We start from the raw sequence: 108,005 nt of genomic DNA, 5'->3' as shown, positions 1-108,005 counted from the left end.
GTCTTCCCATATACGGTAATGGTTCTCAGACCAGGAGTTTTTGCTACATAGATGACCTTGTGGAGGGGCTTTTTAGGCTTTCGGTAGAGGATGGATTAAAAGGAGAGGTGATAAACTTGGGAAATCCAGAGGAGATAAGGGTGTTAGACCTTGCTAAAAAGATCATTGAGCTTACAGGGTCCTCATCCAAGATAGAATTTCTTCCACCAAGGCCCGATGACCCGCCAAGGAGGTGTCCGGATATAAGTAAAGCAAAAAGGTTGCTAAATTGGTGGCCACAGACCTCTCTGGAAGAAGGCCTGAAAAAAACAATAGAGTGGTTTAGAAGGTTTATAATTAACTAAGGGAGGAAAGAAAGGTGAAAAGGGAAAGGTTGATTATACTCTTGGGAATACTCATAGCCCTTATATTCTTTTACTTTGGCCTAAACGAATGGTTGAAGAGCAAAGAAGAGCAGGTTAGCCCACCACCTGTGGTGGTAAAGCCCACATCACCTCAAACGCAGCCACCACAAACACCACCTACGGAAAAGCAAGAAGTGAAGAAGGAAGAAGCTAAGCAAGAGGCCAAGCCCACACCCAAGCAAGAAGAAAAGGAGGACCTTTTGACAAAAAAGATAAAGGAAGAAAAGGAAAAGGCAAGTAAGGAATCTGTGGCAAAAGCGGAAGGAGGTAAAGATAAGATAAAGGTAGAAAAACAGGTTCCACAAAAGGAACATATGGAGGAAGCTTCAAAAACCCACAAAGAAGAAAAGAAACAACAGCAAGTAAAACCAGTAAAGACTTATACAGTTCAAGTGGGTGCATTTACCAACGAAAATAATGCCAAAAAGGCGGCTGAGAAGGCAAGGAAAATGGGCTATAGTGTAAAGATAGTGGAGGAGGACAACTTTTATAAGGTTAGGCTAATCGTTCGCACGGATAATATAGAATCGGAGCTAAGTAAGCTTAGAAAGGCCTTTGGAAGTGCCATTATCAAACAATGAAGAGGCTTATTTTCCTTCTCTTACTTTCCCTTGTCTTTTCCTGTGCCACACCACAGGAAGATGAAAAAAAGGTAAAGTGGCAATATTACTATGACCTTGGCATGTCCTCTTATATAGCAAAGAATTACTCAGAGGCTATTGCCAACTTTTTTATAGCATCACAGCTTGCTCCCAATGAGCCAAAGGTATGGAACGCCTTAGGCTTGGCCTACATGGAGGTTCAAGAGTATAAAAAGTCAGAAAGCGCCTTTTTGAAAGCCCTTGAGGTGGACAAAAGGTTTACGGAAGCCAAGCTAAACCTCGGCATCCTTTACTACAGGCAGGCAGATTACGAAAAGGCCATAAGCACTCTTAAGGAGGTTTTGCAGGATGAGGCCTTTCCACAAAAACATATGGCCTTTTATTATCTTGGAAAGGTTTATCAAGCTATTGGCAATAGGCGTGAGTATATAAACAATCTAAGGAAAGCGGTAGCCTACAATCCCATGTTTATAGATGCACAGCTGGAGCTTGCCCAAGCCTATGAGCTTGAAGGAAACTACAGCTTGGCAAGGGAGATATACCAAAGCCTTATAAACAACGGTATTAATGACCCAAATCTGGATTTTAGCCTTGCAAGGATAGAATATAAACTTGGCAACCATACCTTAGCCAAAGACCATATAAAAAAGGTTCTGGAAGATAGGCGCACCACACCCCAACTTAAAACTCAAGCTTATGAGCTTTTGAGCCAAGTGCTTATAGCGGAACAAAACAAGACTGTAGCTTCAACAGTCCAAGCACAGGACATACAAAGAGAAGAAAGCCCTCAAGAAGCAGAAAAGGAAAAAATAAATGAGACAAACCAACAAAGTCAAGAAGTAAAAACGGAACAAACCCCTCCTCAGAAAAAAGGCAAAACATACAGAATCCAACTGGGCGCCTTTTCCTCCAAAGAATCTGCGGAAAAATGGAAAGAAAAGCTTGAAAGGGAACTAAGGCTAAAAGGTGTGGAGATAATAGAAGGATCGGGCATATTCAAGGTGCTATATGGCAATTTTGGCACCAGAGAAGAGGCAAAAAAGGAACTTGAAAAGCTTTGGAATATGAACATATACGGTTTTATAGTTTATGAATAATCAAAGGCTTTCTTTTGTAGATGGAAGTTTTCCGCCAACCACATTTACAGCCTGTTTTAGACTAAGAGCAAGGGCCTTAAAAGCGGCTTCCGCTACATGGTGAAGTATTTTTCCAGAAATTACCCTTATGTGTAAGGTGCTTTTGCTCTCAAGAGCAAAGCCTTTAAAAAACTCCCAAATAAGCTCAAAGTCAAAATCTGTTATCTTACCCCTTAGTCCTAAGTCCTCGTAGAAAAAGAGAGGCCTTCCAGAAAGGTCTATGCTTGCCAAAACAAGGGCTTCGTCCATGGGTACTATAGCATAGCCGTAGCGGTTTATTCCCTTTTTATCACCAAGGGCTTCAAGGAAGGCTTTGCCAAGCACAATGCCCACATCCTCCACCGTGTGGTGATGTGATACATGCACATCTCCCTCTGCGTAAAGCTCTATGTCAAACCTACCGTGCCTTGCCAAGGTCTCTACCATGTGGGTGAGAAAGCCCACAGGAGTTTCTACCTTATAGCTACCTTCCCCGTCAAGGTTCAAGCTCAGCTCTATCTTGGTCTCCCGCGTTTGTCTCTTGATATATGACTTCCTCATTTAGCATGTATTCTACCACAAAGTTTCTCAAAGAAGTAATAGGATCGGAAAAATAGACCTTTATACCTATGTCCAAAAGGTAAAGCCTTTTCAACAAAGACAAAAGATCCTGCTTGGAGCTTTTCTCAAGGTATCTTTTGAAGTTAAGCACTTGAAAAGGATGTTTTACATCCACCAAGCTTAGGGCTTCTTCTACCTTCTTTCCTTCTTCTACAAGGCTCTTGGCTGTATATAGCCTTAGAGCATAGTTTGCCAAAAGAGTAAGAATTTGAAGAGGATGCATGCCAGATCTAAGCACAGCGTTTAAAGAATCCAAAGCCTTGTCATAGTCTTTTAGAAATATTCCATCTGCAAAGTCAAAAACACTCATCTCTAAATCTGCCACCAACACGGCCTTTATGTCTTCAAGGGTTAGCTTGGGCTTTCCATAGAGTATAAGCTTGTCCGTTTCATTTTTTAAAATCATAAGCTGGTAAGAGGTGGCCTCAAGAAGGTAATCAAGGGCAGAGTCCTCTATGCTAATACCTTCCTTTTGAAACTTATTTTTCACCAGCTCTCTTATTCTCCTTTTATCAAGCTTATTAGCGCTTATCACATCCCCAAGCTTTGCTATTGTAGAAAAGGGCTCCTTTTGGAGATCCTTATCGGTAAGCTTGGTCTCTACGTAAAAAAAGATAAACTTGTCCCTTACCTTTCCAAGGAAGTAAGCAAATCTCTTATGATCCTTTATATCCCCAAGTAGGTCCATGGCTTTGTAGATAAATAGGATCTCTTCTTTACCAAACATCCCTCCAGTGGTAATGGTCCTTTCAAAGTCCTGCAAAGATACCTCATCCCCCCAAATTATGCTAACAGGGTATAGGTCCCTAAGCTTGTCTAAAAGAGTTTTTACAAGATACTCCTCCTCACCGTGGACAAGATTTATCCTTTTTAGGGTCTTTTGTGAAAGGTTCTTTTGGTATTCGGTTATACTAATCACGAGTGCATAGCCTTAAGAAACTCTTTGTTTGTCTTGAACTTTTTGAGCTTATCTAACAGGAATTCCATAGCCTCTATTGGGTCCATGGTAGCCAAGAACTTCCTTAGAACCCATATCCTTTGAAGCTCCCAGTCTTCCAAAAGTAGTTCCTCTTTTCTTGTGCCAGACTTTTCTATGTTTATGGCAGGGAATATTCTCCTCTCCATGAGCCTTCTGTCCAGGTGTATTTCCATATTGCCCGTGCCTTTGAACTCCTCGTATATAACATCGTCCATCTTGGAGCCAGTCTCTATAAGGGCTGTGGCTATTATGGTGAGAGAGCCTCCTTCCTCTATGTTCCTTGCCGCACCAAAGAACTTTTTGGGCCTTTGAAGGGCTGTGGCCTCTATACCACCGGTAAGCACCCTACCGGTAGGTGGAGTCACCGCGTTAGCAGCCCTTCCAAAACGTGTCATAGAGTCCAAAAGGATAACCACATCATGCTTTAGCTCCACAAGTCTTTTTGCCTTTTCCACCACAAGCTCAGCCACTTGCATGTGCCTTTCTGGTGGCTCGTCAAAGGTAGAAGCTACCACTTCCGCACCATCGCCCACAATCCGGCGCATCTCGGTCACTTCCTCTGGCCTTTCGTCTATGAGAAGTATTATGAGATAGACCTCTGGATGGTTTTGAATTAGGGCTTGGGCTATCTTTTGAAGTAGGACCGTTTTGCCAGCCTTTGGCGGAGCCACTATCATACCCCTTTGGCCCTTGCCTATGGGTGCTATAAGGCTTATAACCCTTGTGGAAAGCTCGGTGGGTGAAGTTTCAAGGTTAAACCTCTCCGTTGGGTGATAAGGTGTTAGCTTTTCAAACTGGGGCCTTGACCTTAACACCTCCGGGTCTGGTGGAAGTCCGTTTACAGATTCTATCTTTATAAGGGCTTGGTATTTTTCCTTCTCCTGTGGAGGCCTTGCAAAGCCTATTATGGTGTCTCCAGTCCTTAGACCAAACTTCTTTATCTGAGAGGGTGCCACATACACGTCCGTGTAGCTGGGCATATAGTTGTTTTCTTGGCTTCTTATAAAACCATAACCTTCGGGTAGAATTTCAAGCACACCTTTGATAAAGTTTAGGCCCTCTTCCTTCGCTTGAACGCTCAAAATCTTCTCTATAAGCTCCTCCTTTCTAAGGCCAGTTACCCTTGAAAGCTCAAGCTCTCTCCCTATTTTTTGTAGTTCTTGAAGAGAAAGTTTTTTAAGTTCTTCAAGGGTATAAATCTTTTTCTCTTGGGTTTGTTCCATAATCTACAACCTCCTTTTTATTTTCCTATGCAAAACCTTGAAAATATGCTTCCAAGGATATCTTCTGTGCTTATCACACCTACTATCTCTTCCAAATAGCTTATAGCTTCCCTAAGGTCAAGCATAAGTATCTCTGGGAATATATCTCCTGTCTCCAGTTTATTTATTAATGATTTTAACACTTCTTTGGATTTTTTCAAGAGGTTTTCGTGCCTTACAGATAAATAGACCTGCATACTATCCAAAGCATACACACCAAGCCTTTCCAAAAGGGCCTCTTTGAGTTCTTCAATGCCTTCTCCCTTGACTGCGCTAACCTTAATGGCATCCGGGAAAGCCCTCAAAACCTCCTCTTTTAATGGCAGATCTGCCTTGTTTATAACTACCATATGCGCCAAAGGTTTTACCAAATTATATATGCTAAGATCCTCTTCCTCCAAAGGACTACTACCATCCACCACAAAAAGCACCAAGTCCGCACTTTTGAGCTTTTGGAGGCTCCTTTCTACGCCTATCTTCTCCACTGGGTCCTCTGTATGCCTTATTCCTGCTGTGTCTATTAGGTTTATGGGTATGCCTTTTAAAGTTAAGCTCTCTTGGAGAAAGTCCCTCGTAGTTCCCGGTATGGGTGTGGTTATGGCCCTCTCTGTCCCCAAAAGGGCGTTAAATAGAGAAGATTTGCCCACGTTGGGCTTGCCTACTATGGCAAGGTTTATGCCCCTTCTTAAATACTCTCCCGTTCTTACCGTTGAAAGGAGCCTTTCTATGCTTTGAACTATGTCTTTTAAAAGGTAAATTATCTGCTCTTTACTTAAAGTTGGAATGTCCTCTTCTGAAAACTCTATGTCCGCCTCCACATAGGCCAATATCTCAAGTAGCCTTTCTCTCAAAGAGTTTATAAGTGAGGATAGCTCGCCTTGGAGCTGTCTTTGGGCTGCCCTTAAGGCCCTTTCCGACTTGGAGCCAATGAGGTCTGCTACCGCCTCCGCCTGAAGTAGGTCCATCTTTCCGTTCAAAAAGGCCCTTTTGGTAAATTCTCCCGGTTCTGCAAGCCTTATACCCTTTGAGATAAAGAGTTCAAGGGCCTTTCTTAGGATGAGAGGATTGCCATGCAAAAATATCTCCACCATATCCTCGCCCGTGTAGCTTTTGGGAGAAGGATAGTATATGAGAATGCCCTCATCCAATATCTCACCCTTTTCATCTTTTAGTTTTATAAAGTGGGCATACCTGGGCCTTGGCTCCCCTTTCATAACAATTAGGTCCCTTATCCTGTTCATCACATCAAGGCCAGAGAGCCTAATGGCCCCTATGGCGCTCTCTCCAAAGGGTGTGGCTATGGCAACTATGGGTTCTCTTTGCTTTATCATGTTAGTCCAAGACAAGTTTAAAGCCTTCAGCCAGGTTTAGAGCCTCCTGGTATTCTTTATAATTTATCCTTCTTGAAAGTTCTGGGTAGTCGTAGGCCTTATAGTAAGGCATATACTGGTCCATGATGTTTATATAAGTTTGTGGAGATATTTCTTTGAGGCTTTCCAAAACTTTCTGCGTGCCAGCAAGGCCGTTTGGAAGGACAAGATGTCTTATAAGTAGGCCTCTTATGGCTATGCCTTCCTCATCCACCTGAAGGTCCCCCACTTGCCTGTGCATCTCCCTTATGGCCTCTAAGGCCACCTCATAGTAGCCTTTTACCTTTGAATACTTCCTTCCCGTGGAGCTATCTCCGTATTTAAAGTCGGCAAGGTATATATCCACTATGCCATCAAGAAGCTTCAGGCTCTCCAAGCTATCGTAAGAAGAGGTGTTATAGACTATGGGTATTCTAAGGCCCTTCTTTACAGCCAAATAGAGGGCTTCTAATATCTGTGGTACCACATGGGAGGGGCTAACCAGGTTTATGTTATGACAACCAAGCCTCTGCAAGGTCAAAAATATCTCCGATAGCTCTTCCGGCCTTACCTCTTCTCCCTCTCCCAGCTGGCTTATGGTGTAGTTCTGACAGTAAACACATCTCATATTACAGTAAGAGAAGAATACGGTGCCAGAACCTCTTTTGCCCCTTATGGGCCTTTCCTCTCCTCTATGAGGAAAATAGTCTGCCACAATTGCATACCTTCCCGTTTTGCAATAGCCCAGCTCACCTTCCAGCCTGTTTACTCCGCACCTGTGAGGGCACACTTTACAGCTTTTTAGCATATCAAGGGCCTTTTCTATCCTCTCTTGCCAGTCCTTTTCTGTAAGGTTTAGGTAAGATGTGTATAGCATGCCTTAGCTATAATCCACCTTTATGCTTCCAAGGATGTTTTTAAAGTCCTTCCATTGTATGGCAGGCCAGGTTTCTGTGGTGGCATGTCCAAAGGACCTTATAATCATGGCAACCTTTGCTGCCTCTTCATCGCTTGGTGCCTCAAATATATCCAGATAGTCATAAGGGCCAAAGACCACAAGGTTCATAAGCCACTTAACATTGGGGCAGTTTTCCTCAATAAGCTTTTCTGCATGCTGTTCTATCTCCTTTAGCTTTTCAAGGTTTTTGACCGCATAGGGTGAAATCTTTGTAAGCATAACATATATTCCCATGGTATACACCTCCTTAGTTTTAAATTTAGGCTTTTTCCTCTTTCCATCTCCTATAGAGGCTATGCTCCAGCCTTAGGCTGTCCAGAACTTTCCCTACTACAAAATCCACAAGGTCTTGAATTGTCTTTGGTCTGTGGTAAAAGCCTGGGCTTGCTGGGATAACTATGGCGCCAGCCTGGGCTACCTCAAGCATGTTTTTTATATGCACAAGGGAATAGGGCGCTTCGCGCACAAGCAATACAAGAGGCACTCTTTCCTTTAAAGCCACCTCACCTATGCGATGGATGAGGTTTTGGTTTGTGCCATTGGCTATGTGGGCCAGTGTGCTCATAGAACAGGGTGCTATGATTACACCGGTGTATTTTACAAGCCTTGAACCGCTTGCCACAGGACTGGCTATATCCTTTTCCGACAAAAGGTTTACACTTGGAAACTCTTTGAGTATATCTTCTTTTGTAATATCCAACTCCTCCTTTAAAACTATCCAGCCGGAGGAAGATACCACAAGGTCTATATGAAAGCCCATAGAGCTTAGCACTTGCAGAAGCCTGTAGCCGTATATGGCACCACTGGCGCCTGTTATGCATAGGACCACTTTTTTGAGCATGTAAAAATTGTAGGACTTTTGCGTGTAAAATATTCACAATGCAAAGCCTTTTGATAGCCAACAGGGGCGAGATAGCTGTTAGGGTGATAAGGACCTGCAGAGAAATGGGGATAAGAACTGTGGCCATATATTCGGAAGCAGACAGCAACAGCATACATGTAAAGCTTGCAGACAAAAGCCTATGCATTGGACCTTCTGAACCCTCCAGAAGCTACCTTGATATACCAAGGGTAATGTCCGCCCTTGAGGTATCCGGCGCGGACGGAGTGCATCCGGGCTATGGCTTTCTTTCAGAAAATCCAAGGTTTGCCGAGATAGTTAGAGCAAGCGGTAAGGTCTTTGTTGGACCATCTCCAGAAACCCTTGAGCTTATAGGTGATAAGGTAAAGGCCAGGGAGATAGCCAAAAAGGTAGGCCTTCCTCTATTGCCCGGAAGCGATGGGCCCGTGGACTTTCAAAAGGCCCTTGAGGTGGCAAGCAAGATAGGCTATCCTGTGGTTATAAAGGCGGCGGCTGGTGGAGGTGGTAGAGGCATAAGGGTGGTATATAACGAGAAAGAGCTTAGGGAGAAGTTCCCATTGGCAACGCAAGAGGCGGAAGTGGCCTTCGGCGATGGAAGGCTTTATGTGGAAAAATACCTTATAAACCCAAAGCACATAGAGATACAAGTGCTTGCAGACAAGTATGGAAACGTTATAACCCTTGGAGAAAGAGAGTGTTCCATACAGAGAAGACATCAAAAGCTTATAGAGGAAGCACCAAGCCTTGCCTTAACAGAAGAAAAAAGGAAAGAGATGGAGGCTCTTGTAAAGGAGTTTTGCAGGGAGATAGGTTATGAAGGCGCTGGGACTGTAGAGTTTCTTATGGACCAAGAGGGGAACTTCTACTTTATGGAGATGAACGGGCGCATACAGGTGGAGCATCCCGTTACAGAAATGGTCTATGGCATTGACCTTGTAGAGTGGCAGATAAGGATAGCAAGGGGGGAGAGGCTAAACATAGGAAAGCTACAAAGGAGGGGTTATGCCATAGAATGTAGGATAAACGCAGAAGACCCAAACACCTTTTTACCCTCTCCCGGAAAGGTGGAAGAGCTATACATACCCGGTGGCTACGGTGTGAGGGTAGATACACACCTTTACTGTGGCTATGCGGTGCCACCCTTTTATGACTCTCTCCTTGCCAAGCTTGTATGCTGGGGTCAAACAAGGGAGGAGGCTATAAGAAGAGCATTAAGAGCCTTGGAAGAGTTCCACATATCTGGAAATGGCTTAAAGACCAACATAGAGTTCCACAAAAGAGTTTTATCCACAAGGGAGTTCCAACAGGGCAGGCACCACATAAGGTTTATAGAGGAGCTTATGATCTGATGAGGGAAAAAATCAAAAAGTTTTTGAGCAGTCTCTTCTATCAGAATAGGGTTCCCTCTTCCATCATCTTTTATGGTAGGGAAGGCATTGGCAAAAAGGAGCTTGGCTTTGAATTGGCCATGGCCCTTTTGTGCCTTGAAAATAAGTATCCACCTTGCGGTAGCTGTGATTCTTGCAGGCATATGGAGGACTTTAAACAAAAAAAGACGGAAGAGTTAAAGTTCTATGGGGAGGATAAGAGGGGTAAAAAGGTCTATCTATACCTTAGGGGAGACCATCCAGACTTTATATACCTTGCACCGGAGAAGGCGGAGATAAAGATAGACCAGATTAGGGGTGTAAAAGACTTTGCCTATCTTACCCCAGCCCTATCCAAGAGGAAGGTCATATTTATTGAGCCTGCGGAGGCCATGAACCCGTACGCTCAGAATGCCTTGCTTAAGGTGCTTGAAGAGCCACCAGAGGATACGCATTTTATACTCATAACAAGCCAACTTCAAAAGATGCTACCCACGGTTAAATCAAGGAGCTTTCTTATAGAGGTGCCACCACTAACCCAAGAAGAGCTAAAGGCTTTAACGGGCATAGAAGACCCCCTAATCCTTGAGCTTGCAGAGGGTAGCATAAACATGGCTAAAAAGCTAAGGGAAGATAAGGAACTTCTAAACACGGCAAAGCATATATTGGAAGGTGATGTTTTAACCCTATACAAGAAGGCCCTTGAAGTGGAAAAATGGGAACAAGAAAGGCAATACCTTCTACTTAGATTGATCCAAACCTTGCTTCATAAGAGGTATATGGAAAGTAGAAGCTATGAGGATAAAAAAGCCCTTGACATTGCTTCCTTAGGATTAGAATATTTAAGCAAAGGTATAAGGCTTAGCCTTTTATTATTTCAGATAAGAGGAGGTAATAAAAATGTCTTACATAAAGGCACGCTTTCAGGATACAAACAAGATACTTCAGGTTGAAGGTGTTTGGGAAAAGGATGTATTAAAGGGAGACTACCTTGTAGTTCAATCGGAAAAGGGTGAAGAGATTGTAAAAGTTCTTGGCATTTCAAAATCCACTGCACCGTTAAAAGCCTATTTCCTTAGGAAAGCAAAGGAAGAAGACCTAAGAAAGATGAAAGAAAACGAGGAAAAAGCCTTGGAAGCCTCGGAGATATGCAAAAGGAAGATAGCCGAACATGGCCTTGATATGAAGCTAATAAAGGCTTACATCCCCCTTGACAGAAGCAAGATATTCTTCTACTACACTTCCGAACACAGAGTAGACTTTAGGAATTTGGTGAAGGACTTGGCAAAGGTCTTTAAAAAGAGGATAGAGATGAGGCAGATAGGGGTGAGGGATGCGGTGCAGATGATGGGGTGGATAGGAGCTTGCGGTGAAATTCCTTGCTGTATAAGGTTCCAAGAAGAGTTTCAATCTGTTTCTTTAAGGGATATAGAGGAACAAAACCTTCCTCTCTCTCCCCAGAAGTTTACAGGCCCGTGCGGTAGGCTTATGTGCTGTCTTGTTTTTGAAAGGGAAAACTACTTGGTAAAGAACCTGCTTCCAGAAGTGGGTGGAGAACTTTGCTTTGAGGGAAAGGTATATAAGGTGGAGTATATAGACCCTATAAAAAATAAGGTTTTGCTACTTTCGGAAGATTCAAGAAGGGAAATAAACTTGGAAGAGATACTACCAAAGGGTTATGAAAGGGCCTTGGACCATTGCAAGACATGCGGAGGCTGTTGTAGAAGGGGTGTGGTGGAAAATGAGGCTTTTGCAGGACTTGAGCAGTGATCTAAACAGGCTTTTCCTCTTTGAGCTTGAGGATGGCAAAAGGGTGGAGGCCGTCTTTTATAGGGGTGATACACTGTGTATATCAACGCAAGTGGGCTGTGCCATAAGCTGTCCCTTTTGCCTCTCCGGCCAAGAGGGCCTTTTAAGAAACCTTAGCTTTAAAGAGCTAATAGGCCAGTATGAGCTTTTAAAGAATATGGTAAGCATAAAAAGGATAGCGATAGCTGGCATAGGAGAGCCTTTGATGAACTGGGAAGCCGTAAAGGAAGCCTTTTGGTATTTTAAAAGGTTTGGCCTAAAGGTGAGCTTCTACACTACTGGACACCCAACAAAAAACTTGAGAGAACTTTTAAAACTTCCCCACTCTGGCGTAAGCATATCTTTGCATTCTACCGATGAAAGCAAAAGGAAAAGGCTGTTGCCCCATGCTGGACCACTAAAGGAGCTTATAGAAACCTTAAAGGAAGAACTTTTTAGTATGTCCCTAAGGAAAAAAAGGAAGGTAAGCCTTGCCTACCTACTTCTAAAAGGTATAAACGACTCTCCACAAGATTTGCTGGACCTTGCAAGGCTTGCAAAGGAACTAAGTGTAGGTATAACGCTTCTTCGCTACAACAAAACAAGGGAAGGCTATGAAGATGTAGAAGACTTGGCCTATGAAGAGGCCTTTTTATTCCTCAGGTCCTACGGTATAAGGGTTACGCTTTCTACACGATTTAGAAAGGATAGGCTTGGGGGCTGTGGAACACTCGTAGTCAATAGAGTGCTATAGGGTGTTTAATAGGTCCTTTATGATCTCTTCGTGGTCTTCTTCACCAATCTCTTCCTCTTGTGTGGCGCAGTAAAGGGGCATGACTTGAACCTTGGCAACTCCCTGCCTTACAAAGCCCAACTTTTCCGCCGCAGCCTTTGAGAGGTCTATGATCCTACTCTTTTTGGCCGGGCCTCTATCTGTTACTATTACCACTACCTCCTCACCGTTATCTAAATTTTTCACAAGGAGGTATGTTCCAAGAGGAAAGTCCCTTGAAGCTGCCGTGTATTTGTATTTGTTAAATATCTCTCCAGAGCTTGTTTTTCTTCCGTGGAACCTCTTTCCATACCAACTGGCGTAGCCCTCATAAACCTTGCACTCTTCGGCCAGCACCAAAGAAAAAACCATTAAAAGAAACACCAGAACTTTCATGGCTATACTCCTTGAATGGTCTCTTGCCAATTATACCATAAATGGGGGACATTTCAAACACTATAAGATGAAATATTTTTCATTTGAAGTTTCACAATCCAGCTTATTACAGGCCACTTGCAAGTGTTTTAAAAGCGTTTTAAAATTTTTGTTATGTATAGGGTAATTTCACCCCCCCCCCCCCGTTTGGAGCTTGATTTGCAAGGGTTTTACGTAATTTACCAAAAAGGAATATGCCATGCATGAACTTTTAAAAACTGTTTATAAAGTTCTTGAAAGAGAGGAATTTATAAAACCTCTTTTAGAGACTTGTGCCAAACAAACAGAGGCAGAAAGGGTGGGCTTTTGGAGCATAAAAGAGGAGATAATTTTCTGCGAGTGGCTTTATGTGAAAGAAAAGGGAGATTTTGAGAAAGGGTATCACTTTAAAAAGGATAAGTGTAAGGAATTTTTAAACGCTTTGGAAGAGGAAAACATATTTGAAAGCAAAATGGTTCAAGAGGATGAAAGGTTAGGGGAGTGTATGAAAGACTACTTTATGTCCCACAATATGACCCTACTCCTTGCCATCCCAATATGGTTTGAGGGAAGGCTTTTTGGATTTTTATCCCTTGAAAAGTCCCAAAAAAGGCAATGGTTAGTTTTTGAAAGATACAAGGCCCTTTATACAGCCAGCTTGATAAGCCTTTTGCTTGAAAAACAAAAGGGAGACTTTTTACTTAGGATGTATAAAACTCTATCCTCCGTCAATCATATCATCTTACAGGCAAAGGATAAGGAAGAGCTTCTAAGATGGTTCTGCAAAGCAGCAACTGAAGAGGGCATGTTTAGGATGGCATGGGTGGGGCTTTTGGATGAAAAGGGCAATGTAAAACCACTTTGTTCCTCTGGTTATGTGGAAAACTATCTTAGCTCTTTGAATATCAACATATACGATGAGAGTGTAAATAAGGGACCCACAGCCAGAGCCATAATAGAGGACAGAGTGCAGGTAAACAACGACACAGAAACAAACCCAGCCATGGCTCCATGGCGGGAGGAGATGCTAAAGAGAAACTACCTCTCAAGCTGCGCCCATCCCATAAGGTTTAAGGGTAGGATAATTGGCACCATAAACCTATACTCTGACAAGAAGAACTTCTTTACTGGTGATGTTTTAAAGCTTGTGGAAGAGCTTGCAGAAGACATATCCTTTGCCCTTGAACACGTAGACATAATAAGAACAAAGGACACCCTCTTTAGAACTGTGGAGGAGATAAAGGATTGGATAATGATAACAGACAAGAACGGCTACATTGAGTATGTAAATCCTGCAGTGGAGGAGATATCGGGCTACAAAAGGGAAAAGCTCATAGGTAAAAGGCCCTCCATATTTAAGTCTGGCTTGCACTCTGAGGATTTCTATAAGGAGCTGTGGGATACTATTACCTCTGGAAAAGTCTTTTATGCTACCTTTATAAACAGAAGAAAAGATGGTAGCCTTTTCTACCTTGACTCTAAGATAGTTCCTATAAGGGATGATAAGGGTGAGATAAGCAATTTCGTGGCCGTTGGAAGGGATATTACACAGGTTAAAGAAATGGAGGAAAAGCTAAGGTTCCTTTCCAACTACGACCTCCTTACCGGTGTGCCAAACAGGGAGCACTTCCTTGAGCTCCTAGAAGAGGTTATGAAGGAAAGTGAAAATATAGCCGTAGCCTTTGTAGATATATACAACTTCTCCAGCATAAACCTATTGTATGGATACTCTGTGGGTGATAAGATACTTTCCTCCTTTGCGGAAAGGCTTTCAAAGGTTGGGGACGGATGCGGAAGGTATGGCTCTGATGAGTTTTTGGTTTTCAAAAGACTGGAGAGTCCAAAGGACCTTGAAGAGCTCACAAGGGATATCTTAAAGGCTGCACAAGACCTAAAGCTCACAGTAAACATAGGCATATCCATATACCCCTTGGATGGAAGGAGCCCATCTGAGCTTGTGGAAAAGGCTATTCTTGCCCTCAAACAGGCAAAGGGTGGCACTTCTTCCTTTGCATATTATAAAAAGGGTGAAGAAGAGAGAATAATAAAAGATCTAAAGATTGGAGAAGAACTAAACTATGCCATAGAGAGGGGTGAGTTTGTACTGCACTTCCAGCCCTACTATAGCTCAAAGGACCTAAGACCGGTTGGAGCTGAAGCCCTTATAAGATGGTATTCTGCCGTTTTTGGCCTTTTGTATCCCAAGGACTTTTTACACATTGTGGAAAAGAAAAGGCTCACAAAAAGGCTTGACTATTGGGTCTTTGAAGAGGCCATGAGACTCATAAAAGACTATTCTATAAGTGTTCCCATCTATTTAAACCTTTCCCCCCTCAGTATAGATGAAGACCTCCCAGATTACCTTAAAAGTCTTATAGAGAAGTATGAAATTAGCCCAAGCCTTATAAACTTGGAGATAACAGAGGAGGCTGTAATAAAAGACCTAGAAAGGGCTAATAGAATCTTGGAAGAGGTGCATAACTTGGGCATAAGCATAGTCCTTGATGACTTTGGCATTCTGTATTCCTCACTTTCCCTCCTTTCCAAGTTCCCTATAAGCTATCTAAAAATAGACAAGTCCTTTGTGGACAGGTTAGAAGATGTAAAAACCCTCAACATAGTGCAACATCTTGTAAGCATGTGTAAGACTCTAAACATAAAAACCATAGCGGAGGGTGTGGAATATGAGTGGCAAGCAGATTTGCTTATGAGAATGAGTTGTGATTATCTGCAAGGCTATTATCTTAGCAAGCCTATAACCCTTGACAAGTTTCTGGATCTTTTAAAAGGCCAAGCCACATAAACACTTTTAACCTTTCCGCATATAATTATTTACTAAATGGCTAAGCGTATAAGGTACGAAGACAGGAACCCAGAGCCACTTTTGCCTCCCCAGGAGAGGGTGAAAGGCTTTAGAGAATACGCTCTTGGCTATTCGGTCCCCCTTGCCCTTGATGAGGCCCAGAGGTGCCTTTTCTGTAAAGATGCGGACCAAAGGTGTATAAAGGGCTGTCCCATAAACGTGGACATACCGGGCTTTATAAGGAAAATAACGGAAGGAGACCTTGTAGGTGCCTACAAGAAGATAATTGAGGCGGACCCTTTCCCCTCCATATGCGGTAGGATATGCCCTCAGGAGAGGCAATGCGAAGGTTCTTGCATACTGTATTATGATACGGTAAGAGATAGAAAAAACAAGGGACTTCCAGTAAGCATAGGCGCCCTTGAGAAGTTCGTGGGAGACTTTATAAGGATATCTGGCATAAAGGTGGACGTGGAGAAGGAAAAAGCCACGGGCTATAGGGTAGCTGTAATAGGTGCCGGGCCTGCGGGGCTTGCCTGTGCCTATGACCTGGCAAGGTGGGGGCATGAGGTGCATATCTTTGAAGCACTGCCAAGGGCTGGGGGTGTGATGGCCTACGGCATACCCCATGCAAGGCTACCAAGGGAGATAATAGACTGGCATATAAAAGAGCTTGAGGATCTGGGTGTTAAGTTTTTCTTTGGCTATGCGGTGGGAAGAACCATAAAGCTTTCCGAGCTTTTGAAAAAATATCATGCTGTTTTCTTGGCTGTGGGTGCAGGAAGGGGGTCTTTGGGTATAAAGGGAGACCATCTGAAAGGTGTCTATTCTGCCATAGAGGTTCTAACAAGGGTAGGGCTTGCAAGGGCAGACCTTTTTCCACAGAGCGCAACGCCTGTAAACCTTGGAAGGAGAACTGCCATAATAGGTGGTGGCTTTACGGCTGTGGACTGTGCCATAACGGCCCTGAGGCTTGGAGTGGAAACCCACGTGGTATACCGAAGGACAAGGGGGACCTCTTCCGCACGCCAAGAGGAGTGGGATCACATTGCAGAAGAGGGTGCCATAATTCATTGGCTAACACAGCCCATAGAGATAGTAGGAGACGAAGAGGGTAAGGTGGTAGGCCTAAGGTGTATAAAGATGGAGCTGGGAGAGCCAGACGAGAGCGGAAGGCCAAGGCCTGTGCCAGTAGAAGGGTCAGAGCATATAATAGAGTGCGATTCGGTCATATTTGCTATAGGGCAAAAGGCAAACCCTGTAGCTTATGAAGACCTGCCAGAACTTGAGCTTACTAAGTGGAAAACCATAAAGGTGGATGAAAACTTTAGGACATCTGTAAGAGGCCTTTTTGCCGGTGGAGATGTGGTAAACGGTGGAGACACGGTGGTAAGGGCCCTCGCGGAAGGAAGAAAAGCGGCCAAGTCAATACATAAATTTCTTATAGAGGAGGTAAGTTCATGAAAAGGATTGTTCTTATCTTAGGAGCTGTCCTTTTGGTCTTTTTTGTCTTCAGGGCCTGCGGCGAAAAGCCGGAGGAGTCTGCCAGAGATACGGTAAAAGACTTTATTGAAGAGGTAAGGGACGGGGAAGGAAAAGAGGCCGTAAAGCTTCTGTACCCACCTTTTAGGGATGCTTTGGTGCAGGAACTAAAAATGCCTGTTCAACTAACGGAGATGAAGCCATCGGAAGTTCTGGCCTGCGTGCTTTCTTCCATGGGTGAGAACATAAAGAAGGTAAAGGTGCTTGATGCAAGCAAGATAGACGATAAGCATGTGGAGGTGGTGGTAAAGATAATAGATAAGCAAGGGGTGGAAAAGATCCTTAGCTTTATAGTGATAAAGGACGAGAAAAAGTGGAAGATAGCCAGCATATCTGGTATTAAATGAGGATACTCCTTTGGCAGACAGCCTACCTGGGGGACGTGGTCCTTGCCACCCCCCTTATAAAAAGTCTCAAAAAGAATTTTCCAAAGGCACATATAGCCTTTGTGGGCAGAAGCTTTATAAAAGAACTTCTAAAGGGCTTTGACATAGAGTTAATTCCCTTTGATAAGGGCCTAAAAGAAAGCTTTGAGATGCTGGAAAAAATAAAAGACTACCATGTGGCCATAAGCCCGCACATATCCGCAAGGACAGCCCTCATCCTTTTTTTCTCCGGCATACCTATAAGGATTGGCTTTGACAGGTCGGAGTTATCTTGGTTATACACACATAGGATAAAACACCGATGGGACATGCACGAAGTAGACAGAAACTTAGAACTTTTAAAGCCCCTTGGCATAAAAAACTTTGAAAGGCTTCCTGCTTTGATGGTAGAAGAGGAGGAAAAAAGAAAAGCCATTGAAAAGTTCAATCTTCCAAGGGAGTTTGTGGTTATATCTCCTTTTTCTAACTTTCCACTAAAGGAGTGGAGCTTGGAAAACTGGCTTGAGCTTGTCAAAAGGATAAGGCTTCCCGTGGTGGTGGTTGGTAAAGAAAGAGGAGAGGCCTTCAAAGATAGCTCAGTTATAAACCTTGTAGGAAAAACAAGCTTGAGGGAGCTTATGGCCGTCATAAGCCTCTCAAAGGCTGTAATATCCTGCGATTCCTCCCCTGTGCATATAGCCAACGCCCTTGGCGTGCCAGCCATAAGCATATACACTGCCACCTCACCAGACTATGGCTTTTATCCTCTAAAGGGCTACTACCTTAAGCCAGACCTCTGGTGTTCTCCCTGCTCGCCAAACCCAAAAAGGTGCAAAACTGGCACTCAGGCATGCTTAAACAAAGTTAGGGTAGAAGATGTGCTTGAAAAGCTTGAACTTGTCCTCTCTTGATGGTTTATAACCGACTGGGCTATGCCCAAAAACAGAAGGGAAGCAAAAAGGTTAGAAGAACCATAGCTTATGAAGGGTAATGCTATACCCTTTGGTGGTATTAGGTTGGAAACCATTGCCATATTCCACAAAAAGGAGAGTGCAAAGTTTATGGCTATGCCAAAGAGAAGGAGCTTTTCCATAGGTTCATACATCCTTAGAGAATACCAGAATAATCTACCTATGAGAAGGCAGTAAAGGACAATAACCATAAATATCCCCAAAAATCCCATCTCCTCACCTATAACAGCCATAATATAGTCCGTGTCAGATGCAGGCAAGGCTCCCAGCTTTTGAACACCTTGACCTATTCCCACGCCCATAAGACCACCCCTTGCAAGAGCATAAAGGGACTGTATTATCTGGTATCCACTGTCCTCTGGGTCAAGGAAAGGGTCCTTCCACGCAGAAAGCCTTTCGGCCACATAGCCCTTTGATGTAAGAATGTAGTATATGACAGTAAACATTAAGGGAAGCACTGCAAGATAAACCTTTTTTGGAACACCACCTACATATACCATTAAAGCAGTCATCAACAGAATAAAAACTGCACCCCCTTTGTCTGGTTGCAAAAGCAGAAGGAAGGCAATAAGAAAAGGGAAAAACAAAGCCCATAAAAGATTTTTCCATTGTCTTAAGTTGCCCTTTCGTACTATGTAGTAAGACAGAAATATAACAAGGCTTATCTTTGCGAACTCCAAAGGTTGTATGCTTGTGCCAAAAAGCCAACGGTCTACAGCTCTGCCAGATATGAACTTCTTCATAAGCACGGCTATTAAGCTCAAAACAGTAAGTCCTATAAGGAGGTAAGGAACTATACCTTTCATAAAAAGCCTATAATCTACCCTTGCCAATATATTAGCTATATAAAGACCCAAGAAAAACACAACGAGTTGAAAGATCGGTTTTTTATAAAGGGAAAAGGTAGAGTAAGAATCCATAAAGTAAGGCACCACATTAATGCTTATTATGGCAGTCTCTCCTATTATAAAGAGGGCAAACAGGCTAAGGATAATCCATCCATCCCAGTGTTTAAGCACAATAGATAAAAGTATACACAAGGGAGTGAAAGGTGTATAATATATTATTGTGATCCGGGGTAGCTCAACGGGCAGAGCAGGCGGCTGTTAACCGTCAGGTTGGGGGTTCGAGTCCCTCCCCCGGAGCCATAAAAGACATCATGATAGAAATAAAGGGTATTACTCTCCCCGTCCTGTTGGTAGAGATAAAGGAAAAAGGTAATATTGACAACATTGTGGAGGAAATAAAGAAAAGGATATCCTCTAAACTCTTTGAAGGTAGCTATGTACTCATAGACGGCAAAGGTCTACTGGAAAAGGAAGAAATAGAAAAGATAGAAAGCGCCCTTGCAAGCAAGGATATAAAAAGCGTCAAAAAAATAAGCAATCTTGAAACCACCAGAGGAGAAAGGCTTTTAATAGTTCAAAAGCATCTCCGTTCCGGCCAAAGGATAGAACACAATGGAGATATCCTTGTTCTTGGGGATGTGAATAAGGATGCGCAGGTTATAGCAACTGGTAATATTATAATTATGGGAAAGCTTAGGGGCATTGCCATAGCCGGAGCTTTGGGCGATGAAAAGGCGGTGGTGGTGGCCCTTGAAATGGAACCACAGCAGATAAGAATAGGTAAAAAAGTAGCCATAATGAACGAAGAAGAAAGGAAATCTCCCGGCTATCCGGAGGTTGCAAAGATTGAGGATGGGAGTATAATACTTGAGAGGGTATAAATGAGTAGAGTGTTTGTAGTTACTTCTGGAAAGGGAGGTGTAGGAAAGACAACCATAACTGCCAATCTAAGCGTTGCCCTTGCAAGCCTTGGCAGAAAAGTGCTTGTGGCGGATGCGGACATAGGCCTTAGAAACCTTGATATGATACTGGGTCTGGAAAACCGTATAGTTTATGACGTGCTTGATGTTTTGGAAGGTAGGGTGGATTTTCATAAGGCTTTGGTCAGAGACAAAAGGGGTCTTAGCCTTTGGCTACTTCCCGCAAACCAAACAAAGAACAAGGACGCCATAGACAAAGATAAGTGGGTAGAGCTTATAAACACCATAAGGGAATCCAATGAATACGATTACATATTCATAGATTCACCAGCTGGCATTGAAAGGGGCTTTCAGATAGCTTCTCTTCCAGCGGATGTGGCCTTAGTGGTGGTAAACCCAGAAGTTTCTTCTATTAGAGATGCGGACAGGGTAATAGGACTATTGGAAAACATGGGCAAAAAGGAATCCTACCTTGTTATAAACAGGATAAAGTGGGAAAGTGTAAAAAAAGGAGAGATGCTTTCGGTAGAGGACATAGTGGATATACTCAAAGTGGAGCCAATAGGCATAGTGCCAGAAGAACCAAAGCTTATAGACTTTACCAACAGGGGAGAACCAATAGTGCTATTCGGAGAATACAATGCCTCAAAGGCCATAATGGACATGGCAAGAAGGATTGAAGGTGAGGACGTTCCTATGGTAAGATATGGTGAGAAAAAGAGCTTCCTTGAAAAGCTTTTGGGGAGATGAGTATGATATGGGACCTACTTTTCAATAGAGGGAAGAGTAAGGAGGAGGCTAAAAAGAGATTAACCTTGGTTCTATCCTATGAAAGAAAAGGTCTTCCGCCAAATTTTGTTGACCGGCTTAGGGATGACTTAATATCTGTTTTCTCAAAATACCCTCAGTTTGAAGTAAAAAGGATTGAGGTGGATATAAGAAGAGAAAGGGAGGGCTTTGACGAGCTTTGGATAAGCATCCCCTTTAAGCAATGAAAAGGCCCGTTATACTCCTTGACCTTGACGGTGTGCTTGTAAAAGACAAGGCGTTAAACCCTTTCCCAGATACTCATAGCTTTCTTAATGGTATTAGAAGCCTTAACATACCTTTCAGGGTGGTCTCTAACAACTCCACAAGGCCTCCAAAAAAGATATTGGAGGAGCTAAAAAATAAAGGCATAGAGTTAAGAGAAGATGAATTCATATCACCCCTATCCATACTGGGAGATTATCTAAAAGAAAAAGGCATAAAAAGGGTTTTCTTCATAGGCATGCCCGTTGTAAGGGAATATCTTTTGGACCTCGGTTTTGAGGTGCTTGAGGATTATAGAGTGGATGCGGTGGTAATAGCTCAGGACAGAAGCATAGACTTCAAAAAGCTAAAGCTTGCTACTTCCGCAGTCTTTTTGAACGGTGCAAGGATAGTTCCTGTAAATTTAAGCAGGATAGTTAAGGATGATGATGGATTGTATTTTCCGGGTGCTGGGTCCATAGCTATTTCCATAGCCCATGCATGCAACTACAAGGAAGATATACCCAATCTGGGCAAGCCCTCCAAAGAGTTTATAGAACATGCTCTAAAAGGGCTTAAAGGAGAAGAAGTATATCTTGTAAGCGACGATATATACACAGACCTAATGGGGGCAAAGGATTTGGGAATAAAGACAGTTTTTATGACAACAGGAAAATACAAAGAAGAGGAGTTAAAAAAGGCAAGCTTTAGCCCAGACCTTGTTTTTAACAGCTTGGAAGACCTACTGCAACACCTTTACAAAGCTATTCTTCCTTAGCCTTTCAATAAGCTCCTGTTTCCTTTGTTCTATTTTCCTTAAAAGTATCTCCTGTTTTATCTCTTCTATATCCTTATCCTGCGAAGTGTTTTCCTCCGATATGACCCTTGCTATGTATATATGGTCCTTGTCCTCCGCCATTACTACATCACCAACCTTTGCACGCCACACTTCCTTATCAAGGACCTCTACCAGCTCTCCCCTACTTACCCTCAACCTTTCTAAGTTAACACCCAGCTCCTTAGCTATAACCTCAAGTGGTTTAGAAGGTTTAAACACATCCACCAGCTTACTCCCTTCCCTTTTATCCACCACAAGAAGCTCTATATTCCTAACCACCTTTATATCACCCCTTTTCAATTTTTCCAGTTCAATTTCCATATCCGAGACCTTTATCTCCCTTCCAAGAAAGGCCATAAGGCCCTGGGTTGCCAAAAGTTCTCTCTCTAAAAATCTTCTAAGGTCTTGCAAGGTAAGATTTTCTTTTGCAAGTTCTCTTGCTAAGCCTTCAAGGTCTGTCTTGTTAGCTCTTGCTATGTTTTGAATAGTTCCATCTATTAGTTCTTGAGGCACCTGAAGGCCCTTACCTATAAGGAATTGATACAAAAGCATATGTTCTACAAGCTTGTCAATAACCTGTCTTTTTGTTAGGCCTTCATAAAAAAGCATGCCCATCTTTACATCACTTTCCAGTATTGGCTCTGAATTAACAGAAGCCACAACCCTATCTACAAGGACCGCAGAAAAGCTTATAGCTGTCCAAAGTAAAACTCCACAGAGTACCTTTTTAAAGCTTCCTGAAACCATCTTTGAAAGACCTCCTGCCTTTTTTCTCTGAGAAGCTTTTCCCTAACTATAGGCTTTGCCTCCTCAAGGGGCATTATACCACTTCCCCTTTTTTCTGCCACCCTAAAAATAACATAAACTCCCCCCACTTCTATAGGTTTTGTGGTCTTACCCACATCATAAGGGTATAGCTGTCTTCTTACTATCTCTGGCAAGGTCTGTATGGAATACCACATGGGCTGGCCCTTTTTTATCTCCCTATCTTCCTTTACCGTAATTCCGTTGGCAAGGTTGTAGTATAGCTCATTAGCCCTATCAAGGTTGTCTACAGAATACCTTTCAAGTAAAACCTGGGCTGGAAGCTTAAATTCTCTTAGATTAAGGTAATAATAGGCAGTAATCTGTCCATCTTTTATATCCATATTCCCAGCTATCCTATCTATGATCTTTTGCGTGAGAATCTCTGTGTATAAAAACTCCTTAGCTATATTACTTAACCTTTTGCTTCCCACGTGCTTTTCCACATAGTCCTCAAATTCTGCATTTGAGACCGAAAGCCCCATACGTTTTGCTTCCATCATTATTATCTTACTTCTCACATACTCTACCAAAAACTCTTGCAGGTCCCTGGAAGTTGCCCTTGCAATGGGAAGATGAAGGATCTCCCTCCAATAAGCACCAAAGGCCTCCCTTACCTCCTCTGAAGTTATAACCTCCTTGTCTATGCGTGCAACTACCTTGGCAAAGGAAAAGCTTATAAGGAAAAGTAAAATCAAAAATCTTACCATCTGGTATATTATAGCAATATGGAAGCCATCTTAAGCCTTACTATTATATTGGTCTTTAGCTTTCTTGGTATATACATGAAAGAATTCTTTATAGGTCTTAAACCCTTTGTGGTTCCCATGCTTGCTTTTGTAATGCTTAGTATGGGTCTGACCATGAAGGCTTATGATTTTATGGAAACCTTAAAAAAGCCCTTTAGAATATTCTATGCGGCGCTTCTTCAATTTACCATAATGCCCTTCCTTGGATATTTTCTTGCAAAAATCCTAAGTGTAAACACAGAATTGACCGTAGGGACAGTGCTTGTAGGCTCTGCCCCTGGTGGGACCGCTTCTAATGTTATAACATACCTTTCCAAGGGAGACTTGGCCTATTCGGTAAGTATGACCACCTTTTCTACCCTCATCTCCCCCATTTTGACCCCGCTTCTCACCTACCTTTTGGTAGGAAAAAAAGTGGATGTGCCAGTGATGGATATGCTCAGGGACCTAATTTTTATAGTCGTATTGCCCGTAGCTATTGGCATATTCATAAAAAGGTTCCTTCCATCCACAAAAGCCTTTGAAAAGGTCCTGCCCTATATGGCAATAGTTGCCATAGGTATAATAATTGCCGTGGTGCTTGCGCTAAACTCTGAAAGGTTAAGGGACCTTAGCATGCAGGTGTTCCTTCTTGTATCCCTTCATAACCTTTTTGGTTTTCTCCTTGGTTATATCTTTGGTTTGCTTGCAGGCCTTGATAAGGTAAGGGCAAAGACCCTATCCATAGAAGTTGGCATTCAAAACTCTGGACTTGCTGTGGTGCTTGCCCTAAAGTACTTTTCTCCCTTGTCCGCCTTGCCTGGAGCCTTGTTTAGCTTAGTGCAAAATATAAATGGCCTACTTCTCTCCGCTTTATACAGAAGGCTATGAAAAGGCTTACAGTCATTTTTATACCTTTTCTATTTTCCTGTTCTGTTATGGTGAGGGAAGCTTCCAAAGAAGAACATCTTAGGGTAAGCTGTCCAACCATTATACGAACAGAAGGTTTTTATTGTGATGGTGAAAGGGCATATAGCAACGCAGTTCAAAGTGGAAGCAGGGTAAAGATAGAAAACCTTTTAACTGGAAGAAGTATAACCATAGCCGTTTTTAGAAAGGAGGACGTAAAAGGCATATGCGTGCCGGATAGGTTTAGAGGTCTTCTCGGGCCAGCTCCATTCCCAGCAAGGCTTGAGGTTCAAAGGTGTGGAGTAGATGATATTAGAACCTGCCCAGCCTATATAAGGGGTCCTGCCAGTTATTATGCCGAACAATACCACAAAAGAGAAACTCCCTATGGTATTCCCTATGACATGCATGGTTTATATGCGGCAAGCCCAAACTTGCCCCTCGGTAGCCTTTTAAGGGTAAAAAACTTAAAAAACGGTAGAGAAGCCACGGTAAAAGTGATAGATAGGGGACCTTTTAAAGGCAATAGGGTGCTTGACCTTTCCTATGCTGCCGCCAGGGAGCTTGATATGATAAAGGATGGAGTTGTAGAGGTAGAGGCAAGGGTGCTAAGGTGTGGAGACTAAGGGGTGTGTGGTGGATAAACTATAAGCATAACCCTTCCCATCTTTGACCAAAGCCTATCAAGGTCTTTTGCCTCCATGCTTTTTGACTCCTCATAGCCCGTATGCACAAAAAATTTACCTCCTTCATAGCCAACTACCACCATATAGTGGGGTATGCTTACAAAAAAACTTCCCAAATCAACGAGGATAATGGGAGGGATACCCTTGTCTATTAGGACCTTTAAATCCTCAAGGGTGCCTTGTCTTGTCTCAGCTTTTAGCCCAAGAGATTTGACATAGTTTTCCAAGTCTGTTATAAGAGCTCCTTTGAGCTTTGGATTATACACCTTTTCCGCTATAGCCTCTTGGGAAAGGGATATGCCATAAAAGCCAAGAACAGAGCTTAAAGAGACAGGACCACAGAACTGGTCCTTTTGCTTTACAAAAGGCACTTCAAGGCTTTTTGAGTATATAAAAAGGGGGAAAAGGAGGAGCAGGAAAAAGGTCACCTTATTATGATTTCTTTGTTGAGAAGCTTTAGGAGTATAACAAGGAGTATGGCAACCACAAGGATGCCTATGGCCAAGCCTATACCATCCCCACCTGCCAAAACCCTATCGGATGCCTTTGCAAGCATGTGTATTTGTTCATCGCTTAGTTGAGAGAGTTTTTGTTCCACTTCTTCCTTTGTAAGTCCATATGCCTTTAGCTTCTCTTGAAGCTCTTTGCTTTCAAGGACCCTTTGGACCTTGGCAAGGTCCTCTTCCCTCTTTATAATCTCTTCTGAAGCAGGCTTGGAGCTTACAAGTCCAGCCACGGCAGGAGCAGAGTTAAAGGTGAAGAACCATCCTGCCACACCCAACACCAAAAGTGGCCTCCTAAAAAACCTTAGCATGTCCACACCTCCTTTTTGCGTTAATTATATCAAAAGTCTTCAACGTTTGGGTTAAAAGGCAAAGTCCCGTATTGAGCGCCTTCTACTATAACCTTTCTACCTTCCACCTTTACCCTACCCTCTGCCATCCACTTGACCGCCTGCGGTAGTATTCTATGCTCATGAAAAAGGATTCTTTGAGAAAGGCTCTCTTCCGTATCCTCCGGAAGCACTGGCACGCAAGCCTGAACTATAACAGGACCATTATCAAGCTCTTGCGTAACAAAATGGACAGTACAGCCTGTTATCTTTGAACCATAGTCAAGGGCTTGTTTTTGGGCATTTAGGCCCTGGAAGGCTGGGATTAGGGAAGGATGTATGTTTATAACTTTCATAGGAAAGGCGCTTAGAAAAGTGGCAGAAAGCACCCTCATAAAGCCCGCAAGCACCACTAATTCCACACCCGCCTCTTTTAGGGCTTCTACCATAGCCAGTTCAAAGGCCTCTTTACTTTGAAAATCTTTCCGCTTTATCACCTTGTATGGTATATGATGCCTTATGCACCTGTCTATTGCCTGAACGCCTTCCTTATCCGATATGACTAAGGATATTTTACTTTTTAGCTTTCCCCTTTCTATGGCATCTATAATGGCTTGGAGGTTTGACCCTCGCCCAGATACAAGCACGCCTAAATTCATGCTATTATATTCTATCCTAATACAAGGCTAAAAGGAGGCTTAGAATGAACGTAGAGTTTATAGGTAAGGGTATTGAATGGACAGATTCTATGAAAGCCTTTGTGGAAGGCAAACTTGAAAGGTTTAAGAGGTTTCTCAAAGAAGCTGATGAAGACCAAGTAGAAGTGGTAGTTACCCTTTCCACTTCAAGGGCAAAACAAAAGGATTTTGCAGGCGATAGCAGGCCCACCTTATACAGGGTAGACATGGACATTTATCTAAAAACGTGGGGTGGTGGTGCCTTGCACGCTTGGGATGAAGATGCTGACCCATTCTCCGCCCTTGACAGGGTAATGGATGAAATAGAAAGACAGTTAATAAAGTTAAAACAAAGGAGGCTTGAACTAAGGAGAAAAGGACACAAGATAAAAGAAGAAATGATAATGGAAGAGATCCTTCCTCATGAAGAAAGAGAAAAGCCTCTAATAATTGAAGAAGAGCTGGTAATAGAAAAGCCTATGAGTGTGGAGGATGCTATCTTTGAACTTCAAGATTCTGGCGTTTACTTTTTACCTTTTGTAGATATAAGCACGGGAACGTTAAAAATAGCCTACAGGAAAAGGGGCGGCAACTTTGGAGTTATAAATACAAAATGTAAAGGCATGTAAAAAAAGGGGCTGCCCTTATGGGCAGACCTCCTTCTCTTCTACCTTTGCCACTTTGCCGTTTTGATAATAGGTGGTCTTTACTATCTTGCAGTTTCCTTTTGAGGCAACTGGCTCAGCTACTACCTTTTGAGTGCCATCCTCCGACCTGTACTCTACTGGCCTGTTTTGCATGGCCGCTTCCCTTGATGCCCTTGCAGCTATCTCTGTTATTGTTCCGCCTATAACCGCACCAAGAACGCCACCGATAACAGCACCACGCCAACGGTTATTTTTGTCTATAAGTGCGCCAGCTATGGCACCGCCCGCCGCTCCTATGCCTGCTCCCTCATAGGTCCTTTGCGTGGTTACCTGACCACAAGAAAAGACAAATCCTAAACTAAATACTCCAAAGAGTATAAGTGCCTTCTTTCTCATGTTTCACCTCCTTTACATAACAATTATAGGTTTCTTTTCATTAAAAAACCATTAAAAATTCCAAGGGATTGTATAGCTTTCTCATCAAGGTCATATTGTAAGCATGAAGTAAAATATTCAACCAAAAAGCTTTGATTAAAACCATTTACCTTTATTCTTCCTTGCATAAGGTCTTTGAAAAACAAATCCTTGGACGTAGAACATTGTTTAGCTATATAATCACAAAGCCAAGTGGGTGCATCCCTCCTGACTAAAAAAAGAGCAAAGACAAAAGGAAGTCTATGTCGTTTAAACCACTCCTCACCCAGGTCATATACATACTGCCATTTTCCAAGAGACTTCTCAATCATAGCCTCATCACCTATAAGCATGATGGCATCCGCCTTAGACCTGTCTTTAACAAGCTCGGGACTGTTGCCGTATATAACCTTAACAACGTACATAGCAAGCTCCTTAGAGGTTAGAGAAGCAGGCGTCAGGTAAAGGCTTTTTATATCCTCAAGGGGTCTATTAGAGAAGATAAGTACAGAACAGGCCCTTTCTCTTGATGCTATACACACCTTAGGAACAATCAAGTAGTCCTCTTTATGAAAAAGATATTCCACAGAAGAAACTATACCCGCATGTAGCTCTCCTTTTCTTAGCCTGTCTACCAGTTCTGAGGGATGGCCTTCTACTAAGACTGTTTGTGAAGTATCCCATTTATAAAAGAGGGGTAGAGTATTAAGGTAGCCAACCTTACCAACCTTTATCATCAAAGGCTTTTGGACAGTTCTATAAAGGCTTGAAGCTTTTGGTAAGCCTTTCCAGAATGTATGGACTCTTTTGCCATCTCAAGGGCCAATTCTTTATCATCTGTCAATCCAGAAACCATTATGCCAAATATAGAGTTTAATAAGACCATATGATAGGCAGGAGAGACTTCACCCTTAAGAATTGAAAGAACCATCTTTGCGCTCTCTTCCACAGAAGACACTCTTATATAATCCACAGGATAGGTCTTAAAGCCAAGCTCTTCCGGATGGAAGTCATACAGAAAAACTTCTCCATCTTTTAGCTCAGCTATACGCGTGGGCGCGCTAATGGAAACTTCATCTATACCATCCTTTCCATGCACCACAAAGGCCCTTTTTATACCCAATCCCTTCAAAGCAAAGGCCACCTTATCTACAAAGCTATCGGAGAAAACTCCAATAAGCTGTCTTTTGGCGCCCGCCGGGTTTGAAAGGGGGCCTATAAGGTTAAAAATAGACCTAATGCCTACTTCTCTCCTTGGCCCTATAACCCTCTTCATGGCAGGATGAAAGTTGGGGGCAAACATAAAGCCTATGCCTATTTCTTCTATCATTCTCTTTACCTGCTGTGGGCCAAGGTCTATCCTGGCACCAAGATATTCCAGTAGGTCCGCACTGCCACTTTTGGAGGATATGGACCTATTTCCATGCTTTGCCACCCTTATGCCCGCACCTGCAAGGACAAAGGCAACCGTTGTAGAAACGTTAAAGGTTCCCGACATATCCCCACCAGTACCGCACGTATCCACCAAGTTCTCCCTGTCTTCTATCTCTACCTTTGTAGCCCTTTCTCTAAAAAAGCTTGCAGCACCCTCTATCTCCTCTGGTGTTTCTCCCTTCATCTTAGTGCCCATAATAAAAGCACCTATCTGGGCATCTGTTGCCCTACCTTCTGTAATCTCTTCTAAGGCCTGCCTTACCTCTTCCTTGGTAAGATTTTCAAACTCGGAGAGCTTTTTTAGAAGATCCTTCATAGTTTAAAATTTTAAACCATTAAGCTCCAATCCTTCTAAAAGTTCAAGGCATGTTAAATAAAAACCCTTTTATGATATTTAAGCTATGGAGCTTTTAAAGCTTGTAAGGGCCTCCGGGTGAGCCAGTAAGCTGGGTCCGGCGGACCTGGAAAACTTAATAAGAGGGCTGGACCTATATGTTGATGAGCACACCCTTGTGGGTGTGGGTGATGATGCGGGAGTTTACGCATACGGAGGAAAGGTATATGTGCATACGGTAGACTTTATAACCCCTATACTAAACGACCCATACCTATGGGGTGCCATATCTACCGTCAACTCCCTAAGCGATGTTTATGCCATGGGTTGCAAGCCACTTAATGCCCTTGCCATTGTGGGCTTTAATAACTGCGACCTTGATATTGGAGTTTTAAGGGAAGTTATGAAAGGTTGTGCGGACAAGCTAAAAGAGGCTAAAACGGTATTATTGGGAGGACACACAATTGATGACAAAGAACCCAAGTTTGGTCTTGCGGTGATGGGAGTGTGTGAAGATGGAAAATATCTCACGCAAAATGGGGCAAAGCCAGGTGAACTTTTGGCTTTAACAAAGCCCATAGGTGTAGGTATCCTTACAAAGGCTATAAAGGAAGGAAGGCTAAAGGAAAAAGATATAAAACATGCCATTGACTATATGCTCATGCTCAACGACAAAGCATCTTCCCTTGCAAGAGAGTTTGCAAGTGCTTGCACAGATGTAACGGGCTTTGGCCTTTTGGGCCACGCCTACAACATAGCAAGAAGGTCTAAGGTGAGGGTATACATAGATTTTTCAAAAGTTCCAATCTATGAAGAGTCCATGAGGTTTGTAAAAGAGAAGGTCTATCCTAAGGGAGCTATGGACAATTACAACTTTGTTAGGGATTACCTTATGGTGGAAGGCTTGGAACCATGGGAGCTTTTGGTTCTTTCTGACCCTGTCACCTCTGGAGGGCTACTTTTTAGCTTTCCAGGAGAAAGGCTACAAGACCTTGAAAAGAAAGCCCAGGAGCTGGGCCTTAAACTTTGGATAATAGGGGGCGTGGAGGAGGGAGAAGGGCTTAGGGTCTATAAAGGTTAAACCGTCCCTTCCCTTCTTAAGTTCTCCTTTGAAATTATATAGCTCTTCCTAAGCAAGGCTCTGTTTAAAGCATCCACAAAGCCGTTCACACTTGCTCTTATTATATCCACATCCACACCCCTTCCGCTTGCCTTTACACCATCAAGCTCAATAACAAGCCTGGATTCGGCTTGGGCATCCGTGTTGGGAGTTAGGGCCTTTATGGAAAAGTCCAACAACTTTGGCTCTATGTTAAGAGCCTTTTGAATGGCCTTTATTATGGCATCCACCGGGCCATTGCCTGTAGAGGTGGCCGTCCTCTCTTCGCCTCTGAATGTTAGAACCACAGTGGCCGTAGGCAAAAGCTTATCTCCTGTTTGAACCTGATAATGCAAGACCTTTATAGGCTCCTCTTCCTCATGCTTCATAAACTCCTCATAGACCAGTGCCTCTATATCTTCTTCATATACCTCCTTTTTCTTGTCCGCCAAAGCCTTAAACTTTTCAAAGATCCTATCCAAGTCCTCCTCTGAAAACTCAAAGCCAAGCTCCTTTAGCTTGCTTTTTAGCGCATGTCTTCCAGAGTGTTTTCCCAAAACTATCCTTGTGGAAGGAAAGCCCACATCCTCTGGGGACATGATTTCATAAGTTAGAGGGTTTGCCAAAACGCCATGTTGGTGTATACCCGACTCGTGGGCAAAGGCGTTATCGCCCACCACCGCCTTGTTTGGCTGGACAAAGCTTCCCGTTATCCTGCACAATAGCCTACTGGTTTTGTATATCTCCTTTGTGTTTATGTTGGTGTATAGACCGCCAAAGAAGTCTTTCCTTACCTTGAGGGCCATAACGATCTCTTCCAAGGCTGCGTTCCCAGCCCTTTCACCTATGCCGTTTATAGTGCATTCCACCTGCCTTGCACCGTGCTTTACGGCCATAAGGGAGTTTGCCACAGCCATTCCAAGGTCATCATGACAATGGACGCTTATTATGGCCTTGTCTATGTTTGGTACATTGTTCCTTATATCCTCTATAAGCCTTGCAAACTCCTCCGGCACTGCATATCCAACCGTGTCTGGTATGTTTATCACAGTAGCTCCAGCCTTTATGGCAGTCTCTATAACCTTGTAAAGGAAATCCCTTTGGCTTCTTGTAGCATCTTCACAAGAAAACTCCACATCGTCGGTGAATTTCCTTGCAAACTCTACGGCCCTCTTTGCCCTTTCTAAGACCTCCTCTGGGGACATCCTTAGCTTATACTTCATGTGTATTTCAGAAGTGGCTATAAAGGTGTGTATCCTTTTCCTTTCCGCAGGCCGTAGGGCTTCGCCCGCCAGCTCTATATCCTTTTCCAATGCCCTTGCAAGGGAACATATAGTTGGGCCCTTTACCTCGGTAGCTATTAGATTGACAGCCTCAAAATCGCCCTTTGACGCAGCCGCAAAGCCCGCCTCTATAACATCCACCCCAAGCCTTGCCAACTGGTGCGCCATTTGGAGCTTTTCTTCTGTGGTCATAGAAAATCCCGGTGCTTGCTCTCCATCCCTTAAGGTGGTGTCAAAGATATAAACCCTTTCCATCCTTTAACCTCCTATTAAATGATAATAATTTGCAATTCATTCTTTGTCAAGGGGAAGGCAGGGTGTTTCAAAAATAGCCCGTGCTTCCACACAGACCACGCCCCTACCCCCTGCAGTAGGAGCTCGTGCCCATATAGGGTCTCCCCACAAGCCCCGAAAGAGAATATCTTTCAGGACAGAGAGGTCCCTTAAGACCTTCTCAGGAGAGAGTGCAGTCAGCACCACTACCTTGAGAACTTGCCATGGATTAAATCGGATACCTAAGCTTGTTCCTTCCAGAGGCTCAGATACCCTCCATGGCTCACTCTCAAGGCTTAAAGACTTTATCAAAGCTTCTATCTCTTTCATATGCTTGACCTTCAAATAGGCATTCTTTACTTTCTCTTTTACATATTCTTTTAGCTCCTTTAATTCCTCTACGCTTAGCCTTTTTATAAGCTCCATATAATTCTTTGGCACCTTTTCTTTTAGACCTAAGCCTCTTCTTGCTATCACATAGGCACCTGCTATATCCTTGCTTACCATATATTGTGGTGCATACTTTAACATGCCTATGATAGATGTGTAGGCTGGATTTACTTCTATCACTTCTATGCCATTCCTTTTTGCAAGTAGCTTTATCCTTTCTAATAGCTTTCTGTAAGCAAAGTTATGCCTTATCCTTCTTGATAGCCTCCCAGAATAATCTCCTTTTTTTCCTTTGTTTTTTATCCTTAGCTTCTCTATCACTATTGCCTTTCCTTTCTCTTTAGCTAAGCTTACAACTCTATGTGCGTATATCCAGATGTAATAGTCTCTCTTGTTGCTATTACCACTTGATAGCTCTGGCATAGGCACCTCACCATAGCTTGTAAGGTTTCCACACTCATCCGTTTCTACCCAAGCTATGTGGTTTGGATAGGCGTTTAGGTCTATGCCTATTACTCCATAAGCTTTGGTTATCTCTATCTGTGGATATTCTTCCTCTATGGTGAAGTAAGCATACACATTGCCATCTCTTAGCTTTAGCTCTACCGTATATGCTCTTCCAGAAAAAGCTATCTCTTTAATCTTGTCTATCCTATCCCCTGCACTTATCAAGGCATATACATATTGCCTTTCTCCTGTGTTTATTCTAAGATAGGTCCTATCCTCTTTTACTTCTATCCTTGTGTTTTGGTTTCCTTTACAATTTGCTTGTCCTATGGAGTATAGATTGCCTTTTCTCCTCTCTTGGAATTGTATTTTTAACTTTTGGTAGTCTTTCCCGTTTATATGTCTTTTTTGCAATTTTCTAAAATTATCTCTTCCGCCAAATATAACCTTTTTTAAGCTTTCTCCTTTCTCTTTTCTTACTTTCATCAAGGCTTGTGCTTTAACAATGGCTGAGTGTGAATATCTTGCGTTTAGTCCAAACACATTTTGAATTAACTTTCTTAAAGTGTTGATATCCATGCTTTCTAAAAGTCTTTTGTAGGCATATCTCATAGCAGAAGACCATATTCTCATTAGGTTTAAGACCTTCTCTTTGTCTTGATAGTTTGAGAATAAAAGCTTAGTGCTTATGGTTATCATCTCTTTGTTATTTTAACATAACCGTAGGTAAAATGGATTTTTGAAACACCCTCAGGGGAAGGAAACACTCCCCCGTAGCCACCACTATCTTCCCATCTTTTCCAGAAAAAGCCAAAGCCTTACCCATAATATAGCACACACCCGCAAGCCAACAGGCTACAGCATCCAATTCATCTTGAGAGTAAGGCCTATCTTCCAGCTCAAAGGGTAAGCTTTTATACAGGCTAAGGATTGCATTTTTGTCTCTTCTGTCTATTCTCAAAAGGTCATACATGGCTCCAGGAAAGGTCTCCAAAACTTCTAAACCTTTTGACCTCAAAATACTCGCCAGCCTCATGCCTCTCTCTGTAAGCATCCTCATAGGTCCAAGGCTTATGGGAAAGAACCTGTATCCACTTTTCTTCAAAAGGCGGTCGCACTCCCTAAAATGAGGCCCCCTCTCTTCTATGCTCCTTCTTCCCTCTGGCAAAGACAGAGGAGCATCTATCATAACAAGCTTAAAGCCCTTTGAAATTTCCAGTATCTCCTCATCCGTGTATAGTGTGCCTACCACCAGTCTTTTATCCTTCAAAAAGGCATAGCCCGTTTTCCTCTTTGGACTTCCTGCAAGGTCAAGACCTAATACTCTCTCCCAGTCTTTCAAGGTAATCCCTTATCCCTTCCTCTAACCTATACCTTGGCTTGTAGCCCAAAAGCCTTTCCGCCTTTGATATATTAGCCTGAGTAAGCTTTTGGTAAAAGTCGTAGGGACAGTCAAAGTATTCCACCTCATAGCTTGTGCCAAGGTATCTGTTTAAAAGCTCCACAATTTCGTTAAAGCTCCTTGCCTCTCCTGTGGCTATGTTAAAAATACCTGAGACATCCTTTTCTAAAGCCAAAAGGTTTGCCTCAATAACATCCTCTATATAAACAAAGTCCCTCTTCTGCTCCCCCCATTTGAAAAGCCTTGGCCTTTTTCCTTCCTTCATCTGCCTGTATAGCTGGTATATCATGCTTGCAGTCTTTCCCTTATACTGCTCACCGGGCCCATAGACGTTAAAGTATCTAAAGCCTACCACCTGAATATGTTTGTTCTCTTCCATAAAAGACAAGGCTATGTGGTCCATCATGAGCTTGGAAAAGCCGTATACGTTCTCCGGTACCAAACCCTCTTCTTCCCTCATGGGAGGTTCTGTGTTTCCATAAACGCCTGCGGATGAGGCGTATATTAGCTTGGCATTCCAATAGAGGCAAGCGTTCAATATATACCTTAAGCTATCTGTGTTTACTCTTAGCATCTTCCACTGGTCCTGCACGGTGGTGTCCGTTATGGCTCCTTTGTGAAAGACCACATTAAAGGTAAAGTTGTTTTTTAACCATTCCCAAAGGCTTGGGTCCGAGAGGTCTCCCGTTATCACCTCTCCTTTAAAGCCCAAAAGGTTTTTAAAATGCCCAGAGGAAAAGTTGTCTAAAACATATACCTTTGCCCTTGGATAGCGCCTTTCAATAGCCTTTGCTAAGTTGGAACCTATAAAGCCTGCACCACCCGTTATCAAAACTCTCATCTTTTCTTACCCTTTTTCTTGGTAGGCTTTTCTTCCTTAAAGGTTAGCTTCTTTATCACATAAGTTTGGCCAAGGTTAAAAATGTTGTTGAGGGTCCAATATAGCACAAGGCCAGCTGGAAAGCTAGCAAAGAGGAAAGTAAAGAAGACGGAGCTTATCATCATTATGTAGTTTTGGGATTTTTCTGGGCTTGGGCTTATGAACTGCTGGGCTATCATGGTAATACCCATAAGAACAGGGAGTATGTAATAGGGGTCCTTTTGAGCAAGGCTCTGTATCCAAAGGAACTTGGCAAGCTGTAGGTCTGCCGTTATGGTAAGCACCTTATATAGAGCAAAGAAGACGGGTATCTGCAAAAGGATGGGTAGACATCCAGACATGGGGTTAAAGCCTACCTCTTGGTAGAGCTTCATCATCTCCTCTTGGAACTTAACAGGGTCGTTCTTGTATTTTTCTTTTAGCTCTTGCATTTTGGGGGCAAGCTCTGCCATCTTGCCCATGGCAACAGTGCTTTTGTATGTGAGGGGGAACATGAAAAGTCTAACTATCAGTGTTAGGGCAACAATGGAGAAGACCCAAGAGTGAAGATGTTCGTATATCCAATACATAAAGATAAAGAGGGGCTTTACTATGAGCCTTAGAGTACCAAAGTCTATTGTATCGGAGAGGCCTATGGTACTTAGCCTTGAATACTCTTTGGCGCCAGCATAGAAAAGAAGCCTACCACTAGACTTTACCAAGGTGATCGTGCTTTTATTTTCTACCTTATAAATGGCTACCGCCGAAATTGGGCCAGAAAAGCCCTTAAAGTAATATCTGCTTTCCTCTCCAGCAAACTTAATGTCTCCAGTTATAAGCTGTCTTCCTTCTACTTTTTCTACATCTATCCTTTCCACCCTATCACCTATCTTTATCACAGGGCCAGAATGGCTGTAAAAATCCGCCTCTTGGACTCTCATACCCGCAGAAACAAACATAGGTGGAAGGCCTGAGGATTCTATGCTTAAAGAAAAGTAATCGCCCTTATATTCCAATATCTTTTTAATTTCAAAGTTTTCTGCCCTTAGCCTTGCTATTATCTGGTTGTCTTTTGTATAAATCTCGTAGCGTGAGAAGTTAAGTATATAGTCTATCTGGGGGTCTCCTGTGTATACTTCAAGGGGGTATAGGTTTAGCCTTTTCTCTTCTTCTGTTATAAGCTCCTTTTTATATTTTTTATCCACTAAGCTTATTACCCTTGCACCCTCTTCCGAAAGGGTTAGGCTAAACTTTTCAAAGTTAAAGGTCCTCAAGCTTTGTGGCTTTTCCTTTTCCCTTGTGGTGCCAAGAAGTAAGGATGGCACATCCTTTGGTTTCTCTTCGGGCTTCTTTTGGGGTTGTTGGGTGGTTTGCTGAGGGGCAAAGAATATAAGGTAAGCTTGATAGCCAAAGAGGAAAAGGGTTATAACTGCAAAGATGATAAGAAGTCCTTTAAGGTCTAAATCTTTTCTCTCCATCAGGGATAATCCACGCCACCCTTAGAAAAGGGGTTGCACCTTAATACTCTCCACATAGCCTTCATCATACCTCTAAGAACTCCATGCTTTTCCACCGCCATTATAGCATAGTTGGAGCAGGATGGATAATACCTACAGCTTGGTGGATAAAGGGGAGAGATGAAAACCTGCCAAAACCTCAAAAAGGCCAAAACTCCCTTCTTCAAGGCGCCAATCTCTTTCTTCCCTTCTGTCTTCTTCTCTTTATTATAGCCCTTCCGCTTTTGGTAGACATACGAGCCAGAAAACCACTTTTGCGCTTGCGCTTAAGGTTGGAAATGCGTGTTATATTCCTCTGCGTTGCCATCTTCTACCTCCAAAATAAAAAGGGGGCAAAAGCCCCGGCTATTACTTTACAAAGAGAAGTATTATAGCTATAAGCAAAGCATAAAGAGCCAAAGTTTCTATAAAGGCGAGGCCTATAAACATTATGGTTTGCAACCTACCACCCACAGTAGGATTTCTGGCCACACCTTCCTGAGTACCCCTTACTGCATGACCCATACCAATGCCTGTTCCCAAAGCTGCAAGCCCTATGGCAAGGCCAGCACCAAGGAACATAAGTCCCTGTTTAAGAGAATCCCCCTGACCAGGTTCTGCAGCAACAGCCATAAAAGGCACCAACAGCGCCAAGGCGGTCATAAGCTTCCTTTTCATTTTATCAACCTCCTTCAATGGATTTATTATTAGTGTTCCTCATGGGCTACAGCACCAGCAAGATAAACCACAGAAAGTATCATAAATATGTAGGATTGTATAAATACGGCGAGGAACTTGATGGCTATTATAAACAGTAGGAAGACAGGCGAAACGGCCATAGTGAATGGGTTTTGGACCACAAGGCCCACCAAAACTACCAGAAGCAAGGCGCCACCCTTCATGTTGGCAAAAAGCCTGAGGGTGAGGGTTATGGGCCTTGCAAGATGGGAAATAATCTCTATTACAAAGAAAACGGGGGCAAGGTAGGGATTGGGGCCCATAAAGTGCTTGAGGTAGCCAATGCCATGAAGCCTAAAGCCTTCTATGTTATAGAGTAGAAATACTACCAAAGCCATGGCAAGGTTTGTGTTCACGTTGGCTGTGGGAGCTTCAAGGCCGGGCACCATACCAAGAAGGTTGGAGAAAAAGACAAAAAGGCCTATACTGGCTATGAGTGGCACATACCTTAAGCCTTCGTGGCCTATGTTTTCAAGAACCATACTCCTTACAAACCTAACATATCCTTCCCAAAAGGCTTGAAACTTTGTGGGCTTTAGGGATGGTTTGCCTGCCAAAGATACCAACCCAAGAGCTATGCCCATGGCAACCAAACCTAAATACACATGGCTTAAACTTATTTCTTGCATAGCAAAAAGATTATACCATAAAATTTCCACATGCACCATAAAAGCGTTGAAGAGAGCCTAAGGGACCTAAATACAAGTCTGAGAGGTCTTACAGAGGAAGAAGCCAGAAAAAGGCTTTCTTTCTATGGCAAAAACACCCTTGAGGAGGAAAGGGAAAGCAGGATAAAGGTCTTTATCCGACAGTTTACAAGCCCCTTTATCCTTATCCTTCTTGTGGCGGGCCTTATAGCCTTTATTTTGGGAGATGTAAAGGATGGTTTATTGGTCTATGGCATTGTGCTTATAAACGGCCTTTTGGGCTTCTATCAAGAGCTAAAGGCTATAGCCTCCATAGAGGCTTTGAGGTCCTTGACTGCTTTGAAGACAAAGGTGATAAGGGATGGTAAAGAGGTTGAGGTTGACAGCAGAGAGCTTGTTCCTGGAGATGTGGTGCTTTTGGGTGAGGGAGATGTGGTGCCGGCGGACATAAGGCTTTTGGAGAGCGTTGGCCTTTTGATGGATGAGGCCTTGCTAACGGGTGAGTCCTTGCCGGTAGAAAAGGATGCGGACCTTTTGCTTTCTGAAGACACTCCACTTCATGCGAGGGCAAACTGTCTTTATAAGGGCACGGTGGTTTTGCGTGGCAAGGCCTTGGGTGTGGTCTTTGCCACTGGAAAGAATACGGAGCTTGGGAAGATAGCCCAAAGGGTTCAAGAGGGTTCGCCAGAGAGCCCACTTACCAAAGCCTTGGGGGTTTTTGGAAAAAGATGGATATTTATACTCCTTGTGCTTCTTAGCCTTCTTGCCCTTGTAGGCATAATGCAAGGAAGGGAACCAAAGACCATCATCTTCTTTGCCATAGCCCAGCTTATCTCTGCAGTACCAGAGGGCCTTCCCATAGTGGTCACCCTTGCCCTTGTGGTGGGAGCCATAAGGCTTTCAAAGGAGAAGGTGCTTGTAAAATACCTACCTGCGGTAGAAACCTTGGGAAGCGCCACCTACATATGCACGGACAAGACTGGTACCATAACCCTTGGAAGGTTAACAGTTCAAGATTATGTGGCCTATGACAAAAGGAAGCTACTTTTGGCCTCAACCCTTTGCAACGATGCGGACAGCATGAAGGGGGACCCTTTGGAGATGGCCTTGCTTGAATGGCTTGAGAAGGAGAGGGTAAACTGGCAGTTTTTGAGGAAAGCCTACGAGAGGGTGTGGGAGCATCCCTTTGATACAAAGAGGAGGCTTATGGCCGTTATTGTGTCCGATGGGTCCGGCGTGCTGGACTTCTATGTAAAGGGTGCCTTGGAGAGCCTCTCTAATATGTGTGAAAGGGAATGTCCAAAAGAAGTTTGGGAGGACCACAACAGGATGGCACAGGAGGGGCTAAGGGTTTTGGCCTTTGGCCATGCAAAGCTTGACAAGATTCCAAAGGATGTGGAGGAGGTAAGGATTGAAATTGTGGGGCTTGTGGGCTTTTTGGACCCACCGAAAGAGGGAGTAAGGGAGGCTGTAGAAACGGCAAGGTCTGCGGGCATAAGGGTAATAATGATAACCGGCGATAACCTTCTTACGGCCAAGGCTGTGGCGAGCATGGTAAATATATATGAGGAAGGGGATATAGCCCTTGAGGGGAAGGACCTTGAAAGGTATAGGGATGATGAGCTTTATAACTTGCTTAAAAAGACTACTGTGGTTGCAAGGGCTACGCCCGAGGACAAATACAGGATAGTAAAGGTTTTGCAGTCAAGGGGTGAGGTGGTGGCTGTGACGGGTGATGGTGCCAACGATGCGCCCGCCTTGAGGGTGGCAGACCTTGGCATTGCTATGGGATCTGGCTCTCAGGCAGCAAAGGATGCAAGTAAGATGATCATTCTGGATGACAACCTTGCCATCATAGTAAACGCCATAAGGCGTGGAAGGCTCATAGCAAAAAACATAGGCAAGGTTATAAGATACCTCCTCTCTGCCAACTCCTTCCAGATCTTTTACAACTCCCTTGCCATCATCACAGGCCTTCCCCTGCCCTTATACCCTACCCAAATACTCTGGATAAACTTGGTAACGGACGGCGTTCAGGACAAGGCTTACCCCTTTACCAAGTATGAAGGAAACCCCATGAAGGAAAAGCCCAAAAGCCCCATAGAGACCTTTATAGGAAGGCATCAGATCATCACCGTAATCTACAACGGCCTTCTTATGGCCATAGCCCACTACTTTCTTTTCCTATACATGCTTAAAAACTATCCTTATGAAATAGCCCTTACCGTTAGCTTTACTTCGGCAGTCATAAGCCAGTGGGCCGTTGGCATACAGGAAATTTCTGACAGACCCTTCTTTAAAAACCCCATAGAACATATAAGGCTAAACCCTTATGTATTCTTGGGCATCTCCATAGGTGCAATCCTCCAAGCCGTTGCCGTATACCTTCTCTCCGATTACTTCCATGCGGTAAAACTCCCCTTAGATATGCTTCCCTATGTGTTTTTCATACCAATTTTGACCTTTTTGGGGATAGAGGTGAGGAAGTGGGTGCAAAGATTTGAAAAAAAACCAGTTTTTGAGCTAAATTTATCCTTTGCAAAGGAGGTGGGAAAACTATTTTGCAATAACAAGGGAGGAAGGAAATGAGTTGGGACGATTGGTATTGGGAAGATTGGAATAGGTATTGGGAAGATAAAAGTCGGCAAGATTGGGATGATTGGAACGATAGGTGGCATGACGATATGCGCCGTTTACATGATGATATGCGCCGGTTGCACGATGATTTATATTGGAGTAGTCAACATAACTCCATAAATGACCCTTTGAATCCGCTCAGTCCTAATTACATGTTCAAAGATAACTACACGACAGGTGAAGGCGAAGGACCGGAAAGTGTTATTGGAGCTATCATAGTTCTTCTCATTTTTGGATTTCTTTTGTGGATTGCATGGGAACATGTTAAATTATTAGAGAGCTGGGGCTTTATCGTAAAAGAAATAGTAAGACTTTTTGGTTTTAAATAATCTTGGCTTTTAAGATGGAGGTGGTAGGATGGGAGAAGAAGAACTCAAAGAGCTTAAAGAGGTTCTTAAAGAGATAAGGGATGAGCTAAGGGAGATAAGGAAGGAGATAAAGCAGTCAAAACAGTCTCAATCTATTCAGACCACATCAGAAGAGCCACCAGTTGTCTATACAGTGCCGTATAATTATACAGTCATAAGTAGCTTTAAAGACTTTGTGATTTTTGTGATATTTGCTGTAATATTTATGGCGATTGGGCTTACAGCAGTGAAGCATGGTAAAGAGATATTTTCCTTCATTGACTACATTACAGAACACTTCCTGCCTTAACTCTTCTTAGCCTTTTTCTTTGGCTTATTTTGTGGTGCAAAGTTTAAATCATTTGTTTGTGGCACTATTTTTTGTTCTTTTGCTTTCACTTCTTCCTGCACCTTCTCTTTGTGCTTTTCTCCTTCTTCAAGCTTTTGCTGGATTGGCTGTGTATCTACCTGTGGTCCAATCTTCTGTTCTCTGTTAAATTGCTCCACAAGCTTCTCAAGGATTGGTCTTCTTTGTGGATCAACTGCCATGCTATTAAGTTCGGTATAGAACCTTATCTCACTCATGCCTTCCTCAAAGCCCAATTCTTTTAGTTCTCCCTTCTGATACTTTTCCCAAGCCAACTTTGCAAATATACCCCCACAAACTATCCACCCTTTACAAACCCCACTATCTCTTCCACCCTCAGACTCTCCAGTGCCTCAATCCCATAGGGCCTTTCTGCCTCTTGAACCTTTATAAAATCTCCCTCCATGGACCTCCAACGGTTTAAAACTATATACACCTTCATATCTCTTAAGGACCTTTTTATCTCTTGGGCTTCTTCCAAAGATAATGGCTCTTCGTTGGCCACGGCAAAGACTAAGCTTTTTTCTTTTAAAATGTTCAAAAGTCTTTCTACTCTGCTTTTTCTCTCTTCTATCAAACTCAAAAGACTATCTTTCTTGCCCATAAAGGCTTGCACCTTTTCCCTTTCCTTTGCCAAGCGTGTCAAAAAGTCAAACCAGCCCTTTACCATGTGGGCTGTCTCAAAAAGCCTTAGCATCTGGCCTGTGGGCGCAGAGTCCACTATCACATAGGCGTAGTCTTGGCATAGGTCCAAAAGGTGGTCCAAGATAGCCGTCTCAAGGGCTGTGGGTGAGTGCTTCAAATACTTGGCATACTCCTTTAGCCCAGACCTCACATGGGGCAAAAGGTCTTCAAGGCTCCTTAATACCCTTTCCGTGTATTCTTCTACAAGCCTTTCGGCGGAAAGTTCTAAGGCATGGAGATTTTCTCTTATCTTTTTTACCTCATGGCCTATGGGCAATCCAAGTATGCCAGAAAGAGAATGGGCCGGGTCTATGGAAACCAGAAGGCTTTTGTCTTCTTTTGACAGCCTTAAGGCTACGGCGCAAGAGAGGGTGCTTTTGCCCACTCCTCCCTTTCCACCAAAGAAGACAAGCCTTTTTAGCAACACGGCAAGAAGTCTAAACCACTTTTTTCCATGCCAAGGGTCTTGTGCCAGAGGTGAAACTCTTCAAGCAAGTAGGGATATAGGTCCAAGGCATATATGCCCAGGGGGTTGTCAAGGCCAAAGTAGTCTAAAAAAAGAGATAGGATGAGGAGGTCCCTCACATAGGACTGGGAGACCTCCACAGGCTTTTTAAAGTGAACCTCTAAAAAGGCTTTGAAAAACTCCCTCACTTTAGGCTAAGCACCCACTTAGCAAGGTCTTTTGCCTCTTGTTCTGTCACATTCTGAGGAGGCATTGGCACATTGCCCCAAGTGCCCACACCACCGTTCTTTATCCTCTTGGCTATCTCCTCTTCTGCACCGGGCTGTCCTGCAAACTTCTTTGCCACATCTTTAAAAGCTGGGCCTACCTTTTTGGTGTTTATATCATGGCAAGCAAAACAGCCCTTCTGCTGGGCAAAGGCTTGCATATCCTTTGCTGGTGCTTGAGAGCCTTTTTGTTCGGCAGGCTTTTGTTCTTGTGGCTTTTGAGGCTGTTCTGCCGGCTTTTGTTCTGCCTGCGGTTGAGCAGGTTGCTCTGCAGGCTTTTGTTCAGCCTGTGGCTGTTGCTGTTGAGGTTGTTGTTCTTGCTGGGCTGGCTGTTCTGCCGGCTTTTGCTGGCAGGAGAAGGCAAAAAGGGCTCCCATTGCCATTGTTAAAAATAGATACTTCTTCATGCTACACCTCCTTAGGGGAAATTATAAGATGTAAAGCATAAGGTTTTTATGAAGTTTTGATGAAAACTGTAGGGCTTTTATGATTTCGCTATACACACACTGTGACAAATTTATATCTGATTGGCAATGTATTTACAACATACTTAGAAACTATTCGGCGGATATTGGGCCCGCCTGCTGGTTGAAGGCCAGTACCTAATTTTGAATTGTCTAATTTCAGCTTCGGCAAAACAGGCTTCACTTATACTTTTGCATAACAGGATGTATAGGCAGGCTTGCCTGTAGTACAGGCTATCAGCAAAACCTTCCAATTCCCAATTTATCACTCCGTGTATAACCTTATAATTTTACTATGCAAAAGCCTTGGGAAGGTCGTTTTAAAGAAAGGACGGAAGAATTCGTGGAAAGGTTTACCCAATCGGTAAGCTTTGACAAAGAGCTTGCACCTTGGGACATAAGGCAGAGCATAGCCCATGTGAAAACCTTGCTAAAGGCTGGACTGTTGAAGGAAGAAGAAGCGCAGAAGCTAATTGAGGGCCTTGAGGCCATAAAAAAAGAAGTCCTTGAGGGTAGCTTTGAGTTCAAAGAGGAGCTTGAAGATGTGCATATGAACATAGAGGCCGATCTTATAAACAGGCTTGGGGACATTGGCGGGAAGCTTCACACTGCAAGGAGTAGGAACGACCAGGTGGCAACGGATGAAAAGCTTTACATAAAGGATAAGCTTTTGGAGGTCATAAGGGCCTTAAGAGAATTAAGAAAAAGCCTTGTGAGGCTTGCCGAAAACAGCTTGGAATTTGTTATGCCCTCTTATACACACCTTCAGAGGGCCCAGCCCATAAGGCTCTCTCACTACTTTTTGGCATACAGGGAGGTCTTTTTAAGCGATGAGCAGAGGTTTTTGTTGGCCTACAGGTCTTCCGACTGCCTTTCTCTTGGCTCCGGTGCGGTGGCTGGCTTAGACTTCCCCTTAGACAGATTTTATACGGCAGAGCTTTTGGGCTTTGGTAGAGTATGTAGAAACTCCATGCAGGCCACTGCGGACAGGGACTTTATCTTGGATGTGCTATATGCTTGCGCTGTGTGCGGTATGCACCTTTCGCGCCTGGCGGAGGACCTTATCCTTTGGTCAACGGAGGAGTTTGGCTTTGTGGACCTTCCAGACAGGCTATGCACGGGAAGCTCCATTATGCCTCAGAAGAAAAATCCAGACGTGCTTGAGCTAATAAGGGGAAAGACAGGAAGGCTCTATGGAAACCTTATGAGCCTTCTTACCACCTTAAAGGGCCTTCCCATGGCCTACAACAGGGACCTTCAAGAGGACAAGGAGCCCCTCTTTGATAGCCTTAAAACTATAAGGGATTGCCTTGAGGGCATGAGGCTTGTGCTTGAGGGCATGAGCATAAGACCAGAGAGGCTAAAAGAGGCAAGCGGTGGCTTTACTCTCATGACGGACCTTGCCAACTACCTTGTTATGAAGGGCATTCCCTTCCGTCAAGCCCACAAGATAGCTGGGTCCATAACGGCCTACCTTTTGGAAAAGGGCAAAAGGCCAGAAGACCTTACCCTTGAGGAGTTAAAAGAGTTCTCAAGCCTTTATGAGGAGGATGTGCTTGAGCTTTTGAGCGCAGAAAAGGTGGCAGACAGGAGAAAGACCTTTGGAGGCACTGCCAAAGAGGACCTTTTAAAGAGGATTGAAGTGGCAAAAAGGGAGGAAGGATTATGAAGATGTTTTTCGGCTTTTTGATTTTGATTGTGGTGGCTGGCCTCTCTGGCATGCTCTTATTTTTAAACCAAGAAAAGGTAGCCTTTGTTCTTACACCAGCCTTCAGAGGTGTATACTATATGCTTCCAGAGATGCCTTTGGGCCTTTTGGTGGTTTTGAGCTTCCTCCTTGGTGTATTGGTGGGCTACATAGGCGCTTTGATCTCAAGGTTTTTCAGATGAGAGGGCTTATCTTCCCCCTTACTATAATAGGGCTTTTTGTCTTCTTTGCCCTCTTTGCAGAGCTTGTGGCACCCTATCCTTACGCCTTGCAAAATAGGCAGGCACCCTTTCATCCACCTACAAAAATACACCTCTTTAAAGAAGGGAAGCCCACCTTTCCCTACGTACATCCCTACAAGATGGTAGACCCCCTTTTTAAGGTCTATGAAGAAGATAAAAGCGTATCATGCAGGCTTAGGTTTATGCATAAGGGTGAGTATGGATACAAGCTTTTGTCTGTAGAAGAGCCTTGTAAGCTATACCTTTTGGGAACAGACAAGCTTGGCAGGGACATCCTTAGCAGGATAGTTTATGGCGCAAGGGTCTCTTTGACGGTGGGGCTTGTGGGAGTTGTCATAACCTTCTTCCTTGGAAGCTTGATAGGTGGCATAGCGGGCTATTTTGGCGGAAGGGTAGATGCTTTAATAATGAGGATAGTGGAAGTCCTTCTTGCCATACCTACCTTTTACCTTATGCTCTCTTTGAGGTCTGTCTTTCCTCTGACTATGGAGAGCTTTTATGTGTTTATTATGGTTATATTTATCCTCTCCTTCCTTGGCTGGGCTGGGCTTGCCAGGGTGGTAAGGGGCATGGTGCTTTCCATCAGAGAAAAGGAGTTTGTCCAGTCTGCAAAGACCTACGGTGCTGGAACCCTTAGAATTTTGAGGGTTCATATACTACCCAATGCCTACTACTACCTTATAGTGTCTGCCACCCTTTCTTTCCCGGGCTACATACTGGCCGAGGCCTCTTTGAGCTTTTTGGGCCTTGGCATACAAGAACCTTACCCAAGCTGGGGCAACATGCTTTCTGATGCAAGAAATGTAAACCTAATCTCCGCCCATCCTTGGATACTTTCTCCCGGTGTAGCTTTATTTTTGGTAGTTCTATCTTTTAACCTTTTGGGAGATAACCTTTTAAAGGGTGAGAAAAGATGAAGGATATATTGGCCCTTGTGGAAGAGAACACGTATATATCTGGAAGGCTCTACCTTTTGAAGGTTTTGGCTCCAGAGATAGCAAAAGATATAAAAGCTGGACATTTTGTAATGGTAAAGGTTTCCAACAGCCTTGACCCTATGGGCAGAAGAGCCTTTGCTGTGGCTGATGTGAGAGGGGATAGCCTTCTCATCTTTTACGACCTTGTGGGCAGGGGGACAAAACTACTTTCGGAGTTAAAGAAGGGGGAAAGGCTTTGGCTACTTGGTCCCCTTGGGAAGGGACTCTTTTCCTATGAGGGTGATAAGCACCTCCTCTTGGGGGGTGGTGTGGGCCTTGCGGGCCTCACTTTGCTTGGTAAAGAGCTAAGAAAAATGGGCAAAATGGTTCTCTTTGTTTATGCTGGAAGGTCAAAGGAACATCTTGGTATGGAAGATTGGCTAAAGGAAGAAGGCTTTGATTATATCCTTTATACAGAAGATGGTAGCAAAGGTAGGAAGGGGCTAATAACGGAAGTGCTAAAGGAGTTTGATACATCTTGGATGGTACATGCCTGCGGTCCAAAAGGTATGCTAAGAGCTTTAAAGAACATGAAGACGGGCCACAGTATGTATTTTTCCCTTGAAAGCAGGATGGCCTGCGGTTGGGGTGTTTGCTTGGGCTGTGTGGTTCAAACTAAGGAAGGCTACAAAAGGGTATGCTATGAAGGCCCTGTCTTTTCTTCCGAGGAGGTGATTTTCTGATGTTTACTGGCCTTGTGGAAAAGGTCGGTGTTGTAGAGAGTTTAAAGAGTGGAAGGCTAACAGTTAGGGCTGGCTTTGATGAGGTAAAGGTGGGTGATAGCATAGCGGTAAACGGTGTGTGCTTAACAGCTGTAAATATAGAAAAAGACAAGCTTTCCTTTGACCTCTCTGAGGAGACGTTAAGCAGGAGCAATTTAAAGCTTTTGAAGCCTGGAGACCTTGTGAATTTGGAGAGAGCTTTAAGGGCTTCCGATAGGCTTGGTGGCCATATACTTCAGGGCCACGTGGACTTTACTGCACCAATAGTGGAGCTTATAAGGAAGGGGGAACATTGGTCCCTAAAGGTAAGGATAAAGGAAGACCACGAGGTCTATTTTGTAGAAAAGGGTTCTGTTGGTATAGATGGCATTAGTCTAACAATAAACAAAATAGAAGGTAGTATTATTCATATGAATATCATCCCTCACACCTATGAAAATACTAATTTAAAAGTGAGAAAGCCCGGAGACATGGTAAACGTGGAAATTGATATCATAGGAAAGTATGTTGTAAATTATCTAAAAAGTGTTAGAAAAACCGATTTGCAAAGTTTATTAGAAGGTCTTTATAATATAAACCCATGAATGTAATTTGCAAGCAAGCTATTCATAATAGAGAGGGGAAGGTGGCCTTTTATGAAATATTTTTACAAGATAGAAGGACAGGCCAATATCCAGAAGGATTTGACCCTCTAAAGGCTACAAGTATAGCCATAGATGTATTAGTAGAGATAGGTCCAGAATTAGTAGGTGGTGGTAAGCTTGTCTTTGTAAATGTTCCAGCTATATTTCTTGAGGCTTCCATGTTTGACCTTCTTTCTCCAAAGTATGTAGGTATAGAGTTGGTAGAAAATAAAAGATTGAACAATACGCTTCTGGAAGCTATTGATATACTTATAAAACGTGGTTTTAAGTTTTGTATAGACGATTTTGGGTTTGAAAAAATAGATTACTTACCACTTTTAAATAAATGTCATTTTGTTAAAATAAATATAAAAGACAATCCTTATAACCAAGAGGAATTAAAAGAAGTTATAAGTATATTAAAAAGCCTTAAAAAGGGCATCATAGCCAAAAATATAGAATCTAAAGATGACTATGAAAATGCGTTGAAATTGGGATTTGAATACTTCCAAGGCATTTATCTATCAAAACCAGTAATGGTTAGAGATACAAGGACAATATCCTTTTTAAAATCTACAATAATCAAGTTATATAATGCTATAAAGGAAAAAAACATAAAAAAGGTTGTTGAAATAATAGAAAAGGATGTGGGTGTTACATATAAATTACTAAGGTTTGTAAACTCTGCTTACTTTCCAAAGGTGAGAGAATTTAGCAATGTAGAGGATGCAGTTCTCTATCTTGGTCTTGAGAATGTAGCCAAGTTTGTCATAGTCTTGGCTTTGTCCGATATGTTTGCAGATGAGGAAGAAAAAAAGTTGTGGAAAAGGGCGCTCTTTAGAGCAAGCCTTGCAGAAAAGCTTGCAGAAGTATATTCAAATGAGGTAAAGGATAAGGCTTATCTTATGGGTCTTTTTTCCCTCTCCTGGGAAATACTTAGGCAAAAACCGGCTGAATTAGCAAGAGCAGTTGCTTTAGACGGAGAAATAGTAGAAGCCTATGAAAATAGACTTAGCTTATTAGGATTCATACTTTCACTTGTGGAGCTTCTGGAAGAAAGCGGGAGTGATGAAACTATAAAAAAGGTGGCAAAGGTATTAGAAATTCCATCAGAAAAAGTAAAAGAAATACTTGAAGAGGCAAAGAAAGAATCAGAAAGGTTTATAGATTAATCTGTTGCATAACTATGAAGTCCAGGGAAGAAAAGGTTTACTGCAAAGAAGCATATAAGCACGGTTATAAAACCAAAGACTACCATCCAAGCCGTTCTTTTACCCTTCCAGCCAAGCATCTGCCTTGCATGTAGATAGGCTCCAAAAAATAGCCATACTATAAGGGCCCACACTTCCTTAGGGTCCCAGCTCCAATACCCTCCCCAGGCCTCATTTGCCCATGCAGCACCAAGGATTATGGATGCTGTCCAGATGGGAAAGACTATAACTATAGATTTATAGGTTATCTCGTCAAGGACCTCTTTTGAGGGTAAGGGCATGTTAGGGAATTTATCCTTTAGAAGATAAAGAACTGCCCCACCAAAACCCACCGTAAAGCCAGCATATCCTATAAAGGCTGTAACTACATGTAAATAAAGCCAATAGCTTCTAAGGGCTGGCATAAGAGGCACTATCTCCTTTGAAGCATAAAAGATGGCAAAAGCAGAAAGAGAAAAAACCACCGGAACCACTATAGCACCCAAAAGCCTTATATGGTATTTCTTTTCAAGGAACAGGTATATAAAACCAACCACAAAGCTCCAAAAGGTCAAGGCTTCAAAGAGATTGCTCCAAGGTGGATGTGGAACACCGAGTTCATAGGTTTGTATAGTTCTTCTGACCATTCCAGCCAGATTGAGCATAAGCCCGAGGAAAAGGCTAAAGGAAGCAAGGCGTTGAATAGTCCTATCTCTTAATAAGACTGTGCTTAGGTATATGATAGAAGACAAAGCATAGGCTAAGGTGGCAGACTTATACCAAAAGGTATTGTCTATTTTTATAAACCCAAGCCCTGCACCAACAAGGAACAAAAGAACCCATAAAAGAAAGCCATAGGACCTTTCCGTTGTCTTTTCAAAGTATACTTCTCTCATTGTTTATAAATATATGCTACTGTTGCGGTTTTACATCCACTTTTATGGACACGCTTACCTCTGGATGAAGCTTCAAGACAACGGTGTAAATCCCTATATCCTTTATAGGGTTCTTTAACATCACCTTTTTTCTGTCTATGTCAAAGCCCCTTTCCTTTAAAGCCTGTGCTATATCCTGAGGTGTAACTGAACCGAAAAGCTTTCCTTTTTCTCCTACTTGTCTGGTAATCTCCACAACAAAGCCTTCCAGCTTTTTAGCCAATTCTTGCGCCTTTTCCTTTTCCCTTTGAAGCTTTCTGGCCTTTTGGGAGATTATACTCCTAACATGCTTAAGATTTCCCTCTGTGGCTGGCAGGGCTATACCCCTTGGTATAAGATAGTTCCTTGCAAAACCATCTTTTACGTTTATAACATCGCCAAAAACACCATATCCTTCAAGGTCCTTTATAAGTACTACCTTCATGCTACACCTCCTTATGCTATAAGGTAAGGTAGAAGGGCAAGTTGCCTTGCTCTCTTTATTTCTCTTGATAACATCCTTTGATGTTTGGCGCACACGCCCGTTTGCCTTCTGCCTATAATCTTACCTCTTTCTGAAAGGAACCTTCTTAGCTCTTCATAGTTCTTATAGCTTGGGTCCTTCTTTGCTTCACAAAAAGGACACGTCTTTTTTGCAGACCTTTTAATTACATCCATAATAAACCTCCTTAAAAAGGTATTTCATCGTCTTCTGAGTTAAAAGGTTTTTCTGGAAGGTCCTCTGGAAAAGCTTCCTCTTCTTTTAACACCACCTCTTCCGTAGGCCCTTCCATCTTTGGCTTGGTGATTATCCTAACGCTATCGGCCACTATACGCACCTTACTTTGCACCTTACCTTCCTTATCTGTCCACCTATCTTGAACCAACCTTCCTTCCACCACCACTGTATAGCCTTTTGATATACGCGTTCCAAGCCCATCTGCCAATTTCCCGTAGGCTTTTACCTCAAAAAAGTGGCTTTCTTCTTTCCATTCTTCACCTACCATATACCTTCTATTGTAGGCAAGCACAAATTCTGCCACTTGAGTACCGGAAGGCAAATACCTTATAACCGGGTCCTTTGTAAGCCTTCCAATGATTATGACCCTATTGAGCAACCTTCTCTACCTCTTGCTTTTTTACTTGTATGTTTAGCCAACGGATTATATCTTCGCTTATTTTGTAATAAAAGTCAAGCTCGTTGGGAAGTTCTGGTTTTTCAGACCTAAGATGGAATATAAAGTATCTCCCATGGTTGAAACGTTGTATGGGGTAGGCCAGTTGTTTTGTCCCCCAGTCGGTTATGTGTAATATCTCTCCACCTTTCTTTTGTATAAAGTCTTTTATTTCTTGCACCCTTCTTTGAACCTCATCTTCTGTAAGGGTGGGCTTAAAAACCACAACGCTTTCATAGTAGCGCTCAGTTTGATAATACCTTCTTGCCATCTTTCACCTCCTGGACTTTTAATGGTCCCCGCCCTAAGGGCGGGAACGAGGCAAGAGATTATTATAACATAGAAGAAGCTTTTATGCTTCCAGGACGGCCCCCTTGGAGGCAGAGGTTACAAACTTCATGTATCTTCTTAACCATGGGCTCTTTACTTCCTTCTGTATGGGCTTGAAGTTCTCCATCCTCCTTTTGAACTCTTCCTCCGGTATAAGAAGCTCCAGTTTTCTGTTTGGTATGTCTATGAGTATCTCATCTCCATCTTGAACTATACCAATGGGCCCTCCGCTGGCAGCCTCTGGAGAGATATGTCCTATACAAGCGCCCCTCGTGCCACCAGAGAACCTTCCGTCGGTTATAAGGGCTACCTTATCGCCAAGGCCCATACCCATAATGGCAGAGGTAGGAGAAAGCATCTCCCTCATGCCAGGACCACCCTTTGGACCCTCATACCTTATAACCACCACATGGCCGGGCTTTACCTTGCCTCCCAGTATGCCATCTATGGCTTCCTCTTCGGAATTGAAGCATATGGCTTTGCCTTTAAAGACAAGCATTTTTGGGTCCACTCCGGCCGTTTTTACCACCGCACCCTCTGGAGCCAAGTTGCCAAATAATATGGCTATACCACCTTCTTTTGAGTAGGGGTCTTCTATTCTTCTTATTACCTCTCCATCCGCCTCTGGCGCCTCTTGAGCTATCTCCCTTAGAGTTTTCAAGCTTACTGTAAGTTTATCTGGGTGTGGTAGATAACCACCCCTTATTAGCTCCTTGAGGATGGCAGGGATGCCTCCCGCATTGTCCAGGTCTTGTATGTGATAGTGGGAAGCTGGCGAGATTTTACATATATTGGGCGTCCTTTTTGATATCTCGTTGATCCTTGCAAGATCATACTCAATGCCCGCCTCCCTTGCTATGGCCAAAAGGTGAAGAATGGTATTGGAAGAGCCTCCCATGGCAATATCAACCGCAAAGGCGTTATCAAAGGCCTCCACCGTGAGAATGTCCCTTGGCCTTATGTTCCTCCTTAGAAGCTCCATTATTTGCCTTGCTGCCTGTCTTGCCAAAAGCTCCCTCCTTGGGTCCACCGCCGGTATGGTGCCGTTGCCAGGCAGGCCAAGGCCAAGCACTTCCGTAATACAGTTCATAGAGTTGGCCGTAAACATGCCAGAACAGCTACCGCAAGTGGGACAGGCTTGCTCTTCTATGAGCTTTAGTTCTCTTTCTGTTATCTTTCCAGCCTTGAGCTGGCCAATGCCTTCAAAAACACTGATAAGGTCCACCTTTTTACCATTGGCTTCGCCCGCCAGCATGGGGCCACCGCTTATAAAGATGGTAGGTATGTTTAGCCTTGCGGCAGCCATAAGCATGCCTGGAACGATCTTGTCGCAGTTGGGAATGCATATTAAAGCATCAAGCTGGTGGGCCTCCACAACCGTTTCTATGGAGTCCGCTATAAGCTCCCTTGAGGGCAAGGAGTAGTGCATACCATAATGGCCCATGGCAATGCCATCGTCCACGCCAATCACATTGAACTCTATGGGCACACCGCCCGCCTTACGCACCTCTTCCTTTATGGGTTGGACAAATTCCCTAAGATGCACATGTCCAGGGATAATATCTATGTAGGAGTTGGCTATGCCTATAAGTGGCTTGTCAAAATCTTCATCGGAGAGGCCACAGGCCCTGAGCAAAGCCCTATGGGGGGACCTCTCTATACCTTTTTTGACCTTATCGCTTCTAAGCATTTTTGCCTCCTTATTTTGATTCAAAAGCCTTCATTTCAAGCCTTTGTATTCTTATAAGCATATCATCAATTATCTCTTTTTGAGATAAAGCCCTGTTTAGGTCTCCTCTTATCTTGGAAACCTCTATATAAAGGTAGTCAATCCTTTGGGTGTTTTGGGCTATCTCAGATTTTAGTTCCATCCTAGTTTGATCAATCTCAGCTTTTAGCTCCGCTCTTGTTTTATCAATCTTTTCGTTTGTCTCGTCAATCCTTTTATTTACATCGTCAATCCTTTTGTTTGTATCGTCAATCCTCTTGTTTGTCTCATCTATCCTTTGGTTGATGTATTCAAGCATCCTTTTTATCTCTCTCATCTCTGCCTCAAGGCTTTCCTGCCTTGACTCAAGGGAAGCCATCCTTTGATTGAGAGATTCCACAACGAGCCTAAAGCCCGCAAGCTCTCCGCTAACGGTGGCTTTGTCCATAATCACATAATATAGGCCACTATGGCTGTCGCTACCACATTAACAATGGATATAGGCAACATGATCTTCCAGCCTATCTCTGTTATGTCCCTTGCTTGAAATCTTGGCAAGGTCCAGTGAAGCCAAAGGACAAAGAAGACAAGGGCAAACATCTTTATAAGGAACCAAAGGTAGGGGGAAAGGGGTCCAAAGATGGGTGGTCCAGACCAGCCACCAAAGAAGAGAACCACCGCAATGGCGGAAAGGGCCATTACATTCAAATACCACTCGGCCAAAGGAAAGACTCCAAACCTCATGCCTCCGTATTCCACGTTATAACCTGTTACCAGCTCCGCTTCTGCCTCCTGTATGTCAAAGGGCACTCTTCCCGATTCGGCCAGCATACAAAAAAGGTAAAGTATAAAGGCCACAGGCTGGTAGACTATAAACCAAACTCCTCTTTCTATCTGGGCTTGCACTATGCCAGTGGTGCTCATGGTGCCAGCCAAAAGGATAACACCAAGGACGGAAAAGCCAAGAACTACTTCATAAGATATCACTACCGCAGACTTTCTCAAAGAACCTATAAAGGCATACTTGGAGTTAGAAGCCCATCCGGAGAATATGGTGCCATACACAGCCAAAGAACCAAAGGCAAAGACCAAAAGCAAGGCAATGTTTACATCGGATATTATGGGCTTTATCTCATAGCCAAAGAGTTTAAAGCCCGGGCCAAAGGGGATTACAGAGAACAAAAGCAAGGCTGGAGCCACAGCCATAACAACGGCCAAATAATACACGGGCTTATCCGCATTCTGGGGCACTATGGACTCTTTGGTAAGGAGCTTGATACCGTCAGCCAAAGGTTGCAACAGTCCAAAAGGACCTACAAGCTTTGGTCCCATACGGGCCTGAATGTGGCCTGCCAGCTTTCTTTCAAACCATGTAAGGTAGGCACCTATTCCAAGGAAAACACCAAGAACCACAAGTATTTTGATAAGGGTTATAAGTATTGAAAGCCAAAGCTCCATCTATAACCTCCTTACCTGTCTGTTTCTCCCACCACTGGGTCCAAACTACCAAGAAGGGCTATAGCATCAGCTATGGTTCCATCTTGTATAAGCTTGGGAAAGATGGAAAGGTTATACAATGCTCCAGACCTTATTCTTAACCTGTAGGGTTTAGAACCTCCCTTGGAGTATATGTAAAAGCCCAGCTCTCCCCTTGGGTTCTCACCACTGGCGTAGACCTCTCCCGGCGGTGCAGACTCTCCATGAACCACAATACGGAAGTTCTTCACCATGTCTTCAAGGTCCATAAAAACATCTTCCTTTGGAGCCATTACGGCGGGATGTTCCTTATTTATGTATGGTGCAGATTTTGGAAGCTTTTCAAGCTTTGCCACACATTGCTCTATGATCCTCAAGCTTTGCACCATCTCCTCCATACGCACCAAATATCTATCGTATACATCTCCCACCTCTCCTACTGGAATGTCAAACTCCACCTCATCGTAGGCAGCATAAGGTTCAAGCTTTCTGATATCGTAAGGCACTCCAGAGCCTCTTGCCACAGGGCCTGTAAGGCCGTAATTGAAAACATCCTCCCTACTTATAACTCCTATATCTTTGGTTCTTCTGAGCCATATACGGTTCCTTGTAAGAAGGTTGTGGTATTCCTTTAGCCTATTTGGAAAGTCTTTTATGAAGGCCTTTACCACATCAAGGGTTCCTTCCGCAAGGTCGTAATGCACTCCACCTATCCTAAGAAAGGCAGAGGTGAGCCTAAAACCGGCGTTCCCTTCTATTATGTCCATTATCTTCTCTCTTTCTCTAAAGGCATAAAGAAAGACGGTCAAGGCTCCAAGGTCCAAGGCGCCAGTGCCAAGCCAAAGAAGGTGGGAGTTTATCCTTTGTAGCTCTGCAAACATGGTTCTGATGTATCTGGCCTTCTCTGGCACCTCCACGCCAAGAAGTTTTTCAACGGCCGTTACATAAGAGAGTTCATTGCATATGGCCGAGATATAATCCATCCTGTCCGTATAAGGTAAAAACTGGAAGTAGTATATGTTCTCAGCTATCTTTTCCATTCCTCTGTGAAGCTGTCCAAGGATAACATCCGACTGGACTACTCTTTCCCCATCCAAGTCAAAGAGGAACCATATGGTTCCGTGGGTTCCCGGGTGCAAAGGTCCCCAGTTTAGCATAAGCTGTGCCTTCTTTTGAAGCCTTGATTTTTCTGTCCTTTCAAGGTCTTCAAGGGTTGCCACCCTTGTATGCATAACCTCATAGTCATGGCTTGGTGGATCTGTCCTTCCTGCGTATAGCTCGGTGAGAGAAGGAAGTTCTACCTCCGGAAAACCTTCAAGGGGAAAGTCTTTTCTCAAAGGATGGTAGGGATAGCCCTCCCACATAAACATCCTTCTTAGGTTTTCATGGCCCTCATACTCCACACCAAACATATCGTAGGCTTCCCTTTCGGCCCACTTTGCACAAGGCCAAAGCTTTTCAAGGGAAGGAAGCTTACCATCTTTTGCCCAAGTTTTAACAATTACCCTCTCGTTGGTATCTGGATTATAGAGTATGTATATGCCTTGGAACCTTTCCTTTTTCTCCGGGAAATCTACGCAGGTGTGGTCTATAAAGTGCCTGTAGCCTTCCTTTTCTTTTAGATGTTTAAGAAGGTCTATCAGCTTTTCCTGTTTTACATGCAGGTTTGTTGTATGCTTTGTAAATTCCACATCCACATCTTTGAACTCAAACTTTACTCTATCGGCGGTAGCTCTGTTCATCCAAGGCATAGCCTACCTCACACGTTTATTTCTCTGGGGATAAGTCCTTGACGCTCTATATCCTTCCTAAACTCCTCAAAGGCCTTGTCGTATTTTTTGACGCCTTTTTCTTTTATCTTCTTTTGTAGTTGGAGTATGCCATACAGAAGGCCCTGCGGGTGTGGTGGACAGCCGGGTATATAAACATCTACGGGTATTATCCTATCCATACCTTGAAGGGTTGAGTAGGTAGGGAAAGGACCTCCCGCAGAAGCACATCCACCCATGGTTATACACCACTTAGGGTCTGGCATCTGTTCCCACAGAAGCTTTAGCATTGGAGCCACCTTATTTACAACAGTGCCAGCCACTATAAGAAGGTCTGCCTGCCTTGGAGAGGCCCTAAAGATAACGCCAAGCCTGTCAAGGTCAAACCTTGAAGCAGCAGCATGCATCATCTCTATAGCACAACAGGCAAGACCAATGGTTAAAGGCCAAAGGGCATTACGCCTACCCCAGCTTAAAAGCTCATCTACTGTAGTTAAAACAAAGCCGTTGGAATTTAGCATAGCCATGTTAATACCTCCTTAAGGAAAATATATTCAGAACTGCCACCTTAAGGCTCCTTTCTTCCACTCATAAGCAAGCCCAAGGGTAAGTATAAAGATAAATATCAAGGCACCTACCAAACCATACAAACCAACTTCCCTAAAGACAACCGCCCAAGGAAAGAGGAAGGCAACCTCTATATCAAATAGTATTAGGGATATACCAAGTAGATAATAACCCTGCTTAAAAACGCCCCTCGCCTCTGGGTCATAGACAGGAACACCGCATTCATAAGGGTAGCCTTCCATCTTCTCCTTTGCCTTTGGACCAAAGAGGTCGTTAAGTAAGCTAAAGGCCAAACCTACAAGAAGAGCTATCAAGAAGAATATAAGCACACCCAAGTATTCCATGATTTAATTTTAGCATCTTTGAAAATTTAAGGTAAAAGTTTATGATTAAAATCAACAAAGCCAAACTACCCAAAAGGCCCAGCTCTGCATGAGAAAAGGCAAGGATAAGGTTAAGGGAGTAGCTCACAAAGGTTGGAGAAAACCCTAAGGATTGTCATATTCCAATCAATAGCCCCTACACCTAAAAAAAGCTAAAAGATTAAGCTACTGGATAAAGCCCTTCCACAAAGCCCTTCCAAACCTCCGGCATACGGTCAAGCTCTTCCTGAGCTATCCTCCTTACCACCTCTTCAATGGCTTTTATGTCTTTTTTGGTCCTTACGCTCACATCAAGCACCTGAGGCTCGTTTATGGGCTTTCCTATCTGAGAAACTATATAACAGTAGGATTCTTCCACCTCTTCTATCTCCTTTACCACCCTTTGTGCTATAAGGTTTGCCACCCTGTTGTATATCTTCCCTATGTGAGACACTGGATTTTTGCCCGCTGCTGCCTCAAGGCTCATAGGCCTGTAGGGAGTTATAAGGCCGTTGACCCTGTTGCCCCTTCCCACCTGCCCATCATCGCCCTGCTCTGCAGAGGTACCAGTCACAGTTATATAAACAGAGTTCTCCTCCTTACTGTCTGCGGTGTTTATAAAGACCTCCACCTCCTTACCCACCACACCTTCTACCCTTTCCTTTACCTTCTTTAGGATGGCTTCCTTCTTTTGGAAGTAATCCTCTATGTCTTTTATGTATTTGCCCACAAAGGCCAAGGCTATGGTAAGCCTATATCTGTCTTTTATACGCACACCCATAACCTTTATGTCCTCTCCTATCTCAGGATGCTCCTTTTTCATATCTGGGGAGTTTAAAAAGCTTTCCGCCTCAAAGACAGCCCTTTCAAGGCTATCAAGGGGAGCATAGCCCACACCAAAGGATGTATCATTAGCCAAAGGCACCTCACCCTTCTTTTGGAACCTTTCAAAAAGCTCCACAAGGTCCTTGCTACCCGGCTTTATCTTTGTATGTATCTTTACGTGCCTTTCCACATCAAGGTTTCTTATATTCTCTCTTAGCCACCTTTTGGCGCTTTCTACAGCAAGCTCATGGGCATCAAGCCTTTTACTGCCCTTTTCCAGTATGGCCCTACCCACCAGATATATCTCTATAGGCTCTATTACCTCACCACCACCAAACTCCGCCCTTGCCACGCCGCCCACAAGCAGGGCTTTATCCACATTATGGTGCATGATGGCACCATATTCGGATATATACCATTTGCATAGCTCTCTTGATAGATTTTCCGCAAGGTAATCACATATGGTATCTGGATGGCCTATGCCTTTTCGCTCCACAATCTCCGCATCCAATTCATAAACAGGTTTAAAGGTCATGGGAGTAATAACAATGTTAGCCACCGGCAACCTCCTGAGGATTTTGGGAAATTATACCACAAACTAAGCTTGACATAGCATATATACAATGGTAAATTTTAAAAGGGAAGATGGATGTTGAAAAGTTAGCAGAAAAACTAAAGGATTTGATAGTTGGCGAAATTAAAGAAGAATTAAAGGATTTTAAATTTTATGTCTCAAAGGAGCTTGAGGTAATAGGCGAGAAATTGTCTTCTTTGGAAGAGGAAATTAAAGAGGTAAAAAAATCCATAGAATATACGAATATAAGGATTGATAACGCAAATAATAGAGTAGATGATGTTAACAAAAGGATAGATGAGGTTAATGAAAAGATAGATAAAGTGAGGTCAGAATTAAAGACAGAAATTACACAATCTAAATCCGAAATAAAAATGGAAATAATACAAAATACTCAAAGGATTGATGAAGCTAATATGAGAATAGAGGAAGTTAATAAAAGGATTGACCAATCAAGGACAGAACTAAAGGCGGAGATAATGCAAATTACCCAAAGGATTGACAATCTAATATTTAAGTTGGTAGAAAGATTAACAGAAAAGGGAATAGAAACTATAAGACAAAGAAGAGTAAGAGGTATCTAAGGAACAAAACCTGAAATAATACAAAAAGGAGGAAAGAATGGATTTCAACTTTTCACAGCTGAGCGACCTTGTACAGAGGGCTCTCAAGGACATGGGCTTTGAAAAGCCCACACCAATACAAAAGGAAGCCATACCCTTGGCTTTGAAAGGCTACGATATTATGGGGCAAGCTGCCACAGGAACGGGCAAAACGGCAGCCTTTGGCATACCCATAGTGGAAGGAAGCAAAAAGGAAGAAGGGACCACAGCCCTTATAATGACGCCCACAAGGGAGCTGGCCCTTCAGGTAAAGGAACAGTTGCAACAGCTATCCAAGTACAAAGGCCTTAAGGTCTTTAGCTTTTATGGCGGTACGCCAGTGCAAAAGGACTTAGAACTACTTTGGAAAATCACACCAAACATAGTGGTTGGAACTCCGGGAAGGCTAAAAGACCTTATGATGAGAGGCCTTTTTAACTTTGATAACCTCAAATACTTTGTGCTGGATGAGGCTGACAGGATGCTTGATATGGGCTTTATAGAGGATATTGAGTGGATAATATCCCAGCTACCAAAGGAGAGACAAACCTTTCTCTTTTCCGCCACCATGCCAAGGGAAGTGGAAAGCCTTGCCAAAAGGCACCTAAGGAAGGACTACAAGTTTGTAAAGGTTATAACGGAAGAGCTAAAGCCAAAGATAGAAGAAAGGCTTATAAAGCTTAACTCTTCAAGGCAAAAGCTTTCCGAGCTTGAAAAGATACTAAGAGAGCATCTCCTTGAAAAGGTCATAGTCTTTGTAAAGACAAAGAAGGATGCAAGAGAGATAACAGAAGAGCTAAAAAGAAGGGGCTTTAATGTGGTCTCCTTGCACGGCGATATGACACAAAGACAGAGGGAAAACTCTTTGAGACTCTTTAAAGAAGGAAAGGTAAAAATAGTGGTGGCCACCGATGTGGCCTCAAGGGGCCTTGATATAAAGGGCGTGAGCCTTGTGATAAACTACCACATACCGGAGGACCCAGAGGTGTATATACACCGGATAGGAAGGACTGGTAGGATCGGCTCCTACGGCAAGGCCTATAGCTTAGTGACGCCAGAGGACAGCAGGGCCCTTATGAGGATAAAGAAGCTAAAGGAAAGCTATTCAGAAGCATAATATGGACCTTAAAGAAAGGGCTTTAAAAGTTAGGCTTTTGGTCCTTGATGTGGACGGTGTGCTTACCGATGGGAGGCTGTATTACACTTCAAGGGGGGAGGAGATAAAGGTCTTTAATGTAAAGGATGGCTTTGGTATAAAGATGGCGCAGATGGCTGGCATAAGGGTTGGAGTCATCTCTGGAAGGAAGAGCAAAGCCCTAAGGAAGAGGCTTGAGGAGCTTGGCATAGAAGAGGCCCACCTTGGCTTTAACGAAAAGCTTCCTGTTTTGGAAGATATGCTAAGGAGGCTTTCCATTGACCTTGAGCATGTGGCCTTTATTGGGGATGACTATGTGGACCTGCCCATCTTAAAAAGGGTGGGCTTTCCCATGGTAGTTTGCGATGCACCAGAGGAGATAAAGGCCCATGCCCTTTATACCACAAAGGCAAAGGGCGGAGAAGGAGCAGTAAGGGAGGCCATAGAGTTCCTTCTAAAGCTAAGAGGACAGTGGGAAGAGATAATAAGTAAATACCATGCTTAGGAGCCTTCTTATAAGCCTTATGATAATATTCGCTTCTTACATGCTAAGGGCCTATGTGGATAGCTTTGAACCCACTGGAGGAGAGGAGAAGATAGTAAATAGGCTGGAAGGTGTGACCATAAGGTCCTACGGCAAAGGTGGCATTGAATGGACCATAAAGGGCAGATCCTTGGAGGTGGTGGGGAAAGACGTGCTTTTGAAGGGAGCAGAGCTTATATCTGAAGAAGCCACCATAAGGGCTGGAGAGGTTTATATAGATAGGAATACTGGAAAGGGTGAGCTTTTGGGAGGCATTGAGCTAACATCAAAGGACCTTGTGGCAAAGAGCCAAAGGGCCTATATGGACCTAAGGGAAGGAAGGTTTTATGGTGATGGCAGGATAGAGCTAAGGGAAGGGGACAAAAAAGTGGAAGGCTATGGCTTTGAGATAAGGTTAAAGCCCATGAGGGTTATAATTAGTAAGGCGAGGGTAAACATAGAATGAGAAGGGTTCTATTTTTTCTTTTATTTATAGCTTCCTTTGCCTTTTCACAGCCCATAGCGGGTGAAGGAGACCAACTTACTTACGAAAAGGACAGGATAATCTATACGGGCAATGTGAGGCTTACAAGGGGCAACGCCCTCTTGACAGCCAACAAGGTAATCATATACCTTGATGAAAACAGAAAGGCAAAGCTTATGGAAGCGGAGGGGAATGTAAAGTATGTGGAGGGAAACAGAAGGGCCTTTGCAGATAGAATGACCTACGACCTGAGGGAAGAGGTTATAACCCTTAAGGGTAGGGCAAGGGTGGAAGAGGGTCCAAACTTTGTAGAGGCGGAGGAGATAGTTTACTATAAGAAGGAAGATAGGGCTGTGGCCATAAGCAAAGGTTCAAGGGTAAGGACCTTTTATGTGGAGGAAAAGGATGAAAAGGGCAGACCTAATAGAAAGCCTTAGAAAGGAGTTTAGGCTTAGCAGGGAAGAGGCAAAAAGGTTTGTAGATTGCTTTTTTGAAGAATTGGTAAATATGGTAATAGAAAATGGAAGAGTAGAGCTAAGAGGCTTTGGTGTTTTTAAGCTAAAAAGCCTTAGCGGTAGGTTTATAAAGAATCCAAAGACTGGCATTGAGATGTATGTGGAGGAAAGACATAGCATAAGCTTTAAGCCTTCAAGCCTGTTTAAGAAAAATGAGAAAGGTTGATGTGCTTATTGTAGGTGGTGGTCCTGCAGGTTCTACCTGCGCCTATGAGCTTTCAAAGAGGGGTCTTAGTGTAATCTTTGTGGATATAAAGAAGAAAATAGGCACGCCGGTGCAGTGTGCCGAGTTTGTTCCCATACAGCTATACCACCAGTTTAAAGACTTCTTTCCAAAAGAGGCCATAGCCCAAAGGGTGGAAAATATGGTGCATTTTACACCTTGGGGGGAGGTGATTAGTATGTGGTCGGAGGGCTTTGTTTTAAACAGGGAGGTCTTTGATTACCATATAGCCAAGCTTGCCACAGAAATGGGTGCGGAATGCTTACTTAGGACACAGTTCCTAAGCTTTGAGGATGGAAAGGTTTGGCTTGAGAACATAGACAAAAGGGAGAGGTTTTGCATAAAGGCCGATGTGGTGGTTGGTGCGGACGGACCAAGGTCCAAGGTGGCAAGGCTTACAGGAAAAGGTATGGAAAGCTTTCTTACCACGGCGCAAGCCACCATGCCCTTAAAAGAGCCAATAAAGGACCTTTTGATATACTTCAGAGATTACATACCCGGTGGCTACGGATGGGTCTTCCCAAAGGGAGAAGTAGCCAATGTGGGCGTTGGCATTGACCCTTCCTATCCTATCAACGTGATGGAGAGCTTAAGAAGGTTTATAAAGGAGGTATGTAAAGAGGGCATTGCGGAAGAAAGGATACTTAAAAGGACTGGTGGGTGGATACCGGCCGACGGCCTTTTGCCCTTGGTTAGGGGAAGGGTGGTCCTTGTAGGAGATGCGGGTGGCTTTTGCCATCCTATAACAGGTGCGGGCATAGCCAACGCAGTCCTATCTGGTAGTATGGCTGGTAAATACATAGCGGAAGGAAACCTTGAAGAATACCAAGAGGAGGCAGAAGACACCTTTGGAAGCGTGCTATGGAGAGCATCGGAAAAGAGGAAAAAACACATGAAAAGCTGGGACAATCTAAAAGAGATAATACCAAAGACATGGATAGCCTTTGAGGAGTATTGGCGTATAATTTAACCTTAGGAGGTGGAAGATGGACTTTTTAGGAAAAGAACAATCACCCTTAACCTTTGAGGAGTGGAACCAGCTTGAGAAGGCTATAATTGAGGTTGCAAAAAAGACGCTTGTGTGTAGAAGGTTTATGCCTGTGGTTGGCCCAATAGGTGTGGGCCATCAGGTGATATCTTATGATGTATACCTTGGTGTGGAGCCGGGTGTATGTGAAGTAAGGCCTGGGGAGGAAAGCGAACATTGTGAGCCTGTAAGGACCGGAAAGAGAAGGCATATAGTCCTTCCAACCATATACAAGCCCTTTAGCATAAGCTGGAGGGACTTAGAATACTACAGGCAGTTCAACCTTCCCATAGATACATCTCAAGCTTCTGCGGCAGCCTTTGCCACAGCGGTGGCGGAGGACACTCTCATAATCCATGGAAATCCAAAACTGGAGATAGAGGGCCTTTTGACAGTGGAAGGAAGGCAAACCATGTCCATGAGCGATTGGGATGTGCTTGGTAATGCCTTTAACGATATATCTCTTGGTATAGCCAAGCTTTCTGAAAAGGGCTTTTACGGAGACTACTACCTTATACTAAACCCAAAGGACTACTTTAAGCTAAACAGGGTATATCACAACACAGGCCTTTTGGAGATTGAACAGATAAGAAAGCTTGTAAAGGATATATACTACACGCCCATAATGCCAGAATCAAAGGCATTGCTTATATCGGCAGGACCACAGAATATGGACATAGTCATAGGCTTGGACTTTAGCCTTGCCTATGTGGAATCTACCAACATGGTGCATCACTTTAGGGTTATGGAGATAGTAGCACCAAGGATAAAAAGGCCTGGGGCCATACTGGTGATAGGAGAAAAGTGAAGGAAAAGTGGAAGGTAATAGAAAGGCTACTTTCTGAAGAGTATGATATTGAGGTCCAGGGGAGTTATGAGGGGTGGGGTGCGGGCTACGACCCTAAGTTTTTACCCCTTACAGAGATGTGGGCAAAGGGAGAGGTGGAGGATGTGCCAGAGGTAGTAAAAAGGCCTGCGGGGGTGGTCTTTCACATACAAGAGCTTTCAAAAAAATCGGAAGAGGAGGCCATAAACACCATAAGGCATGAGATTGAATACCTCTTTTCCACAGACCTTTACCTGTGGAGGCTTGGCCAGAGAGAGTTTTACAAGTTTGGCTTTACCCCCACCTCCTTCCTTGTGCTTTACTCTGTGCTTGAGTCCATAAAAACAGACTCAAGGATAATAAACGGCCATCCTCAAAGCTATTCAACAATCATAAAAAACTACGAAGATATTCTAAAGGAGATAGACACATACTATCCACACCATAATTTTTCCCTTAGCCTTTTGAAGTCATGGCTTGGAAAGGAGGCCATTCCCAAAGATACAGAAAGGACACTCTATGAATACTTAAACTCAAAAAACAGAGAGGCCTACGACATACTCATGGAAGACCTGCTTGGAAAGTATATAGCCCATATAGAAAAGGCGCAAGAGATAAACTACATAGACCTCCTTTTGGATGAGGCAAGAGGAAAGGTAAGAAAGGATGCCCACAAAGGAAGGATAATGACAGACCTCCTTAAAAAGCTTCCGGAGGCTCTGCAAGAGGTAATAACAGAATACAAGGATAAAAGGGCCATAGATATACCAGAAATTGAAAGAAAGGAGATTTTAAAGAGCCTAAGGAACATGCCCGACTGGATGAGGGACTACCTAAGGCAGATGTCTTACATAGATATGATAGAGAGGGATGTGGAGCTTATAAGGCACTTTTTACCAAAGACCTTGGAGGTAGATATAGAGCATAGGGGATTTCTTAGCTTTTTGATAAAGGGATGGGAGGAGCAAGGTAGTTCTGCCTCCAGCGGTTTGAGCCTTGGGGGAAGGTCTGGAGAAAAATCTCAAGAGGACAGACTGTATGAAAAAGCCTACGGAATGAACAAGGAGGAGTTTAAGGCCTACAGGAGGATGATCTCAAACATACTGCCCTATGTGGAGGCACTAAAGAGAAAGCTTAAAAAACTCATGCCAGAAGAGGAGGAAGGCTGGTCTGGAAAATACTTTTATGGAAGGAGGCTTAACAACAAGGCCCTTAGCGTGGAGGCTTCCATAGGAAGGGGGAGGATGTACATGAGAAGGGAAGAAAGCATAAGAAAGGAGATAGCCTTTAAGCTTCTCATAGATATATCCACATCCATGAAAAGGGAGGATAAAATACAAAAGGCCATAGAGGCACTTCTTTTGTTCTCCGAGGTAATAAGCACTTTAAAGATGCCCTTTTCCATAGATGTGTTTAGCGACAGAGTATTTAGATTAAAGGAGTTTCATGAGGATTATAAGGTAGTAAAGTGGAGGATTTTGGAGCTTTTTAACATGCTTGGTGGTGGAACAAACTTTGAAAAGGCTTTACTTTATGCACATGAAGATATTCAAGTATTTTGCGCCAAAAACCATATGAAAGGCTGTATGCTTGTCTTCTCCGATGGCGAGCCTACAAGGGGCCTAAGAGGCCAAGAGCTAAAAAGCCTAATAAACCAGATAAAATCCCTAACACCCATCATAGGCATAGGCGTTGGCTTGGAAAAAAATTATGTGGACTATTACTTTGAAAGCACTGGAATAAAGATAAAAGATGTATCCGAACTTACCTTGGCCTTTACAAGGATAATAGAAAATCAGGCAAGGAGGCTTCTGGCCTTTCAATAAGAAGGCTTATGTTCTCTTCCGGCTTTTCCACCAAAAAGCTGTATTGGGTTTGAGGGGGATATTTTTTTGCCTCATAAAAGAACTCATCCCCTTGGGACCTTTGGCCGAGGGCATAGTTTATAAGAGCCAAAAGTATATACTTCTCTTGACAGTCTTGTGCCAACATCAACCATTTGGTAGCCTCCAAGTATTTAAACTCTGTTATATACCTCATGCCTATGTAAAGTGGTTCACTGTTTTTTAAAAAGTCTTCCTTTTTAAGCCTTTTACCCTCTTTGTCCACTATCCTTATCCTAAACCTGACCCTCATCACCCAAACCCATCATGGAGTAAACATAAACATGTTTTTAAATTAAAGCACATGAGGACTTATTTCAAGGAAGAACTAAAGGAAAGGAATATAATATTGGCAAGGTCTGGAGAAACTCCAGAGAAGATAGAGATAGACCAAGATGAGATAAAGGTTTATGCTAAGGATGAGGTTTATCATATACCCGTAGAGTCTTTAAGAGGCAAGGCTATAATGGATAGGTTAAACTACAAGGGAGAACTCACACAGGAGATATATATTTAAAACATTAAACTGAGCTAAGGAGGTTTTTATGGATAAGTGGGAAGCTTTTCTCTTTGATGTGGCAGAAAAGGCCATAAACTACCAAAGGCTTTCAAAGGAAGAGGCTTTAAATATATTGAGATTGCCCGACGAGTATATAGCCCTCATGGTCTACTTAGCGCAGAAGGTAAAAAACCATTTCCATCCACCAGATAAGATAGAGTTCTGTTCCATAATAAACGCCAAAAGCGGTGCCTGTTCGGAGGACTGTAAATTCTGCGCCCAGTCTAAGTTTTATAAGACTCCCATAAACGTGTATAACCTTGTGCCAAAGGATGAGATAGTAGAAGGTGCTTACAGAGGTGTGGAGTTTGGAGCAAACCGATATTGTGTGGTCCTAAGCGGGAGGGCTGCCACAAAGGAAGAGGTAGAAAGAATATGCGAAGGTGTTAGTGAGATAAAGAAGGAAGGCCTTCCTATAAATGTGTGCGTTTCTGCCGGGACTCTTGATGAGGAGTCTTTAAGAAAGCTAAGAGAGGCTGGCGTAAAGCGTGTGAACCATAACCTTGAAGCATCAGAAAACTTCTTTCCAAAGATAGTTACCACTCACTCTTGGAGAGAAAGGTATGAGACAATAAAAAGGATAAAGGCTGTGGGCCTTTCCACCTGTTGTGGTGGCATATTCGGTATGGGAGAAAGCTATGAAGACAGGGTGGACCTTGCCCTAACTTACAGAGACCTTGAAGTGGACTCCATACCCCTTAACTTCCTTATGCCCATTGAAGGCACACCACTACAGAATGCACCCGGCATATCACCCATAGAGGCACTAAAGGTTATAGCCATGTTTAGGTTTACAAACCCAAAGGCGGAGCTAAGGCTGTGCGGTGGTAGAGAACAAAACCTCAGAGATTTTCACGGTATGGCTGTGCTTATGACCAACGCCATGATGGTAGGAGGATATCTCACCAGAGCAGGTAGGGATATAAAGAAGGATTACCAGCTTTTGAAAGACCTCAATTTTGAAAGGTTGGTTAGTGTGGAATAGGTGTGAAATTCCTTGTAGAAAAATTACGGGAAAAGCCATACTTAGGAATGGTATGTGAAATTCTCCCGTAGGGTGTGTAATTCCTGTGAAATTTGACCCCCTCAACCTGTGAAATTTGAAAACAAAAAATTATGGAAAAAGCTATACTTAGGTAAATCTACCCCCTTAAATTTGAGTCTGGTGTTATAAAATGCATATTCTTCTTCTATATATTTAGCTTCCTTAATAAAAAAAGAAAATATAGAAGAAGATAATAGGACCCCCAGAATTTCACACCCCTTTGGGAAATCCTTGAAAATCAAGCACTTGCGGAAAAAGAATTTCACATCCCATTTCAAAAGCTTGATATTCCTTGTTTTTGTGTATTGAGAGAAGCCTTGATAATCAAGCACTTCAGAAGAATTTCACAATTTCACACCCATAATCCTAAATACGGGTTTTTCCGAACTTTTTTGAAGTTGATGTGTGTAAAATTTTTATGGAAAACGCCATATTTAGAAATAGGGTGTGAAATTCTTCCACAAGGTGTGAAATTCTTTTATGATTTAAATCATATTTCAAGATGGCAATTTATTGCCTGCTTCAAATAATTATGAAAAACATATGCCAAGTGAAAATTAATCAAACCAGGTCTTACCACTTGTCTTTGAAAAAGATAAATGAGACAAATAAGGAAGGATGACTTTCTTACCCAGCTATTACAATGTGGGCGTCTTTTCCTTTATTCTAAACTGTAGCGCCTCTGCAATATGATGGCTTGCTATCTTTTCTTCGCCTTCAAGGTCTGCTATGGTCCTTGAGACCTTTAAGACCTTCATGTAGCCCCTACCGGTTAAATTCAATCTATCAAGGGCGCCTTTCAATAAGCTATGAGCTTCCTGCGTCATCACACAATACTTTTTCACCTCTTCGTTAGTCATGCGTGAGTTATACTTGGTTTTGCTGTTTTTGAACCTTTCCCTTTGAATATCCACAGCCCTTATAACCCTCTCCCTTATCTGCGCCGAAGTTTCTCCCGAGTTCATACTAAGAAGCTCCTCCTTTTCCACCGGGTTTACCCACACCCTTAGGTCTATCCTATCCATTATGGGCCCAGATATCTTGGATTGATAGGCCCTTAGTTGCACGGGGGTGCATGTGCAGGCCTTATATGGATTCCCGTAGTTTCCGCAGGCGCATGGGTTCATTGCCACTACAAGCAAAAACTCCGAAGGAAAGCTTATCCTTCCCCCAACCCTTGAAACAGTAACCCTCCCATCCTCTAAGGGCTGTCTTAAAGATTCTATTGCCTTTCTGCTAAACTCTGGGAACTCATCAAGGAAAAGAACACCCCTATGGGCTAAGGAGATCTCCCCCGGCTGTGGTATGGTGCCACCTCCCACAAGGGCGGACTCTGAGGCGTTGGTAAGTGGATTTCTAAAGGGCCTTCTGGTTATTATGGGAGTCTTCTCATCCAAAAGGCCTGCCACGCTGTATATGCGTGTTATCTCTATAGCCTCTTCAAAGGTCAAGGGTGGCATTATGGTTATGAGCCTTTTGGCAAGCATACTCTTGCCAGCTCCCGGAGGTCCAATTAGCATAACAGGATGAAAGCCAGCTGCCGATATCTCCATTGCCCTTTTTGCCTGATGCTGTCCATAGACCTCGCTAAAATCCACATCAAAGCTTTCAAAGTTTGAAAATATCTCTTGAAGGTCCACCCTTACTGGCTCTTTTTTTATATTACCCACTAAAAAATCCACCACATCTTTTAAAGATTCAAAGCCATAAACTTCCACACCTTCCACAATGCCAGCTTCCTTCGCGTTCCTCATTGGCACTATAAAACGCCTATAGCCCAGCTTTTTCAAGGATAAAACCACCGGCAAAACTCCCTTTACAGGGTTTATCTTCCCATCAAGGGAAAGCTCGCCCATGACAACATAATCCTCTGGAAAATCCAAGCCTGTAGAAAGCCTTATGATGCCAAGGGCCATGGGAAGGTCGTAGAAGGTGCCTTGCTTTTTAAGGTGAGAAGGAGAGAGGTTTACCGTTATCCTTTTTACAGGAAGCTGAAAGCCTGTGTTCTTTAGGGCTGACCTTACTCTGTCCTTTGCTTCGTTTATGGCCTTGTCTGGAAGGCCCACGATGGAAAACTGGGGAAGCCCGTTGGATATGTCTACCTCCACATCCACCTCAAACCCCTCTATCCCCAAAACCCCACCGCTTTTTATCCTACAGAACATAGGAAAATTATATCAATCAAAAACCCTTACAATCCTATAATAGGTATCCCTCTGGGCTGGCACAAAGCCCGCAGACCTTATGGCTTCCACCATATCCTCCACCTTTGGAATGCTTACCTTGTAAGAAGTGGAAGATATTACATTCTCCTCAATCATCACGCTTCCAAGGTCGTTGGCCCCAAAGTTAAGGCCTATGATGCCTATTTGCATGGTTTGGGTTACATGAGAGCTTTGAATGTTTTTGAAGTTATCCAGGTATAGCCTTGAGATGGCAAGCACCTTTAAGTAGTAGTTGGAAGAGGCCTCTTCTAAGTTGTCAAGCTGGGTTTTGCCCTTTTTGAAGGTCCAAGGTATGAAGGCGGTAAAGCCTCCCGTCTGGTCCTGTATCCTCCTTACCCTCTCTAAGTGTTCCACTATATGCCAAGGCTTTTCCACATGGCCAAACATCATGGTGGCTGTAGAAGTCATACCAAGCTCATGGGCCGTCCTGTGGACCATCTCCCACTCTTCAACGGTGCATTTACCGGGGCTTAAAAAGCTTCGTACCTCTTGGGAAAGGATTTCTGCACCACCGCCTGGAAGGGAGTCAAGGCCCGCCTCTTTTAACCTTTTTAACACCTCCCTTATGCTTAGCCTCTCTATCTTTGCAAGATAGACTATCTCCGGTGCAGAAAAAGAGTGTATTTGAACCTGTGGAAACCTCTCCTTTATGGAGCTTATAAGGTCCTCGTAGTAGCTAAGTGGTAGGTCTGGGTTTAGGCCGCCTTGCATGAGAAGGGTTGTCCCACCCCATTCTACAAGCTCCTCAACCTTTTTAAGTATGTCCTCCTTTGGAAGCACATAGCCTTCTGGAGAGCCTACCTTCCTTTGGAAAGCACAGAACTTGCACCCTGCCACGCATACATTGGTGTAGTTTACATTCCTATCTATGACAAAGGTGGCTATGTTTTCTGGGTGGTGCCTTTTTCTTACCTCATTGGCAAGGTATCCCAAAACTGTTATATCTTCCTCAAAAAGGCTAAGAGCTTCCTCCGGACTTAGCCTCTCTCCTTCCAAAACCTTTTCATAGACCTCCGCCTGCACCATGCCTACAAAATTTATCTCAAGCTCCAAACTTAGCAAGCCTAAGAGAGTGGGCAAGCATGAGGTTTATCAGCTTTTTGGCTGGAAATATGCCAAGCTCACCCTTTAAACACTCCCTTTCTGTAAACCTTTGAGATGTTCCACCAAGCACGTAGGGAGAGTGTAAAAGCACGGGCACAGGATGCCAAGAGTGTCCCTTTAAAACGGAAGGCGTAGAGTGGTCTCCCGTTATCACAAGCACATCGGGTTTTAGCTCCAGTATTTGTGAAAGGTTTTTATCAAACTCCTCTATAACCTTTACCTTTCCCTTGTAGTTTCCATCCTCTCCATAAGAATCTGTCTTCTTTATGTGAAGGAAGAAAAAGTCATAGTCCTTCCATACCTCTTTTAGAGCCTTTATCTCATCCTCTATGCTTTGTCCTTCAAAGCTTATAAGGTCCATGCCTACAAGGCTTGCAAGGCCTTTATACATAGGATATACCGCTATGGCGCAGGCTTTTAGTCCAAACCTCTCTTCAAAGCTTTCCATCTTTGGCTTTTGAGAAAAGCCCCTAAGGAGCATGTAGTTTGCCCTTTCCTCATCCTTTAATACCTCTTCAACCCTCTCTAAAAGCCTTCTTACCACCTTTGCCACCCTTTCGGAAGCTTCCGTCTCACCCCTTGGCTCTATAGGTTCCAGCCCTTCCTTCTGCGGGTCCGTATCTTTTATCCTGTCGCTACCCTCTGGAAGCTCTTCTGGAAATCTAAGGAGTATGGCAACCCTGTGTTCCATACCGGGCGCAAAAAAGACCTTAACCCCGTCTATCTCCTTTATCTTTTCGGATAGCTTTGATGTTATCCTCCTGTTTTCTTCTGTGGGTATCCTTCCGGCTCTTCTATCCTTTACTACAAGCCTTCCGTTTAATCTTTCCACCGTGGCGTAGTTGGCCCTTATGGCTATATCGGTGGACCTCACTTCCAATCCAAGGCCCAGAGCCTCAAGTATGCCCCTTCCTATCTGGTATTTCAATGGGTCATAGCCAAAGATACCAAGGTGTCCAGGCCCACTACCGGGAGTTATGCCATAATCTACAGGGATATGAAGGCCAAGGGCTGACCTTTTTGCCAAGCTATCAAGGTTTGGCGTGCTTGCAAGCTCAAGCTCCGTTTTCCCATCCTTTACAGGAAGGCCACCTATGCCATCAAGCACAATCAATAGTAGCTTTGTATTGTTCTTTTGGACCAAGGCCTCAAGCATAAAAGTTATTTTAGCACCTTATGGCCCTATCTGCCTTAGGAAAGGCGGTATTTCCTCCGTTTTTAGCCATCCACACTCTTCCAAGGCCCTTTCTACAGATTCCCTTGATAGCCTTGTCCTCTCCATTAAGAGCTTTACAAACTCTTCCCTTCTTCCCTTATAGTTCTCCACCTCTTCATGGCTTACCTCTGGGAACCTTGAGGCTATCCTATCCTTTACTATGTTCCAAGCTGCAAGGTTGGAGTAGAGGTTAAACTCCTTGTTTCTAACTGTTTCTTTCACCGTCAAAGATTTAAGGAATTCAATCCTTTCAGGCTTTATGGTTAAAATGGCTTCTGCCATAAGTGGGTCCACAGTGTAGAATATGCCAAAGAGCTTTCCGAGTATCCTCCTTTGAGTCCTTATCATCTGGTCCAGTAGGTCCTGCACTTCTGGCTCCACCTTATCGTATATGAGCTCAAAGTAGTTTAGCTCTTCCAGCTCAAGGCCTCCAATGTATCTTATAAAGTTGGCAAGCTCATGGTAGCTTGTTAGTTCTCCTTTTATCTCTTCCTTTACCGCCTCCTTTTGAGCCTCTCCATAGTCAAGGACCACATCTGTATGTATGGGTGGTATTATGTGGTAGGTTTCCGACTCCCATCCTGCCTTTCTAAGTATCTGTTCCGCCGCATCCATGGTAAGGTTATACTTCTGCATAAGGAGTTTCTTTAGGCCTTCCCTGTCTTTTCTGTATTTGTCCAATTCTTCATCTGGTATATCCACTTCTACATATACAAGCCTTTCCTTTCCGTTGTCCAGTAAGATCACATTCTTCCTACTCTTTATATGCCTCTTTATAAAGCTCCAATCCTCATCGGTCATTATAGGCTCTGGATGCCACTGCTTGGACATTTCCTCTTCAAGCTCAAGGTATGGCACGCTTTCATACCATGTGGCCTTGTTTAGCTTTGACTCTATTACCTCCTCGCTTTCTCCCAGCTTGTTTTTTACATACTCTATAAACTCTTTTCTTTTGAACTTAAACCTTTCTATCTCATCAAGGCTAAGCTCTGGGAAAAGAACTTTTAGCTTATACTTTATAAAATCCCAGTTGCCAAAGAGGTTTTGTGGGTCAAGGGCCTCATACCCGTAGGGGTTTGTCCTCAAAAAGTCAAAGTAATAGCCTATAAACTTCCTCACCCTTGGGTCCGTTAGGGCCAAGGTTTTTATAAAATCTGGGTCGTAGAACTCTATTATGCTGAGAAGCCTTGCTATGTTTACTTTCTTGATGTTGTGAAGATGGCATAGCTCTATGGCATACTTTCTTGGTATATTTTCCACAGCGCAATACTCATTCAGCACATCCATCTCAGACCTCAAAAGGCTTCTAAAGAAAGAAAGCTTCTCCCTTCTTGATAGGTTTTCTTTGTTAAGTAGAACTTCTATCATCTTTCCCACCTCCTTACCCTTTAAAGATAGAACATTAAAAGAGTTGGACAATAAAACCTTCTTATATTGGCTATAATAATACACATCAGGAGGGAGCAATGGAGAGGTTTGTAGCCTTTGACATTGAAACCTTTTGTCCCATAGAAGAGCTTTCGCAGGAAGAGCTTTTGTATCTCATAGGTAGGAAGGACCTCCTTTCTAAGGATAGGCTTTACAGGGAGATTTCTACAAACCCCTACGTTTCTTATGTTATTTCCTTTGCTTTCTTTTTCATAGAATCAAACATTGCAGAAGTTTATTATGTGTGCGAGGAAGAAAAAGAAGAGATAAAAGATTATGCAATAAACCATAGAGTTATAAAGGTGTTTTATAAGCCAATAGTTATGAACTCCGGCCTTTTGGAAGCAGAAAGAATGCTTTTGGAATATTTTTGGGAGAAGTTTAGCACAATAGAAAGGTCTATAACCTTTCATGGTGAAAGCTTTGATATGGAGTTTATGAGGATAAGAACCATAATACATGGTCTAAAGCCAAAATCCTTTATGGATTATTTACGTTCAAAGTATACTTATAACATAGATTTAAAAGAATTTTTTAGATTTGCTAAAAATAACTATTCCCTAAGCTTCATATCAAGAAGGTTTAACCTTCCAGTAGATAAGGGGGATATGGATGGTTCAAAGGTTAGGGAAGCCTTTCTTAACAAAAGGTATAAGGATATAGCGGAATACAACCTAAGGGATGTTATCATTACAGGTTTGTTATACGAGAGGGTGAAAGACTATATACACTGGCATGGAGATGACTTTCCACAACTTAAGGAACGTATGTTAAACCTTTTGGAATCAAAAAATATGTTAGAACCTAAGGAATTTTTGAAATATGTTTTAGAAAAAGATATCCTTACATCGGCGGAGGCTTCAAAGCTTATAAATTTCTACTTGCTTAAACAAAATAAAGCTTCAAACCAGAGGCAAATGGACAAACCAAAAGAAAATACGGTTTCAGAAAAACAGATTGGTTTTCTTCGCGACTTGGCTCAAAAGGTAGATGTGGATATGGAGGAGGTATGCGACCAGCTTAGCTCTTATACCATAAGGCAGGTAATACAATCCTTGGAAGAAGAAGAGATAACATAGGCTTGTTTATCCTTCCTTATTGCCTATATTAAAAGTAGTATAAAAGACAGGAGGTTTTTTATGTCTTTAAGGCCCTTAAAGCTTAGGAACAAAACCATACCAATACCCATAATACAAGGGGGTATGGGTGTGGGTATATCTTGGGAAAGGTTGGCGGGTGCAGTGGCAAAAGAGGGAGCTGTGGGAGTGGTGTCAGCAGTAGGAACTGGTTATAGGTATCCAGAGCTTGTTAAAAGAGATAAGTTTGGAAGGCCCATAGGGTCTGTGTATGCTCATAGCAAGGAAGCTCTTACAAGGATAATTCAAGAGGCAAAGAGAATATCTGAAGGCAATGGCGCCATAGGCGTGAATATACTATGTGCCATAACGGATTATGGTAGGGTTGTGGCAGATGCAGTAGAAGCCGGTGCAGATGCCATAATATCTGGCGCTGGGCTTCCTTTGAGGCTTCCCGAATATGTGGGTGATGCGGACGTAGCTTTAATTCCCATCGTATCTTCCGCCAGAGCTTTGAACCTTATATGTAGAACATGGGAAAAGAAATATAAGAGGCTTCCAGATGCAGTTGTTTTGGAAGGGCCCAAGTCTGGAGGCCATCAAGGATTTAAGTATGAAGAGTGCTTTATGCCAGAATACCAGCTTGAAAACCTATTCCCTTCTGTGCTTGAAGAGGCAAAAAAGTGGGGAGATATACCTGTAATAGTGGCTGGTGGAGTTTGGAGCTATAAGGATATACTCTACTACATGGAAAGGGGAGCAAGTGGAGTCCAAATGGCTACGCGATTTATAGCAACTTATGAATGTGATGCACCACCCATTTACAAAGAGATATTACTAAATGTAGAGGAAGAGGATATAATACTCCTTAAATCTCCCGTCGGCTATCCTTTAAGGGTTGTAAGGACCCCCTTTATAGAAAGGCTTCTTGCAGGATATAACGGCTGGAATGGGTGCGTTTCTCACTGTATAACTCCTTGTAATAAGGGTGAAGAAGCCAAAAAGGTTGGCTTTTGTATAGCGGATAGGCTTGGAGCTGCATGGCTTGGAGATTACGAGGAGGGCATATTCATAAGTGGCGCAAACGGCCATCTTCTTAAAAAGCAAGGTATTATAAGCGTAAAAGAGCTGATTGAGATGCTAACCGGTAAAAGACCAGACCCCACATTGGAAGATTCTTATGCGTTAAAATAAACCTAAAGGAGGGGTAATATGTTTAGAGCCTTATGGACCTCAGCATCGGGTATGACAGCCCAGCAAACAAACCTTGATGTAATATCTCACAACATGGCAAACGTTAACACTGTGGGCTTTAAGAAGATGAGGGCAACCTTTCAGGACTTAGTCTATCAAACAATAAGGGACCCAGGAGCTCCCACATCACCAGCCACACGTAATCCCTCCGGCTTCCAAGTGGGTCTTGGAACCTATGTATCGGACACCTATGGGATTTTTACACAAGGGAACATTTTACAGACTGGCAATAACTTGGATGTGGCCATTCAAGGTGATGGCTTTTTTAAGGTGGTTATGCCAGACGGCACAATAGCCTATACAAGGAATGGACAGTTTAGGCTTGATGCGGACGGAAGGATAGTTAACCCAGATGGCTACCCACTGGACCCAGAGATAACCATACCCCCGGATGCTATAAGCGTAGGCATTGGTCCAGACGGAACCGTAACTGTTCTAAGACAGGGAGCTACCACAGTGGAAGAGGTGGGAAGGATTGAGCTTGCCAAGTTTGTAAACCCAGCAGGCCTTCGTAGGATTGGCAACAATCTTTTTATACAAACAGACGCTTCTGGAGAGCCTATTGTGGATAACCCTGGAAACCAGGGCTTGGGAACGCTTCTTCAAGGTTATTTAGAAGCCTCCAACGTGAATATAGTGGAGGAGATGGTAAACCTTATAATAGCCCAGAGGGCCTTTGAGTTTAACACAAAGGGCATAACTGCAGCGGATGAAATGCTTGGCCAGACTGCCAATCTAAGGAGATAGTATATAATTTAATGCATGGCTGAAGAAGTAAAAGAGGCAAGGGAGGAGAAAAAGGGAAAGTCAAAGCTAATCTTTATAGTTGCTTTTCTTTTAATACTTCTGGCTGGTGGTGGAGGTGTTTATTTTTTCCTTTTTGCAAAGAAGGATAAAAAAGAAGAAAAGGCACCATTACCATCTCATGTGGGTGTTATGATGGAAATTGGCACCTTTACTGTTAACCTTGCTGATAAGGATGTGGATGCTTATGCGAGGGTATCCATAACCTTGGAACTGTCCGATGAAAAGGTTCGTCAAGAGGTAGAAAAAAGGCTTCCCATAATAAAGGATGCCATCATTGATGTGATAAGCAGTAAAACCTCATCCTTTGTAAAGACGCCAGAGGGAAGAGAAAACCTTAGACTTGAGCTTATAAAGAGGATAAACACCATACTCTTTGAAGGTGGTGTTAGGAACATATACTTTACGGAGTTTGTAGTGCAGACCACATGACGGACTTCTTCCTTAGCCTTTTACGCGTTCTTGTGGCCCTTGGGATAGTAATAGTACTTATACTCATTACTTTGCCTTACCTTCTTCCACTTTTACAGAGGATAAGATGGACAAAGGAAGAAAAAGGTTCTGATATAAAGCTAAAAAGGCTAATTCCCATCGGTAGGAATATGTTCTTAATTGAGCTTGAGATAAAGGGCAAGCTCTTTGTTGTTGCCATGAGTGAGGGCGCAGTAGAGGTGATATACAAAGATGAAGCTGATAATACTTAGCCTTTTATTTATTAGCCTTTCCTTTTCACAGCAGATCATCCCAAACATAGACCTAAGGGTTGGCACAGGACAGCTTGATACCTCCATAAGGCTACTTATCCTCCTTACCATCCTTTCCCTTGCGCCCTCCATACTCATAATGACCACCTCCTTCATAAGAATAGTTATAGTCCTTTCCCTTCTTAGGCAGGCCATTGGCACTCCAACCGTGCCACCAAACCAGGTTATAGTTTCCCTTGCCCTTTTCCTTACCTTCTTTATTATGAAGCCAGTCTTTGACCAGATAAACCAGGAAGCTCTTCAACCTCTCTTAAAAAGACAGATAACGGACCAAGTGTTTTTTGAAAGGACCTCATCCATAATAAAGGATTTTATGGTTAAAAATACACGCAAAGAAAGCCTAAAGGTCTTCCTTGATGTGGCAAACCTCCCAAAGGAGGAAAGGGAAAGGATAAAAGGACCAGATGATATTCCCTTAAGCGTGGTAATACCAGCCTTTATGGTAAGCGAGATAACCACTGCCTTTCAGATAGTCTTCCTTTTATACCTTCCCTTTTTAATAATAGACCTTGTGGTAGCCTCCATACTCATATCCATAGGCATACTAATGATACCACCGCAGATAATCTCCCTGCCCTTTAAGATAATGCTCTTTGTGCTTGCCAACGGATGGGAATTGGTGGTATTATCTCTTGTAAGGAGCTACCAATGAGTCCAGATATGGTTATATCCCTTGGACAAAAGGCTCTTGAGATGGCCCTTATACTATCCGCGCCCGTCCTTCTTATTACCTTTTTGGTAGGCCTTGTTATAAGCATACTCCAATCGGCCACACAGATACAAGAGATGACCCTTAGCTACATACCCAAGATAGTGGCAGCATACATTACAATTCTGGTGCTTGGAGCATGGATGCTCAACAAACTGCTTGACTACACAAAGGAGTTAATAATAAACATACCCACCTGGTTCCGATGACCTTGGACATAAACGCCCTTCTTACCCTTTTCCTCGTTTATATGAGGGTTGCTACCTTCCTTATAATGGTTCCAGTCTTTGGAAAGGAGTTTATACCAAACACCTTTAAGCTTTTCCTTGCAACGGCCTTAGGCTTTGCCCTTTTTCTTTATTCTGACATAAAGCCCTTAGAGTTTCCAACCACAGCCCACTTTTTCTTAGCCTTGCTAAAAGAGTTTCTTTTTGGCTTTACTGCTGGCCTCATGCTTAGGCTACTTTTTGATGCCATGCAGATGGCCGGTGAGTTTATAAGCATAAACATGGGCCTTAGCTTGGCCACAATTTTTAACCCTCAACAGCCCCAAACTACGGTAATTTCCTTCTTCTTTTCCCTCCTTGCCACGCTTATCTTTTTATCCCTTGGCGGTACAGAGATCGTTCTGCTTGCTATGGTAAAAAGCTTTGAAAGAATGCCCCCCGGCGCCTTTAGTATTTATAGTATAAACTCTGAGTTCTTTCTAAACTTTTTTTATGAGAGCTTTCTTTTGGCCTTCAAAGTAGCCCTTCCAGTTATGGTTGTGATGCTACTTTTTAACTTAATACTTGCCTTAGTAAACAGGTTTATTCCACAGATAAACGTTTTTATTGTGGGCCTTCCTATACAGATATTTATAGGCCTTTGGGTGCTTATACTTTCCATGCCTGTTATACTTTGGGCCTTCTCTTCTCATACAAGGGAGTATATAATTAAATTCGTAGCCCTTCTTGGTGGTTAAATATGGCGCAAGAGAATAAAACAGAAAAGGCTACGCCTTATAGGCGTAGGAAGCTTAGGGAGGAAGGAAATGTAGCAAAAAGCCCAGAGCTTGCCTCTTCTATTACTGTCTTTTTATCCTCTATAGTCCTTTTCTTCACCGGTGCCTATCTCTTCTATGAAGTTGTCGGCCTTATACGCCTTATTATGGAAAACCCATATGTAGGATATTCTTCAATCTTTGGATTGTTGAGCCAAAGCCTTCCACGGTTGCTTCTTCCCTTTTTCCTAATAGCAGTGCTTGCGGTCATACTTGTTCATATAGGACAGTTTGGCTTTATTTTTACCTTAAAACCTCTACAGTTTAAGTGGGAAAGATTAAACCCCTTTGAAGGATTAAAAAGATTGTTCTCTTTAAACACCCTATTTGAGCTTGTAAAGAATACACTAAAGGTTTCCTTGTTTATCATAGTTTCCTACTTTCTTGTAAAAGGAGATATAGACCATCTGCTTACTGCGCCCTCCGAGGACGCCCTTAGCTTTATACTCTATCTACTTAAGCTCATCTTTAAGATAGTGATAACGCTAAGCATCTTTGCCATACTAATATCCGTCCTTGATTATGGATATAAGAGGTGGGACTATGAAAGAAGGATAAGGATGAGTAAGGAGGAGGTAAAGGAAGAGTACAAACAGCATGAGGGCAACCCACAGATAAAAGGTGCGATAAAAAGAAGGATGAGACAGCTTGCCCGTGGAAGGATGATGCAAGAGGTGCCAAAGGCGAGCGTGGTCATAACAAACCCAACCCACATAGCCATAGCCCTTAGGTATGACCCAGAAAGGGGTGATAAGGCTCCCAAGGTTTTGGCAAAGGGAAAGGGTATCGTGGCAGAAAGGATAATTGAGGTGGCTCAAGAGCATGGCGTTCCAATAATTAGAAAGGAAGAGTTGGCAAGGGCCATGTATCCTTTGGTTGAAGTTGGTGAAGAGATACCACCAAGGTTTTATAAGGCTGTGGCAGAGATAATAGCCTTTATAATGTTTAGGAAGAAGAGGGTGGCGGTATGAGTGAAATGGGTAAAGTTCTGTTGCTTATGGGCCTTATCCTTATAATCTTAGGCCTTCTGCTTACCTTTTTTGAAAAGTTACCCTTTGGGCTTGGAAGGCTTCCGGGAGACATACTTATAAAAAGGGATGGCTTTACCTTCTATTTCCCTATAGCCACTTCTTTGGTGTTAAGCATACTTTTTTCTTTACTTCTTATGCTTTTGGTAAATCTTTTGAAAAGATAAGTGGCGGAGCCGACGGGACTTGAACCCGCGCCCTCCGGCTTGACAGGCCGGCGTTCTGACCGGGCTGAACTACGGCTCCTACAGATTTATATTATATCACCTTTTTAGAAGAAGTGTAGCCAGTTTTTCTATTTCCAATGCTAAGTTAAAGTCCTTTTCTGTAATACCGCCAGTCTCGTGTGTTGTTAGCCTTATTTTGAGTTTTTTAAAGCTTACTTCCACATCTGGATGATGCCAATGAGCTTCCGCAAGGCTTGCTATTGCATTAAAAAGAAAAACAGTTTCTTTCCAGTTTTTTGTATTGTATTCCCTTATTAGGTAGTTATCTTGGTGTTTCCACTCGGGAAGGGCCTTTAGGCCCTCTTCTATCTCTTGCCTTGAATATACTCTCAATTCTCCATCGCCTGGCATTTAGGGCATACCCCGTATATATGCAGGGAGTAGTTATGCACCTTATAACCTTCCATATACTGTGGAGGATTCCAATCTATGCAAAACTCTATATCCTTTATGGCTCCGCATTGGGTACATATAAGGTGATGGTGGTCGCTCGTGTTGGCATCGTAGCGTACAGAACCACCCCAGTAGGCCACCTTTTTGACAAATCCAAGCTCTTCAAGAGTTTCCACCGTTCTGTATACGGTTGCAAGAGATACAAAGGGGTATTTCTTCTTTATCTCGTTGTATATATCCTCCACAGTAGGATGGTCATCCCTGCTAAGAAGCACCTCATACACCGCCACCCTTTGGGGCGTAATCTTTAGCCCCATATTCTTACAAGCCTCTATAAACTCCTTAATTTTTTCCTCTTTAAGCATAAGTATATAATATAAACCACATGCTAATAATTTTCAATATCATACTCTCTTTCCTTGCTTTGGCTAAGGATATGCAATTTCCTACTTGCAGGCTCATGGTGGCAGACACACAAGAGGAACGAGAAAAGGGCCTTATGGGGTATAGGTACCTTGTGGGTTATGATGGTATGGTTTTTGTTTATAAAGACAAAAGGATAAGGCATTTTTGGAACAAGAACACCTACCTTGAGCTTGATCTGTACTGGATTGAGGGTAATAAGCTTGTAGGAAGGTCCTATCTTCCACCGGTGGATAAGGCTGGAATAGTAATAGTTTCTTCTCCAAAGCCTGTGGATGCTGTTGTGGAGCTTATTAAGGACAGGAGGTGTGTTTATAAGGGTATATTGCTTTCACCTTAGCTTTAGCATTGCCAACGCCAGAATGCCAAGCAGAAGTGATATGATCCACATCCTTACAACTATCTTTGGTTCTGGAACTCCAGATAGTTCAAGGTGATGGTGAAAAGGTGCCATCTTAAACAGCCTTTTGCCTTTTGTGATCTTAAAGTATGCCACTTGAAGTATTACTGAAAGGGTTTCAAAGACAAAAATACCACCAGCTATAGGAAGTAAAAGCTCCGACTTGGAGACCAAGGCTATAACCCCAAGCCCAGCCCCCAAGGAAAGGGCCCCCACATCTCCCATAAAAAGCTGTGCAGGAAAGGCATTGAACCACAAAAAGCCCAGTCCAGCACCTACTATGGCAAAGCACAAGATGGTAAGGTCTCCTGCATAAGGCACATAGGGAATGTTAAGGTAGTTGGCTATGCCCATATGCCCCGTTGCGTAGGCAACTATACCAAGGCTTGCAGCTGTGGTCATAACAGGTCCAATAGCAAGGCCATCAAGCCCATCTGTTAGGTTTACGGCGTTTGATGTGGCCACTATAACAAACATGGCAAAGGGTATGTAAAGGATGCCAAGGTCAATCTGTAGGTTTTTAAACAGAGGGAAATAGAGCTTTGTATTAATATCACCGTGCATATATATAAAAAAGGCAGTTATGCCAGCTACAAACACTTGGGCTATGAATTTTTTCTTGGCTGATATACCTTTTTTGTTCCTTAGTTTTACCATATCATCCCAAAGGCCAATGAGGGCAAAGCCCAAAATACAAAAGGTTATTATCCAAAAATATAAAAGGTCAAGCCTCATAAGTAAAAGAGAGGAAAGTAGAACAGAAAGCACTATGATAAGGCCACCCATGGTGGGAACGTATCTTTTTACCAAATGCCCCTCTGGAGTATATTCTCTTATATAACCTTTAAAAAGCCTTTGTATGGCCTTCATCTTTTTCATAAAAAAGGGTGTAAGTATGAGCGTTATTGTGAAGGCTATAAGCACAGCCAAAAAGGACCTAAAGGTTATGTATTTAAACACATTGAAGACAAAGAAGTAATCTCTAAGGTAAAGGGCTAAATGGTATAGCATCTTAGCACCTGTTCCTGCTTAGGAGTCTGTCAAGTATTATGGCAACGGCGTTCCTAACAGAGAGATGGTTCCAGTCTCCAGCACCGTATATAGGCTCAAGGATGTAGTCAAAGGTGTTCATAAGGGATGGGGGAATACCATGGCCTGTTCCAAAAACTATCAAAAAGTCCCTTTCCCTTTTATTTATTTCTTCCGAAAGCCATTTGTAAGATACGGTGTTTGGGTAAGTTCTTGCATCTGTGCCAACAACCACCGGCTTTTTGCCCCTTGTTGCTATTATATCCTCAAGCACCTCTTCAAAGGTATAACATAGCTTTACAAGCTTTACCACCTCATTCCTTGTAGGGTTTGTCTTTTGACCCTCCTCTGAAAGCCAATAGTCTATCTGCTTTCTAATTATCATCCTTTGGCCATCCACTGGCTGTACTATATAGTAGGTGTTTATCTCATAGGCCCTTGCAGGCCTTGCAATATCATGAAGGTCCATGGTGGTAAAAGAGGTTATGATGCTCCTCCCTTCCTTATCCATGGCTGGGAAGTGAAGAAGAGCAATAAAAACATTATGGTTTATCATAAATTCCTTATTATAACCTAAAACTCAACTCTAACTGCCACTCCGTGCAGTTTTTTATGTGGAAACCTGTAAAACTCCACAAAGCTTGGCGTGGAACGTTTTATCCAGCTAAAGATTTTCCACAGGAGTTTATCCGTATATATGTGTTCAACGCCGTAGAAGATGACCCTTTCTCTTATTCCAACCTTTGAGAGTTCTTTATCAATATCCAAAACCTCCATATATCCATACCTTATCTCAACGAGCCTGAGACCTTCCGCTATACTTCCCTTTACAAAAGTCTCGGTACCAAAAGGCTCATCCCTTTTTATTAAGGAGAGAAATACATTATCTTTGTATAGAATGCCATGGTCAAACATTGTTTGTATAACGTAGGGAGGTATAGCCTTTAAATCCCTTATCAAAAATATGGCTGTGCCTTCTATCTTTGGCGATCTTTTATAAATTTCTTCATATTCAATAACAAAGTCTTTAAATGGTTTGAACTCCATGTTTTTGTAGAGTTTTCCTTGGCCTTTTATATAAAGCGTCATAACAGATAATGGCACAAAAGCAAAGAAGATAGACCAGTATGCGCCGTGAGGTATTTTTGTGCTACTTGATAACCAAAAAACTATATCTACAAGGAATAAGAATAGGGAAATAAAAAAGTGAATATAGGATCTTTTAAACAGGTAAATGATTATAAGGAAAAATCCAGTGATGCTCATGGTTGTTATAACAGCAAAGCCGTAAGCTGCAGCCATATTGTCTGAAGTTTTGAAGTTGAAATGCATAAATATAACACCCAACATTAAGGCCCAATTTACCGCTGGTATGTATATCTGTGTGCTTATCTCTGTGGATGTGTGTTTTACATTAAGAAGTGGAGCTATCCTTGTGTTTATAGCCTGAAATACAATGGAAAAGACACCGCTTATGAGGGCTTGGGAGGCTATGATGCCGGCTACTATTACGAGTAAAAGAAAAGGTATATAAAATCTATCTCCCAGTAATGCTTTTGCTGATGCAAAAAATATAGATTGTCCCTCTACAGTGGTGTTAAGTATGACAAAAGCCACCTGTCCAAGATAGTTTAAAGTTAACATAAAAAACACAAAGACCCATGCCCTTCTTATAGATACCCTTCCGAGATGCCCCATATCTGCGTATAGGGCCTCTCCTCCTGTAGCTGCCAAAATAACCTCGGATAGGGCTATAAAGCCTTTCAGCGGGTTTGATATTAAAAACTCAATGGCGTAGTGGGGACTAAGGGCTTTTATGACCTGTGGTGCTTGTAAAATATAGTAAAGTCCTATTATACCTATGGAAGTAAACCAAAGGACCATTATGGGTCCAAAGAAACTGCCTATCTTGCCCGTTCCCTTACTTTGAATGGAAAAGAGTGCTATTGTTATGATTATGGCTATGAGAATTACTTCCGATTGGGGCATGTTTTCAAATCCAGGGATAAGCCTTATACCCTCGGAAGAGCTTAGGATGGTTATGGCTGGTGTGATTACACCATCTCCCATAAGGAAGCTAAGGCCCAACACTATTAAAGCCCTATAAAGTTTTCTAAGTTTTTGGTTTTTTGTAAGAGACTTGGCTATTTCGCCCAAAACTACTATTCCACCCTCCCCTTTTATGCTTAGGTTCATGGCAAGCCATGCATATTGAACAGAAACCAGTATGATTAGCGTCCAAATTATGAGAGATGCTATGCCTACCATCTGGTCCTTTTCTGGTTTTGTGAGTAGCATAAGGACTGTTAGTGTATATATTGGGCTTGTTCCAATGTCGCCAAAGACTGCTCCAATAGCTCTTATGATATCCCTTATTTCTTTTAACATCCCTAAAGATATATTATATATTGGGCTTGTTCCAATGTCGCCAAAGACTGCTCCAATAGCTCTTATGATATCCCTTATTTCTTTTAACATCCCTAAAGATATATTATATATTGGGCTTGTTCCAATGTCGCCAAAGACTGCTCCAATAGCTCTTATGATATCCCTTATTTCTTTTAACATCCCTAAAGATATATTTTAAACATAGCCCAAAAGCTCTTTTAGCTTTTTGAAGGGGTCTTGGCTTTTCATAAGGCTTGTGCCAATGAGGAAGGCATCCACTCCAAGGTTTTCCAGCTTTAGGATCTGCTCCCTATTATCTATGCCACTTTCAGCGATCACAAACCTGGCGCCCATCTCCTTTATCTTTGGTGCAAGCCTTTCCGATAGGCTTACATCCACCCTTAAAGTATCAAGGTCTCTGTTGTTTATGCCTATTATGTAGGCTCCTGCCTTTAAGGCTCTTTCTGCCTCCTCAAGAGAAAAGACCTCCGCTATATGGGAGAGGCCAAGCTCCTTTGAATAATCAAGAAGATCCTTCAAAAGGCTATCCTCAAGGATTCTTACTATAAGCAAAACTATATCTCCGCCGTAGGCCTTTGCCTCAAGCACCTGCACTGGATGCAAAATAAAGTCCTTTCTGAGCAATGGAAGGCTCACTGCCCTTCTTACCTCAAGGAGGTCCTCCAATGAACCGTTAAAAAAGCTTCTATCTGTAAGGACAGAAATGGCAATGGCTCCAGCTTTCTCATAGACCTTTGCTTGGTCCACAGCGGACACATCCTTTATCTTGCCCTCCGATGGCGAGGCTCTTTTTACCTCTGCAATTATCCTTGTCCTACAGGAGGTTAAGGCCTTCTCAAAAGGGTAGTAGTCTTTTCTCTCCTTTATAAGGCCTTCAAGCTCTTTTATATACTCTAAAGATGTGTTTATCTCTTTCCTCTTCTGCTCAAGTATCCTTTCTAAAACTCCTATGGATAGACCCTCCTGTATTCCTTTCCTTCCTTCTTGTATATGGCTTCCACGCCAAAGCCTTCCCTTTTTAACTCTTCATAGATCTCCTTGGCCTTTCCAAAGCCATGCACAGCCAAAACCACTCCACACCTTGGGTCTATCTCATCGGGTATGGGTATAAGTTTAGCCTTTCCTTTAAGGTGCTTTTCTGCCCTTGTGCCTTCCGATATTGCCGTAAAGGTTATAAAGTGGTCTGGTTTTTTGCTGAAGGGGTTTATCTGCATGAGTATATGCCTTACGTGGAGCTTTACTCCAAGGGAGTGGAACTTTATCCAATACCAAAGGCTTGGCTCTATAGCCTGAGACCTCTTCCTTAGAACGGCTATAACCTTACCATCCTCTTTTTTAAGTTTGACAAGCTCGTTGCCCGTTTGCAAACACCAGCTCATAATGTCCCTTTCAAAGCCTGGGTCTGTGGATATAACGGTGAGGGTTTGCCCCTCTTGTAATTTTCTCATCTTCTCCGATGTTATAACCACAGGTAAAGGACACATAAGCCCAGTTAGGTCAAGGTGTTCTTCTTTAACCTCTTCCATCGTCTTCATGGCTTCACCTCACACCGCTATCACCTTAGCTTTGGACTTTTCTTCAAAGCCTTCTATGTATAAATTTATAAGCTTACTGGCTTTTTCAAGGTTTTTTAACAGCTCCTTATCGTAAAGCTCTAAGGGATTATTAAAGTAAAAGCTTACTTTGGCCTTCCCCTTTTCAAGTTCTATGGGTACATGGAAGCTATATGTGGATGGGTCTATCTCCTTAGAACTGTCCTCGTAAATTGGTACAATCCTTATCGCCTTTAGATTGAACTCTTCTTTTATAGACCTAAGATAATGTTCAAGGCTTGAACTTTCTTCAATCTTATCCAAAAGAGAGGCATACATTTTAATGCTTGATAGTTCTTTTTCTAACCTACCATAATCAGAAATCATTTTGTGGTATGCTTTTCGCAGGTTCTTTATATAGAACCTTTCTTTTCTAAGAGCTTCTATTAGATCTGGATGTATGGAAGCTATGTAAATACCTATAAGCAAGGGTAAAATTGTAAGCCCAACCTTACCATAGTGGTAAAGAGAAAAGATAATAGATAACCAAAGAAAGAGAGTACCTTGAAATATCTTCCTGCTTGTATTAAGGGATATAAATGGTAAAAAAGTCAAGAAGGATTCCTTTTGTCCAGATAAAAAGGCCAAAATTGGTATAAAAATTAGATCTCCATAACTTTTGAATATTTTTAACTTTCCAGGGTACAAGAAGTTATACATACTAACCAGCAGGTATATTACGGAAGGTATTATTATTAGGGCTTGCTTGGTGGGTGGTTTGCCAATAGAAATTGTAATAAAGTAGCTAAAGACCAGCACCCTAAGCACCAAGGAGATTAAAGCTATATCCCTCAGCACGGTAATATTTTACTCCACTTCAATTCTTTTTACCTTTTCTTTCTTTTCCCTTTTCTCTATTTTTCCTTCCAGCTTGCTCACTTCATAATCTACAAGCGTTTTGAGGATCTTCCAAAAGGAAAGCTCTATTGTATATAGATTCTTCATCACTTCCCTCCTTATCTCCTTTGGTGGAAGCAAAAGCTCAAAGACCTTAAAAACATCCTTCCTTAGCTCTTCTACTTGCTCCTCAAGGCTTTCTTGTTCCAGCTTTTCCTTTTTCCCCATGCTTTAAAATATATCTCACAGTCTTATCAGCTTCAAGAACTCTTCCACCGCCCTTTCCATACCCCAAAGGATAGCGTTGGATATGATAGAATGTCCCACGTTTAGCTCCTCTACCACATCCTTTAGCTCCTTTACCAAGAGGGGGGTATTTTTATATGTAAGGCCATGGCCTGCATAGACCCTTAAACCGAGAGACCTTGCCTTTAAACCTGCTTCTTTTAACCTTTCAAGCTCTCTTTTTGCCTCCTCTATAAGGTGGGCGTTGAAGAGGTTTGCATACCTGCCTGTGTGTAATTCTATGGCGTCTGCGCCTACTTCCTTGCTCGCATACACTTGACTTTCTTCCGCCTCTATAAATATAGAGACCTCTATGTTGGCCTCTTTAAAATCCTTAAGATACTCTTTTAAATAGTCCTTCATCTTTGCCACATCAAGGCCACCTTCTGTGGTGATCTCTTCCCTCCTTTCTGGCACCAGAGTTATCCTGTTCGGTCTTACCCTTAAGGCTATCTCTTTCATCTCCTTTGTTGGTGCCATTTCAAGGTTTATTGGCACATGGACAGACCTTTTTATTAATTCCAAGTCTTCTTCTTGAATGTGCCTTCTGTCTTCTCTGAGGTGAAGGGTTATCTGATGGGCTCCCGCTTGCTGGGCCAAAAGGGCTGCAAAAAGTGGGCTTGGTTCAAAGGTCCTCCTGGCCTGCCTTACGGTTGCCACATGGTCTATATTTACACCGAGCCTCATCAAGGTTTATATTATAACTATGCTGGAGATAAAGGAAAGGGACCCCTTAAGCAACCTGCTTTTGGAGGTGTTGGAAGACCCATCAAAAAAGGAGATGGTCTATTACCTTATGTGCTACCTACAACTTGTTAGAAGGGAGGATAGCTTTCATGTAGAGTTGAACAGGTTTCTTTCTTGTGCCTATAGGAACTTTCAAAAGGCAAGAAGTTATTGGAAGGACCTTTTGGTTGGCATGAACATATTTGTTATATCCGACTTATATGGCAACGTGTATATGGGCAAGGATATATACAAAGTGGAAGAAGGAGGGATATACCTTATAAGCCTTAGGCATGAATACCTGAATCAAATTGAAGATATAGGCCATAAAGCCCTAAAGCTATGGAATATACTTAGCAGGGCTATGATATACAGAAGGTATATGACTGCACAAGATGCAGTAGTAATATCCACGCTTATGTTTAACGAAGGCCTTTACCAAGAGGTGAAAAATTACTGTGAAGTATGCGTTGAAAGGTACACCTCTGAAGCTCCGTATTTTAGAGTTTTGGACAGGCTTTCCAGCCTTTATATTGAAAAATTAAACACAATTGCTGTTTTAAAAGAATTGGTGCGGGACCTTGAGGATCTGGGGAATGTTTTTTATAGCATAAACATACTAAAGCTTAGGAAAGATGTGGAAAATATGCTAAGAAGGGTTGAAAAAGGTCAAAGTATAGGTCCAATAAAGATTGAGTTTGTAAAGCATATGGACAGAGGGGAAAACTGGTTCGGTAGGATATTTGGTAGTCTTAAAAGATTTGCAAGTAAAATATTCAAAAGGAGGGATAATAACCTTTATTCCTTTGAGGAAGCCTTATGTTCAAAGAGTTTTCGGACCCAATACATCAGCTTATAAAAGCGGACCAATGTGAGACTAAGGTAATAAACAGCTTCCCAATACAAAGGCTAAGGTTTATAAAACAGCTGGGTATAACCTACCTTGTCTTTCCGTCCGCACAGCACAGTAGGTTTGAACACTCCCTTGGCACCATGGAACTGGCGGGGAGGCTTTTTAAAAGCCTTGACCTTAAGGATGAAAGACTTTATAGCCTTTTTAGGCTTGCAGGTCTTTTGCACGACGTAGGGCATACGCCCTTTTCTCACACTACAGAGGTCCTTCTTGGAGACAAAAGCCACGAAAACATAGGCGAAAGGGTTATCTTTGAGGAAGGTGTGGCGGACATTCTAAAGGATTGTGGATACACAGATGAAGAGATCAACATAATTGTGCGTATAGCCTTTAAGAAGGATAAGAGCTTTCCAAAGATAATAACGGGAGAGTTTGGTGCAGACAGGATGGATTATCTTAGGAGGGATGCCTACTTTTGTGGCACTTCCTATGGCTTTTTTGATTACAGCAGGCTCCTTGAGAACATACTTTTAATAGATGGTAAGAAGTGTGTTCATATTAGCGCCCTAAGGTCCTTGGAAAGCTTTATACTTGGCAGGTACTTTATGTACTCTCAGGTCTATTTCCATAAGGTTGTGCGCATACTAAACATACATCTAAAGGAGGTCATTGAAGACTTTTTTAAAGAGGGCCTTCTGGACCCAAGGGATTTTCACAGAAAAACGGACAATCATGTTATATCCCTTATGTTGGACAGGCATGAAGAAGAAAGGGTGAGGAGGATTCTGGGTAGAGAGCATTACAGGGAGGTGTTCTTTACCTCTTCAAAGGAGGTTTTTGAATATGTAAAAGACAGACTTTTGGAGAAGTATGAAGAGGACCTTTTGCGCTTTGACCACATAAGCAAAAAAGTTTTGGATGAGGACATACCCTTATGGGATGGGAGCAAGCTTAAAAGCCTTAGGGAAGTTTCACACCTCGTCTCTTCCCTAAGGGATATAGAATTTTACAGAATATACGCCCATCCTAAGCACAAGGATGATGTAAAAAGCTATGTTCGCAAAGTATATGGATAATTCCAGATTTATCACCCTTTTTCTGGTGCATCTTACTGCCCTTATAGGCATACTTTCCTTGTGGAATGTGGCTGAAAGCCTTTACTTTTTTATCTTTCTTCTTGTCTATCTTCTTGGCGTTTATATGGATTTTAAAGGTATTTATCCTATAAGAAGGCTATTCTTAACCCTCTTTGGCTTTATACTTAGCCTTTACTTTTTGTCCTTTTTGAGCCTTGAGGACCTATTAAAACCCTTTGCCCATGTGGTCCTTTTGCTTCTTTCCATAAAAAGCCTTGAGGAGAAAAAGCCAAGGGACCTATACCAAATACTTCTTCTTGGCCTTTTTGCCCTTTCCATATCAACGGCCTATAACCTAAGCCTTAGCTTCCTTTTGGTCTTTTTGCTCTATAGCTTTCTTGGCCTTACTTCCCTTGTTTTTTTAAACCTCTACAGAAAGGTTGGAGAAAAAAGGCTTGGATGGCTTAGCTACAGGAGCTTTTTCTTTGTAAGCCTTATTTTCTTTTTGTTTGTGCTTTTCCTTACTCCAGCCTTTTTCTTCTTTTTACCACGAAGCCAAGCTCCTCTTTTTGACCTTTTTTCCAGAGGTAGTGGTCTAAAAACGGGCTTGGCCGATAGCGTAAGCCTTGGAAAGGTAGGACAAATACAGGAGGACAACACGGTTGCTTTTAGAGTTTATGGGCTTCCACCAAGCTTAAAAGAGCCATACTGGAGGGCTGTAGTTTTTGATAGATATGAAAATCACACATGGCTTAAGGAAAAGGAGGTGCCACTGCCTCAACCTAGCGGTGTGGGAGAATATGTTTATACCTTAGTAATTGAGCCATCCTTTGACAATATCATACCAGCTCTTGATTATCCTTATAACATCCTTAAAGTGGAAGGCATAAGCGCCAATGCTTATATAACACCGGGAAACACTCTGTGCCTTGAGAGGGAGATAAACAGAACCATAAGGGTAAAGCTTAGTTCCTCAAGGGAGATGTATATAAAGGAAAGCCCAGAAAGGTACTTGGATGTGCCAAAGGATATAAGCCCAAACATAAAAAGGCTTGCAAGGGAGCTTGAAAAGGGTGTAAAGGATGATATGGAAAAGGTAAAAAGGGTTATAAATTACTTTTCCAAAGGCTATAGCTATACCTTAAAGCTTGAAAAGTATGAAGGAGACCCTCTTGACTACTTCCTTTTTGTGTCAAAAAAGGGCAACTGTGAATACTATGCAAGCGCAACCGCATTGCTTTTGAGAGTTATGGGGGTGCCAGCAAGGGTGGTGGGTGGCTATAAAGGAGCCTTATGGAACCAATACGGTGGCTATCATATAATTACCAACTCTATGGCCCATGTGTGGGTAGAGGCCTACGTTAACGGAGAATGGATAAGGGTGGATACCACACCACCCTACATACCCCCAGCCGTCAAAAGAATATCCACCCTTGCCCTCATAAGGGACTACATAGTTAGCTTTTGGTATTCCAATGTGGTGGGATATTCTTCCGAAAAGCAGATAAGGCTTTTTAAAAACATTGGGGAAGGTTTAAAGTCTGAATTAAAGCTGGAAAGCCTAAGGAAGAGGTTTTTGCAAGCCTTTTATCTTTTGGTATTCACAGCCGGTCTTTATTTGACTGTCCTTTTTGTCCTAAAACAGAGAAGAACGCCGGAGAACCTATACGGTAGGACAAAAGCCCTGCTTGTAAAAGAAGGCATAATAAAGGAGGATGCCCTCCCTGAAGAGATACTCTCCTCTTGCAAAGACAAAGAATACTACAAGTTGGTCAAGTTTATCCTTTCCATATACCAAAGGTACAAATACTCCCCCTACAAGGTCTATCCAGATGAGATAAGGGAAGGCTACAGGGCCTTAAGCAAGTTAAAAGATCTTATCCGTAGTTCTCGTCGCTCCTGATTTTTATAACTGTATGCACGTTTCCCCTTGGATTGAAATCTCCTATTACTTCCAAAAATCTGGGCTTTAAAAGCTCGTAGAGGGCTGAATATATCTCGTTTGTGGCCTGCTCGTGAGAGATATACCTGTTTCTAAACTTGTTTAGCCAAAGCTTTAGGGACCTTAGCTCCACTATCTTTTTGTCCGGTATGTATCTTATCTTTATGGTGGCATAGTCTGGATAGCCAGAGCGGGGACAAAGGCAGGAAAACTCTGGAAAGGTAATCTCAATCATATAGTTCCTTTCTGGTGTAGGATTGTCCCAAGCTTCCAGCTCCGCCTGCTCTATAGCAATCTCTCCATACTTCTTTTCCATAGGATTTATTTTAAGCCACCATTACACTCAAGCAAGGTATAAACTCCGTCAAACTCCTTGCCCTTTAGAAGAAGTTTGCAACTCGATAAATCTTTTAGATGGCTTTCCTTTGTTATGATTAGGCCTTTCGCCCGAAGGGGGTCTTCAAGCCTTTCTATGCATCTTTCTGAGTAATAAACCAAGGCTGAGTCTTCTGCCTTGTAAAAATAAACTGGCCCTTGATAGGCTTTGACTATGGGGTATGCCTTGGGTGTAAACCTGTTGGACTGGTAGAAGTATAAAAGGGGCAACAAAGAGATAAGCATAAGTAGGGAGAGGGAAACAGCGAGTCTCAAATAGCTTTTGCTTGCCACATGGGCCAGAAGGATGGCAAGGGGTGGGTAGGCAAAGAGTATGTAGTGGTGTAGCTTGTTGCTGGCAAGGCTAAAAAAGATAAGCACAAAGGAAAACCAAAGAAGTAGAGGGGTCCACTCCCTTTTAAAGCCTTTCAAAAGTCTTGGGTATAGGGGTAGGTACCAAAGGGTGCCTACGGCGAGGACAATAAGGTAATAATAAAAAGGTGCAGGATGGGTGGACCTCTGCCCTGTGTATCTCATAAAGTTCTCATATATGAAAAACCTATAGAAGTATTCGTAGCCATGATGGGCTATCATGAGGGCATACCAAGAGAAGCCAAAAACAAAGAAAAGGAATAAGCCTTTTGGGTTGAGAAATCTAAAATCCCTTTTCCAAAGGAGATAAACACCTACGCATAGGACCACACCTACAGGACCTTTTGTAAGAAAGGCAATGGACAAGGCAAGCCAGCCCAAAAGGAACCTTTCCTTTAAAAAGGCGTAAAGCCCAGCAAAGGTGAAAAAGGTATTTAGCATCTCTGGAACTACGGCCCTTGACTCTATCCAAAGATGGGGAAAGGTAAGAAGTATCAAAGAGGCTTTTATAGCTATGTCCTTTGAGTAAAGGTCTCTTGCCAAAAGGTATGTTAGGACTGTTAGGCCTATGGCCGAAAGGCCTGAAACAAGCCTTGCAGAAAATTCATTTAAACCGAAGAGAAAAGAACTTATAGAAACAAGCCAGTATAGCATTGGAGGCTTTTCAAACCTTGGCTGGCAGTTATACATGGGAAGGATAAAGTCTTTACTCTTTAACATATGCTGGACTGCGCTCATATTCCTCCCTTCATCAAGGGAAGTAAAGGACAATATCCAGTTGCCAAGGAGGAAGTAGAGGAAGGATAAGATTAAAAAACCAAATAGGCCACGAGAAAGCATAGCACTCCTATAAACCATCCTACAGGGTGTTTCAAAAATAGCCCGTGCTTTCACACAGACCACCGCCCCCGCCCCCTGAAGCGGGAACTTGCGCCCTTCTCGGGTCTCCCCACAAGCCCCGAAAGAGAATATCTTTCAGGACAGAGAGGTCCCTTAGGACCTTCTCAGGGGAGAGTGCAGTCAGCACCACTACCTTGAGAACTTGCCAGAGATTTAGGGTATTAAAACTTGTTCCTTCCAGAGGCTCAGATACCCTCCATGGCTCACTCTCAAGGCTTAAAGACTTTATTAATGCTTCTATTTCTTTCATATGCTTGACCTTCAAATAGGCATTTTTTACTTTCTCTTTTACATATTCTTTTAGCTCCTTTAATTCCTCTACGCTTAGCCTTTTTATAAGCTCCATATAATTCTTTGGCACCTTTTCTTTTAGACCTAAGCCTCTTCTTGCTATCACATAGGCACCTGCTATATCCTTGCTTACCATATATTGTGGTGCATACTTTAACATGCCTATGATGGATGTGTAGGCTGGATTTACTTCTATCACCTCTATGCTGTTCCTTTTTGCCAATAGCTTTATCCTTTCTAAAAGCTTCCTATAAGCAAAGTTATGCCTTATCTTTCTTGATAGCCTTCCAGAATAATCTCCCCTTTTCCCTTTGTTTTTTATCCTTAGCTTCTCTATCACTACAGCCTTTCCTTTCTCTTTGGCTAAGCTTATAACCTTATGTGCGTATATCCATGTGTAGTAGTCTCTCTTGTTGCTATTACCACTTGATAGCTCTGGCATAGGCACCTCACCATAGCTTGTAAGGTTTCCACACTCATCCGTTTCTACCCAAGCTATGTGGTTTGGATAGGCGTTTAGGTCTATGCCTATTACTCCATAATCCTTTGTAATCTCTATCTGTGGATATTCCTCTTCTGCGGTAAAGTAAGCATACACATTGCCGTCTCTTAGCTTTAGTTCTACAGAATAAGCCTTTCCAGAAAAGGCTATCTCTTTGATCTTCTCTATCCTATCCCCTGCACTTATTAAGGCATAAACATATTGCCTCTCTCCTGTGGTTATCCTCAAGTATGTCCCATTTTCCTTTACCTCTATCCTTGTGTTTTGATTGCCTTTACAATTTGCTTCTCCTATGGAGTATAGATTGCCTTTTCTCCTCTCTTGGAATTGGACTTTTAACCTTTGATAATCTTTCCCATTTATGTGTCTTTTCTGTAGTTTTCTAAAAATATCTCTTCCACCAAATATAACCTTTTTTAAGCTTTCTCCTTTTTCTTTTCTTACTTTCATAAAGGCTTGTGCTTTAACAATGGCTGAGTGTGAGTATCTGGCGTTAAGTCCAAACATACTTTGAATTAACTTTCTTAAAGTGTTTATATCCATGCCTTCCAGAAGTCTTTTGTAAGCATATCTCATGGCTGAAGACCATCTTCTCATGAGGTTTAGGACCTTTTCCTTGTCTTGATAGTTTGAGAATAAAAGCTTAGCGCTTATGGTTATCATCTTTTGGTATTTTAACATAACCGGTAGGTTAAGTGGATTTTTGGAACAGCCTCTATAGACCCTGCCATAGCCTATGAGAAGGGGGTATAAAAGAAGAAAGGCCTTAGCCAAGGTGGGGAGACTTCTATAAGACATAGGGCAATGCTCATGGCCATGGCAGAGTCTCCAGAAGGGAAGGATTTTAGATGTAGGTCCTCTAAGGCATAAACCTTTGGAAGGACAGCAGGAGGCCTTTTTGCCCTTATGGTATACTTTAGTGCTTTTACGATAATAGTTTGTAAAACCATTACAAAAAGATACTTTGGAAAGGCTTTTTCCAAAAAGATGAAAAACAATGCACCAACAAAGGCGACAAACCAGCCTTTTCCAAAAAGATGAAAGTATCTGTAAAAGAGGTCCAAAAAGGTACGTCTGTTATAGTTCATAAGATAGAAAAGCCTATGGTTAAAAGGAGTATTTCCTATGTCCACTTATAGACTATCTTACCCCTGCTTACCTCCTCTGGCACAAGCACCACCTTTTGGTCGCTCATAAAAGAGACAAAGCCTTCTATTAGCCCTGCAAAGAAGTAAATTACAGGAGAGTTCATAAGGTCGTTGCCCACTATGGCATCGGTAAATATGTCCTCTTCCGCTATCACCTTATCCCCTTCCATCCTTATTGATTTGGCAAAGCCAAGGTCCTCAAGTATGATGCAGGACCTTCTTAGGGCTTCTTCCTTTTGCAAAACTTCTGGAAAATGCCCTATTAGACTCTCTAAAAGTCTTGGCCCTGCTTGCTTTCCAGCATCGCGCATTACAGCCTTTGCTCCCTTGTCTCCTATAAGGTTCTTTACACCCTCCGCCATATTTACAATGGCAAGCAGTAGTATGTCTGCGTCAATCATGTTATTTACCCCCAGTTTATTATACTTGATGGCCTTTGGTAAAACTGATTAGTTTTTCTTATAAAAGCTATAAGCTTTTTTTAACCTACCACTTCATAGACCCTTCCCCTGAACTTGGCACCAAGGGATCTGGCAAGCTCCTCTGTTTTTTTCATATCCACCCCATCATAATCCACAGCTGTGGCCACAACCTCAAAACCTTCCTTAAGGGCCTCTTTTATAAAGTCTATAACCATTTCAAAGGCATTGACCTGTGCTGGCCTGCATACCCTATCATAAGTTTCCTTATCTGGCGCATTAAGGCTTACAGACCAAACATCCACTAATCCCTTTAGCTCTTTTAGCTTCTCCCTTGGTAAGAAGGTAAACATAAGGCCGTTAGTATCCACCCTTACCCTTCCACCCCTTTCCTTTACCCACTTGGCTATCTCTTTTAGGGCAGAAAACCTTAAAGTAGGCTCTCCATATCCACAAAAGACTATCTCCTCATATTTCTTTGGGTCTCCTATCTCCCTTATTACCTCTTCCACGCTTGGGTCCCTTGAGACCCAAACCCAGTAGCCCTTTACCATAAAGTTCCTTTCCCTTTCCCTTTGACAGAAGGCGCAGTGAAGGTTGCACTTATTGGTAAGGTTTATATAAAGCTTGTTGTTTATTACGTAGGTTATTGTCTCCTTTTTTCCGTTTATGAGGTTAAACAGAAGCTTGGCGTTTTCTGAAGTCATCCTCTCCACATCTTCAAAGGAGCTGTTGGGTATTAGCTGGGCCAAAACCTCTGCCGTATACCTTATGTATGGTGGTTTGTTGGGCTTTCCTCTCACAGGCTGGGGTGCCAAAAAGGGGGCGTCCGTCTCTATCAAAAGCCTATAGGTAGGCGTCTTTTTTACCACTTCCCTGAGGGCTTGGGCATTGGGGTATGTGATTATGCCAGAGTAGGATATATAAAAGCCAAGGTCCACGCACGCCTTCATAAACTCATAGGACCCTGTAAAGCAATGCATCACACCACCCACTTCATAGGCCTTTTCTTCCCTCAAGATCCTGATAGTTTCCTCTTCTGCATCCCTTGAGTGGACCACAATGGGAAGGCCAAGCTCCCTTGCTATGGCTATCTGTCTTCTAAAGACCTCTTCCTGCCTTTTCCTGTCTGAATACTCCTTATAAAAATCAAGGCCCATCTCGCCAAGGGCCTTAACCTTTGGATGCTTAGTTGCCAGCTCCTTTAGCCATTCAAAATCCTCTTCCCTTACCTTGTCCGCCTCGTGGGGATGGAAGCCTATGGCGCAAAAGACATGGTCCTTTTCTTCCGATAGCCTTATGGCATTCTTTATGGTCTTCCTATCATAGCCTACGGTAATAAGGCACTCTAAGCCCTCATCTTTTAGCGTCTCTTCCAAATCTTCCTTCTTCAAAAGGTCAAGGTGGCAATGGGTGTCTATCATGGAAATAGAAAGATATAAAAAAGCCGTGCTTTTTCAAGGCCTATTGTTTTTAGAAATATTTGAAGCAAGCGCCAGTTAAGAAGTTCTTTGTTTGCGTTTTAATCTCTCACCCTGCGCACGCAAAAATTATTTGAGACAAAAATACACGTTGTGTGAGAAATTGATTTTTGTAAGGGCACGGTACACCTGTCCTTCATTAAAATTCTTACTCACTCCCACATTTTAGATTTTTTTCTTTAGGGTGCGCTAATGCGTGCCACTACATTGTTTACCTCATCTATTTTTAAGTAAACAATTGATGGTGGCATGCCCCATTCTAGATAAATCTCTCACCCTGCGCATGTAAAACACGTCCCCTTTGAAGTTATTTGTTTACCACCCTTACCCTCAAAAAGTGCGTAGCGCAGGATATGCATGGGTCAAAGTTCCTTATCATGGGCTCTGCTATATCTTGAAGGTCCTCTTCCCTCATGTCCTCAAGGCCCTTTATGTGTTCCCACAGAGAAAGCTCCATAGCTGGAAGGTTTTGGGCTGTGGGCGGCACTATGTCAGCTTTTAAAATCCTTCCCTCCTCATCAAAGGCATAGCTGTGCCATAGCACACCCCTTGGTGCCTCAGAAACTCCAAAGCCCTCAGACCTCTTTGGCCTAAACTCCACAAGGCTTTTCTCTGGCCTTTTGTAGCCTTTGACAATATCAAGGGACCTCTCAAGGGAATGGATGATCTCCAGCATCCTAACAAGAAGGCTCTTGTAGGGGTTTTTCAATGGTGGCACAAGGCCAAGCTTTAAGGCCATCTCTTTTGCCAGCGAAGATAGCTTTTCAAAGGCGTTGTTAAAGCGTGCAAGGGGTCCAACCAAATAGACCCTGCCATCCCTTAGCTTAGCATGCTTGGCATTAGAATATGGCACCTCAAACTCTTCAAAAATCTCCTTAAAGGAAGATGGCCTTATCCTTTGACCCTCAAGGTATATATCACCCTTGAGTATGGGGTATTCCTCCTCCCAGAGGGAGACAAAGACTATATCTTTTAACTCAAAGTCCGGAAATTTAATGCCTTTTAGCCTTTCCATCACCCAAAGGCTCTTCTCTAAGGCAAGGCCTATAGGCTCAATAAGGTGGGATAGGTCCTCTGGAAGGTGGCTAAAGCCTCCTGCCACCACAGAAACAGGATGGGAAGTCCTACCACCAAGGCTTTGTATTATAAGGCTTCCAGCCCTCTTTATCTCCATACCAGCCATCACAATCTCTTTGTCCACCTTGGACATCTCAACCAAGGAAGGCACACCATAAAAGTCCGGAAGGTGTAAAAAGAAAACATGAAGGGCATGGCTCTGTATCCATTCACCAAAGTACATAAGCCTTCTTATTTTCTCTATTTCCTTTGGAACTTCAACGCCGAAGGCGTCCTCTATGGCTTGAACACCGCTCATCTGATAGGCCACTGGGCATATGCCACATATGCGCGCAGTAATATCCGGAATAAGATGGTAGGGTTTTCCCTTTAGTATGCCCTCTATGAACCTGGGTGGCTCGTATATGGAAAGCCTCAAGGCCTTTGGCTTCCCATCCTCAAGGTATACCTCAAGGGCACCCTCACCCTCTACCCTGGTAAGGGCAGAAAGCCTTAGCCTCATAGCCAGCTCCTTATGTTTTTATTAAAGCCGTTAAAAGACAACCTCAAAAGCTCCCTCAGATCCTCTTCTCCTACTCCAAGCCTCTCATAGGCTTCCTTTAGGGCCAAAAGGTTAGGGTTTTCTATGGGTCCATAACAGCCATAGCACCCCCTTCTAAAGCTAGGACATAAGGCACCACAGCCAGCCATGGTTATTGGCCCAAGGCATGGCCTTTGATAGGCCACCATCACGCAAGGATTTCCTTTCTTTTTGCACTCAAGGCACAAAGGATAAGAAGGTAGGTTTGCAGACCTGTTTTCAAGGAAGGCCATAAGGACCTCCCTGAGGTGTTCCTTGTTTATGGGACAGCCCCTTATCTCTAAATCCACCTTTACAAAGTCCGACAGAGGTCTTGACTGAGGGTTTACATCATACTTTTGAGAATAAACGGAAGAATAAAGGCTTAAAAAGTCTTCAAAGTTCCTCGCCGACTGGATGCCACCAGAGACGGCACAGGCCCCAATGGCTATCAAAAACCTAGAGCTTTCCCTTATCTTCCTTATCCTCTCTTCCTCCTCCGGTGTGGATACGGACCCCTCCACAAAGGCGAGGTCAAAAAAGTCCCATCGGTTTGCCGACTGCGCCTCAAGGAAATACTCTATGCTTACAATTTCGGAAAGCTTTAAAAATTCCTCCTCCAGTTCAAAGAAGGCAAGCTGACAGCCATCGCAGGAGGAGAACTTAAAGACGCCTACCCTCATACCTCCTTCCTTTCAAAGTATTCCTTTATCAAATCATACCTAAATATGGGCCCATCCTTGCAGACGAAGTAAGGCCCTATCATACAATGCCCGCATGTACCCACAGAACACTTCATATGCCTCTCAAGGGAAGCGTAAATTCTATTCTCCTCAATTCCCTTCTCTTTTAAAAGGCTTACGCAGGCCTTTACCATAGGGTCTGGACCGCATATAAAGACTAAAGAATCCCTTTCAATATCCAATTCCCTCAAAAGGTCTGTTATAATCCCTGTTTTTCCCTTCCATTGTGGATGGGAGGTGCCTATTATGGCCCTAAAGTCTGCCTTTGAGGACCACTCTTCATAAAGATACTTATACAGAAGGCTGTCGTAGTCCTTTGAACCATAAAGGTGTATTAGCCTTTTTATGGGCCTTTTCATGGCCTCTTCAAAGACCCACCGGGTTGCCGCAAGGCCAAGGCTACCAGAGAGGATAAGGAGTGTTTTCCCATAGGCCTCCTCCAAGCTCCACCTGTTCCCATAGGGCCCTCTCCAATAGAGAAGGTCTCCCTCCCTCAGGCTGTCTATATACCTTGTCACATCACCCACAGCCCTTACCGTATGGACCAGATAGCCTTCTCCCTTGCTTGCTATGGTTATGGGTGCCTCGCCCCTTCCAAAGGCATAGAGCATGTTATACTGCCCAAATTGTGCCTCCTCCTCTGTGGCAATATGAAAGCTATAAACACCCTCACATTCTTTTATCACTCTTATTATCCTTGAGGCCTTTAGCCTGTAAGGGTTTTCAACCATGGGCAAGCCTTTTTACCTCCTGTCTTATGTCTATGCCCGCAGGACACCATGTGATACACCTTCCACAGCCTACACAGCCAAAGCTATCAAACTGGTCCACCCAATAGGCAAACTTATGCATAAGCCACTGCCTATATCTGGAGTGGATGCTCTGCCTGAGGTTAAATCGGTGGACTGTGGCAAAGGAGGGAGAAAAGCATGAGTCCCAAAGCCTTATCCTCTCGCTACAATCCGATTCTAAGCTGTTTCTCTCCACTATATCAAAGCAAAAGCAAGTAGGACAAACTTGCGTACAGGAGGTGCAAGCAAGACATCTTTTCTCAATATGTTCCCAATGGGAGCTATCCATCTTACCATAAAGCCTTTGCGCCAGCCCTTCCCTATCAAAAAACTCCTCTATAGAATCCTTCAGGTCCTTTAACTTTCTTTCCTTCTCTTCAAAGTGTCTCTCTTCTGTCCTCTCCTTCTTCTCCAAAAGGCTAACCATCTTCTCACCCCTTTCTGAACCCACCTCCAAAAGGAAAGAATCTTCCAGCTCTGTGATAAGGAGGTCAAAGCCATCTTTTACCTCTGGGCCAGCGCCCATTGTGTTGCAAAAGCAGGTGGAAGCCCTATAGGTGCAGTTTACCGCCACTATGAAGGCCCTTTCTCTTAGGCTCTTGTAGTAAGGGTCTGGGTATTGGTTTTTCTCAAGAAAGACCCTGTCAAGGGTTTTTATGGCAGAAAGGTCGCAGGCCCTCACATCAAAAAAGCAGTACTTTTCTTCTACCCTCTCCATCTCGAAGCTTAAAGCCCCATCGGACCTTCTTACCTTCATAAGCCTTAGTTCCGGTGGATGCAAAAAGGCTTTTGGAGAGTTGGCAGGATGGGTGTAGGTAAAGTAGCCATTTGAAGCCTTCTCAACAGCATAAAGGGCAGGTCCTTCTACATTTTTGTAGCCCAAGGCAAGGCTTTCAAGGCCATCCCTCAAAGTTGGAGCAATAACCTTATAGCTTTCGCTAAGAAGATAAAAAAGCTCCCTTAGCCCCTCAAGACCTATTATGTAGCCTTTGCCTTTTCCTTTGCCTTCCACCTCAAGTATTCCTCTATAAATGGGTCTATGTCCCCATCCATCACGGCTGACACATTGCCTATCTCCAGGCCAGTCCTTAGGTCCTTTACAAGCTGGTAGGGCTGAAAAACATAGGACCTTATCTGGTAGCCCCAGCCTATGTCTGTCTTTTCTCCCTCAAGGGCCTTCTTCTTCTCTTCAAGCTTTTGAAGCTCAAGCTGGTATAGCTTAGCCTTTAGAAGTTCCAAGGCCTTTAGCCTGTTCTGTAGCTGGGACCTCTCCTGCTGGCATGTTACCACTATGCCCGTTGGCTTGTGCCTTATCCTTACCGCCGTGTCTGTTTTATTTACATACTGGCCTCCCGCACCGCTGGCCCTAAAGGTCTCCATCTCAATGTCCTCTTCCCTTATCTCTATGTTTATGCTCTCATCTATTTGTGGCATGACAGAAACGGAGGCAAAAGAGGTGTGCCTTCTTGCGTTGGCGTCAAAGGGTGAAATTCTTACAAGCCTGTGGACTCCATGCTCTCCCTTTAGATAGCCGTAAGCATACGGTCCCTTTATAAGAAGGGTGGCGCTCCTTATGCCTGCCACATCGTCGGGGTTAATATCCACCACCTCCACCTCATAGCCATGCCTTTCCGCCCACCTTTTGTACATCCTTAAAAGCATACTTGCCCAATCGCAGGCCTCCACACCGCCCGCACCTGCCTGTATGGTAAGGTAGGCGTTCTTTGAATCCATCTCCTCCGAAAGGAAAGCCTTTATCTCCAGGTCCCTAATGGGCTTTTCAAGCCTGTTTAACTCTTCCATTAGTATCTGTATTGTTTCAAGGTCCTCTTCAGGGGTTATCTCCATAAGGTCCTCTATGTCTTTAAGGCCCTTTTCTATCTCCTCCAATTCCTTTATATTCTCCTCCAGCCATCTCCTCCTTTGGGTTAGGCTTTTTGCCTTTTCTTGGTCATTCCAAAAATCTGCGGAAGCCATACTCTTGTCTATATTTTCTATCTCCTCCTTAAGCGCTTGCACATTAAAGGTAGTTTTCACATCTTCAAACTTTTCTTTAAGATGTTCTAACTTTTCCCTAACTTCCGTCAGCATAGAATTTAATATTAAGCTATGGTAAGAGAGATGCAACCGTCAGACTTGGAAGAGGTTCTAAGGATAAGCGAAGAGTGCTTTAACTCAGATGCATGGAGTAGGCAGGCCTTTGAAAAGGAGTTCAACCTTGATTATTCCTATAGGTTTGTTTTAGAGGAGGATGGTGAGGTAATAGGCTATGCGGTAGTGTGGCAGATATACGATGAGGCTACCATCATGTCCATAGCCATAAAAAAAGACAGATGGGGAAAGGGCTACGGCAAAAGGCTTATGAAGTTTCTCATAGAATACTTTAAAGGTAAAGTAAGCAGGTTTGTGCTTGATGTGAGAAGGTCCAACATAAGGGCCATAAGGCTATATCAGTCTATTGGCTTTAAAATAATATCCGAAAGGCGTGGTTATTATTCCGATGGTGAGGATGCCTTTCAGATGACTCTTGAATTGGAGGAGAATGGTGGAGATAAAGGGAAGGCCTTTGAAGCTGTTAATACCGGAGGATAAGATCCTCCAAAGGGTAAAGGAGTTGGCAAAGGAGATAGAGGACTATTTTGCAGGCCCCTTTTTTGTGGTAAGCCTTCTAAAGGGCGCCTTCATCTTTACGGCAGACCTGGTGAGAAGCTTTAGCATTCCTGTGCAGGTGGATTTTATATGGGTCTCCAGCTATGGCTCCTCTCAAGAAAGTCAAGGGCATGTAAAGGTTATAAAGGACCTGGACAGAGACATAGAGGGTCTAAAGGTTCTCTTGGTGGATGATATTTTGGACACAGGCTATACCCTTGAGGAGGTCTACAGGCTTCTCAAGCTAAAGGGTGCCAAGGAGGTAAAGACCTGCGTCCTTTTGGACAAAAAGGAAAGAAGAAAGGTGCCTTTTGAGGCGGACTTTGTGGGCTTTGAGGTACCAAACCTCTTCCTTGTGGGCTATGGCCTTGATTGGGATGAAGAGGGCAGGAATCTAAGGGGCATATACGCAGTGCTTTAGCCTACGTCCTCTATGCTTATGCCTACGGTACCAGCCCTAAGCATCTCCTCTATGGCCCTTTCCGAGTCTCCAGGGTTTACATCCACACCCTTTATACCATCAAGGAGGAGAAAGGCCTCATAGCCAAGGTTTATAGCGCCAAGCACAGTGTTTTTTACGCAATAATCGGTGGCCACACCACCCACAAAGACTCTCCTTATGCCCCTTTCCTTTAGAAGGCTGTCAAGAATGGTTCCTTGAAAGCCCGAGTAGGCGTCAAAGTCTTTACTTGTGCCTTTTGAGATGATAAAGCGGTTGTCCTGTGGTATAAAAAGGTCCTTGTGGAACATGGCCCCTTCCGTGTTTTGAACGCAGTGAGGTGGCCACACACCCCCTTGCTCTTTGAAGGATATGTGGTCCGGCGGATGCCAATCCCTTGTAAAGAATACGGGAAGCCCTAAGGAGTTAAAAAGCTTTGTGTATTGGTTAAGCCTTGGGATTATCTTGTCTCCCTCTGGCACAGGAAGGGCTCCCCCCGGCATAAAATCCTTTTGCATATCCACCACTATAAGCGCATCCTTTGGGCTAAGCTTTACTTTCATAGCAAAACCTCCACAGGTATTTCATCTTTTAATTTAATCTCCTCAAGGCTAACAGAACATCGGTAGGCCCTTGCCTCTAAGCCAAGCTTTACATACTTCAAAAGAGCTTCAGAAAACTTCGGGTCCACACGCCAGTTGGGAGAGAAGGCTTTGCAGTCTTCCCTTTGAACCACAAAGACTACGAGTGGTTCATATCCTTCCCTTGAAAGCTCAATAAGCTTTTCAATATGCCTCCTTCCCCTCTCCGTGGGCGCATCTGGAAAAAGGGCAATGCCATCCTCTACCAAGTTTACAGACTTTACCTCCACAGGCCTATGGCCTAAAAGAAGGTCAAACCTTTTGTCGCCAAAGGTAGGTTCAAAGGAGACTGGAACCTTTATATACTCTGCATAAAGCTTTGGAGCAATGTGAGAATCAATGCAAACAAGGTAATCTTTAAACTCTGCGAGGACTATTTCAAAGGGATGTTTGCCTTCTTTCCTTTTTGCCACATAAATTTTATTGCCTTCACATAGAAGTTCTTTTAACCTTCCCGTGTTCCTTATGTAGGCTGTGTAGTCTTTGCCTTCAAGCTCTATAAGGCCTACAAACCTGTTTAACCTCTTTTTGAACTTGGCTTCTTTTAGCTCTGGGAATCTCATTTTTTAGAAAGGCCCCACCGGGCGGTGGGGCAAAACAATTAGGGGAGGGAGGGGGAGGGAGTTTCTAACTTCCCCAACTTATCTAATTGAAAATTATATACAAAATTTTCTCATTGTCAAGTAGTATAAGCAGGGTGTTCCAAAATCCAACTAACTCTAATATTATAATGTTTGAAGCATGGATTTAGAATCTGTAAAGTCGGAGATAGGCAAGGTATTCAAGGGAAAGGATGAGATTATAACCTATTCGCTTGTGTGCCTTTTGTCTGGTGGGCATTTGCTTCTTGAGGATATACCTGGCGTTGGTAAAACCACCCTTGCCCTCTCAATGGCTAAGGTTCTTGGCCTTTCTTTTGCGCGAATACAATTCACCAGTGATCTTCTTCCTTCGGATATACTTGGTGTAAGCGTATATGACCAAGCAAAAAAGAGCTTTGTTTTCAAAAAAGGTCCTATTTTTAACAATCTTGTCTTAGCAGACGAGATAAACAGGTCAACGCCAAAGACCCAAAGCGCCCTTTTGGAAGCTATGGCAGAGGGGAAAGTATCCGTTGACGGTATAACTTATGAGCTACCCCAACCCTTTTTTATAATAGCTACTCAAAACCCTGTTGAACAGTATGGAACTTATCCTTTGCCAGAATCACAGTTAGACCGTTTTAGTATGAGGCTTAGCCTTGGATATCCAGACCCAGAAACAGAAATGCAAATCATAAGGGGAGAGAATCCCTTGGAAAGGGTTGAAAAGCTAAAACCAGTTGTTAAACCTCAAGATATTCTTACTACAATTGATGCCATAAAACGGTTTTATGTATCTCCGGAGGTAGCCAAACTTGTGGTTGCGATAGGGCAGGCCACAAGGCAACACCCTGGAATTGTTGTTGGCGTTTCTACAAGAGCTTTAATACATCTTGTAAACTGTGCAAAGGCGTTAGCTTACACAAAGGAAAGGGATTTTATCGTTCCAGAAGATGTTTTAGAGTTAGCACCCGTATGTTTATCTCATAGAATTATTACAAGGGATGGAGAATCTTCCATATCTCTTATAAGGCAGATAGTAGAGGATATTAGGTCTTCTTTAAAATCTTAATGATTTTTTCATTAATCAGGCATATAATTAAAAGAAATACCTTAGAAAGGAGGTGGCACAATGAAGAAAATAGCTATCGCATTGGCTGTGGCTTCTGGATTTGCTATGGCTCAAGAACAAAAACCTCTTGATCCTTGCGGTAGCCCCAAGGAATTCTATTCAAAGTACCTTTTGGACAAGTGCTACAAGGGATACTTTGATGCCATAATGGAAAGCAAAAAGGCAGCAGAAGAGGCCAACAAGAAGGTAAAGGACCTTGAAGGAAGGGTCCAAAAGCTTGAAGGTATAGCCAATGACCACGAAAGAAGGATAAAAGCACTTGAGGAAAGGCAAACGCCAGCTCCTAAGAAAGAAGAAGGCATTGGTCCTTACAAATGGCAATTGGAAGAGGTTGGCACAGTGCACTTTGACTTTGATAAGTTCAATATAAAGGCCTCCGAAGCCAAGAAGTTGGACGAGGTAGCCGAAAAGCTTAAAGGGGAAACAAGGGAAGTTTTGGTAGTTGGCTTTGCAGATACGAGGGGATCAAGCAAGTATAACTTCAACCTCTCCATGTGGAGAGCCCAAATGGTAGCCAGCTACTTGGCACAGAAGGGAGTGGATATAGGAAAGATAAAGATGGCTGCCTATGGTAAGGAAGTGGCAAAGCTTTTAGGCTCCAAGCATGCAGAACAAAGGGCAGTAAAGATCTATCTGGTTAAATAATCCCTTATCCTTCTGGCACCCTCTTGTAGGGTGCCCCCATCCTTAGCAAAGGATATCCTTATAAATTTATCTGTGTTGTTTTTACCAAAATCTATACCAGGTGTTACAGCAACCTTGGCCTCCCTTAAAAGCTTCATGGAAAGCTCATAGCCACTCATTCCATATTTGCTTACATCTATCCAGAGATAAAAGGCTCCTTCGGGATAAACATCTATTTTCCCTACACCATCAAGCTCTTTTATCAAAAGGTCCCTCCTTTTCTTGTATGTTTCTCTTACTTGTTCAAGATATTCATAGTCAAAGGCCTCAAGGGCTGCATACTGGCTTATTGTGGGTGCTGATATATAGAGGTTTTGGGATATTAACTCCGCTTTTCTTACAAGGTCCTCATCTGGCAGTATAAGCCAGCCAAGCCTAAAGCCCGGCATACAAAAGGCCTTTGAGAAACCATTTATTACTATGGCCCTTTGGCTAAATTCAAGGGCAGTTCTTTCTTTTCTATCGTATACAAGCCCATGATAGATCTCATCAGATATTAGGTATACGCCTTTTTCATCGCAAAACTGACAGAGAGCTTTTAAATTCTCTTCTTTATAAAGGTTCCCAGTAGGGTTGGATGGGCTGGAGATCTGTATAGCCTTAAAACCCTTTATGTCTATAAGATGGTCTGGAGTTATCTGGTAGTTTGTGCTGTGGTCCACATTGACCATTAGAGGTTCAATATCCAATATATGCGCAAAGTTCTTGTAGCAGGGATAAGAAGGGTCGGAAAGCACTATCTTATCTCCAAAATCCAACAGTAAGGCATAGGCTATTAAAAAGGCGGCAGAAGTGCCGGTTGTTATTATTATCCTTGAAGGAGATACCTCCACACCATAATAGTCATAATAATGCTTGGCTATCCTTTCCCTTAGCTCCCAAAGGCCAAGGCTTGGAGTATAGGAAAAGTTCCTATCTTTTATAATCCTTTCCAAAGCTTCAATAACCTTCGGTGATGGCTCAAGGTCTGGTTCGCCTATTTCCATATGTACCACATCTTTGATATTTTGGGCCTCTTTGAGTATATCCATAACAAGAAAAGGGCTTATCTTTTCAACCCTTCTCATCTCTTATATTCTCCAAAATGAACTTGGCTATTCCAATACCACCTGCTTCTGCGAGCTTTTTACTTAAGCCTTCAAGGAAGTTATCATAGTATAGCTTTGTATCAAAAGATTTATTTTGAAGCATTGGCTTAAAAGCCTCTTTGAGGACTTCCTTTAGAAGTATGGCTTCAAACTCTTTGGCTATATCTCTCTTGTCCCTTTTTACCA

General features: G+C 43.0%; 130 protein-coding genes and 2 tRNA genes (2 of these 132 running past the window's edge). 58 read left to right on the top strand and 74 right to left on the bottom strand.

Annotated features, from left to right (window positions below):
• The 3 genes in view from ACZ5GB_RS09165 to ACZ5GB_RS09155 are tightly spaced (at most 14 nt apart) and all read left to right on the top strand, a layout consistent with a single transcriptional unit that may run on beyond the window.
• Positions 1-344, top strand: partial view of a UDP-glucuronic acid decarboxylase family protein gene (locus ACZ5GB_RS09165; RefSeq protein ID WP_464326917.1) — the 3' portion only. Its footprint begins 598 nt before the window's first position; only the last 344 of its 942 coding nucleotides appear in the window; its start codon lies off the left edge, out of view; the stop codon is at positions 342-344.
• 14 nt (positions 345-358) lie between these two features.
• On the top strand, positions 359-985 hold the full coding sequence (locus ACZ5GB_RS09160; protein WP_464326916.1) for an SPOR domain-containing protein: 627 nt from the start codon (positions 359-361) through the stop codon (positions 983-985).
• On the top strand, positions 982-2,103 hold the full coding sequence (locus ACZ5GB_RS09155) for an SPOR domain-containing protein (protein WP_464326915.1): 1,122 nt from the start codon (positions 982-984) through the stop codon (positions 2,101-2,103). Before ACZ5GB_RS09160 ends, ACZ5GB_RS09155 begins: the two co-directional genes overlap by 4 nt.
• Here the strand turns inward: ACZ5GB_RS09155 and hisB are convergent, their stop codons facing one another.
• Genes hisB through ACZ5GB_RS09120 form a run of 7 tightly spaced genes read right to left on the bottom strand, consistent with a single transcriptional unit; the run spans position 2,104 to position 8,131 of the window.
• The gene (hisB, locus tag ACZ5GB_RS09150) at positions 2,104-2,682 is read right to left on the bottom strand and encodes an imidazoleglycerol-phosphate dehydratase HisB (RefSeq protein WP_464326914.1); all 579 of its coding nucleotides are present in this window, start codon (positions 2,680-2,682) and stop codon (positions 2,104-2,106) included.
• Complete coding sequence (holA, locus tag ACZ5GB_RS09145) at positions 2,618-3,661, bottom strand: DNA polymerase III subunit delta (protein ID WP_464326913.1); 1,044 nt, start codon at positions 3,659-3,661, stop codon at positions 2,618-2,620. The genes hisB and holA overlap by 65 nt, the downstream gene beginning before the upstream one ends.
• Positions 3,658-4,944, bottom strand: a complete 1,287-nt coding sequence (rho, locus tag ACZ5GB_RS09140; protein ID WP_464326912.1) for a transcription termination factor Rho — start codon at positions 4,942-4,944, stop codon at positions 3,658-3,660. The genes holA and rho overlap by 4 nt, the downstream gene beginning before the upstream one ends.
• 17 nt (positions 4,945-4,961) lie before the next feature.
• The gene (mnmE, locus tag ACZ5GB_RS09135) at positions 4,962-6,314 is read right to left on the bottom strand and encodes a tRNA uridine-5-carboxymethylaminomethyl(34) synthesis GTPase MnmE (RefSeq protein WP_464326911.1); all 1,353 of its coding nucleotides are present in this window, start codon (positions 6,312-6,314) and stop codon (positions 4,962-4,964) included.
• A gap of 1 nt (position 6,315) precedes the next feature.
• Positions 6,316-7,209, bottom strand: coding sequence for a radical SAM protein (locus ACZ5GB_RS09130; protein ID WP_464326910.1), 894 nt, complete (start codon positions 7,207-7,209; stop codon positions 6,316-6,318).
• Positions 7,210-7,212: 3 nt separating this feature from the next.
• Positions 7,213-7,524 (bottom strand): GYD domain-containing protein, encoded by a 312-nt coding sequence (locus ACZ5GB_RS09125; RefSeq protein ID WP_464326909.1) that lies wholly within the window; start codon positions 7,522-7,524, stop codon positions 7,213-7,215.
• Positions 7,525-7,549: 25 nt separating this feature from the next.
• Entirely contained in the window at positions 7,550-8,131 is a 582-nt protein-coding gene (locus tag ACZ5GB_RS09120) for a UbiX family flavin prenyltransferase (protein WP_464326908.1), read from the bottom strand.
• Between the two features lie 38 nt (positions 8,132-8,169).
• Between ACZ5GB_RS09120 and accC the strand changes: the two genes are divergently transcribed.
• The 4 genes from accC to ACZ5GB_RS09100 are packed head-to-tail and all read left to right on the top strand — an operon-like array spanning position 8,170 to position 12,061.
• On the top strand, positions 8,170-9,501 hold the full coding sequence (gene accC, locus ACZ5GB_RS09115; protein WP_464326907.1) for an acetyl-CoA carboxylase biotin carboxylase subunit: 1,332 nt from the start codon (positions 8,170-8,172) through the stop codon (positions 9,499-9,501).
• A complete protein-coding gene (locus ACZ5GB_RS09110) occupies positions 9,501-10,472 on the top strand; it encodes a DNA polymerase III subunit (RefSeq protein ID WP_464326906.1) in 972 nt (323 codons plus the stop codon). Before accC ends, ACZ5GB_RS09110 begins: the two co-directional genes overlap by 1 nt.
• Positions 10,420-11,289, top strand: a complete 870-nt coding sequence (locus ACZ5GB_RS09105; protein WP_464326905.1) for a PSP1 domain-containing protein — start codon at positions 10,420-10,422, stop codon at positions 11,287-11,289. Before ACZ5GB_RS09110 ends, ACZ5GB_RS09105 begins: the two co-directional genes overlap by 53 nt.
• Positions 11,261-12,061, top strand: a complete 801-nt coding sequence (locus tag ACZ5GB_RS09100) for a radical SAM protein (protein WP_464326904.1) — start codon at positions 11,261-11,263, stop codon at positions 12,059-12,061. The genes ACZ5GB_RS09105 and ACZ5GB_RS09100 overlap by 29 nt, the downstream gene beginning before the upstream one ends.
• Here ACZ5GB_RS09100 and ACZ5GB_RS09095 read toward each other — a convergent pair.
• The gene (locus ACZ5GB_RS09095) at positions 12,056-12,475 is read right to left on the bottom strand and encodes a septal ring lytic transglycosylase RlpA family protein (RefSeq protein ID WP_464326903.1); all 420 of its coding nucleotides are present in this window, start codon (positions 12,473-12,475) and stop codon (positions 12,056-12,058) included. The genes ACZ5GB_RS09100 and ACZ5GB_RS09095 overlap by 6 nt on opposite strands.
• 238 nt (positions 12,476-12,713) lie before the next feature.
• Here ACZ5GB_RS09095 and ACZ5GB_RS09090 point away from each other — a divergent pair, with 238 nt between their 5' ends.
• The 4 genes from ACZ5GB_RS09090 to ACZ5GB_RS09075 are packed head-to-tail and all read left to right on the top strand — an operon-like array spanning position 12,714 to position 18,114.
• Positions 12,714-15,296 carry a bifunctional diguanylate cyclase/phosphodiesterase gene (locus ACZ5GB_RS09090; protein WP_464326902.1) on the top strand — a complete coding sequence of 861 codons (2,583 nt, stop codon included), beginning with the start codon at positions 12,714-12,716 and terminating at the stop codon, positions 15,294-15,296.
• Between the two features lie 36 nt (positions 15,297-15,332).
• Positions 15,333-16,760: an NADPH-dependent glutamate synthase gene (gene gltA / locus ACZ5GB_RS09085; protein ID WP_464326901.1), complete on the top strand. Its 1,428-nt coding sequence runs from the start codon at positions 15,333-15,335 to the stop codon at positions 16,758-16,760.
• Positions 16,757-17,185, top strand: coding sequence for a DUF4878 domain-containing protein (locus tag ACZ5GB_RS09080; RefSeq protein ID WP_464326900.1), 429 nt, complete (start codon positions 16,757-16,759; stop codon positions 17,183-17,185). Before gltA ends, ACZ5GB_RS09080 begins: the two co-directional genes overlap by 4 nt.
• Positions 17,182-18,114, top strand: a complete 933-nt coding sequence (locus ACZ5GB_RS09075) for a glycosyltransferase family 9 protein (RefSeq protein ID WP_464326899.1) — start codon at positions 17,182-17,184, stop codon at positions 18,112-18,114. Before ACZ5GB_RS09080 ends, ACZ5GB_RS09075 begins: the two co-directional genes overlap by 4 nt.
• On the opposite strand, the gene ACZ5GB_RS09070 is transcribed toward ACZ5GB_RS09075, so the two are convergent.
• Positions 18,048-19,193, bottom strand: coding sequence for an FtsW/RodA/SpoVE family cell cycle protein (locus tag ACZ5GB_RS09070; protein ID WP_464326898.1), 1,146 nt, complete (start codon positions 19,191-19,193; stop codon positions 18,048-18,050). The two genes, ACZ5GB_RS09075 and ACZ5GB_RS09070, sit on opposite strands and share 67 nt — an antisense overlap.
• A gap of 53 nt (positions 19,194-19,246) precedes the next feature.
• Here ACZ5GB_RS09070 and ACZ5GB_RS09065 point away from each other — a divergent pair.
• From ACZ5GB_RS09065 to ACZ5GB_RS09045, 5 genes are all read left to right on the top strand, one after another.
• Positions 19,247-19,322, top strand: a tRNA-Asn gene (locus ACZ5GB_RS09065).
• Positions 19,323-19,333: 11 nt separating this feature from the next.
• Positions 19,334-19,903, top strand: a complete 570-nt coding sequence (gene minC / locus ACZ5GB_RS09060) for a septum site-determining protein MinC (protein WP_464326897.1) — start codon at positions 19,334-19,336, stop codon at positions 19,901-19,903.
• Entirely contained in the window at positions 19,904-20,692 is a 789-nt protein-coding gene (gene minD / locus ACZ5GB_RS09055; protein ID WP_464326896.1) for a septum site-determining protein MinD, read from the top strand.
• Between the two features lie 2 nt (positions 20,693-20,694).
• The gene (minE, locus tag ACZ5GB_RS09050; RefSeq protein ID WP_464326895.1) at positions 20,695-20,937 is read left to right on the top strand and encodes a cell division topological specificity factor MinE; all 243 of its coding nucleotides are present in this window, start codon (positions 20,695-20,697) and stop codon (positions 20,935-20,937) included.
• A complete protein-coding gene (locus ACZ5GB_RS09045) occupies positions 20,934-21,731 on the top strand; it encodes an HAD-IIA family hydrolase (protein WP_464326894.1) in 798 nt (265 codons plus the stop codon). Before minE ends, ACZ5GB_RS09045 begins: the two co-directional genes overlap by 4 nt.
• On the opposite strand, the gene ACZ5GB_RS09040 is transcribed toward ACZ5GB_RS09045, so the two are convergent.
• Together ACZ5GB_RS09040 and ACZ5GB_RS09035 are read right to left on the bottom strand one after the other, a co-directional pair.
• A complete protein-coding gene (locus ACZ5GB_RS09040) occupies positions 21,696-22,538 on the bottom strand; it encodes a SurA N-terminal domain-containing protein (RefSeq protein WP_464326893.1) in 843 nt (280 codons plus the stop codon). The two genes, ACZ5GB_RS09045 and ACZ5GB_RS09040, sit on opposite strands and share 36 nt — an antisense overlap.
• Positions 22,481-23,305, bottom strand: a complete 825-nt coding sequence (locus ACZ5GB_RS09035) for a peptidylprolyl isomerase (RefSeq protein ID WP_464326892.1) — start codon at positions 23,303-23,305, stop codon at positions 22,481-22,483. The genes ACZ5GB_RS09040 and ACZ5GB_RS09035 overlap by 58 nt, the downstream gene beginning before the upstream one ends.
• 18 nt (positions 23,306-23,323) lie before the next feature.
• On the opposite strand from ACZ5GB_RS09035, the gene ACZ5GB_RS09030 reads away from it, so the two are divergent.
• Positions 23,324-24,214 carry a bile acid:sodium symporter family protein gene (locus ACZ5GB_RS09030; RefSeq protein WP_464326891.1) on the top strand — a complete coding sequence of 297 codons (891 nt, stop codon included), beginning with the start codon at positions 23,324-23,326 and terminating at the stop codon, positions 24,212-24,214.
• The gene (locus tag ACZ5GB_RS09025) at positions 24,211-24,858 is read left to right on the top strand and encodes a septal ring lytic transglycosylase RlpA family protein (RefSeq protein WP_464326890.1); all 648 of its coding nucleotides are present in this window, start codon (positions 24,211-24,213) and stop codon (positions 24,856-24,858) included. Before ACZ5GB_RS09030 ends, ACZ5GB_RS09025 begins: the two co-directional genes overlap by 4 nt.
• On the opposite strand, the gene ACZ5GB_RS09020 is transcribed toward ACZ5GB_RS09025, so the two are convergent.
• The 3 genes from ACZ5GB_RS09020 to purN are packed head-to-tail and all read right to left on the bottom strand — an operon-like array spanning position 24,855 to position 26,409.
• Positions 24,855-25,346, bottom strand: a complete 492-nt coding sequence (locus ACZ5GB_RS09020) for a C39 family peptidase (RefSeq protein WP_464326889.1) — start codon at positions 25,344-25,346, stop codon at positions 24,855-24,857. The genes ACZ5GB_RS09025 and ACZ5GB_RS09020 overlap by 4 nt on opposite strands.
• The gene (locus ACZ5GB_RS09015) at positions 25,343-25,732 is read right to left on the bottom strand and encodes a PA2779 family protein (protein ID WP_464326888.1); all 390 of its coding nucleotides are present in this window, start codon (positions 25,730-25,732) and stop codon (positions 25,343-25,345) included. The genes ACZ5GB_RS09020 and ACZ5GB_RS09015 overlap by 4 nt, the downstream gene beginning before the upstream one ends.
• Before the next feature lie 29 nt (positions 25,733-25,761).
• Positions 25,762-26,409 (bottom strand): phosphoribosylglycinamide formyltransferase, encoded by a 648-nt coding sequence (gene purN / locus ACZ5GB_RS09010; protein WP_464326887.1) that lies wholly within the window; start codon positions 26,407-26,409, stop codon positions 25,762-25,764.
• Between the two features lie 44 nt (positions 26,410-26,453).
• On the opposite strand from purN, the gene hpf reads away from it, so the two are divergent.
• Complete coding sequence (gene hpf / locus ACZ5GB_RS09005) at positions 26,454-27,056, top strand: ribosome hibernation-promoting factor, HPF/YfiA family (RefSeq protein WP_464326886.1); 603 nt, start codon at positions 26,454-26,456, stop codon at positions 27,054-27,056.
• 15 nt (positions 27,057-27,071) lie between these two features.
• On the opposite strand, the gene ACZ5GB_RS09000 is transcribed toward hpf, so the two are convergent.
• From ACZ5GB_RS09000 to trpD, 3 genes are read right to left on the bottom strand one after another with little or no spacing between them, the layout of a single operon-like run.
• The gene (locus ACZ5GB_RS09000; protein WP_464326885.1) at positions 27,072-27,470 is read right to left on the bottom strand and encodes a glycine zipper 2TM domain-containing protein; all 399 of its coding nucleotides are present in this window, start codon (positions 27,468-27,470) and stop codon (positions 27,072-27,074) included.
• Positions 27,471-27,493: 23 nt separating this feature from the next.
• Positions 27,494-28,225 (bottom strand): menaquinone biosynthesis protein, encoded by a 732-nt coding sequence (locus ACZ5GB_RS08995; RefSeq protein WP_464326884.1) that lies wholly within the window; start codon positions 28,223-28,225, stop codon positions 27,494-27,496.
• Positions 28,225-29,238 carry an anthranilate phosphoribosyltransferase gene (gene trpD, locus ACZ5GB_RS08990; RefSeq protein WP_464326883.1) on the bottom strand — a complete coding sequence of 338 codons (1,014 nt, stop codon included), beginning with the start codon at positions 29,236-29,238 and terminating at the stop codon, positions 28,225-28,227. The genes ACZ5GB_RS08995 and trpD overlap by 1 nt, the downstream gene beginning before the upstream one ends.
• A 130-nt stretch (positions 29,239-29,368) precedes the next feature.
• On the opposite strand from trpD, the gene selD reads away from it, so the two are divergent.
• Complete coding sequence (gene selD, locus ACZ5GB_RS08985; protein WP_464327834.1) at positions 29,369-30,337, top strand: selenide, water dikinase SelD; 969 nt, start codon at positions 29,369-29,371, stop codon at positions 30,335-30,337.
• Here the strand turns inward: selD and leuA are convergent.
• From leuA to atpB, 9 genes are read right to left on the bottom strand one after another with little or no spacing between them, the layout of a single operon-like run.
• Positions 30,334-31,893, bottom strand: coding sequence for a 2-isopropylmalate synthase (gene leuA / locus ACZ5GB_RS08980; RefSeq protein WP_464326882.1), 1,560 nt, complete (start codon positions 31,891-31,893; stop codon positions 30,334-30,336). The two genes, selD and leuA, sit on opposite strands and share 4 nt — an antisense overlap.
• A 36-nt stretch (positions 31,894-31,929) precedes the next feature.
• Positions 31,930-33,447, bottom strand: coding sequence for an IS200/IS605 family accessory protein TnpB-related protein (locus ACZ5GB_RS08975; RefSeq protein WP_464326881.1), 1,518 nt, complete (start codon positions 33,445-33,447; stop codon positions 31,930-31,932).
• 7 nt (positions 33,448-33,454) lie between these two features.
• Positions 33,455-34,090 carry a DUF429 domain-containing protein gene (locus ACZ5GB_RS08970; RefSeq protein ID WP_464326880.1) on the bottom strand — a complete coding sequence of 212 codons (636 nt, stop codon included), beginning with the start codon at positions 34,088-34,090 and terminating at the stop codon, positions 33,455-33,457.
• Positions 34,059-34,991 (bottom strand): ADP-glyceromanno-heptose 6-epimerase, encoded by a 933-nt coding sequence (rfaD, locus tag ACZ5GB_RS08965; protein WP_464326879.1) that lies wholly within the window; start codon positions 34,989-34,991, stop codon positions 34,059-34,061. The genes ACZ5GB_RS08970 and rfaD overlap by 32 nt, the downstream gene beginning before the upstream one ends.
• A complete protein-coding gene (gene yidC, locus ACZ5GB_RS08960) occupies positions 34,988-36,487 on the bottom strand; it encodes a membrane protein insertase YidC (RefSeq protein ID WP_464326878.1) in 1,500 nt (499 codons plus the stop codon). The genes rfaD and yidC overlap by 4 nt, the downstream gene beginning before the upstream one ends.
• Positions 36,487-36,693 carry a membrane protein insertion efficiency factor YidD gene (yidD, locus tag ACZ5GB_RS08955; RefSeq protein WP_464326877.1) on the bottom strand — a complete coding sequence of 69 codons (207 nt, stop codon included), beginning with the start codon at positions 36,691-36,693 and terminating at the stop codon, positions 36,487-36,489. Before yidD ends, yidC begins: the two co-directional genes overlap by 1 nt.
• On the bottom strand, positions 36,690-36,833 hold the full coding sequence (gene rpmH, locus ACZ5GB_RS08950) for a 50S ribosomal protein L34 (protein ID WP_464326876.1): 144 nt from the start codon (positions 36,831-36,833) through the stop codon (positions 36,690-36,692). The genes yidD and rpmH overlap by 4 nt, the downstream gene beginning before the upstream one ends.
• Positions 36,834-36,874: 41 nt before the next feature.
• Positions 36,875-37,183: an ATP synthase F0 subunit C gene (gene atpE / locus ACZ5GB_RS08945; RefSeq protein ID WP_464326875.1), complete on the bottom strand. Its 309-nt coding sequence runs from the start codon at positions 37,181-37,183 to the stop codon at positions 36,875-36,877.
• Positions 37,184-37,212: 29 nt separating this feature from the next.
• Positions 37,213-37,872: a F0F1 ATP synthase subunit A gene (gene atpB / locus ACZ5GB_RS08940; protein WP_464326874.1), complete on the bottom strand. Its 660-nt coding sequence runs from the start codon at positions 37,870-37,872 to the stop codon at positions 37,213-37,215.
• A 30-nt stretch (positions 37,873-37,902) separates the two neighbouring features.
• Here atpB and ACZ5GB_RS08935 point away from each other — a divergent pair, with 30 nt between their 5' ends.
• The 3 genes from ACZ5GB_RS08935 to ACZ5GB_RS08925 are packed head-to-tail and all read left to right on the top strand — an operon-like array spanning position 37,903 to position 41,184.
• Entirely contained in the window at positions 37,903-40,479 is a 2,577-nt protein-coding gene (locus ACZ5GB_RS08935; protein WP_464326873.1) for a cation-translocating P-type ATPase, read from the top strand.
• Positions 40,476-40,856 carry a hypothetical protein gene (locus ACZ5GB_RS08930; protein WP_464326872.1) on the top strand — a complete coding sequence of 127 codons (381 nt, stop codon included), beginning with the start codon at positions 40,476-40,478 and terminating at the stop codon, positions 40,854-40,856. Before ACZ5GB_RS08935 ends, ACZ5GB_RS08930 begins: the two co-directional genes overlap by 4 nt.
• Positions 40,857-40,884: 28 nt before the next feature.
• Positions 40,885-41,184 (top strand): hypothetical protein, encoded by a 300-nt coding sequence (locus tag ACZ5GB_RS08925; protein ID WP_464326871.1) that lies wholly within the window; start codon positions 40,885-40,887, stop codon positions 41,182-41,184.
• On the opposite strand, the gene ACZ5GB_RS08920 is transcribed toward ACZ5GB_RS08925, so the two are convergent.
• From ACZ5GB_RS08920 to ACZ5GB_RS08905, 4 genes are read right to left on the bottom strand one after another with little or no spacing between them, the layout of a single operon-like run.
• Positions 41,181-41,516: a hypothetical protein gene (locus ACZ5GB_RS08920; protein ID WP_464326870.1), complete on the bottom strand. Its 336-nt coding sequence runs from the start codon at positions 41,514-41,516 to the stop codon at positions 41,181-41,183. The two genes, ACZ5GB_RS08925 and ACZ5GB_RS08920, sit on opposite strands and share 4 nt — an antisense overlap.
• 23 nt (positions 41,517-41,539) lie before the next feature.
• Positions 41,540-42,352 carry an ArsA family ATPase gene (locus ACZ5GB_RS08915; RefSeq protein WP_464326869.1) on the bottom strand — a complete coding sequence of 271 codons (813 nt, stop codon included), beginning with the start codon at positions 42,350-42,352 and terminating at the stop codon, positions 41,540-41,542.
• The gene (locus ACZ5GB_RS08910; protein ID WP_464326868.1) at positions 42,343-42,579 is read right to left on the bottom strand and encodes a cory-CC-star protein; all 237 of its coding nucleotides are present in this window, start codon (positions 42,577-42,579) and stop codon (positions 42,343-42,345) included. Before ACZ5GB_RS08910 ends, ACZ5GB_RS08915 begins: the two co-directional genes overlap by 10 nt.
• Complete coding sequence (locus ACZ5GB_RS08905) at positions 42,576-42,818, bottom strand: c-type cytochrome (RefSeq protein ID WP_464327833.1); 243 nt, start codon at positions 42,816-42,818, stop codon at positions 42,576-42,578. Before ACZ5GB_RS08905 ends, ACZ5GB_RS08910 begins: the two co-directional genes overlap by 4 nt.
• Before the next feature lie 598 nt (positions 42,819-43,416).
• Here ACZ5GB_RS08905 and argH point away from each other — a divergent pair.
• From argH to ACZ5GB_RS08880, 5 genes are read left to right on the top strand one after another with little or no spacing between them, the layout of a single operon-like run.
• Complete coding sequence (gene argH, locus ACZ5GB_RS08900; protein WP_464326867.1) at positions 43,417-44,790, top strand: argininosuccinate lyase; 1,374 nt, start codon at positions 43,417-43,419, stop codon at positions 44,788-44,790.
• Positions 44,787-45,011 (top strand): hypothetical protein, encoded by a 225-nt coding sequence (locus ACZ5GB_RS08895; RefSeq protein WP_464326866.1) that lies wholly within the window; start codon positions 44,787-44,789, stop codon positions 45,009-45,011. The genes argH and ACZ5GB_RS08895 overlap by 4 nt, the downstream gene beginning before the upstream one ends.
• Entirely contained in the window at positions 45,008-45,988 is a 981-nt protein-coding gene (locus ACZ5GB_RS08890) for an ABC transporter permease (protein ID WP_464326865.1), read from the top strand. Before ACZ5GB_RS08895 ends, ACZ5GB_RS08890 begins: the two co-directional genes overlap by 4 nt.
• Complete coding sequence (locus ACZ5GB_RS08885; protein WP_464326864.1) at positions 45,985-46,731, top strand: dihydroorotate dehydrogenase electron transfer subunit; 747 nt, start codon at positions 45,985-45,987, stop codon at positions 46,729-46,731. The genes ACZ5GB_RS08890 and ACZ5GB_RS08885 overlap by 4 nt, the downstream gene beginning before the upstream one ends.
• The gene (locus ACZ5GB_RS08880) at positions 46,731-47,354 is read left to right on the top strand and encodes a riboflavin synthase (RefSeq protein ID WP_464326863.1); all 624 of its coding nucleotides are present in this window, start codon (positions 46,731-46,733) and stop codon (positions 47,352-47,354) included. The genes ACZ5GB_RS08885 and ACZ5GB_RS08880 overlap by 1 nt, the downstream gene beginning before the upstream one ends.
• A 49-nt stretch (positions 47,355-47,403) precedes the next feature.
• Here ACZ5GB_RS08880 and ACZ5GB_RS08875 read toward each other — a convergent pair whose 3' ends face one another.
• A complete protein-coding gene (locus ACZ5GB_RS08875) occupies positions 47,404-47,574 on the bottom strand; it encodes a hypothetical protein (protein WP_464326862.1) in 171 nt (56 codons plus the stop codon).
• Here ACZ5GB_RS08875 and ACZ5GB_RS08870 point away from each other — a divergent pair.
• On the top strand, positions 47,573-48,565 hold the full coding sequence (locus tag ACZ5GB_RS08870; RefSeq protein WP_464326861.1) for an EAL and HDOD domain-containing protein: 993 nt from the start codon (positions 47,573-47,575) through the stop codon (positions 48,563-48,565). The genes ACZ5GB_RS08875 and ACZ5GB_RS08870 overlap by 2 nt on opposite strands.
• Here ACZ5GB_RS08870 and ccsB read toward each other — a convergent pair.
• From ccsB to ACZ5GB_RS08810, 12 genes are all read right to left on the bottom strand, one after another.
• Positions 48,562-49,479 (bottom strand): c-type cytochrome biogenesis protein CcsB, encoded by a 918-nt coding sequence (gene ccsB, locus ACZ5GB_RS08865; RefSeq protein WP_464326860.1) that lies wholly within the window; start codon positions 49,477-49,479, stop codon positions 48,562-48,564. The two genes, ACZ5GB_RS08870 and ccsB, sit on opposite strands and share 4 nt — an antisense overlap.
• A 16-nt stretch (positions 49,480-49,495) precedes the next feature.
• Positions 49,496-49,942, bottom strand: a complete 447-nt coding sequence (rplI, locus tag ACZ5GB_RS08860) for a 50S ribosomal protein L9 (RefSeq protein ID WP_464326859.1) — start codon at positions 49,940-49,942, stop codon at positions 49,496-49,498.
• Positions 49,943-49,953: 11 nt separating this feature from the next.
• The gene (rpsR, locus tag ACZ5GB_RS08855; protein WP_464326858.1) at positions 49,954-50,175 is read right to left on the bottom strand and encodes a 30S ribosomal protein S18; all 222 of its coding nucleotides are present in this window, start codon (positions 50,173-50,175) and stop codon (positions 49,954-49,956) included.
• An 11-nt stretch (positions 50,176-50,186) separates the two neighbouring features.
• Complete coding sequence (ssb, locus tag ACZ5GB_RS08850; RefSeq protein ID WP_464326857.1) at positions 50,187-50,615, bottom strand: single-stranded DNA-binding protein; 429 nt, start codon at positions 50,613-50,615, stop codon at positions 50,187-50,189.
• Positions 50,605-50,943 (bottom strand): 30S ribosomal protein S6, encoded by a 339-nt coding sequence (rpsF, locus tag ACZ5GB_RS08845; protein ID WP_464326856.1) that lies wholly within the window; start codon positions 50,941-50,943, stop codon positions 50,605-50,607. Before rpsF ends, ssb begins: the two co-directional genes overlap by 11 nt.
• An 81-nt stretch (positions 50,944-51,024) precedes the next feature.
• Positions 51,025-52,692 (bottom strand): dihydroxy-acid dehydratase, encoded by a 1,668-nt coding sequence (ilvD, locus tag ACZ5GB_RS08840; RefSeq protein ID WP_464326855.1) that lies wholly within the window; start codon positions 52,690-52,692, stop codon positions 51,025-51,027.
• A 10-nt stretch (positions 52,693-52,702) separates the two neighbouring features.
• The gene (locus tag ACZ5GB_RS08835; protein WP_464326854.1) at positions 52,703-53,158 is read right to left on the bottom strand and encodes a coiled-coil domain-containing protein; all 456 of its coding nucleotides are present in this window, start codon (positions 53,156-53,158) and stop codon (positions 52,703-52,705) included.
• A 2-nt stretch (positions 53,159-53,160) separates the two neighbouring features.
• Entirely contained in the window at positions 53,161-54,168 is a 1,008-nt protein-coding gene (gene nuoH / locus ACZ5GB_RS08830; RefSeq protein ID WP_464326853.1) for an NADH-quinone oxidoreductase subunit NuoH, read from the bottom strand.
• 11 nt (positions 54,169-54,179) lie between these two features.
• Positions 54,180-55,937 (bottom strand): NADH dehydrogenase (quinone) subunit D, encoded by a 1,758-nt coding sequence (gene nuoD, locus ACZ5GB_RS08825; protein WP_464326852.1) that lies wholly within the window; start codon positions 55,935-55,937, stop codon positions 54,180-54,182.
• Between the two features lie 8 nt (positions 55,938-55,945).
• A complete protein-coding gene (locus ACZ5GB_RS08820) occupies positions 55,946-56,482 on the bottom strand; it encodes a NuoB/complex I 20 kDa subunit family protein (protein ID WP_464326851.1) in 537 nt (178 codons plus the stop codon).
• 27 nt (positions 56,483-56,509) lie between these two features.
• Complete coding sequence (locus ACZ5GB_RS08815; protein ID WP_464326850.1) at positions 56,510-56,866, bottom strand: NADH-quinone oxidoreductase subunit A; 357 nt, start codon at positions 56,864-56,866, stop codon at positions 56,510-56,512.
• 199 nt (positions 56,867-57,065) lie between these two features.
• On the bottom strand, positions 57,066-58,268 hold the full coding sequence (locus ACZ5GB_RS08810; protein WP_464326849.1) for a methionine adenosyltransferase: 1,203 nt from the start codon (positions 58,266-58,268) through the stop codon (positions 57,066-57,068).
• Between the two features lie 86 nt (positions 58,269-58,354).
• On the opposite strand from ACZ5GB_RS08810, the gene ACZ5GB_RS08805 reads away from it, so the two are divergent.
• The 9 genes from ACZ5GB_RS08805 to ACZ5GB_RS08765 are packed head-to-tail and all read left to right on the top strand — an operon-like array spanning position 58,355 to position 65,444.
• Positions 58,355-58,867: a coiled-coil domain-containing protein gene (locus ACZ5GB_RS08805; protein ID WP_464326848.1), complete on the top strand. Its 513-nt coding sequence runs from the start codon at positions 58,355-58,357 to the stop codon at positions 58,865-58,867.
• Positions 58,868-58,904: 37 nt separating this feature from the next.
• Positions 58,905-60,002: a DEAD/DEAH box helicase gene (locus ACZ5GB_RS08800; protein ID WP_464326847.1), complete on the top strand. Its 1,098-nt coding sequence runs from the start codon at positions 58,905-58,907 to the stop codon at positions 60,000-60,002.
• Between the two features lies 1 nt (position 60,003).
• Positions 60,004-60,525, top strand: a complete 522-nt coding sequence (locus tag ACZ5GB_RS08795) for a KdsC family phosphatase (protein ID WP_464326846.1) — start codon at positions 60,004-60,006, stop codon at positions 60,523-60,525.
• Positions 60,518-61,009 (top strand): hypothetical protein, encoded by a 492-nt coding sequence (locus ACZ5GB_RS08790; protein ID WP_464326845.1) that lies wholly within the window; start codon positions 60,518-60,520, stop codon positions 61,007-61,009. The genes ACZ5GB_RS08795 and ACZ5GB_RS08790 overlap by 8 nt, the downstream gene beginning before the upstream one ends.
• The gene (gene lptA / locus ACZ5GB_RS08785) at positions 61,006-61,464 is read left to right on the top strand and encodes a lipopolysaccharide transport periplasmic protein LptA (RefSeq protein ID WP_464326844.1); all 459 of its coding nucleotides are present in this window, start codon (positions 61,006-61,008) and stop codon (positions 61,462-61,464) included. The genes ACZ5GB_RS08790 and lptA overlap by 4 nt, the downstream gene beginning before the upstream one ends.
• On the top strand, positions 61,433-61,708 hold the full coding sequence (locus ACZ5GB_RS08780; protein WP_464326843.1) for an HU family DNA-binding protein: 276 nt from the start codon (positions 61,433-61,435) through the stop codon (positions 61,706-61,708). The genes lptA and ACZ5GB_RS08780 overlap by 32 nt, the downstream gene beginning before the upstream one ends.
• Positions 61,695-62,735 (top strand): geranylgeranyl reductase family protein, encoded by a 1,041-nt coding sequence (locus tag ACZ5GB_RS08775; protein ID WP_464326842.1) that lies wholly within the window; start codon positions 61,695-61,697, stop codon positions 62,733-62,735. The genes ACZ5GB_RS08780 and ACZ5GB_RS08775 overlap by 14 nt, the downstream gene beginning before the upstream one ends.
• A 16-nt stretch (positions 62,736-62,751) precedes the next feature.
• Positions 62,752-63,600, top strand: a complete 849-nt coding sequence (locus ACZ5GB_RS08770) for a family 1 encapsulin nanocompartment shell protein (protein WP_464326841.1) — start codon at positions 62,752-62,754, stop codon at positions 63,598-63,600.
• A complete protein-coding gene (locus ACZ5GB_RS08765) occupies positions 63,597-65,444 on the top strand; it encodes a vWA domain-containing protein (protein WP_464326840.1) in 1,848 nt (615 codons plus the stop codon). Before ACZ5GB_RS08770 ends, ACZ5GB_RS08765 begins: the two co-directional genes overlap by 4 nt.
• Here the strand turns inward: ACZ5GB_RS08765 and ACZ5GB_RS08760 are convergent.
• A complete protein-coding gene (locus ACZ5GB_RS08760; RefSeq protein ID WP_464326839.1) occupies positions 65,395-65,754 on the bottom strand; it encodes a hypothetical protein in 360 nt (119 codons plus the stop codon). The genes ACZ5GB_RS08765 and ACZ5GB_RS08760 overlap by 50 nt on opposite strands.
• 51 nt (positions 65,755-65,805) lie before the next feature.
• On the opposite strand from ACZ5GB_RS08760, the gene ACZ5GB_RS08755 reads away from it, so the two are divergent.
• Together ACZ5GB_RS08755 and bioB are read left to right on the top strand one after the other, a co-directional pair.
• Positions 65,806-66,018, top strand: coding sequence for a pantothenate kinase (locus ACZ5GB_RS08755; RefSeq protein WP_464326838.1), 213 nt, complete (start codon positions 65,806-65,808; stop codon positions 66,016-66,018).
• A gap of 28 nt (positions 66,019-66,046) precedes the next feature.
• A complete protein-coding gene (bioB, locus tag ACZ5GB_RS08750; RefSeq protein WP_464326837.1) occupies positions 66,047-67,045 on the top strand; it encodes a biotin synthase BioB in 999 nt (332 codons plus the stop codon).
• A 698-nt stretch (positions 67,046-67,743) separates the two neighbouring features.
• On the opposite strand, the gene ACZ5GB_RS08745 is transcribed toward bioB, so the two are convergent.
• Genes ACZ5GB_RS08745 through ACZ5GB_RS08730 form a run of 4 tightly spaced genes read right to left on the bottom strand, consistent with a single transcriptional unit; the run spans position 67,744 to position 73,018 of the window.
• The gene (locus tag ACZ5GB_RS08745; protein ID WP_464326836.1) at positions 67,744-69,270 is read right to left on the bottom strand and encodes a YifB family Mg chelatase-like AAA ATPase; all 1,527 of its coding nucleotides are present in this window, start codon (positions 69,268-69,270) and stop codon (positions 67,744-67,746) included.
• 12 nt (positions 69,271-69,282) lie between these two features.
• Positions 69,283-70,356, bottom strand: coding sequence for a cyclic dehypoxanthinyl futalosine synthase (gene mqnC / locus ACZ5GB_RS08740; protein ID WP_464327832.1), 1,074 nt, complete (start codon positions 70,354-70,356; stop codon positions 69,283-69,285).
• 16 nt (positions 70,357-70,372) lie between these two features.
• Positions 70,373-71,590 carry a 2,3-bisphosphoglycerate-independent phosphoglycerate mutase gene (locus ACZ5GB_RS08735; RefSeq protein ID WP_464326835.1) on the bottom strand — a complete coding sequence of 406 codons (1,218 nt, stop codon included), beginning with the start codon at positions 71,588-71,590 and terminating at the stop codon, positions 70,373-70,375.
• Between the two features lie 18 nt (positions 71,591-71,608).
• Positions 71,609-73,018 (bottom strand): UBA domain-containing protein, encoded by a 1,410-nt coding sequence (locus ACZ5GB_RS08730; protein WP_464326834.1) that lies wholly within the window; start codon positions 73,016-73,018, stop codon positions 71,609-71,611.
• Positions 73,019-73,116: 98 nt separating this feature from the next.
• On the opposite strand from ACZ5GB_RS08730, the gene ACZ5GB_RS08725 reads away from it, so the two are divergent.
• Genes ACZ5GB_RS08725 through ACZ5GB_RS08680 form a run of 10 tightly spaced genes read left to right on the top strand, consistent with a single transcriptional unit; the run spans position 73,117 to position 79,922 of the window.
• Positions 73,117-74,157 carry a ribonuclease H-like domain-containing protein gene (locus ACZ5GB_RS08725; protein WP_464326833.1) on the top strand — a complete coding sequence of 347 codons (1,041 nt, stop codon included), beginning with the start codon at positions 73,117-73,119 and terminating at the stop codon, positions 74,155-74,157.
• A 60-nt stretch (positions 74,158-74,217) separates the two neighbouring features.
• On the top strand, positions 74,218-75,348 hold the full coding sequence (locus ACZ5GB_RS08720; protein ID WP_464326832.1) for an NAD(P)H-dependent flavin oxidoreductase: 1,131 nt from the start codon (positions 74,218-74,220) through the stop codon (positions 75,346-75,348).
• 18 nt (positions 75,349-75,366) lie between these two features.
• Complete coding sequence (flgG, locus tag ACZ5GB_RS08715; RefSeq protein WP_464326831.1) at positions 75,367-76,155, top strand: flagellar basal-body rod protein FlgG; 789 nt, start codon at positions 75,367-75,369, stop codon at positions 76,153-76,155.
• 15 nt (positions 76,156-76,170) lie between these two features.
• Positions 76,171-76,644 carry a flagellar basal body-associated FliL family protein gene (locus ACZ5GB_RS08710; RefSeq protein ID WP_464326830.1) on the top strand — a complete coding sequence of 158 codons (474 nt, stop codon included), beginning with the start codon at positions 76,171-76,173 and terminating at the stop codon, positions 76,642-76,644.
• Positions 76,641-76,916 (top strand): hypothetical protein, encoded by a 276-nt coding sequence (locus ACZ5GB_RS08705; protein ID WP_464326829.1) that lies wholly within the window; start codon positions 76,641-76,643, stop codon positions 76,914-76,916. The genes ACZ5GB_RS08710 and ACZ5GB_RS08705 overlap by 4 nt, the downstream gene beginning before the upstream one ends.
• Positions 76,897-77,628: a flagellar type III secretion system pore protein FliP gene (fliP, locus tag ACZ5GB_RS08700; protein WP_464326828.1), complete on the top strand. Its 732-nt coding sequence runs from the start codon at positions 76,897-76,899 to the stop codon at positions 77,626-77,628. Before ACZ5GB_RS08705 ends, fliP begins: the two co-directional genes overlap by 20 nt.
• On the top strand, positions 77,625-77,894 hold the full coding sequence (gene fliQ / locus ACZ5GB_RS08695; protein WP_464326827.1) for a flagellar biosynthesis protein FliQ: 270 nt from the start codon (positions 77,625-77,627) through the stop codon (positions 77,892-77,894). The genes fliP and fliQ overlap by 4 nt, the downstream gene beginning before the upstream one ends.
• The gene (gene fliR, locus ACZ5GB_RS08690) at positions 77,891-78,649 is read left to right on the top strand and encodes a flagellar biosynthetic protein FliR (RefSeq protein ID WP_464326826.1); all 759 of its coding nucleotides are present in this window, start codon (positions 77,891-77,893) and stop codon (positions 78,647-78,649) included. Before fliQ ends, fliR begins: the two co-directional genes overlap by 4 nt.
• 2 nt (positions 78,650-78,651) lie before the next feature.
• Entirely contained in the window at positions 78,652-79,698 is a 1,047-nt protein-coding gene (gene flhB / locus ACZ5GB_RS08685; RefSeq protein ID WP_464326825.1) for a flagellar biosynthesis protein FlhB, read from the top strand.
• A complete protein-coding gene (locus tag ACZ5GB_RS08680) occupies positions 79,695-79,922 on the top strand; it encodes a DUF2905 domain-containing protein (protein WP_464326824.1) in 228 nt (75 codons plus the stop codon). Before flhB ends, ACZ5GB_RS08680 begins: the two co-directional genes overlap by 4 nt.
• Before the next feature lies 1 nt (position 79,923).
• On the opposite strand, the gene ACZ5GB_RS08675 is transcribed toward ACZ5GB_RS08680, so the two are convergent.
• The 3 genes from ACZ5GB_RS08675 to ACZ5GB_RS08665 form a co-directional block, all read right to left on the bottom strand.
• Positions 79,924-80,001 (bottom strand) — tRNA-Asp (locus ACZ5GB_RS08675).
• Positions 80,002-80,018: 17 nt separating this feature from the next.
• Entirely contained in the window at positions 80,019-80,333 is a 315-nt protein-coding gene (locus tag ACZ5GB_RS08670; protein ID WP_464326823.1) for a 4a-hydroxytetrahydrobiopterin dehydratase, read from the bottom strand.
• On the bottom strand, positions 80,312-80,740 hold the full coding sequence (locus ACZ5GB_RS08665) for a Fur family transcriptional regulator (RefSeq protein WP_464326822.1): 429 nt from the start codon (positions 80,738-80,740) through the stop codon (positions 80,312-80,314). Before ACZ5GB_RS08665 ends, ACZ5GB_RS08670 begins: the two co-directional genes overlap by 22 nt.
• Positions 80,741-80,760: 20 nt before the next feature.
• Between ACZ5GB_RS08665 and ACZ5GB_RS08660 the strand changes: the two genes are divergently transcribed.
• Positions 80,761-81,138 carry a DUF192 domain-containing protein gene (locus ACZ5GB_RS08660; protein ID WP_464326821.1) on the top strand — a complete coding sequence of 126 codons (378 nt, stop codon included), beginning with the start codon at positions 80,761-80,763 and terminating at the stop codon, positions 81,136-81,138.
• On the opposite strand, the gene mraY is transcribed toward ACZ5GB_RS08660, so the two are convergent.
• From mraY to pdxJ, 8 genes are read right to left on the bottom strand one after another with little or no spacing between them, the layout of a single operon-like run.
• The gene (gene mraY / locus ACZ5GB_RS08655; RefSeq protein ID WP_464326820.1) at positions 81,130-82,209 is read right to left on the bottom strand and encodes a phospho-N-acetylmuramoyl-pentapeptide-transferase; all 1,080 of its coding nucleotides are present in this window, start codon (positions 82,207-82,209) and stop codon (positions 81,130-81,132) included. The two genes, ACZ5GB_RS08660 and mraY, sit on opposite strands and share 9 nt — an antisense overlap.
• Before the next feature lies 1 nt (position 82,210).
• Entirely contained in the window at positions 82,211-82,783 is a 573-nt protein-coding gene (locus ACZ5GB_RS08650) for an RNA methyltransferase (RefSeq protein ID WP_464326819.1), read from the bottom strand.
• 17 nt (positions 82,784-82,800) lie between these two features.
• The gene (locus ACZ5GB_RS08645; RefSeq protein WP_464326818.1) at positions 82,801-84,795 is read right to left on the bottom strand and encodes a KUP/HAK/KT family potassium transporter; all 1,995 of its coding nucleotides are present in this window, start codon (positions 84,793-84,795) and stop codon (positions 82,801-82,803) included.
• Positions 84,796-84,810: 15 nt separating this feature from the next.
• Entirely contained in the window at positions 84,811-85,524 is a 714-nt protein-coding gene (gene trpC / locus ACZ5GB_RS08640) for an indole-3-glycerol phosphate synthase TrpC (RefSeq protein ID WP_464327831.1), read from the bottom strand.
• A 59-nt stretch (positions 85,525-85,583) separates the two neighbouring features.
• Positions 85,584-86,171, bottom strand: coding sequence for a sulfurtransferase TusA family protein (locus tag ACZ5GB_RS08635; RefSeq protein ID WP_464326817.1), 588 nt, complete (start codon positions 86,169-86,171; stop codon positions 85,584-85,586).
• Between the two features lie 9 nt (positions 86,172-86,180).
• A complete protein-coding gene (locus ACZ5GB_RS08630; protein ID WP_464326816.1) occupies positions 86,181-87,026 on the bottom strand; it encodes a hypothetical protein in 846 nt (281 codons plus the stop codon).
• 9 nt (positions 87,027-87,035) lie between these two features.
• Entirely contained in the window at positions 87,036-87,293 is a 258-nt protein-coding gene (locus ACZ5GB_RS08625; protein WP_464326815.1) for a hypothetical protein, read from the bottom strand.
• A 15-nt stretch (positions 87,294-87,308) separates the two neighbouring features.
• Positions 87,309-88,037 (bottom strand): pyridoxine 5'-phosphate synthase, encoded by a 729-nt coding sequence (pdxJ, locus tag ACZ5GB_RS08620; RefSeq protein WP_464326814.1) that lies wholly within the window; start codon positions 88,035-88,037, stop codon positions 87,309-87,311.
• A gap of 19 nt (positions 88,038-88,056) precedes the next feature.
• Here pdxJ and ACZ5GB_RS08615 point away from each other — a divergent pair, with 19 nt between their 5' ends.
• The 3 genes from ACZ5GB_RS08615 to ACZ5GB_RS08605 are packed head-to-tail and all read left to right on the top strand — an operon-like array spanning position 88,057 to position 91,908.
• The gene (locus ACZ5GB_RS08615) at positions 88,057-88,935 is read left to right on the top strand and encodes a hypothetical protein (RefSeq protein WP_464326813.1); all 879 of its coding nucleotides are present in this window, start codon (positions 88,057-88,059) and stop codon (positions 88,933-88,935) included.
• The gene (locus tag ACZ5GB_RS08610) at positions 88,896-90,005 is read left to right on the top strand and encodes an HD domain-containing protein (protein ID WP_464326812.1); all 1,110 of its coding nucleotides are present in this window, start codon (positions 88,896-88,898) and stop codon (positions 90,003-90,005) included. The genes ACZ5GB_RS08615 and ACZ5GB_RS08610 overlap by 40 nt, the downstream gene beginning before the upstream one ends.
• On the top strand, positions 89,983-91,908 hold the full coding sequence (locus ACZ5GB_RS08605; RefSeq protein ID WP_464326811.1) for a transglutaminase TgpA family protein: 1,926 nt from the start codon (positions 89,983-89,985) through the stop codon (positions 91,906-91,908). The genes ACZ5GB_RS08610 and ACZ5GB_RS08605 overlap by 23 nt, the downstream gene beginning before the upstream one ends.
• On the opposite strand, the gene queF is transcribed toward ACZ5GB_RS08605, so the two are convergent.
• The 11 genes from queF to prfB form a co-directional block, all read right to left on the bottom strand.
• Positions 91,883-92,263: a preQ(1) synthase gene (gene queF / locus ACZ5GB_RS08600; RefSeq protein ID WP_464326810.1), complete on the bottom strand. Its 381-nt coding sequence runs from the start codon at positions 92,261-92,263 to the stop codon at positions 91,883-91,885. The two genes, ACZ5GB_RS08605 and queF, sit on opposite strands and share 26 nt — an antisense overlap.
• A gap of 5 nt (positions 92,264-92,268) precedes the next feature.
• Positions 92,269-93,588, bottom strand: coding sequence for an ArnT family glycosyltransferase (locus ACZ5GB_RS08595; protein WP_464326809.1), 1,320 nt, complete (start codon positions 93,586-93,588; stop codon positions 92,269-92,271).
• Entirely contained in the window at positions 93,566-95,050 is a 1,485-nt protein-coding gene (locus ACZ5GB_RS08590) for an IS200/IS605 family accessory protein TnpB-related protein (RefSeq protein WP_464326808.1), read from the bottom strand. Before ACZ5GB_RS08590 ends, ACZ5GB_RS08595 begins: the two co-directional genes overlap by 23 nt.
• Positions 95,051-95,121: 71 nt before the next feature.
• On the bottom strand, positions 95,122-95,520 hold the full coding sequence (locus ACZ5GB_RS08585; RefSeq protein ID WP_464326807.1) for a phosphatase PAP2 family protein: 399 nt from the start codon (positions 95,518-95,520) through the stop codon (positions 95,122-95,124).
• On the bottom strand, positions 95,511-95,936 hold the full coding sequence (locus tag ACZ5GB_RS08580) for a hypothetical protein (RefSeq protein ID WP_464326806.1): 426 nt from the start codon (positions 95,934-95,936) through the stop codon (positions 95,511-95,513). Before ACZ5GB_RS08580 ends, ACZ5GB_RS08585 begins: the two co-directional genes overlap by 10 nt.
• A gap of 80 nt (positions 95,937-96,016) precedes the next feature.
• Positions 96,017-97,378, bottom strand: coding sequence for a YchF/TatD family DNA exonuclease (locus ACZ5GB_RS08575; RefSeq protein ID WP_464326805.1), 1,362 nt, complete (start codon positions 97,376-97,378; stop codon positions 96,017-96,019).
• A 364-nt stretch (positions 97,379-97,742) separates the two neighbouring features.
• The gene (locus ACZ5GB_RS08570; protein ID WP_464326804.1) at positions 97,743-99,014 is read right to left on the bottom strand and encodes a Ni/Fe hydrogenase subunit alpha; all 1,272 of its coding nucleotides are present in this window, start codon (positions 99,012-99,014) and stop codon (positions 97,743-97,745) included.
• Positions 99,011-99,754, bottom strand: a complete 744-nt coding sequence (locus tag ACZ5GB_RS08565; protein WP_464326803.1) for an NADH-quinone oxidoreductase subunit B family protein — start codon at positions 99,752-99,754, stop codon at positions 99,011-99,013. The genes ACZ5GB_RS08570 and ACZ5GB_RS08565 overlap by 4 nt, the downstream gene beginning before the upstream one ends.
• Positions 99,751-100,545 (bottom strand): FAD/NAD(P)-binding protein, encoded by a 795-nt coding sequence (locus tag ACZ5GB_RS08560; RefSeq protein ID WP_464327830.1) that lies wholly within the window; start codon positions 100,543-100,545, stop codon positions 99,751-99,753. The genes ACZ5GB_RS08565 and ACZ5GB_RS08560 overlap by 4 nt, the downstream gene beginning before the upstream one ends.
• Positions 100,538-101,617, bottom strand: coding sequence for a 4Fe-4S dicluster domain-containing protein (locus ACZ5GB_RS08555; protein ID WP_464326802.1), 1,080 nt, complete (start codon positions 101,615-101,617; stop codon positions 100,538-100,540). The genes ACZ5GB_RS08560 and ACZ5GB_RS08555 overlap by 8 nt, the downstream gene beginning before the upstream one ends.
• Entirely contained in the window at positions 101,584-102,696 is a 1,113-nt protein-coding gene (gene prfB / locus ACZ5GB_RS08550) for a peptide chain release factor 2 (protein WP_464326801.1), read from the bottom strand. The genes ACZ5GB_RS08555 and prfB overlap by 34 nt, the downstream gene beginning before the upstream one ends.
• 18 nt (positions 102,697-102,714) lie before the next feature.
• Here prfB and rimI point away from each other — a divergent pair, with 18 nt between their 5' ends.
• Positions 102,715-103,197, top strand: coding sequence for a ribosomal protein S18-alanine N-acetyltransferase (gene rimI, locus ACZ5GB_RS08545; protein WP_464326800.1), 483 nt, complete (start codon positions 102,715-102,717; stop codon positions 103,195-103,197).
• The gene (gene hpt / locus ACZ5GB_RS08540; RefSeq protein WP_464326799.1) at positions 103,148-103,675 is read left to right on the top strand and encodes a hypoxanthine phosphoribosyltransferase; all 528 of its coding nucleotides are present in this window, start codon (positions 103,148-103,150) and stop codon (positions 103,673-103,675) included. Before rimI ends, hpt begins: the two co-directional genes overlap by 50 nt.
• Here the strand turns inward: hpt and ACZ5GB_RS08535 are convergent.
• Both ACZ5GB_RS08535 and sfsA read right to left on the bottom strand, forming a co-directional pair.
• On the bottom strand, positions 103,672-104,256 hold the full coding sequence (locus tag ACZ5GB_RS08535; RefSeq protein WP_464326798.1) for a nicotinamidase: 585 nt from the start codon (positions 104,254-104,256) through the stop codon (positions 103,672-103,674). The genes hpt and ACZ5GB_RS08535 overlap by 4 nt on opposite strands.
• Positions 104,253-104,897, bottom strand: a complete 645-nt coding sequence (sfsA, locus tag ACZ5GB_RS08530; protein ID WP_464326797.1) for a DNA/RNA nuclease SfsA — start codon at positions 104,895-104,897, stop codon at positions 104,253-104,255. The genes ACZ5GB_RS08535 and sfsA overlap by 4 nt, the downstream gene beginning before the upstream one ends.
• A 178-nt stretch (positions 104,898-105,075) precedes the next feature.
• Here sfsA and ACZ5GB_RS08525 point away from each other — a divergent pair, with 178 nt between their 5' ends.
• A complete protein-coding gene (locus ACZ5GB_RS08525; protein ID WP_464326796.1) occupies positions 105,076-105,987 on the top strand; it encodes an AAA family ATPase in 912 nt (303 codons plus the stop codon).
• Positions 105,988-106,047: 60 nt separating this feature from the next.
• Positions 106,048-106,692 carry an OmpA family protein gene (locus tag ACZ5GB_RS08520; RefSeq protein ID WP_464326795.1) on the top strand — a complete coding sequence of 215 codons (645 nt, stop codon included), beginning with the start codon at positions 106,048-106,050 and terminating at the stop codon, positions 106,690-106,692.
• Here ACZ5GB_RS08520 and ACZ5GB_RS08515 read toward each other — a convergent pair.
• Positions 106,677-107,798 carry a pyridoxal phosphate-dependent aminotransferase gene (locus ACZ5GB_RS08515; protein ID WP_464326794.1) on the bottom strand — a complete coding sequence of 374 codons (1,122 nt, stop codon included), beginning with the start codon at positions 107,796-107,798 and terminating at the stop codon, positions 106,677-106,679. The genes ACZ5GB_RS08520 and ACZ5GB_RS08515 overlap by 16 nt on opposite strands.
• Positions 107,785-108,005, bottom strand: the 3' portion of a protein-coding gene (locus ACZ5GB_RS08510) for a hypothetical protein (protein WP_464326793.1). Its footprint extends 46 nt past the window's final position; the window shows 221 of its 267 coding nt (coding positions 47-267); its start codon lies off the right edge, out of view; the stop codon is at positions 107,785-107,787. The genes ACZ5GB_RS08515 and ACZ5GB_RS08510 overlap by 14 nt, the downstream gene beginning before the upstream one ends.

It is taken from the genome of Hydrogenobacter subterraneus, assembly GCF_055390195.1.
This window is presented reverse-complemented; position numbering and strand designations above follow the sequence as displayed.

Excerpts from the sequence above, each read along its gene's own strand:
- ACZ5GB_RS09155 (WP_464326915.1), top strand. The coding sequence starts at position 982 with ATGAAGAGGCTTATTTTCCTTCTCTTACTTTCCCTTGTCTTTTCCTGT.
- hisB (WP_464326914.1), bottom strand. The coding sequence starts at position 2,682 with ATGAGGAAGTCATATATCAAGAGACAAACGCGGGAGACCAAGATAGAG.
- rho (WP_464326912.1), bottom strand. The coding sequence starts at position 4,944 with ATGGAACAAACCCAAGAGAAAAAGATTTATACCCTTGAAGAACTTAAA.
- mnmE (WP_464326911.1), bottom strand. The coding sequence starts at position 6,314 with ATGATAAAGCAAAGAGAACCCATAGTTGCCATAGCCACACCCTTTGGA.
- ACZ5GB_RS09130 (WP_464326910.1), bottom strand. The coding sequence starts at position 7,209 with ATGCTATACACATCTTACCTAAACCTTACAGAAAAGGACTGGCAAGAG.
- ACZ5GB_RS09125 (WP_464326909.1), bottom strand. The coding sequence starts at position 7,524 with ATGGGAATATATGTTATGCTTACAAAGATTTCACCCTATGCGGTCAAA.
- ACZ5GB_RS09120 (WP_464326908.1), bottom strand. The coding sequence starts at position 8,131 with ATGCTCAAAAAAGTGGTCCTATGCATAACAGGCGCCAGTGGTGCCATA.
- accC (WP_464326907.1), top strand. The coding sequence starts at position 8,170 with ATGCAAAGCCTTTTGATAGCCAACAGGGGCGAGATAGCTGTTAGGGTG.
- ACZ5GB_RS09110 (WP_464326906.1), top strand. The coding sequence starts at position 9,501 with ATGAGGGAAAAAATCAAAAAGTTTTTGAGCAGTCTCTTCTATCAGAAT.
- ACZ5GB_RS09105 (WP_464326905.1), top strand. The coding sequence starts at position 10,420 with ATGTCTTACATAAAGGCACGCTTTCAGGATACAAACAAGATACTTCAG.
- ACZ5GB_RS09100 (WP_464326904.1), top strand. The coding sequence starts at position 11,261 with ATGAGGCTTTTGCAGGACTTGAGCAGTGATCTAAACAGGCTTTTCCTC.
- ACZ5GB_RS09095 (WP_464326903.1), bottom strand. The coding sequence starts at position 12,475 with ATGAAAGTTCTGGTGTTTCTTTTAATGGTTTTTTCTTTGGTGCTGGCC.
- ACZ5GB_RS09090 (WP_464326902.1), top strand. The coding sequence starts at position 12,714 with ATGCATGAACTTTTAAAAACTGTTTATAAAGTTCTTGAAAGAGAGGAA.
- gltA (WP_464326901.1), top strand. The coding sequence starts at position 15,333 with ATGGCTAAGCGTATAAGGTACGAAGACAGGAACCCAGAGCCACTTTTG.
- ACZ5GB_RS09080 (WP_464326900.1), top strand. The coding sequence starts at position 16,757 with ATGAAAAGGATTGTTCTTATCTTAGGAGCTGTCCTTTTGGTCTTTTTT.
- ACZ5GB_RS09075 (WP_464326899.1), top strand. The coding sequence starts at position 17,182 with ATGAGGATACTCCTTTGGCAGACAGCCTACCTGGGGGACGTGGTCCTT.
- minC (WP_464326897.1), top strand. The coding sequence starts at position 19,334 with ATGATAGAAATAAAGGGTATTACTCTCCCCGTCCTGTTGGTAGAGATA.
- minD (WP_464326896.1), top strand. The coding sequence starts at position 19,904 with ATGAGTAGAGTGTTTGTAGTTACTTCTGGAAAGGGAGGTGTAGGAAAG.
- minE (WP_464326895.1), top strand. The coding sequence starts at position 20,695 with ATGATATGGGACCTACTTTTCAATAGAGGGAAGAGTAAGGAGGAGGCT.
- ACZ5GB_RS09045 (WP_464326894.1), top strand. The coding sequence starts at position 20,934 with ATGAAAAGGCCCGTTATACTCCTTGACCTTGACGGTGTGCTTGTAAAA.
- ACZ5GB_RS09040 (WP_464326893.1), bottom strand. The coding sequence starts at position 22,538 with ATGGTTTCAGGAAGCTTTAAAAAGGTACTCTGTGGAGTTTTACTTTGG.
- ACZ5GB_RS09035 (WP_464326892.1), bottom strand. The coding sequence starts at position 23,305 with ATGGTAAGATTTTTGATTTTACTTTTCCTTATAAGCTTTTCCTTTGCC.
- ACZ5GB_RS09030 (WP_464326891.1), top strand. The coding sequence starts at position 23,324 with ATGGAAGCCATCTTAAGCCTTACTATTATATTGGTCTTTAGCTTTCTT.
- ACZ5GB_RS09025 (WP_464326890.1), top strand. The coding sequence starts at position 24,211 with ATGAAAAGGCTTACAGTCATTTTTATACCTTTTCTATTTTCCTGTTCT.
- ACZ5GB_RS09015 (WP_464326888.1), bottom strand. The coding sequence starts at position 25,732 with ATGCTAAGGTTTTTTAGGAGGCCACTTTTGGTGTTGGGTGTGGCAGGA.
- purN (WP_464326887.1), bottom strand. The coding sequence starts at position 26,409 with ATGAATTTAGGCGTGCTTGTATCTGGGCGAGGGTCAAACCTCCAAGCC.
- hpf (WP_464326886.1), top strand. The coding sequence starts at position 26,454 with ATGAACGTAGAGTTTATAGGTAAGGGTATTGAATGGACAGATTCTATG.
- ACZ5GB_RS09000 (WP_464326885.1), bottom strand. The coding sequence starts at position 27,470 with ATGAGAAAGAAGGCACTTATACTCTTTGGAGTATTTAGTTTAGGATTT.
- ACZ5GB_RS08995 (WP_464326884.1), bottom strand. The coding sequence starts at position 28,225 with ATGATAAAGGTTGGTAAGGTTGGCTACCTTAATACTCTACCCCTCTTT.
- trpD (WP_464326883.1), bottom strand. The coding sequence starts at position 29,238 with ATGAAGGATCTTCTAAAAAAGCTCTCCGAGTTTGAAAATCTTACCAAG.
- leuA (WP_464326882.1), bottom strand. The coding sequence starts at position 31,893 with ATGGAAAGGGTTTATATCTTTGACACCACCTTAAGGGATGGAGAGCAA.
- ACZ5GB_RS08975 (WP_464326881.1), bottom strand. The coding sequence starts at position 33,447 with ATGATAACCATAAGCACTAAGCTTTTATTCTCAAACTATCAAGACAAA.
- rfaD (WP_464326879.1), bottom strand. The coding sequence starts at position 34,991 with ATGAGAGTTTTGATAACGGGTGGTGCAGGCTTTATAGGTTCCAACTTA.
- yidC (WP_464326878.1), bottom strand. The coding sequence starts at position 36,487 with ATGGAGAGAAAAGATTTAGACCTTAAAGGACTTCTTATCATCTTTGCA.
- rpmH (WP_464326876.1), bottom strand. The coding sequence starts at position 36,833 with ATGGCAACGCAGAGGAATATAACACGCATTTCCAACCTTAAGCGCAAG.
- atpE (WP_464326875.1), bottom strand. The coding sequence starts at position 37,183 with ATGAAAAGGAAGCTTATGACCGCCTTGGCGCTGTTGGTGCCTTTTATG.
- atpB (WP_464326874.1), bottom strand. The coding sequence starts at position 37,872 with ATGCAAGAAATAAGTTTAAGCCATGTGTATTTAGGTTTGGTTGCCATG.
- ACZ5GB_RS08935 (WP_464326873.1), top strand. The coding sequence starts at position 37,903 with ATGCACCATAAAAGCGTTGAAGAGAGCCTAAGGGACCTAAATACAAGT.
- ACZ5GB_RS08930 (WP_464326872.1), top strand. The coding sequence starts at position 40,476 with ATGAGTTGGGACGATTGGTATTGGGAAGATTGGAATAGGTATTGGGAA.
- ACZ5GB_RS08925 (WP_464326871.1), top strand. The coding sequence starts at position 40,885 with ATGGGAGAAGAAGAACTCAAAGAGCTTAAAGAGGTTCTTAAAGAGATA.
- ACZ5GB_RS08905 (WP_464327833.1), bottom strand. The coding sequence starts at position 42,818 with ATGCAAGCCTTTGCCCAGCAGAAGGGCTGTTTTGCTTGCCATGATATA.
- argH (WP_464326867.1), top strand. The coding sequence starts at position 43,417 with ATGCAAAAGCCTTGGGAAGGTCGTTTTAAAGAAAGGACGGAAGAATTC.
- ACZ5GB_RS08895 (WP_464326866.1), top strand. The coding sequence starts at position 44,787 with ATGAAGATGTTTTTCGGCTTTTTGATTTTGATTGTGGTGGCTGGCCTC.
- ACZ5GB_RS08890 (WP_464326865.1), top strand. The coding sequence starts at position 45,008 with ATGAGAGGGCTTATCTTCCCCCTTACTATAATAGGGCTTTTTGTCTTC.
- ACZ5GB_RS08885 (WP_464326864.1), top strand. The coding sequence starts at position 45,985 with ATGAAGGATATATTGGCCCTTGTGGAAGAGAACACGTATATATCTGGA.
- ACZ5GB_RS08880 (WP_464326863.1), top strand. The coding sequence starts at position 46,731 with ATGTTTACTGGCCTTGTGGAAAAGGTCGGTGTTGTAGAGAGTTTAAAG.
- ACZ5GB_RS08870 (WP_464326861.1), top strand. The coding sequence starts at position 47,573 with ATGTTTGACCTTCTTTCTCCAAAGTATGTAGGTATAGAGTTGGTAGAA.
- ACZ5GB_RS08875 (WP_464326862.1), bottom strand. The coding sequence starts at position 47,574 with ATGGAAGCCTCAAGAAATATAGCTGGAACATTTACAAAGACAAGCTTA.
- ccsB (WP_464326860.1), bottom strand. The coding sequence starts at position 49,479 with ATGAGAGAAGTATACTTTGAAAAGACAACGGAAAGGTCCTATGGCTTT.
- rplI (WP_464326859.1), bottom strand. The coding sequence starts at position 49,942 with ATGAAGGTAGTACTTATAAAGGACCTTGAAGGATATGGTGTTTTTGGC.
- rpsR (WP_464326858.1), bottom strand. The coding sequence starts at position 50,175 with ATGGATGTAATTAAAAGGTCTGCAAAAAAGACGTGTCCTTTTTGTGAA.
- rpsF (WP_464326856.1), bottom strand. The coding sequence starts at position 50,943 with ATGGCAAGAAGGTATTATCAAACTGAGCGCTACTATGAAAGCGTTGTG.
- ilvD (WP_464326855.1), bottom strand. The coding sequence starts at position 52,692 with ATGCTTAGAAGCGATAAGGTCAAAAAAGGTATAGAGAGGTCCCCCCAT.
- ACZ5GB_RS08835 (WP_464326854.1), bottom strand. The coding sequence starts at position 53,158 with ATGGACAAAGCCACCGTTAGCGGAGAGCTTGCGGGCTTTAGGCTCGTT.
- nuoH (WP_464326853.1), bottom strand. The coding sequence starts at position 54,168 with ATGGAGCTTTGGCTTTCAATACTTATAACCCTTATCAAAATACTTGTG.
- nuoD (WP_464326852.1), bottom strand. The coding sequence starts at position 55,937 with ATGCCTTGGATGAACAGAGCTACCGCCGATAGAGTAAAGTTTGAGTTC.
- ACZ5GB_RS08820 (WP_464326851.1), bottom strand. The coding sequence starts at position 56,482 with ATGGCTATGCTAAATTCCAACGGCTTTGTTTTAACTACAGTAGATGAG.
- ACZ5GB_RS08815 (WP_464326850.1), bottom strand. The coding sequence starts at position 56,866 with ATGGAATACTTGGGTGTGCTTATATTCTTCTTGATAGCTCTTCTTGTA.
- ACZ5GB_RS08805 (WP_464326848.1), top strand. The coding sequence starts at position 58,355 with ATGGATGTTGAAAAGTTAGCAGAAAAACTAAAGGATTTGATAGTTGGC.
- ACZ5GB_RS08800 (WP_464326847.1), top strand. The coding sequence starts at position 58,905 with ATGGATTTCAACTTTTCACAGCTGAGCGACCTTGTACAGAGGGCTCTC.
- ACZ5GB_RS08795 (WP_464326846.1), top strand. The coding sequence starts at position 60,004 with ATGGACCTTAAAGAAAGGGCTTTAAAAGTTAGGCTTTTGGTCCTTGAT.
- ACZ5GB_RS08790 (WP_464326845.1), top strand. The coding sequence starts at position 60,518 with ATGCTTAGGAGCCTTCTTATAAGCCTTATGATAATATTCGCTTCTTAC.
- lptA (WP_464326844.1), top strand. The coding sequence starts at position 61,006 with ATGAGAAGGGTTCTATTTTTTCTTTTATTTATAGCTTCCTTTGCCTTT.
- ACZ5GB_RS08780 (WP_464326843.1), top strand. The coding sequence starts at position 61,433 with ATGAAAAGGGCAGACCTAATAGAAAGCCTTAGAAAGGAGTTTAGGCTT.
- ACZ5GB_RS08775 (WP_464326842.1), top strand. The coding sequence starts at position 61,695 with ATGAGAAAGGTTGATGTGCTTATTGTAGGTGGTGGTCCTGCAGGTTCT.
- ACZ5GB_RS08770 (WP_464326841.1), top strand. The coding sequence starts at position 62,752 with ATGGACTTTTTAGGAAAAGAACAATCACCCTTAACCTTTGAGGAGTGG.
- ACZ5GB_RS08760 (WP_464326839.1), bottom strand. The coding sequence starts at position 65,754 with ATGAGGGTCAGGTTTAGGATAAGGATAGTGGACAAAGAGGGTAAAAGG.
- ACZ5GB_RS08755 (WP_464326838.1), top strand. The coding sequence starts at position 65,806 with ATGAGGACTTATTTCAAGGAAGAACTAAAGGAAAGGAATATAATATTG.
- bioB (WP_464326837.1), top strand. The coding sequence starts at position 66,047 with ATGGATAAGTGGGAAGCTTTTCTCTTTGATGTGGCAGAAAAGGCCATA.
- ACZ5GB_RS08745 (WP_464326836.1), bottom strand. The coding sequence starts at position 69,270 with ATGTTCTGTAGGATAAAAAGCGGTGGGGTTTTGGGGATAGAGGGGTTT.
- mqnC (WP_464327832.1), bottom strand. The coding sequence starts at position 70,356 with ATGGTGCAGGCGGAGGTCTATGAAAAGGTTTTGGAAGGAGAGAGGCTA.
- ACZ5GB_RS08735 (WP_464326835.1), bottom strand. The coding sequence starts at position 71,590 with ATGCTTGAGGCCTTGGTCCAAAAGAACAATACAAAGCTACTATTGATT.
- ACZ5GB_RS08730 (WP_464326834.1), bottom strand. The coding sequence starts at position 73,018 with ATGATAGAAGTTCTACTTAACAAAGAAAACCTATCAAGAAGGGAGAAG.
- ACZ5GB_RS08725 (WP_464326833.1), top strand. The coding sequence starts at position 73,117 with ATGGAGAGGTTTGTAGCCTTTGACATTGAAACCTTTTGTCCCATAGAA.
- ACZ5GB_RS08720 (WP_464326832.1), top strand. The coding sequence starts at position 74,218 with ATGTCTTTAAGGCCCTTAAAGCTTAGGAACAAAACCATACCAATACCC.
- flgG (WP_464326831.1), top strand. The coding sequence starts at position 75,367 with ATGTTTAGAGCCTTATGGACCTCAGCATCGGGTATGACAGCCCAGCAA.
- ACZ5GB_RS08710 (WP_464326830.1), top strand. The coding sequence starts at position 76,171 with ATGGCTGAAGAAGTAAAAGAGGCAAGGGAGGAGAAAAAGGGAAAGTCA.
- ACZ5GB_RS08705 (WP_464326829.1), top strand. The coding sequence starts at position 76,641 with ATGACGGACTTCTTCCTTAGCCTTTTACGCGTTCTTGTGGCCCTTGGG.
- fliP (WP_464326828.1), top strand. The coding sequence starts at position 76,897 with ATGAAGCTGATAATACTTAGCCTTTTATTTATTAGCCTTTCCTTTTCA.
- fliQ (WP_464326827.1), top strand. The coding sequence starts at position 77,625 with ATGAGTCCAGATATGGTTATATCCCTTGGACAAAAGGCTCTTGAGATG.
- fliR (WP_464326826.1), top strand. The coding sequence starts at position 77,891 with ATGACCTTGGACATAAACGCCCTTCTTACCCTTTTCCTCGTTTATATG.
- flhB (WP_464326825.1), top strand. The coding sequence starts at position 78,652 with ATGGCGCAAGAGAATAAAACAGAAAAGGCTACGCCTTATAGGCGTAGG.
- ACZ5GB_RS08680 (WP_464326824.1), top strand. The coding sequence starts at position 79,695 with ATGAGTGAAATGGGTAAAGTTCTGTTGCTTATGGGCCTTATCCTTATA.
- ACZ5GB_RS08670 (WP_464326823.1), bottom strand. The coding sequence starts at position 80,333 with ATGCCAGGCGATGGAGAATTGAGAGTATATTCAAGGCAAGAGATAGAA.
- ACZ5GB_RS08665 (WP_464326822.1), bottom strand. The coding sequence starts at position 80,740 with ATGCTTAAAGAGGAAAAAATTAAGGAGTTTATAGAGGCTTGTAAGAAT.
- ACZ5GB_RS08660 (WP_464326821.1), top strand. The coding sequence starts at position 80,761 with ATGCTAATAATTTTCAATATCATACTCTCTTTCCTTGCTTTGGCTAAG.
- mraY (WP_464326820.1), bottom strand. The coding sequence starts at position 82,209 with ATGCTATACCATTTAGCCCTTTACCTTAGAGATTACTTCTTTGTCTTC.
- ACZ5GB_RS08650 (WP_464326819.1), bottom strand. The coding sequence starts at position 82,783 with ATGATAAACCATAATGTTTTTATTGCTCTTCTTCACTTCCCAGCCATG.
- ACZ5GB_RS08645 (WP_464326818.1), bottom strand. The coding sequence starts at position 84,795 with ATGTTAAAAGAAATAAGGGATATCATAAGAGCTATTGGAGCAGTCTTT.
- ACZ5GB_RS08635 (WP_464326817.1), bottom strand. The coding sequence starts at position 86,171 with ATGAAGACGATGGAAGAGGTTAAAGAAGAACACCTTGACCTAACTGGG.
- ACZ5GB_RS08625 (WP_464326815.1), bottom strand. The coding sequence starts at position 87,293 with ATGGGGAAAAAGGAAAAGCTGGAACAAGAAAGCCTTGAGGAGCAAGTA.
- pdxJ (WP_464326814.1), bottom strand. The coding sequence starts at position 88,037 with ATGAGGCTCGGTGTAAATATAGACCATGTGGCAACCGTAAGGCAGGCC.
- ACZ5GB_RS08615 (WP_464326813.1), top strand. The coding sequence starts at position 88,057 with ATGCTGGAGATAAAGGAAAGGGACCCCTTAAGCAACCTGCTTTTGGAG.
- ACZ5GB_RS08610 (WP_464326812.1), top strand. The coding sequence starts at position 88,896 with ATGTTCAAAGAGTTTTCGGACCCAATACATCAGCTTATAAAAGCGGAC.
- ACZ5GB_RS08605 (WP_464326811.1), top strand. The coding sequence starts at position 89,983 with ATGTTCGCAAAGTATATGGATAATTCCAGATTTATCACCCTTTTTCTG.
- queF (WP_464326810.1), bottom strand. The coding sequence starts at position 92,263 with ATGGAAAAGAAGTATGGAGAGATTGCTATAGAGCAGGCGGAGCTGGAA.
- ACZ5GB_RS08590 (WP_464326808.1), bottom strand. The coding sequence starts at position 95,050 with ATGATAACCATAAGCGCTAAGCTTTTATTCTCAAACTATCAAGACAAG.
- ACZ5GB_RS08580 (WP_464326806.1), bottom strand. The coding sequence starts at position 95,936 with ATGATTGACGCAGACATACTACTGCTTGCCATTGTAAATATGGCGGAG.
- ACZ5GB_RS08575 (WP_464326805.1), bottom strand. The coding sequence starts at position 97,378 with ATGATAGACACCCATTGCCACCTTGACCTTTTGAAGAAGGAAGATTTG.
- ACZ5GB_RS08570 (WP_464326804.1), bottom strand. The coding sequence starts at position 99,014 with ATGAGGCTAAGGCTTTCTGCCCTTACCAGGGTAGAGGGTGAGGGTGCC.
- ACZ5GB_RS08565 (WP_464326803.1), bottom strand. The coding sequence starts at position 99,754 with ATGAGGGTAGGCGTCTTTAAGTTCTCCTCCTGCGATGGCTGTCAGCTT.
- ACZ5GB_RS08560 (WP_464327830.1), bottom strand. The coding sequence starts at position 100,545 with ATGGTTGAAAACCCTTACAGGCTAAAGGCCTCAAGGATAATAAGAGTG.
- prfB (WP_464326801.1), bottom strand. The coding sequence starts at position 102,696 with ATGCTGACGGAAGTTAGGGAAAAGTTAGAACATCTTAAAGAAAAGTTT.
- rimI (WP_464326800.1), top strand. The coding sequence starts at position 102,715 with ATGGTAAGAGAGATGCAACCGTCAGACTTGGAAGAGGTTCTAAGGATA.
- hpt (WP_464326799.1), top strand. The coding sequence starts at position 103,148 with ATGGTGGAGATAAAGGGAAGGCCTTTGAAGCTGTTAATACCGGAGGAT.
- ACZ5GB_RS08535 (WP_464326798.1), bottom strand. The coding sequence starts at position 104,256 with ATGAAAGTAAAGCTTAGCCCAAAGGATGCGCTTATAGTGGTGGATATG.
- sfsA (WP_464326797.1), bottom strand. The coding sequence starts at position 104,897 with ATGAGATTCCCAGAGCTAAAAGAAGCCAAGTTCAAAAAGAGGTTAAAC.
- ACZ5GB_RS08525 (WP_464326796.1), top strand. The coding sequence starts at position 105,076 with ATGGATTTAGAATCTGTAAAGTCGGAGATAGGCAAGGTATTCAAGGGA.
- ACZ5GB_RS08520 (WP_464326795.1), top strand. The coding sequence starts at position 106,048 with ATGAAGAAAATAGCTATCGCATTGGCTGTGGCTTCTGGATTTGCTATG.
- ACZ5GB_RS08515 (WP_464326794.1), bottom strand. The coding sequence starts at position 107,798 with ATGAGAAGGGTTGAAAAGATAAGCCCTTTTCTTGTTATGGATATACTC.